The sequence below is a fragment of the Undibacterium sp. GW821-FHT07F11 genome (assembly GCF_059418665.1).
The window spans coordinates 1-115,343 of the sequence record NZ_JBWKQH010000013.1 but is presented as its reverse complement, the minus strand read 5'-3'; the positions used below and the strand labels follow the sequence as shown (position 1 = coordinate 115,343).

Here is a 115,343-nt window from a genome sequence, read left to right as displayed (position 1 = left end):
CATCCTGTTCTTGCCTTGCATCTATAATTTCCCCATTGCAGCCTCCTGAGATTTTTTACAGGAGGCCATCATGCGCCGTCGTCTTTATTTCATGCTTCCCACTATTCCTGCTGCCAGAGCCATGCTCGATGAGTTATTGCTGGCACGCATAGAGGAAAGATATATCCATTTCCTGGCAAAAGACAGTTTGCCCAATGATATGCCGGAAGCCAATTTTTTCCAAAAAACCGATCTCATCCATGGCATGGAACTGGGCATGGTGGTTGGTGCTGCCACCGGTTTATTAGCAGGTAGCCTTTTACTGATTTTCCCGCCAGAAGGTCTGGAGATGCGTACCATCGCCTTGCTGGTCGCCGCATTTGGCGGTGCCGTATTTGGCTCCTGGGTATCAGGCATGGCTGCTGCTGCCATACCTAACTCCCGTCTGAAAGCTTTTGAAAGTGAAATTGAAGCCGGGCAAGTTTTACTCATTGTTGATGTACCGCTGAGTAAAGTAAAACAGACCGAAGAGATGATGGCCAGCAAACATCCTGGTTTTCGTTATGGTGGAGTGGAGCCGCATATTCCGGCTTTTCCCTGAGGCAGGCTTGCTGAATTTGTCTTATTGAATCAGTCTTGTCCTGATCTTCAGGGCAAGACTTCTACCCCGCGCCAGAAGGCTATGTAGCCGTTTATTTCTTTTGCGGCGTCCTTGGGCTCAGGGTAATACCAGGCAGCATCGGCATTGACTTCGCCATTGACGACGACATCGTAATAGCTGGCCGTGCCTTTCCAAGGGCAAACGGTGTGCTTGTCACTGTCGCGCAAGTGTTCGGGATTAACGCGGCTCCTGGGGAAATAGATATTGCCTTCGAGCTTCACAATCTCGCCATCACTGGCCTGGGCAATCACTGCATCTTTCCATTTCGCGGTAGGCATAGAACTATTCCTCAATAAGTGAACGGGCCAGACGCAGCCCCGTCAATTGCCAGCGTGCCGTTGCCGGAAAAAAATTCCTGTAAGTGATACGGCTATGGCCTGCTGGAGTGAAGGCAGAAGAGCCGCGCAAGACATATTGGTTGACCATGAATTTACCATTGTATTCACCGACCGCACCTGCTGCCGGAACAAAGCCGGGGTAGGGGCTGTAGCTGCTACTGGTCCATTGCCAGGCGTGATCAAATAACTGGCTCAGCTGGCCTTCCAGTTCATGTTGCTGTGCTGCGTATTCCCATTCAGCTTCTGTGGGCAGGCGTGCCCCAGCCCAAGTCGCAAAGGCGCTGGCTTCGAAGTAAGAGATATGGGCCAGGGTCTGTTGCGGGTTCAGCGGCAACAGGCCATACAGGCCAAATTCCTGCCAGTCCTTCTCGAAATCATAGCGCCAGTACAGTGGGTGCCGCAGGTCTTGCTGCTGGACCCAGTCCCAACCTTCGGCCAGCCACAGGGCGGGGTTTTGATAGCCGCCGTCTTCTATGAATTCCAGGTACTCCGCATTGCTGATCAGACGTGTCGCCAGCTGGTAAGGCTCAAGAAACTGGCGGTGCCGCGGCCCTTCATTATCAAAGGAAAACTTCTTACCCTCATGACCGATGCCACACAGGCAGGCATCATAATTTTGCCAGCTCAGGGTTTGCGATACTGGCAGGGGTTTGAGCACGTCAGTGGCGGGATACATGGCCGGGAACAAAGGGTTGCATGACAGCAGATGCTTGATATCGGTCAGCATCAATTCCTGATGTTGCTGTTCATGTTGCATGCCCAGTTCCAGCAAGGATGCAAAGCGGGTGTCGCTGAGTTTATCCTGGCAGCGCAGCATACGTTCATCCACATTGCGCCTGTAGGCAAGCACTGTATCCAATGATGGCCGCGTCAGCAAGCCGCGTTGCGGGCGTGGGTGTTTGTCACCGACACCGTTGTAATAGGAATTGAAGAGTACCCTGAAGTCGGTGTGAAAAGCCTGGAAGCCGGTTTCAAACTGTTCAAGTATGAAGGTTTCAAAAAACCATGTCGTATGCGCCAAATGCCATTTGATCGGGCTGGCGTCAGGCATGGATTGGGCCATGCAGTCTTCGGCAGACAAGGGTGCGGCGATAGCAACTGAACGTAGCCGGATTTCTTGCCAGCGTTCAAATATGCCTGCTTCCTGCATGGTTTGCCCTCGTATAGGGTTAAGCAGCTTTGGCATGGATGATGGCGAACCATTCATTTTTGTCAGTCCAGTGACAGCTATGCGAAAAGCCGGCGTCGGCCAGCAAGGCATTAAAGCCCTGTATGCTGTATTTATAACTGTTTTCCGTGTGTATGTGTTCACCCTTGATAAAATTTCTTTGCCCGCCCGGCCAGGTGACCTGGATATCTTCCCTGGCGCGCAAATGCATCTCTATGCGGGATTTTTCTGTATTGAAGAATGCCTCATGTTGCCACTGGCTGACATCAAAATCAGTATGCAGCAAATGATTAATGTGGCGTAACAGATTCAGGTTAAAGGCAGAGGTGACACCCAGGCTGTCGGCATAAGCTGCATCCAGCAAGGACTTGTCCTTGATCAGGTCTACTCCTATCAGTATGCCACCAGTGCGGTCACACGCGGCGCGCAAATGACAGAGAAATGCCAGCGCTTCTTCAGGCTCAAAATTTCCTATCGATGAGCCAGGGTAAAAGAACAAGCGCTGGTCGCGCCTTACTTCTGCGGGCAATTTCCAATCCTGCGCCAGGTCCAGGCCCAGCGCCGTCATTTCTATGTGCGGGAAGCGTTGCTGCAGCCTGCCAACGGCATCCTGTAAATGATGGACAGAAATATCAATGGGCACATACTGGTCAGGGTGCAAGACCGGGAACAGGCGTGCTGCTTTGGCGCAATTGCCAGCCCCCAGGTCTATCAGGCTGCCGCCTGTGCCTATGCTTTGTGCCATGTCCGCCATATGCTGGGTAAAAATTTCTGCTTCAGTGCGGGTGGGATAATATTCTGGCAGTACGCAAATGGCTTCAAACAAGACCGAGCCTACCGCATCATAGAAATACTTGGGTGAGGTATGGGCGGCGTTGGCGAGCAAGCCGTTTTCCAGCTCGCGGATGATGTGGGGTGGCGTGGTGCGCAGGCTATTGGCAGCGTTGCTCAAGCTATTGGATTCGGACATGATGTTGGGGCTAAGAAATTCAATCGGCAGGCCAGTATGGTTCTGGTCTGTTCTTGATACTCAATACGGCCTTTCCTTCAGCCCGCCTTTATGCGGAGCTTGTCTTGGAGTCTTGTTGTGGACTCTGGTGTGGCACAGTGTACAACTTATTGTTTAAAAAATCTTGCAGCAGGATTTGCTCGGGTGGTTTTCCTACAAATTGCGGTAATCTTAGTAACGTAATTTTGTTTGGCAGCAGTCCACTAGGCTGGCGCATGAGCTCGATTTTTCTAGAAGTTAGTCGAGCTGTGAGTCTTCGATTATCTAAACCGTTAGTAACGTCATTCCAGCGTGGGGTAGGCTGGAATCCAGCGGCGTTCTTGGCATGTCGTGAAATTTATTAACTTGCGCTTCTTATTGATCTACCTATTTGATTTTTAAATGCCTGCACACGTCATTCACGATTGCCGGTCGGGGGTAGCCCGACAGCTACATACCTTTCTTGCGTCGCCAAGAAAGGTATGCCAAAGAAGGCGACCCAGGCGTCGTCGCCCCCTGAAGGGGGTGTAGTGGTCTAATTTGCCAGGACAGTGAAATAAGAGGAAACTCAATCACAAAGAGGCCTCAACATGATGAAGAAACACTTCGACACACCGCTCAAACTGGAAGTAGTGAAGATGGTGAAAGAGCAAGGACTGAGTATATCGAGAGTCAGTCAAAGTATGCACATAGGAGAAACGGCGATACGCCGGTGGATGAAACAATACGAAACGGAACTTGATGGAGAGCCGTTAGCAAGTAAGCCACTGACAGCAGAACAACAGCGCATCCGTGAACTGGAGCAAGAGAACCGGCAACTGCGTATGGATGTGACCATCTTAAAAAATGCGTCGGCCTTCTTCGCCAGGGAAATGAAATGAGCTACAGGCTCATTACCCACTTGCAAAAGAAGGCCATTCCGGTCACGCATAGTTGTCGGGTACTGGAAGTCAGCAGATCAGCGTATTACGCCTCGGTACAACGCCATGCGATGCCCCGGATTTGTAGCAAGGAAGTTCATTTGAAAGCGGCTTTTAGTGCCAGTCACAAGTCCTATGGCAGCCGTCGCCTGGTGATGGCAATGCAGGCGCAAGGCATCCGTATTGGTCGTTATCAGGTTCGCAGTCTGATGCGGCAGGCCAGACTGCAGCCAGTCTGGCGACGTAAATTCGTGCACACCACCAATAGCAGGCATAACTTGCCTGTAGCAGAAAACATTCTGGCCAGGCAGTTCAATCCTGTAGCCCCCAACCTGGCTTACGTATCAGATATCACCTATATCCGTACTGAAACAGGCTGGCTTTATCTGGCAGTCGTGCTGGACTTATTCTCACGTAAAGTGGTGGGATGGGCGATGGCACCCAATATGCCAGCAGAACTGGTTTGTGATGCTTTACGCATGGCAATTGGGCAACGCAAACCTGTTTCTGGCTTAATTGTTCATTCTGACCGGGGTTCTCAGTATGCCAGCCGTCAGTATCAGGCATTGCTGCAAGAGTACGGTTTTATTTGCAGCATGAGCCGCAAAGGAAATTGTTGGGACAATGCTGTTGCAGAGCGCTTCTTCCTCAATTTGAAGATGGAACGCGTTTGGCAAGGCAGCTACGCCAATAAAATGGAAGCAAGGCAAGACATCGTTGCTTATATAACGAATTTCTACAACACCACACGTTTGCATTCTACATTGGGATATTTATCTCCCTCTGTCTTCGAACGTCATTACGCCGTAAAAACTCCTATTTCTTTGTCCTGATTTACTTGACCACTACAGGGGTTCCCGTTTGTGCAGTACAAAAAATGGGAAGGTCCGAAACTCGCCTGCGGCTCAAACAGCGGCCCTTCTTTTTCCATTTTATGTACCGCACAAACGGCGTCGACACATGGGAACTGCGAAGGTCAAAAACAACAGCAACACCAAGATCAAAAGCAACGTCAACACGACACAGGTTCATATTGCTCGAATACGACTCATCGAGAGGTAATTTTTTAATAAATCTTTCAAACATCCATCAATTCAAAATGAAACACCTTACTCACAATCTGCCACCTGCCATCCAGTTTCACCAACGTTAAAAAATCAGTGAAAAATTTGTTGGCAATCGCGCATTCCACGCGGGCGAAAGCGGTTACCGGGCCGGCCATTTCCAGGGAGACAATGCGGTCGCGGCGTGTTTCATTTTTGCTGGCGGGGGAAGGGCGTTTGTCAACCACCGGGAAATATTGCTGCATGTCCAGGTGCAGTAAATGACCTTCGGTCGCGCAGTAGTAATGGGCTTCGGGGTGAAATACCTGGGCGAGTATGCTGGTGTTACTGTGATACAGACCGTCGAAATACCGGTTCAGCGTGGCGATGACGTCGGGGTATTCGGTTTCCATTGTTGCCTTTCTTGAGATGTATGCAGCAGCGATGAACTGCTGCATTATTTAGTGTTGCTAAGCTTGCTGCTTTTGACGCAATTGCGTGACTGGTATACCGCCAACTCCCCAATTATCTGTATCCACTTCTTCTATGACGACAAAAGTCGTGGCAGGGTCTTTATTGAGTACGCGCACCAGCAAATCAGTGGCACCGGTGATCAGTTCAGCTTTTTGTTTAGCGCTGACATTTTCGCGGGTGACCTGTATGTGTACATAGGGCATGGCTTGCTCTTTTTGTTGATAATATCAGGAGGGCAGGCCTTCTGCTTTCAGTGCGGCTTGCACATGTGGCCTGGCCTTGACGCTGGCGAGGAAGTTTTGCAGGTGGGCAAAATCACTGATGTCCAGGTTCACATATTTGCTCCAGTTGCTGACGGTGAACAAATAAGCATCAGCCACGGTGAAGGTATCACCAGTGAGGAAGGTTTTGCCTTCCAGTCGACTATTAACCCAGCCAAATTTCTTGCGCAAGAGCTCTGCTGTGCGCGCTTTGCCCTCGACAGGCATGTCCGCATCAAAAAGTGGGGCGAAGGATTTGTGCAATTCCGAGGTGATGTAGTTTTGCCATTCGAGTACGCGGTAGCGTGCCATGCCAGATGCGGGCAACAGCGTTCGGTTTTCTGCACGCTCGACGATGTACTGGGCAATGATGGAGCCCTCGGTCAGTATCTCACCATTATCTAGTTCTACAGTAGGCACCTGGCCTTTTGGGTTGATGCTGTAAAAGTCCAGGCCATCTGCAGTTTTGTGAATAGTGGTATCGACTTTTTGCAGGGTGAAATCGAGACCGGCTTCACGCAGGATGATGTGCGGGGATAAGGAGCAGGCACCAGGGGAGAAATAAAGTTTCATGGTTTTGGGCTTTCGATAAAGGTTGACTGGCTGAACTGCCATGATGAGCAGGGCGTGACGGCATACTATGCCAAACGAAATAGTTGATAAACTAGATAAAAGTTACTTTATAAATTACATGGTGTAATGTGAATCGACAATTTGCGGATGTATTACTGGGCAGCATAGAATTGTTTTGTATGGCAGCCGAGCTGGAAAGTTTCAAGGATGCAGCCAATGCAGCAGGACTGACGCCAGCAGCGGTCAGCCGTTCGATAGCCCGGCTGGAGGAGCGCATAGGCGTGCGCCTGTTTGTACGCACCACGCGGCAGTTACGCCTGACCGAAGCAGGACGCGCCTATTTCGTACAATGCCGTCAGGCGCTGAACCAGTTGGTGGAAGCTGAGCGTGAGGTATCTGGCCAGCAGATGCAACCAGCGGGTCTGGTACGCATCAGCATGCCTACACCTTATGGGCATTACCGGGTGTTGCCCTTGCTGGCAAAATTCCGCCAGATGTATCCGCTGGTCAGGCTGGATTTACAACTCAGTAACCGCAATGTTGATCTGACTGCCGATGGCTTTGACCTGGTGATACGTGGCCGTAACCCACCGGATTCAGGCATGATTGCGCGCCGACTCGAAGATACCGAGATTGTAGTCTGTGCCACACCAGAATATCTGCAGCGTTTTGGCGTGCCAACCACGCTGGAAGACCTGGACAGGCATGAGTGCCTGCAATTTGTCTTGCCCAGTGCCGGACAAAATATAGTCTGGATATTCAGACGCGATGGTGAGGACATAGACTGGCCTACCAGAGGTGGGCTCACCTGCTCAGAAGATTTGCTGGGCATCATCACCCTCGCAAAAAATGGCGCAGGATTGATGCAATCTTCGCGCTTCATGGTCGAAGAGGACTTGCGTTCGGGCCGCATGGTCGAGGTGCTGCAGGAATTCAAAGGGCGTACGCGGCCATTCTCATTACTCTACCCGCGTGACCGTCACCTGCCGTTGCGCGTCAGGGTCTTGATCGATTTTCTGATTGCAGAACTGGCGCAGAATTAGTGTCCACCTGCCAGTTCAATACTTGCTCTATCACCCAGCCCGCATCATCCAGCGGCAGATCATGGCCTGCCGCTGGATGCAGGTGTAGCCGGCAATCCCACAGCCCTGCCAGTTTGCGTGAACAGTCTGCATTGACCAGTTTGTCATGTTCACCCGCCAGCAAGAGTAACGGGACTTTGCCCGTATAAGACGGCGCACGAAAGCGCATGGCGGCCAGCAATTGCCGCAGGATATTGTCAGCACTGATAGGGTATTCCTGCGCATACGCAGTCCAGCGCGTGATGATTTCTTTCGCTTGCTCCGCCATTTGCAAATTGCTGGTGATACGCAAAATCAATTGTTCACGCTGCGTACTTGAGCCAAATAACATGGTGGTAACCAGGGCAGGATAATTTACCGGTCTCAGCCTGTGATAAAAAGGATTATGCGGCGCCACGCTGGTGTTAATCAGCACCATGCGCTGCATATCACCAGGGTATTTATCAGCCCAGGCCAGTGCCACCATCGCCCCCAGTGAAACCGCCAGCACATGCACAGGTTCTGCTACGCCATGTACCTGCAATTGTTGATGACAATGCTCTGCCATTGCTGCTACCGTAGTCAGGCTATGCTCAGCATGCAATTGCCCATTGCCAGGAAAGTCCAGGCACAGCACGCGCTCAGCCCCCGTTGCTTGCTGGAAGCGTGCGGGAAAATCTCCCCAGTGTCTGCTCTCACGCATGAGGCCACGCAATAATACCCAGGTTGTCATGGCCTGTACCAGCGTGCCACGGCGCGTTCTTGCAGACGCAGGCGGGTAGGGCCTTGCGCCAGCCATTGTGCATGACCACATGTTGCCCGCATCAGGAAATCCAGCCAGGAGTTATGTCTGCGCAAGACGCGGTGCAAGCGGTGTTCTGCCACCGGGTTGAACATGCCATGCCGTGAGAATAGCTGGCGCGGATTTTTCTTGACCCATAACCAGGAACCCATTTCCAGCGTCAACGGCAGAAAGGTTTTGCTACGATCTTGCTCAGCCTGCAGGTAAAGATAATCCCAGATATCACCATGGGTACGGTATTGCAGGCTTTGTGGCTCAAACAGATAAGAATGATTGGGATGGGTTTGCTGGAACAATTCTTCCAGCGCCAGTATGTCGGCCAGATGATCGATAGGATGCACGCTGTGCGCATGCGGGAACCAGACGCGGTCACGCAAGCCAAAACCGGAATGGCAATCTATCGCCATGCTGAATGGGCGTGACAATAACTCTTGCTGCACGGTACGGCACAGCGCCTGATTCTCCGCTTCCATTTCGGCACCGGCCACACCGCGGTACCAGGGCAGACGTGGGCTATAGCGGTGGCCGCCAAGCAGGAAGGGGACTTTGTCATTCGCTTCTATTGGTGCATTGCGCATCAGATCGACGCCACTGGGATTACAGCGTGTCGCCTGCCACATGCCACCGGGATTAATGAGTGGCATGAACACCAGACGCACATCCTGCAGCATATGCTGCAGGCTCTTGTCCCATGACAGTCGTGTCAGCAGGCCGCGCATGAAAGTCAGCAAGACTTGCGTGCCTATGCGTTCCAGCCCATGTATGCCACCAAAAAAACCTATGGCCGGCAGGCTGGTATCGGGATTGCCGAGTGCCAGTTTATACACCGGAAATTGCTTGTGCTTGACGGCGACTTGACACAGCACCTCCACCTCCAGCTGTCCGCGGCCAAGGGCGATGATGCGTTCCAGTTCATTCAGTTCAGGCAGTGCAGACATGGCGCGTGCTTAAAAGTTAACCATGCCATGCTAGAGGAGCTATACGCAGAATGCAAGAAGCACGCAGCTTCTGGCGCGAATTGCTCATTTATGACCAACAGATGACAGATTTTCCTGGCAATGCTCAAGCTTCCAGCATCAGATCATTGTCCACCGTATTTTTCCTTGCCGCCCCCGGAGAGATACCAAGCACACGCTTGAACGCCCGGCTGAATGCTGCCTCGGAATCATAGCCTAGCTGGCTTGCCAGCACGGCGACCGGGACTCTGGATTCACGCAGCTGCGTCAAGGCTGTCTGCATTTTCCAGCGCATGGCGTATTGCATGACTGGTTCACCGACCAGTTGCGTGAAGCGCGCAGAAAAAGCCGAGCGTGACATGGCCACGGCGCTGGCCAGGTCGGCCACTGTCCAGCTACGTCCCGGTTCGCGATGTATCATGACTATTGCCTGGCCAATCTGTTTGTCGCGCAGTGCACCCAGCCACCCGGTTTGTGCTGCCGGATCGCGTGCAATCCAGGCTCGTATGGTTTGAATGACGAGGATATCGGCCAGCCGCGTGATCACTGTTTCGCCGCCCGGGTTCAATTGCTGCGCTTCGGCAGCAATGAAGCGTAGCGTGCTTTGTATCCACTCCATCTCGGATGATTTCCAGGTGTCGATGTGAATAAGTTTTGGTAATAGCCGTATGAGTTGCTGCGCTGCCGGATGATCGAAATGCACCAGTGCGCAAATCATACTGGTGGTCGCTCCACCTTCACCATGACTGATCGTTTCGTAGGAATTACTGATAGCCCGGCGCGGCATATCGAACAGCTTGGTGGCAGGCACACCTGGTTCACTGGTGAGTATGTGCCCGGCACCATGTGGCACCAGGGCAAGGTCACCAGGTTTGAGCAGACAAGCATCACTGCCGTCTACTTCCAGAAAACACTGACCTGCCGTGACGACATGAAACATCAGACTATCCTTGAAGGCAGGCAGTTCCATCGCCCAGGGCGCAGTGAATTCAGAACGGCAATAAAAGGTTCCACTCATGCGCAAGAAATGCAGCGCTTCGCCGACAGGGTCATCCCTGGGCAGGAGACTGATCATGGTTTTCATGTAAGGCAAGCAAAAGCACTTTGTTTATTCATCTGGACAAATGAGCATGAAAGCGAGACGTTCAGACATAGTCTGTATTGCATACCCGCCGGATAATAGCACCATCGTCACCAGCCAGTGTGACACCAACTTAAAGGAGCGACAGATGTCCACTCAAACCATACTCGTCATCGGCAGCACCGGCAAAACAGGACAGCGGGTAGCCGCACGTCTGGCTGAACGCAATCTGCCGCTGCGTCTGGGTTCGCGGTCCGGTGCAACGCCATTTGACTGGACTGACCGCCGCACATGGACAACAGCACTTCAGGGTGTCGGGGCAGCATATGTCAGCTTCTATCCTGATCTGGCCGTTCCGGGGGCGCCAGAAGCGATACAGGCATTTACTGATCTGGCAGCCAGCCTGGGCGTGCGTCGTCTGGTCTTGCTGTCGGGTCGCGGTGAACCAGAGGCAAAACAGTGCGAAGACATAGTGCGCAATTCGGGTCTTGAATGGACAGTGCTGCGCGCCAGCTGGTTCGCGCAGAATTTTAGCGAAGGACACTTTCTGGAGCCGATACTTGCAGGCGAAGTGGCTTTACCTGTTGCTGATATTGGTGAGCCATTCATTGATGTTGATGACATTGCCGATATTGCCGTCGCCGCGCTGACCGAAGACAGTCACATCGGGCAACTCTACGAATTGACCGGGCCACGTTTATGGACATTCAAGGAGGCAATCGCCGAGATCGCACGTTCTACCGGGCGGACGATAGATTTCATGCCGGTTTCCAGCACCGACTACACCAGTGCGCTCGAACAGGCACAGCTTGATGGCGATACGATCAAGCTCATCAACTATCTTTTCTCCGAGGTGCTTGATGGCCGTAATGAGTCAGTGACAGATGGCGTGAGCCGCGCACTGGGGCGGTCACCGCGTGACTTTGGCGAGTATGTGCGCACCACCGCGCTGAGTGGTGTCTGGAACGAAAACTCGCAAGCATGAAATGAACAGCATGTGTAATTCCCTGGCGTTCATCCTAGCCCTTGGTTGCGGGCTTATGAGAGGCTTCTTCTTTGCCTTTTCCATCCTGGTGATGAAATGAGTTCTAGTTATCAACCCCTGGTTCATGACACTGTTTCTCGATATGGCACTGTTAAGCGGGGTTTTGATCACCATGGTAATCTTTCGGCGCAGCGCTGGCCAGCCCGTCATCTTGACGACAGCTTTGCTGAAGAGATGATGATATTTGAATTATGCAAGATCCAGAACACACACTTGGAGAAAACATGATCGTTGAATACATACGCTACAAACTCACCGAAAGCCCGGCACAATCAGGGGAAAATATTGCGGCTGATTTCGAGGCTGCCTATCAAACCGCCGCCTCATCGCTCAACGCTTCACCAAACTGTCTGGGCTATGAACTCTCGCGCTGCGCTGAAGAGCAAGACCGCTACATCCTGCGCATAGAGTGGGATTCGATTGATGGTCATTTGACGGGTTTCCGGCGCGGGCCTGAGTTCGCCAGTTTTCTTGCTGCTATCAAACCATACATCAATCAAATTGAGGAAATGCAGCACTATGCGCTGACCTCAGTCGTCTTATCAAAGGACAAGCGAGGCATTGCATGACAACTCAAAATACTCCCAGCTTATACGACTGGCTCGGTGGCATTGAGGCGTTGAACCGGCTGACCACTCGTTTCTATTTGCACGTCAAGGCCGATGAATTGCTTGGCCCGGTCTTCGCGCATATGGGAGCAGATCATCCAGCGCACGTTGCCGTATTCCTTGGCGAAGTGCTCGGTGGTCCAGCGGCTTACTCAGAGCGGTACGGCGGCCATCCGCATATGGTCAAGCAACATCTCAATCGTCATCTGACACAAGAACAGCGGCGACGCTGGGTAGGCTTGTTGCTGGAGACGGCTGATGAACTGGGCATGCCTGATGATCCAGAATTCCGCTCCGCTCTGGTTGCTTATCTGGAGTGGGGTTCGCGGCTGGCAGTCATCAATTCTCAAGCGGGTGCCACGGTGGATGAAAACGCGGCCATGCCAAAGTGGGGCTGGGGTGAAGTTAAAGGCCCCTACATATTACCCAAGGAGTAATGCATGATGCATGCAATTCAATGCAAGTGCGGCACGCTGCGCGGCCAGCTTGAAGGGACAGGAGTTCACAATCGACTCATCTGCTATTGCAAGGACTGTCGTGCTTTTGCGCATTTTCTTGGCAAAGCTGATGAAGTGCTCGATGAGCAAGGCGGGACTGAGATTGTGCAAGTGGCGCAGCCACGCCTGCGCTTTTCGCAAGGCGTAGACAAGCTTGCTGCTATGCGTCTTAGCGAAACAGGCATGATCCGCTGGTATGCCTCATGCTGCAACAGTCCAATAGGTAACACCATGGCTGATCACAAGGTGTCATTCATAGGCCTGATTCATGTAGCTCTTGATCAAGCCAGGATTGCTCAAGATTTTGGAACAAAGATCGCGCTTTTGAGCACGGACTCAGCGTTGAGTGATCCAAAGCCAGCGCAGCGTGGCCTCATAGGTGTGATTGCCCGCTTTATCTGGATTCTTGTCACTACACGCATCAGTGGTCGCTACAAAAATTCTCAGCTATTCAATGCGACGGGTGAGCCACGGGTAGTTCCATTGATCCTTGATGGCAGCAAAAAATGCATTGATATGCGCAGCAACGCCGATTTACTATGAATAAGCAAAATCCCGATATGATGAATACCTATCTCAAGACTTCGTCTACGCACTCAGGTACGTCACGCAATATTGCCTTGGCTATGGCTTTTACGCTTGCTTTGTTGGGCTGTGGTGGGGGAGAAGAAAGCAGAGCGCCAGCAGCGGCACCAGCCACTATGACCGTACCCCCGGCGCCCCACGGCTTGGCGGTCTTGCCTGCCAGTGGCACGATCACTCACGGCATGCAATTGACCACCGATATGGTCGGGCCAGCCGGGATTGCCATCAGCAGTTTTGCAGAGGTACCCGGCGGCACTTTCTCCGGCACACCGCTCAATGGCTGGGGTGATCATGCCCGCATCGTCGGCCCTGGTGCCGAGGTGATTGATGGTTATAGTTTCCCGGCCGGTACGGTGGTGCTACAGGGTGTGAATCTGCTTGGTGAAGTGGTAGTGAATTCCGGCTGGCTGGTACTGCGCGGCAGCAAGGGCAGCCTGTTGCTGAACCATCCTAAAGGCAGCACTGGAGGCGGTGCCGCCTTGTACAGCGAGCTCAGCGCCTTCAACACCGTCGGCGCCAAGGATGCCGGCAGCCTGCATTGAGCATCTGCCACCGTTGCTATTTTCCGCATAGCGGGCTGGAGAATGTCTACAGCAACAATGTCATCATCACCGAGTCCTGGATCGCGGTTGACCCAGGCAATACGGGTGATCATGTGGATGGCATCCAGACCTGGGGCGGGCAATCCGGGCTCACCATCGCCCGCAATCACCTGCAATGGAATGGTGAGCATAACGACACCCAGTCTGGCCTGATCGCCATGTATTCCGATGGTGCACAGAATGGCTCCACTGGCTACAACAAGGTTTTGATCGAGAACAACTATATCGTTATAGGTAAGGGTGGTGGCATAGGCCTGCATGCGCCCATGAATGTACCCACCACAAACATGAAGGTCACTGGCAACCGCTGGTCATGGGTAGATGGATCCGATCCCGATTATTCTCCGGCCATTTATCGCGGCCCCAAATTTGCGAATTACCGCAAGAACGGCAACTGCTGGTCGGATAATCGCTGGAGCGATGGCGAATACGCCAACAAGTTCCTGCTGCCGGATAACAGCACCAGTGTTGCCGACAAATTCAATGGGGGGTGCTGAGCTGTTCCAGGAACTTTTGATCTCTACACATATCCCTACATAAAGCCCGTATGTCAATGAAGGTATATCATTCATTAATATGCTTACTGTGCACTGATCAAAAGGAGTTTTGTTTTGTCTAATAATTTGCATCACATTGCAGCAGATGACGAAGTCTACTGGTCAGAAATTCGTGATCAATACAGCGTCTCATCAGATTTCATCAATCTGGAAAACGGCTATTTCGGGGTGCAGGCGCGGCCTGTGTTTGAGGCTTTCCAGCGCTATCAGGCGCAGGTGAATGCCGAGACTTCGTATTTCCTGCGGGTACGTTACGCGCCTCTGTTTGTACAAGTCATGCAGGCACTGAAGGATTTTTGTGGAGTCGATGAGGGTGAATTGGTACTGACCCGCAATCTCATCGAGGGCATGAATATCCTGCTGCAAGGTTATCCTCTGCAAGCAGGTGATGAAGTCATCCTTGCTACCCATGATTACGATCTCGTCATCGATACCCTGCTGATGCTGGAACAACGCAAGCAGATACAACTGCGACATTTGCAATTGCCACTTGACCCTGTCAGTGATGAAGACATTGTGGCCCGGTATGAGCAGGTGATTACACCTAAAACCAAATTGATACTGGTCACTCACATCGTACACAGGACGGGGCAGATCATGCCGGTCGCCAAGATTACTGCCATGGCCAGGCGTCATGGTGTGGATGTCATGGTTGACGCTGCGCATTCCTTTGCTCATCTGAACTACCGCATGACTGAGCTGGGGGCAGACTTTGTCGCGGTGAACTTGCACAAATGGCTGGGTGTGCCACTGGGTGTGGGCATGCTGTATATACGCAAGAACCGGGTGGCTGATATTGCACCACTGTTTGGCAATGCCAAGTTTGCCGACAATGAGATTTTCAAATTCACGCAAGTCGGCACGGTACCACCAGCGAATATCCTGACCGTATTGGATGCACTAAAGTTTCATGAATCCATAGGTTCAGCCAACAAGGAAGCGCGCTTGCGTTACCTGACGCAATACTGGGTCAATCAGGTGCGCGACTTGCCCGATGTACGCATCATGACCCCGACTGATCCGCAACGCTCCTGCGCGATCGCCGGCTTTGGCATTGCTGGCAACTCAGGTCATGCGATTGTCGACTACCTCATGCGCGAGCACAAGATATTCACTGTGACGCGCGACCTGGATGGGCAGGACATCGTCAGGGTGACACCGCATTTGTATACCAGTCTGGATGACCTGGACAAGCTGGTGGCGGCTATCAGGCAACTGACGCGAGCCTGAGGTTTTACCAGGTGTAGACGAGACAATAGAAATAATTCCAGTTTACAGGATTTAAATATCCTATATAATGGAAATTATGGATATCAATTCGATTATTGCCCGCCGGGTGCGCGAGCTGCGCGATCAACAAAAGCTGTCGCTGGATGCACTGGCCAAGCGCAGTGGCGTCAGTCGTTCGAACATTTCCCTCATAGAGAGAGGTGAGAGCAGCCCCACTGCTGCTGCGCTCGACAAGCTGGCCGTGGGCTTGGGGGTGACGCTGGCTTCACTGTTTGAAGACAGTACGCCTGCTGTGGTGGCTTCACCAGTCTCGCGTCTGGCCGGGCAGGTATGCTGGACTGATCCTGCCTCTGGCTATATGCGCCGCAATCTATCCCCTGGCCTGCCCTCTCCCTTGCAACTGGTGGAAGTTGAATTCCCGGCGGGGCAAACCGTGCGCTATGACAGTTTCCATCGTGATGTTGATATACAGCAGCAAGTCTGGATACTGGCGGGCGAGATGCGCCTGCATGTGGGTGAGCAAGCCTGGGATTTGCACACTGGTGATTGTCTTGCGATGGCACTGGATAAGCCGATTACTTTCCATAATCCTGGAAAAGTCACGGCGCGCTACCTTGTTGCGCTTTGCAAATAACATTCTCAGTCTAATTTTACGCAGGGAGTAAATCATGTCCGGGCAAGTGCAAATCCAGATTCTCGATACAGCAGAAGCGCAGGCCAGTGTAGCCGCATTGGCCGATGTATTGACAGACTGCGTCGCTGGCGGTGCATCCGTCAGTTTCATGTGGCCTTTGCCACGTGAGCGTGCGCTGCAATTCTGGCAGGGTGTCGCTGACAGCGTCGCGCGCAAGGAGCGCATTTTGCTGGTCGCCAGGGATGACAACGGCGAAATCATAGGCACGGTACAATTGATTACTGCCATGCCAGACAATCAGCCGCACCGCGCCGATGTGGCCAAGATGTTGGTGCACAGGAAGGGTCGCCGCCGTGGCATCGCACAAGCCTTGATGGCGGCAGTTGAAAAAGCTGCCGTGGCTGCGGGCAAGACTGTGTTGGTATTGGATACCGTCACTGGTGGCGATGCCGAACGCCTGTACGAACGAGCTGGCTGGCAGAAGGTAGGTGTTGTACCCAACTACGCCCTGATGCCTGATGGTGAATTTTGTGGGACTACTTTCTTTCACAAGCAGATATAGCGGAGTAAGCAGCCATGCGCATTGCAGTGATTTCAGACATCCACGGTAATTTGGCCGCACTGGAGGCAGTGACAGCCGACCTGCGACAGCGTGGTGTAGATCAGGTAGTCAATCTGGGCGACAGCCTGTCCGGTCCCTTATTGCCAAAAGAGACGGCGGATTTTTTGATGGCGCAAGCTGGCTGGATACATCTGGCCGGTAATCACGAGCGCCAGATTCTGGAATTGAATGAGCGCTCGGGTTCTGGCGATACTTATGCACACCAGCAAATCACCGCAGAACAAAAGGCATGGATCGCCAGCCTGAAACCAGTGCTGCGACTGAATGAAGAAGTCTTGCTGTGTCACGGCACACCCGGCAGCGACACGACGACCTTGCTGCAAGTGGCAGACAGGAATGCTACGGCGCCAGAAATCAAAGAAAGGCTGGGGCAGCAAACTGCCGCTGTGATAGCTTGTGGCCATAGCCATGTCGCACGCAGTGTACGTACCGCTGAGGGCCAGCTTATCGTCAATCCTGGCAGCGTCGGTCACCCGGCCTACGAGTATGATTACCCTTACCCGCACAAGATTGAATCGGGTGCGCCGGATGCGCGTTATGCCATCATAGAAAAGACGCAGCAAGGCTGGGCTGCCAGCCTGATTAATGTCCCTTACGCATATCAGCACATGGCAGAACTTGCAGCTGCGCGAGGGCGTGAAGACTGGGTCATGGCCTTACGTAGTGGATACATGAACGGATAAATATGCAAAAACAAGACACGGCACTCATCATCATTGACATGCAACGCGGCATGGCCGATCCCAAATCCGGACGCAGGAATAATCCGGGTGCAGAAGAGAATATACGCCAGTTGCTGCTCGCATGGCGCGCGGCAGGCAGACCGATTGTGCATGTCAGGCATATGTCGCGCTCACCCACTTCGGTATTCTGGCCGGGCCAGCCAGGCAATGAATTTCAAGAAAATTTGCTGCCACTGGCCAGCGAGCATGTCGTCGAGAAAAATGTGACGGATGCCTTTGTCAATACGGGGCTGGAACGCTGGTTGCATGTGCGTGGCATCAAAGAGCTGGTGATTGTTGGTGTCAGCACCAATATGTCTGTCGAGGCAACAGTCCGCAGTGCAGGCAATCTGGGTTTTACTACCACGGTGGTGGCAGACGCCTGCTTCAGTTTCGACAGGCTGGATTTGCATGGCAAGCCGCAGACTGCAGAAGAAGTCCACGTACACGCGCTCAGCAATCTGCAGGGTGAATATGCAAAGCTGCTTGATACGGTGGACTTGCTGGGCTAAAAATATCTGCAATCATTGCCAGTATTATGCAGCGGTAATTTCTTTTAAAAATTACCGCGTTCACCATCTACCCTAAAACCAAAAAATTTCATAGAATGCCCAACAAACCGCATGGGTTTGCGGACCACTTTTACTGTATGGGAAATTGACCATGGCGATGGATGTCATAGATTATGAAATTTTTGGCGACGATATGCAATTCGTCGAAGTCGAACTCGACCCGGGCGAGGCAGCCATCGGTGAAGCCGGTACCATGTTTTACATGGAAGACGACATACAGATGGAAACCATCTTTGGCGATGGTTCTGCCGGACAAACAGGTATCTTTGGCAAATTACTGGGTGCTGGCAAACGTTTGGTGACAGGTGAGTCCCTGTTCACCACGGTCTTCATGAACGGTGGTGTGGGCAAGCGAAAAGTCGCCTTTGGTGCGGCATACCCAGGCAAAATCATCCCTATGCATTTGAATCAGCTGGGCGGTACGCTGCTGTGTCAGAAAGATGCCTTTCTCTGCGCAGCCAAAGGCGTGTCGCTGGGTATCGCTTTTCAAAAACGACTGGGTGCCGGTTTCTTCGGTGGCGAAGGCTTTATCCTGCAAAAACTGGAAGGTGATGGTCTGGCCTTTGTCCATGCTGGTGGTGCGATCATAGAAAAGACCTTGAATCCTGGACAAACCCTGCGCGTCGATAGCGGTTGCGTGGTGGCTTTCACTCAGGAAGTGGATTTTGACATCAAGTTCGTTGGTGGTGTCAAAACTGCCTTGTTTGGCGGTGAGGGCATGTTCTTCGCGCATTTGCGCGGCCCAGGCAAAGTCTGGCTGCAATCCCTGCCATTGGCACGCCTGGCCAACCGTATCGTTGGAGCTTCGAAAATCGGTGGCGGCAAGGGTGGTGAGCAAGGCTCTGTACTCGGTGGCCTTGGCAATTTGTTTGAAGAAGAATAAACCGTTTTCTTTATGAAACCTGACCCGCTTGTGCCCTGCATAAGCGGGTTTTGTGTTTTTGGTGGAGTAAATAAACTTCGTTGGAACTAAATTCGGCTTACGCCTGTCTATCTTGCAGCTTATAGCGTATTACTACTTTGATTCAATAAATTTACCCAAGTTGCCATGTTTAAAAAACTACTCGCCCTGTCCTTCATTCTTTCCAGCCAACTGGCCATGAGCGGTTGTGCCGTCGTCTATGACCTGGGGCAAGACTCCAACCAGCGCCAATGTGAAAAACTCCAGGACTGGAACGAACGCAAGACTTGCCTGCAACAAAACAAGACGACTTACGAGCAATACGAAAAGCAGCGTGAAGACTTGCGTACCAAGGGTACGGAAAAGAAATAAAGCTTCAGGCCTTGTCAAGTCTTGTCAGGCTTTGATGGCACGCCAGATCAATACGCCACCAAGCACGGCGCAGGCGGCTGCGGTGGTGATGCCTGCGACCAACGCTGCCGGTATCGCCGTCAGGCTGAAAATGCCACAGGCATACAGATTATGCTTGTGGGCTGAACGCACGGCGTCAGCACTGACGTCTTCATGGATGAGTTTGCGTTTGATGGCGAGGTAGAAATACAGCGCCTGAGACAGCAGTATCAATCCAACCACGGGCAGATACACGATCAGGACTGTCGGTGTATAAAATACATAGCGCCCAAACAAGGCTGCAGCAAAAGGAAAGAAGCAGATCAGCGACAAAAAGGCCAGGCTGCATAACACCAGGCTGCCATCAATTTCCTTGACCTTGGTGGCCAGCCTGTGGTGCCAGACCCAGAACAGGCCCAGCATGGCAAAACTGAGGAAATACGCAATGATGATATACAGGTGATGCTGCAAGGCATGCAACAAGGCAGCACCATCACGTGGATTTTCCAGCTCAGGTACTTTAACTTCCAGTACCAGTATCGTCATGGCAATCGCAAATACGCCATCGATCAGTGCTTCCATCCTGTGCTTGTGGATACCAAATTGCATACTCATCTTTTGTCTTCCTTAAGAATTTTATGCAAGTATCCACTTTCTTGGCGCTTTCTGGAATAGCCTGGCCCGGATTTAAGCCTGAATAACCACATCCTGTCCCAGCATGTTACTGGCATACACGTCGCAACAGATTTCACTGGATGTGCGTGAGCCGTAATGTGCGATAAATTCATCAAAGCTGCCGCTTTGCGCGCTTTCCATCTCGGCCTGTTCTGCCAGGGATTTTTCTGCCATTTTTGTATACAGGGCCAACTGGTCTGGTGCTGGCGGGCGGGCGCGGAATTCTTCAGCCAGCAGCGTGCTTTGCTGCAAGGCGAACTGGGTGAAGGAATTATTCGCTGCGCGTATCGCATCCAGTACTTTGGCTGATGGCGTCAGTTCAGGATGTTGCAGTTTTTCAGTTTGCACTTGCATGGCCTGTGCATGGCTGCCATCACCACGTTGTGCATCCAGCAGTGCGGCTACCGGTGCGATTCTTTCCAATAATTCCTTGCCCCAGTCCTGCAGTGAAATTGGCTCGCCATGGCGCGACAGCATCAGGCCAGGACGGCGCCCTTGTTTGACGGTGAGGGCAAAATTCTCGACATTTTCATCACCTTCGGTCTGATTCGTCAAAGGACTTTCTTCCAGTGCGCAGAACAGCAGGAAGGCATCAAGGAAACGTGAAGTCTCCAGGCTGATGCCGAGCGGGTCGAAAGGATTGACGTCCATGCAGCGTACTTCTATATATTGCACACCGCGTGCACACAGGGCTTCGACAGGGCGCTCGCCCGTCTTGATGACACGTTTGGGCCGTATCGTGGCATAAAACTCGTTTTCAATTTGCAGCACATTGGTATTGATCTGTACCCACTCACCATTTTGCCGTGTGCCTATTTTTTCATAGGCTGGGTAGGGCTGGCGCACTGCCAGCGACAGGCTGCGCATATATTCCAGCAGCGTGTTATATGGTGGCACCAGGCCAGACTGGGCATTGTTCTGGTAACCAAGATCACTCATGCGCAGGCTGGTGGCATAGGGCAGGTACAGAGTATCGTCGGACAGGGTTTCCAGTTGATGCGGGCGGCCACGCAAGAAAGGTGTGGACAGGGCAGGCGAGGCACCGAACAGATACATCAGCAGCCAGCTATAACGATGGAAATTGCGTATCAGGGAGATATAATTTTCAGACTGCACATGCATGGCACTGCCGCTGGTATGTTCTGCCTGCTGCAAGACTTTCCATAAATCTTCGGACAGCGAATAGTTGTAATGGATGCCGGCGATGCATTGCATGCTCTTGCCATAACGCAGGGCCAGTCCACGGCGATACACGTGCTTGATCATGCCTATATGTGAATTGCCATACCAGGCGATAGGGATATCTTTTTCTTCCGGCAGGCTGCAGGGCATGGATTGATGCCACAGCATTTCATTACCCATGACGGTATAGGCAAAGCGGTGAATATTGTCGAGTTCTTCCAATGCTGTGGCGATATCAGGCTCTGCGGGCGTGATGAATTCCAGCAGGGATTCAGAATAATCAGTCGTGATCTGTGGATTGGTCAGCGCCGAACCCAGGGCAGGTGAGTGTGGCGTCAAAGCCAGTTTTCCATCAGCGTGCACACGCAGGGTTTCCCTCTCTATGCCGCGCAGACCACGTGCCAGCAAAGGGCGGTTTGCATCACTATCGAGTAGCGCCAGACGTTGGTTTAACAGAGTGCTCACGGTGTCTTCCTTCAAAATTCAGTTGTCTTTGCAATCACATTTGCAAAAAATATCGAGCAAGCATAGCCGAAAAATGAAAACGGCATACGAGGCTGCTCAAATTTCATATATGAAAACTTTTTTAGTTTATATCAGTCTCATGACCAGCCGGTTTCAAGGCCAATGAAGACCAATAAGTCCCGCACTGCAGCAATGCACAAAATATTTCTTGTTTTGTTGGCATCGACTTAGAATGCCATATTCATTTTTCATACAGGAGTTGAAGTGTCCATCAAAAAAATGTCTGTACTCATGTCAGCCAGTGTACTTGGCCTGGCAAGTTCTGGCCTGGTGCTGGCTGCTGAGCCTACTCCGCCGGTGGCCGCCAAAGTCAAATGGCAAGAAACCCGCCATGGCGAAGTCGTTACGGATGATTATCGCTGGTTGCAGAAAAAAGAAAATCCTGAGGTCATCTCTTATCTTAATGCAGAGAATGCCTATACCGAAGCCCTGACGGCAGACATCAAACCCCTGTCTGACAAGTTGTATGCAGAAATCAAGGGCAGGATGAAAGAGGTGGACCTGTCCGTGCCTGTACGTCGCGGCAATTACTATTATTATTCGCGTACTGAAGCTGGCAAGCAATATCAGCTGTATTGTCGCCGTCGCGCCAATGCCGGGATGGCCTACGACGACAAGGCCGCAGAAGAAATTTTGCTGGACCAGAATGAAATGGCCAAGGGGCAAAAATTCTTTGCTGTTGGCGGCAGTTCCGTCAGCCCGGACGAGCAATTCCTGGCTTATACCACTGACACTGTCGGTTATCGTCAATATCAATTGCAAATCAAAAATTTGCGGACCGGTGAATTGCTCAGCGACAGCCAGCCACGGGTAACATCAATGGCCTGGGCGGCAGATAACAAAACCCTGTTCTTTGTGCAAGAAGATCCGACCACCAAACGCTCTGATCGTCTGTTCCGCATGGAGACAGGCAAGCCGCCGGTAGAAATCATGCATGAGGCGGTCGAACAGTTTGGCCTGCAAGTCAGCACGACCCGCGACAGGCAATTCATTGTCGTCAATAGCCATGCCACCGATACCAGTGAAGTCATGTTGCTGGCTGCAGACAAGCCACAAGGGAAATTCCAGAGCGTGCTGGGACGTGAAAAAGGCCATCGCTATAATCTGGAACACCGCAATGGCGAGTTGTATATCGTTACCAACAAGGATGCCAAAAACTTCCGCGTTGTGCGTGCGCCGCTGGCAACACCTGACAGCAAACACTGGCAGGAAGTGGTCAGGCATGACCCTGAAGTATTGGTCTTTGGTGCCGATCTGTTCAAGGACTACATGGTCATCACTGAAAAGACCCAGGCCCTGAATCGTGTCCGTATCTATGACTTCAACAGCAAACAATGGAAAACGGTCAAGTTCGATGACCCGGTTTATCTTGCGACTGGTGCTGGCACGCCGGAATTTTCCTCTACCCGTTTCCGCATGTCTTACCAGTCACCAGTAACGCCAGTGACCACGCTGGATGTGGATATGGCAACTGGCCAGCGCTACGTGCTCAAGCAGCAGGAAATTGTTGGCGGTTACGATGCCAGTAAATATGAAAGCCGCCGTCTGTGGATGACAGCCAGGGATGGCGTCAAAGTACCACTGTGGGCAGTGTATAAAAAAGGCGTGAAACTGGATGGCTCTGCCCCCTTGCTGTTGTACTCTTACGGCAGCTATGGTTATTCAACCGAAGCGACCTTTGCCATCAGTCGTCTCAGCATGCTGGACCGTGGCGTCATCTATGTGCAGTCACATATCCGTGGTGGCCGTGACATGGGTGAACACTGGCATGAGGATGGCATGCTGATGAAAAAGAAAAATACTTTTTATGATTTCATCGACAGTGCCGACTATCTCATCAAACAAAAATGGACCAGCCCTGACAAGCTGATTATCCAGGGTGGCAGTGCCGGTGGTTTGTTGATGGGCGCCGTCGTGAATATGCGTCCTGACTTGTTCCGCGCCGTTCATGCTGCCGTACCGTTTGTCGATGTCATGAACACCATGATGGACGCCAGCCTGCCTTTGACGACAGGTGAATATCTGGAATGGGGTAATCCAAATGAAAAGCCCGCCTATGACTATATGCGCAGCTATTCACCCTATGACAACATAGCCCGCAAGGCTTATCCGGCGATGCTGGTAACGACAGGCTTGAACGATAGCCAGGTCATGTATTGGGAACCTGCCAAATACGTGGCCAAATTGCGAGATTTTAAAACCGATAAAAATCCCTTGCTGCTGAAAACCAATATGGCCGCTGGTCATGGAGGCGCATCTGGCCGCTACGATGCCTTGCGTGAAGGCGCGTTCAATATGGCCTGGATGTTCTCGCAATGGGGTATTAAAGAATAATTGATTTGATGCTCACTGTCCTCTTCTGATGACGAGGACAGTTTGACCTGCTAAAAAATGAAAGAATGAATCATGAATTTTGCTTACACCATTATCTACGTCCCTGACGTTGCCGCATCGCTGGCCTTCTTTGAAAAGGCCTTCGGATTTGCTACCCGTTTCCTGCATGAATCGGGCATGTATGGAGAACTCGATACCGGCGCCACGACCCTGGCTTTTGCTGCGCATGCCATGGGGGATATGAATTATTCCAGCGGCCATGTGGCGGCTCATAGTTCAGAAAAACCGCTGGGGATGGAAGTCGCATTTACCACGGCAGATGTGGCTGCCGCACATGCCAAGGCTGTTGCTGCTGGTGCACAGGAACTGGCTGCACCAGCTGAAAAACCCTGGGGACAGATGGTATCTTATCTGCGTTGTCCTGATGGCAGCCTGGTGGAGTTGTGCACGCCCATGGGAGGATGAGCGGCCATCAATGCCACTATTGAAAGCCTCGCTTTGAAAAAAAAGCGAGGCCTTTATTCCCAGGAAAAATATTTTCTACGCAGCTTCTGCACCGTGCCATCTTTTTGCAAAACTTCATAAGCTTTGCGCCAGGCGCGTTCTTCATCTTCACTGACATTCATGGAACTGGCCATGTATAGTTCGGCACTGCCCATGTTGAGCCCGGTGGTGAAGTCTTCAAGGCGAAAGCCATATTCTTCTATCGCCGATATCATGATGGAATAGCCTGAATAAACCGCATCCAGGCCACCCAGTTGCAATAGCTTGAGCAGGCTCTGGTAATCTTTTTCATACTGGATATGACGAAAATTTTGAGCGTGTAAATCTTTTTCCAGCGAAGATCCACGCACTATACCTACACGTAGGCCGCGCAATTGCTCTAGCGAGGCACTTTCTATATTGACACTGCCAGATCGCTTGCCAAAAAAGCGGTTTGGGGCTGTGCCCAGATGTATCAGCCATTTAAAGCTGGTTTCGCGGTCCGCGGTCCTGTCCAGTGGAAAGACACCGTAATTCTGCCCATCTCTGGCCATCTTGACTGCCCTGGCCCATGGGTAAATACTCAGGTCGGGTTTGCGTCCCAATTGTGCAGACATGGCTGCAATCAATTCATAGCCATAACCTTGCGGTACATTATGTTGTAGCCAGAGATAGGGGGGCAATTCTGCCGTGACCCATTTGATTTGCCCATCAGCAGCCTGCTGTGCCTGACCTGGCAGACTGAACAGTAAAGTGAGCAGGCAAATGAATTTTTTCATCTCAGTCCCATGCTGCAAATGCAGCCCAATGTAGCTCAATGTAGCCATTTGTTGGCCGTTTTAGCCAGCCTGCAAGGCTGAACAAAAATCATGTTCCCAGAGAAATTCTAGTATTCAGGCTAAGAATGGACAGGTCAAGTGAATTTTTATCAAATCCTGCGATTTATGCTTATGAATAAGTGCCTGATTCAAGAGTAATTTGCCATTTGTATTTTGCCTGGAATTGTCTATAACAAAGATTAAGGCAGTTGCGCATCCTGTCGGTTTTTTTAAGGGGTTGTTGCAAAATCAAGATGGGCCAGTCATATCAACGCAGCAAGGCCAGCTTGATTTTGAAGCAAACTCTGCAGGGAATCCGATGCTTGCTGTCTTGTCCCCTGACCATTGTGGTCACCGCGATATCATCGCAACTGCCTCAGTGCTTTCTTACCTCTATGGAGATAGTCATGAGACGCAGACTGTATTTCATGTTGCCTGACCTGGGTAGTGCCAGGGCTATGCTGGATGAACTTTTACTTGCACGTATTGATGAGCGACACATGCATTTTTGTGCAAAAGAAGGCATGCTGCCCGCCGATATGCCGGAAGCCAATTCCTTTCAAAAAACTGACCTCATCCATGGTGCCGAAGTTGGCATGCTGATCGGCGGTATTGCTGGTCTGCTGGCGGGTGGTTTATGGCTGATTTTTCCTCCGGAAGGGATGGAAATGCGCATACTCGCGGTATTGGTATCCGCCATCGGTGGTTCCCTTTTTGGTTCCTGGGCCTCGGCCAAGGCCGCCAAGGCCATACCCAGTTCCAGCCTGAAACCCTTCGAGCAAGATATAGAAAACGGCAAAGTCTTGCTGATGGTGGATGTGCCTTTTAAACGGATAACAGAGATTCAGCAACTCGTCAGTAACCGTCATCCAGAGATACGCTTTGGTGGCGTTGATCCGCATGTACCGGTATTCAGTTAGCCCTCGTTGATCATTGCATGCACCTTACCCTTTGCGGGTGTGGTGCAGCACACTCTTGAAATTCCCTCGCTTTAAAACGACCTGATTACATAGCGCAAATTCGGCATACAATGGCTAGTTTTTAAACAACATTGCCGAAAATGACCGCTACTGCTCTGGAGTTGCACGCGCTTTGCAAGAACTTTGGTAGGCCTGCCGTAGAGAACCTGACTCTTACCGTACGCCGTGGTGAGTTATATGCCTTGCTGGGCCCAAATGGCGCGGGCAAAACTACCACTTTGCGCATGGTGGCGGGCCTTATCTCACCGGATAGTGGCAGCATACGCATACTGGGGCAGGAACTGGCAGCTGATCCTGCGCTGGCCAAGAGCAAGCTGGCCTATCTGCCTGACGATCCCATGCTGTATAACAAACTCAAGCCTTTTGAATATCTGGAATTTGTCGCCGGCCTGTGGGGCGTGCCTGCTGAAATTGCCGAAACTAAAGCGCGTGAATTGCTGGAATGGCTGGATTTGCTCAAACATGCGGATGAGCTGACTGAAGGTTTCTCGCGTGGCATGAAGCAAAAGCTTGCACTGGCCGGGGCACTGATACATCAGCCTGAACTCATCATTCTCGATGAACCCTTGACGGGTCTGGATGCAGCCGCTGCCAGGCAAGTCAAGGATGTCTTGCTGACCCATGTCAGGCAGGGGGGCACCGTCATCCTGACTACCCATATACTTGATGTGGCAGAACGCCTGGCTGAACGCATAGGTATCATACAAAACGGCAAACTCATCGCCGAAGGTACGCTGGAAGAATTGCGTAGCCAGACCAGCCAGACTGCGGGGACGCTGGAAGAAGTATTTCTGCAATTGACGGAGCCTGCATAATGGCAGTTTGGCCGCGATTAAAGCCGGGCAGCGCCGCCTGGTTGCTGGCGCATGAATGCCGTTTGGCTTTTTATGATATGGGCGAGAGCAAGCCCGGTCATGCAGCAGCGCGTGGCATGTCGGTATTTGGCATGTGGCTGATAGGTCTGATGTATGCCTTTGCACATCTGGGTGTCTGGCTGATCATGCGCAAAATGCCGCCCTTGCAAGAGGCTGTGCCAGCTCCCTTGCTGATGGGGGCGGGCATTGCCATGCTGGCGGTCTTCAGTTTCATGCTGTCACTGGGTTTGACGCGCAGCGTGCGGGCTTTATTTGAGCGTGGCGACCTGGATTTGCTGCTGTCTTCACCCTTGCCATCAAAAACCATTTTCAAGGTCAGGCTGACAGGTATTATTTTTTCTGTCGGCGTCTGGTTCTTTGCCTTGCTGACGCCGGTGGCGAATACAGGTTTGATACTGGGGCAATGGCGTTGGCTGGGTATTTATCCAAGCTTGCTAGCCATGACCGTATTGGCGGCAGCACTGGCCATGCTGCTGACCCTGGCCCTGGTAAAAAGCCTGGGTGTGCGCAAGACCAAGACAGTCGCGCAAATACTTGGCGCACTTACCGGTGCGGGCATGTTCATCATCAGCCAGCTATTTGGCAATCTGGGCAAGGAAACCCGTGAGGGTGTACTGCAACATATCATGCCCTGGTTCCAGCCCGGTGGCGTGCTGGAGGCAGATAGCCTGGTGTGGGCACCAGCCCGGGCGTTGTTCGGTTCACCAATGGCAATCGCAGGTTTCCTGCTATTCAGTGCTTTGATTTACTGGCTGACGGCACAATCCACCCATCGCTTTTTTATCACTGGAGTGCAGCAAGCCGTGGGGCAAGTTCGCAAGGCAACGCCGGCGATAGAAGGTAGCTCACAGCATGCCACCCGCTTTGGCCGCAGCTTGCGGGCCACCATCATTATCAAAGAATGGCGCTTGATTGCGCGTGACCCAAATCTGATTTCACAAGTCCTGTTGCAACTGCTATACATCGCACCTTTATTCTTTTTGATTTTCAAGTCCAAGGCACTCTTGCCTGGCGTGGCATCAGGGCTGGTTTTTCTGGCGGCTTCGCTGTCTGGTTCACTGATCTGGATCATCATCGCTGCTGAAGATGCCCCTGACTTGTTGCGGGCAGCGCCAGTCCAGGGCAATCTTATCCTGACCAGCAAGCTGCTGGCGGCAGTCTTGCCGATATTGATGCTGATTTTGCCAGCGCTGCTGTGGCTGCTGATACAACAATTTTTGCTGGGGCTGGCCGTCATCGCCTGTACTCTGGCGGCGATTGTGAGTTCGGCGGTGATTCATTTGTGGCAATCCAAGCCTTCCAGCCGGGCCCAGTTCAACAAACGCGGGCAGACGCAATTAATGGCGAATTTGCTGGAGGCTGCCACCAGTTTTTCCTGGGCTGCCTGCATCGTGGTCGGTATGTTATATGGTGCCTGGGTTGCCGTGCCCTTATCGACGGCCGTGCTGGCTCTGGGCATAGCTTGGTTTTCACGTATTGAACGAAATCTGTAATGATCAGTCTATTAGTGGTCTATTTTTGACCTCTTTCTGTTTCATTGCTGCTTACCTAACAACCTGGGAAATTTCTTACCATGCCTGTGTTCACGAAGAAACGCGTTTTTGTAGCCATTGCTCTTTTACTCGTCGCTGGTGCAGCAGCCACCTATTATCAGAGAGAAAACAGCAAGGCCAGGGAAGAAGAACCCAAGTACAAAACCGCCGTGGTGGACAAAGGCAATATCACCCAGACTGTCACCGCCAGCGGCACACTCAATCCCGTGGCACTGATCAATGTCGGCTCGCAGGTATCCGGCACCGTAGTGGAGTTGAAGGCAGACTTCAACGACCGCGTCAAGCAAGGCCAGGTCTTGCTCAAGCTTGACCCTACCATCTTCAATGCCCAGATCAAGCAAAGCGAAGCCAGCCTGGCATCTGCCGAAGCATCAAAACGCCTGGCGCAAGCCAACCTCGACCGTAACCAGAAACTGGTCACGCAAAACTATATTTCCGGCACGGCCATGGACCAGGCCAAACGCGAAGTCGAAGTGGCTGACGCGAATATCAAGCTGGCGCGGGCGCAACTGGACAGGGTCAAGGCTGACCTGAATAACAGCGTCATTCGTTCGCCCATAGATGGTGTCATCATCAAGCGCACCATCGACATGGGGCAGACTGTGGCCGCCTCTTTCCAGACGCCCAACCTGTTCCAGATTGCGCGTGACCTGACCAAGATGCAGATCGATACCAGCGTCTCGGAAGCCGATGTCGGTTCTTTGAAAGATGGCTTGCCTGCGCGCTTTGTCGTCGATGCCTACCCTGACCGTGAATTTGAAGCCAAGCTGCGGCAGTTCCGCCTGGCGGCAAACGTGCAGCAGAATGTGGTGACGTATAACGTTGTGCTTGATGTCGACAACAAGGATGAATTGCTGAAGCCGGGTATGACTGCGCAGGTGCGCCTTGTTGTAGGCAGCCGCGAAAACGTGGTGCGCATCCCTACCGCAGCCCTGCGTTACAAGCCCAGTGAGGAAGAGCAGGCCAAGGAAGCCAAGGCGCTCAAGGATAAGGAAAAAAATGCCAGCGGATCAGCTGCAAGCACATCTTCAGCCAGTGCCAATCTGCCTGCACCTGAGGTCGATGATGACGTGGCTTTCCGTACCAAAAAAGACCTGACTCGCACGTTCAAGCTCTATAAACTCGAAGACAAGAACCAGGCAAAAACTGTTGATGTCAAAATCGGTTTGTCCAACTTCAAATATACCGAAGTCATTTCCGGTGATTTGAAACCCGGTGACAAAGTCATTACCCGTGCACTGGACAAAGCCGGAGCACGCTGATGAGCGATACCCTGATAGCCATACGCCAGGTCAGCAAGAGTTATTTCTCTGGTGGCGTAGAGACCAAAGTCTTGCACGGCATTGATGTGCAGGTGCCGCGTGGCGACTTTCTTGCTGTCATGGGCCAGTCCGGTTCTGGTAAATCGACGCTGATGAATATACTCGGTTGCCTGGACCAGGCGACCAGTGGTTCTTATTTGCTCAATGGTGTTGATACACTGAGCCTGTCACGTGCCGAACTGGCCACCATACGCAACCGCACCATAGGTTTTGTCTTCCAGAGCTTTAACCTCATCAAGCGCATGAGTGTGGCTGAAAATGTCGCCCTGCCTTTGATCTATGCAGGTGTTGGACGTGACAAGGCGCACAAGAAGGCATTGATTGAACTGGAAAGAGTGGGTCTGAAAGAGTACGCCAAACGCTTGCCAAATCAATTGTCTGGTGGACAACAGCAGCGCGTCGCTATCGCGCGTGCCCTGGTGGCCGATCCGCCACTGATTTTGGCAGATGAACCCACCGGTAACCTTGATACACAGACCAGTGAAGACATCATGCGTTCCTTGCAGCAATTGAATGCTGACCGTGGCATCACCATTTTGCTGGTGACGCATGAACCGGATATTGCGGCCTACAGCAAACGCCTGGTGCGCCTCAAGGACGGTCATGTCTTATATGATGGTCCGGCGGCAGAAGGCTTGCGCCAACTGGCAGCCTCGCATGCCGAATATTCAGAAGCACAGGGGGAGGTGAAATGAATTTCCTCCAGGTTTTTATAGAAGCATTCCGTTCCATGAATGCCAACCGGCTGCGTACGGCGCTGACCATGCTGGGCATTATCATCGGCATTACCTCGGTCGTCATGATGCTGGCCGTCGGTGAAAGCGCCAGGAAATTCATCGCCAAGGAGCTGGAAGTATTGGGCAGTAATCTGATGATTATTTCGCCAGGCGCCAATCGTACCCAGGGTGTGCGGGCACGCACCGGTACTGCACCTTCGCTGTCGGTAGAAGATGCATTGGCATTGAATGAATTAAGCAGTTTGAATGGTGCTGCACCTGCCTTGCAGGGTTTCTTCCAACTGACGGTAGGCAATGATAATTCGAATAATGCCGTGCTGGGCATCACGCCAGAAATGTTCAAGGTGCGCAACTGGAAAGTGGACCAGGGCAATGAATTCAGCGATTCTGACATTCGTGGTGCGGCACGCATGGTCATCATAGGCAAGAAACTGGCGGACCAGTTTTTTTATAAGGACAACCCGATAGGCCAGTTCGTACGCATAGACAATGTGCCTTTCCAGGTGGTTGGTGTCTTGCAGGGTGAAGGCCGCATGTTTGATGGCGGTGATCTGGGTGAAATGGTGCTGATCCCGATTACTTCAGCCCGGGCCACGCTGATGCGCAGCCCTTTCCCGCGCAATGTGCATTATGTGGTGGTGCAGGGCAAGAGCGACAAGCAGTTGAAGGATGCAGAAGAAGATATCAAGGACATGCTGCGCGACCGCCACCATATCAAGGCCGGACAGGAAGATGATTTCCGTATCGATAACCTGGCTTCGATTGCCGAGACAGGTGCTAAGATCAGTGCCGGGCTGGCCGCCATGCTGGGTGCCATTGGTGCTATCTCTTTGATTGTGGGTGGCATAGGTATCATGAACATTATGCTGGTATCGGTGACTGAACGCACCCGCGAGATAGGCATACGCATGGCGATTGGTGCCAAGCCGCGTGATGTGTTGTTGCAGTTCCTGACCGAGGCCGTAGTGATTTGCCTGGTTGGTGGCATCATAGGGATCTTGTTGGCGATGGCGGGCGCAGCGGCGATTACTTCCACTGGTAAGCTGGAAGTCGTCATTGGTTTGCAAGCCATGGTGGTGGCCTGCGGCTTTGCCAGCTTTGTCGGTATCTTCTTTGGTTTTTATCCAGCGCGCCGTGCTTCGCGTTTATTGCCTGTCGATTGCTTGCGTTATGAGTGAAGGCCGGACATATCTTCGATTTATCTCGCTATCTGAATTTTTTGCCAATAAAATGTCTGGCTTCAATAAATTAGAAAAATAAGGAGAAGTAGCGATGAGTTTATTAGGCAATATCCTGTGGCTGATTTTGGGTGGATTTTTCACTGGTCTCGCATGGTGGTTTGCAGGCCTGGTCGCGTTTATCAGCATCATAGGCATACCATGGGGCAGGGCTTGTTTTGTCATAGGGCAACTGAGTTTCATGCCTTTTGGTAAAGAAGTCGTGAACCGGGCTGATGTCAGCGGACAAGAAGACATAGGTACCGGGGCACTGGGCATGATAGGCAATATCATCTGGTTCATCTTTGCCGGTCTCTGGCTGGCATTGGCACATTTGATGTCTGCATTGTTTTGCTTTGTCACCATCATAGGCATACCTTTTGGTATCCAGCACCTGAAGCTGGCAGCCATAGCTGTGGCACCGATAGGCAAGACTGTCATTGATAAGTAAAACCAGCGGGTAAAAAAAGCAAAAAAGCTCAGGATTAAAAGTCCTGAGCTTTTTTTGTTTTGCTTGTAGCTAATTTATTTCTTGCTCTTCGCCATCAAGCTTTCCAGCACTTGCATGGTAGCTACGCCCAGCTGTTCGCGTGGAATATTCGGATTTGCCCCACCTATCATGGAAGGATTGGTCAGGAAGCGGCCATCCACGATAAAGGTTGGTGTACTGTCTACCTGATAGCTGGCAACCAGCTTGCCCAGGCTTTTCAGCTTGCCCATGACCGAGAATGAATTATAAAAACTCAGGAACTTGGCTTTATCGATGCCGTTCTTGACGGCCCATGCTGTATTGTCATCATCACTGGTCAGGCGACTTCTTTCTACATGCCAGGTTGCCAGTACTTTGGCATGCAGGCTGGCTTCCAGATTCATCGCTTCCAGAGTCAGGAACAGATGCGCTTCGGGATCTTTTTCACCCGTCAGTGGCAAATGGATGCGGCGGAAAACGATATTGTCACCCTGTTTTTTTACCCATTCATTGATGGTGGGCTCCAACGCGTTACAGGCCGGGCAGTGATACATGAAGAATTCTATGACTTCAATTTTCTTACCCGTGGCCTGCGTGGTTTGCGGGTTTTTCAGGCTGATGAAATCGGCACCTTCTTTTAGTGCAGCAGGCGAGGCGAGCGCTGTCGCAGAGACAAAGCCCAGGGTAATAAGCAGTAAGCGTAAGAAGCGCATAGGTTCCTTTTTAACATGTACAAAACAAGTCGCTGAGCTTACCAGTATTTTTATCATTTGGCAGCGCATCAGCAGGTGAGGTCTGCTGTTCGACATGCGCCTGGGCCAAATGTTCACGAATATTCATATATCCAGGCTATAAATTGCGACATATTCATGAAATATCTTTAAATACAGGTACGAACCTCCAAAATTTTATGCAAAAACTTGCATGAGGCGGATATTCGTAGAAAAATGAAGTCGCACGGATAGTAAAACCTTGAGTCCTTGAGCCTGACCAGACTATCCCCGTTTTGCGATGCGTCAGGATATTTACCCAGTTTTATCCAGCATCACTCACCGTCACCCAGCGGAGTACATGCAATGATGACCGTGCCTATCGTGATTGACTTCGAAGCCTCAGGCTTTGGCAAAGGTAGCTACCCTATCGAGGTAGGCTACTCGCGTCGTCATGGCGAAGGCTGGTGCACGCTTATCAGGCCAGAGTCTGACTGGCAGCACTGGGATATACATGCCGCCCGCATCCACCGCATCCCGCGGGAGATACTGGTGGAAAGAGGCAAGTCAGCCAGTCTGGTGACTGAGCAACTCAATACCCAACTGGCAGGCATGACGGTGTATACCGATGGCTGGACGCAGGACTACGTCTGGATGGCACTCTTATATGATGCCGCTGACAGGGTGCCGAGTTTTCGTCTGGCGGACTTGCGCGAAATCATCAGTCCACAGCAAGAAAGCCTGTGGCATGCGACCAAGGATCAGGTAGAGGAAGATCTGCATATTTCCCGCCACCGGGCCAGCAATGATGCCCGGATTTTGCAAATGACCTGGCTGCGTACTTATGATGCCGTACGTTGCCACGGTTGAGTTCTAGTTTGTTTTTGTCTGCCTCCTTGCAACATCCCTCTAAAATAAATATCAAAATATTATTCAGGCAGTGCAAAATACAGGCTTGCCTGGATTTCCCTGTGGGAAGTCTTGTCGCGCTGTCCTGAACTGCAAGGAGATGAGTGTTGAAGAAATGGATCATACGCCTGCTATTGCTGGTACTTGCCCTGGTGGCGATCCTGGCCGCCTACCTCTTGCTGGCACCTGTGCCCATCAATCCAGTTGCCTGGCAGGCGACACCTTTTGCAGGTTATTCGCCACCGCATGCACGCAATGAAAAGCTGGCAGCCCTGAAAACCATAGAGATAGGTGAAGAAACCGGACCTGAGCATATCGCCATAGGCCCGGATGGCAAGCTGTATGCCGCCGCCACATCCGGTGCGATTCTGCGCATGCAGGCCGATGGCAGCCAGCGCGAAGTCTGGGTGAATACCGGCGGGCGGGTATTGGGTTTCATGTTTGATGCTGCAGGCAATATGATTGCCGCAGATGCCTTCCGCGGCATACTCTCGATTTCCCCTGACAAGCAAATCACTGTCCTTACCGACAAAATCGGCGACAGCCCTATCTTGTACGCTGATGCCGTGGTGGTTGCCAAGACTGGCAAGATTTATTTCACCGATGCCAGCCAGCGCTTTGGTGCTAAAGAATCCGGCGGCACCTTCCATGCCAGCGTACTCGACATCCTTGAACATTCTTCTACCGGACGGGTATTGGAATATGATCCCGCCACTAAACAGACGCACGTCATTGCCGATGGCCTGTGTTTCGCCAATGGTCTGGCACTCAGCGCCGATGAACAAAACCTCATCGTGGCTGAAACCGGTGAATACCGTATCTGGAAAATTTCCATCAACGCTCACGAGTTGCATCTGAAGAGCAAGCCAGATAAAAAACTGGCCAGCATTTTGCTGCGCGATTTGCCAGGCTACCCGGACAATCTCATGCGTGGCCGTGATGGACGTATCTGGCTGGGGCTAGCCAAACCGCGTGGCGCGGCGATTGATAACATGGCAGAAAAACCCTGGCTGCGCAGCATTACCCTGCGTTTGCCGCGTGTACTATGGCCCGTGCCACCCGCCTATGGCCATGTGCTGGCTTTCAATGAAGCTGGCAAAATCGTTGCAGATTTACAAGACCCGACCGGACACTACCCGGAAACTACAGGTGTTACCGAAACCGAGGACCGCTTGTATATCCAAAGCCTGCACGCGCATGGTATAGGCTGGTTACCGAATCATCTGGTCAAAAAATGAAGAGTCAAGCCGCCATGCCAGAAGTCGATGTACTCGTCATCGGCGGTGGCATCAATGGCGCTGGCATAGCGCGCGATGCTGCCGGGCGTGGCCTGAGCGTACTCTTGTGTGAAAAAGATGATCTGGCCTCACATACTTCATCAGCATCGACCAAGCTCATCCATGGCGGTTTGCGTTACCTTGAATATTATGAATTTGGCCTGGTGCGCAAGGCTTTGCAAGAGCGCGAGGTACTCATGCGATCTGCGCCGCATATCATCAGTCCTTTGCGTTTTGTCATGCCGCATGACAAAGGACAGCGCCCGGCCTGGATGATCAGGGCAGGCTTGTTCTTATATGATCATCTGGCAAAGCGCGAATTGCTGCCGGGTGCTGAGTCCATCAATTTGCAACAACATATTGCCGGGCAACCCTTGCTGGCTGACTTTCGCCGTGGTTTTGCCTATTCCGATGGCTGGGTCAATGATGCCCGCCTGGTTGTGCTGAATGCCATGCAGGCTGCAGAAAAAGGCGCCACCATCATGACGCGCACCCGTTGCGTCTCAGCCAGACGGCAAGATGAGCACTGGTTGGTGCAATTGCAAAAGGCTGATGGCAGCATGATGATGGTACAAAGCCGCAGTCTGGTGAATGCCAGTGGCCCCTGGGCAGTCAACACTCTGCAGCAAGTCTTGCATCAGGGGGCGGCAAAGACCCTGAGGCTGATCAAGGGCAGCCATATTGTTGTGCGGCGCCTGTTTCATCATCCGTATGCCTATATCTTCCAGCATCCTGATGGCCGTATCGTGTTTGCCATACCCTATGAGCAAGACTTTACCCTGATAGGTACGACAGATCTGGATTACCAGGGCTCGCTGGATGAGGTCGCGATCAGTGCGGATGAGATTGCCTATCTGTGTGGGCTGGCTAGCCATTATTTTACCCAGTCCGTCAGCCCTGCCGATGTGCTGTGGTCATATTCCGGCGTGCGCCCGCTGGTGGAAGAAGCCGTCGGGGCGGGCAAGGAAAAAGCGGCCGCCTTGACCCGCGACTACAGTCTGGAGCTCGATACCGCCGGTGCGCCAGTGCTGAACGTGTTTGGCGGCAAGATCACTACTTACCGCAAACTGGCAGAAGAAGCCCTGTCCATGCTGGCCCCCCTGCTCAACAATGCCAACTCCGCCTGGACTGAGCATGCCTGCCTGCCCGGTGGCGATATCTATGGTGCATCCCCGGAAAATCGCGCTGTCAGCGAATTTCACTTGTTCATACAACAATGCCAGCAGCAATATGCCTGGTTGCCACCCCATCTGGCAGAGCGCTACGCTCACGCCTATGGCAGCCGCATCCATGTCTTATTGAAAGATAAATATTCGCTGGCTGATATGGGCGAGATGCTGGTGCCTGGCTTATATACTGCCGAAGCAGCCTATCTGGTCAGCCACGAATGGGCGCGCACGGTAGAAGATATACTCTGGCGTCGCAGCCGCCTGGGCCTGCATTTGCTGGGCGAAGATACCATTCATTTGCAGGAATGGCTGGATAATAATGCAACACCAGCCCCATACCCTGTCTGCTAGCTGGCAAGTGTCTGACATGTGGTTGACGTGTGGCAGACATGCACATGTCATAGCAAACTACTATTATCTCCTTCTTTTGCTGTAGCAGATGGCTGCGGACTATCCCCGGGTTTCGCAGTTTATCCCCAGAAATTTGCGCACTGTCGCATGTCGGTGGCTGCCTCGCTTTGCTTTGCTTATTCTGAGCATACCAAATTCAAGAACGGGAGACGGCAATGAACAAGACTGCATATATGAACGCGCTGCGTCAGGCCCTGGATGGCTTGCCCGCCAGTATTATTGAAGACACCATGTGGGAATATGAGCGCAAGTTTGTTGATGCCATGGTTGCCGGCAAGTCGGAAGAAGAAATTGCTGCCGGCCTGCCCAAACCTGAATTGCTGGCGGCGCAAAAGAGAGCCAGCACACGTTATGAAGCATTAAAAACAAATTTCAGTCTGGGTAATGTCGCCGGTTTGCTGGTTGCCCTGATCGGCCTGATGATCTTCAATCTGTTCATGCTGATACCTGCCGTGGCCTACTTCAGCCTCTTGTGCTCTGCTTATATAGTTGCACTGGTGATGTATGTGGCAGGCATAGGTATTACTGCCGCCAGCATCTCCGGGGTAGAACAGTTCAGCGTTGATATACCTGCTGGCAGGCACTATGTGCACAATCGCAATGATAATCATCGCATGCATAAGCATAATGTCAGGGTTGATGTGACTGAAACAGGTATCCTGATTGACGGCGAAAAGCAGGATGACAATGACCAGGCAGCTGCCGTAGTTGCGTCATCTCCTGCATCATCTGTTGCTTCATCTGCGGCGGCATCTACAGCATCTGCAGCGTCCGCATCTGCAGTCACACGTACAGTAAGGACAGAAACCCAGACAGAAAAATTGCATATAGAGGTTGGCAATCACTTTTCCGGCACCAAATTATTCACAGGACTGGGTTTGCTGCTGGGCTCCATCGTTTTGATGATGTTGAGCATGTTCATGACCAAATATACCTTCATCGGCTTTAAACACTATTTACGCTGGAACTTGTCGCAACTGCAGCTTGGTCATGCAGCCTGATAGGCCAGCACACAGCAAATTTACTTTTTTTAGTTTCACTCAGTTTTTTTTGGTTTCATTTAGCTTCAGGAGAAAAAAATGAAAAACATCATTCGCACAGGTATAGGCATGTTGGGTCTGGCCGTGGTTTTGACAGCATCCAGCGTGGTCTTTATCAGGGCCCATGCCAGCAATGTGGTCAGCACCGGTTCTGCTGCCAGTGAAGTTCGCCCCGTCACTGCATCCATCGTTAATATTGTACTCAGTGGCCCCATCGATCTGGCGCTGAAACAGGCAGCAACGCCAGAGTTGCTGGTCAAGGGTGATGCCAAACTGGTGTCACGGGTGACCACCAGGCTGGAAGGCAATACCCTTTACGTAGGCACACGCGGGATTTATATCTCGGTAGGAAAAACCGAGCAAAGCAGGATAGAGCTGAGTTTGCCTAATCTGGAAAAACTGCAGACTTCTGGCAGTGGCGATGCCGTCATCAAAGGTTTTAAAGGCAACAAGCTCGAAGTAAGCTTGCACGGCTCTGGCAATATCAATCTGGATGGCGAGTATCAGCAGGTATTTGCCAGTCTGAATGGCAGTGGCGACCTGAATCTGGGTGTGGGTAACAGCGATTTGCTGGAACTTACTTCCAACGGCTCTGGCGACAGCATCGTCAAAGGCCAGGTTAAAAACTTCAATGTCAAAATATCGGGCTCAGGCGATTTGAAAGCGGCGGCATTGAAAAGTGCAGTAGTCAATCTGAATTCTACCGGTTCATCCAGCAGCAAAGTATTTGCCAGCCAGGAGATCAAGCTCAAGGTCACAGGTAGTGGCGATGTCCATGTCATGGGCAACCCGGCAAAAAGGAATGTAGAACGCATGGGTTCGGCAGATGTACATTGGGAGTAAGCAGCCCGATATATGGTATTCAAGCGATGTTCAAGCAGTATTCAAACGGAACTTACGTGATATTCATACGAAAATCACACAATAAGCAGTGATTTGAACCTGGATGAACCCAAATTGGTGCAGCTTGAACTGTTGTTAATTGGTTCGTCATAGTAGGTGTTGTTAAAAAGAATGAAATTTTCCACAGGAAATTTTTACTTGTGGAAAATTTTATTCTTTATATCAATCGTTTTAATGCTTAATATTCGACGCTGGCCCCTTGGTACGGAAACTCTATTTACTTGACGCTTTTTTCTGCAATAATCATTGCGCAGTTGTAAGTATTTGTTTCAATCGAAAAAATTAAAGTTTGTGTGTGCGCTACCTGCGTATGCAGATTTTCGTTACCAACCTGACCTGCCAAGAATCATGACTGCTACCAAAAGTAAGTGCTTGACCGCGTTATTTGTTGTGTTCAGCTTTATCAGTGCCGCTGCCGCACAAGAAAATCCCATGCAGTTTCTCAGCCGCGCCAACGCCAAAGTGGCCAGAGCTGCGTCTCTCAAGAATCGCTGGGAAGGCCCGGTTGATGGACCTGCACTGCAAAAGAAAAAGAAAATCATCTTTATTGCTGCAGACATGAGTGATGCAGGCGTCAGTGGTGTCTTCAACAGTGTGCGAGAAGCCAGCACCAGTGCCGGCTGGGAAGTCTTGCCCATCAATTGTCGCGGCCGTTGCAATCAGGGGGCACTGATCATCAGCCAGGCGCTGGATATGAAAGCCGATGGCATCATACTGGCAGGTGTGGACGTCACAAGTCAAAGCAAGGGTATGGCTGCAGCAGCCAAGGCCAAGGTCCCCGTGGTTGGCTGGCATGCGTCGGTCAAGAATGGTCCGACCGATGGCTTGTTTACCAATATCGGCACCAATCCCAAAGAAGTCGGGCAACTGGCAGCCTTGTATACCGTGGTCGATTCCAATAATAAAGCTGGCATCGTGGTATTTACCGACTCTTCGAATCCCTACCTGCTGGCCAAATCCACCGCCATCGTTGAAACCATACGCCAGTGTGAAGGCTGTAAATTACTGAGTCTGGAAGACGTACCTCTGGCAGAAGCACATATCAAGATGAAGGCCGTAGCCGAAAGTCTGGTCAAGCGTCATGGTGCCAAGTGGACGCATGTCATCGGTGTCAATGATTTCTATTTTGACTTGCTGGAAGTGCCAACCACAGCAAGCCTGGTGGCAAGTAACAAGCTGGTTGCTGTTTCCGCTGGTGACGGTTCACCTACCGCCTACAAGCGCATACGCGCCAATAGCCTGCAAACTGCGACTGTGCCTGAACCTTTGTCCATGCATGCCTGGCAAATCGTGGATGAAATGAATCGCGCTTTTTCTGCTGCCGAGCATAGCAACTATGTGAGTGCCTTGCATTTGGTGACAGCGCAGAATATTGCGTATGACGGTGGACAAAAGAATATGTTTGAGCCGGCAAACGATTTCCGCACGCACTATCAAAAGTTCTGGTCAAAATAGGCCAGATTAAGCTACTGCGCGGCGCGATTTTGGGTCTGCTGATTTGCAAATTCGTCATCGTACTAAAGTACGATTGCGCTTCTTAACCCAAACTCACGTCGCTCGCTACGCTTACTCAGACCTATTTAAAAATTGCTGAGTGTTTAAAGCCGGATGTCCGGCTTTTGTTTTTTAAGCTCTTTGCGTTATCGCAGCGAGTATGCTTTCTGGCACTGACTTGTCGATGTACATGCGTTGGTCGGCGGTTTGCATTAGTTTGTCGGCGCTGCAGCCGTCGGTGGGGAAGAGGGCGCTGCCCAAGGCGGCTTCGACTTCTACGCTGTGGCCTTGTATGGTGCAGGGGCCTTCCAGGATTTTTTTCAGGCGCAGCAGCGTGCTGTCCAGCTGGGATGCCTGGTTGATGCCAAAGGTCAGGGCAACGAATTCATCGCCGCCTATGCGGCCAACGAAGTCGGCGTGGCGGCAGAAGCTTTTAAGGCGTCTGGCGACTTCTTTGAGTAACAAATCACCAGCCTGATGACCAAAGCGGTCATTGACTGACTTGAAATGATTCAGATCGATCAGGATAAAGCCAAAGCCTTGCTGGTTGCGGCCACTCTGGGCGATGGCTTTGTCCAGCATCTCATCAACATGACGGCGGTTTGGCAAGCCAGTCAGGGCATCTTCCCTGGCCATTTCCAGTATGCTTTTCTGGGCGCGCAGATTGCAGCAGACGCTGACGCCATAAGTCCAGCCCAGCAGGCACAACACCACGATCAGATAGATGAAGTTCAGTAATGGATGTTTGGCAAGTTCTGCATTGTTGTTAGAAATAAAAGCCAGATGCCAGCGCATGATGAAACCGGCTGCCATGATGATGAGGGAAATTGCCCCTATGCAGGCTGCCAGCAAGTCCAGGTCGCGGGTTTTCCAGATTAATATAAAAGCCGTGCTCAGCATCAGGCTGGCTGCGATAACATCGTGGAACAGATATCGGCGTATCATGTCGTCCCGGTTGAGGAATGCCAGCAAGACAAACGCCGGGATCAGTACCAGACCCCAGCGCCAGCGTATCTGGGATGGATAACCGCGAAAACGCAGGGTGCCTTCCAGCATCAGGAGGGTGGTGGTCAGGGTCAGGGAATTATTAAAGGCGACGATCAAAGACATCGGGATGTCGATGACATTGATCAGACGTATCAGTAAAAAGGCCGGTGCGATCATGGATGCAGCTGCAGCCCAGACGCCAGTGCCGGGTATGTCACGGTTGATATGCCAAACCGCCAGCATGACCAGCATGGAAATCACGCTGATGCAAGCAACCACTAAGTCTAGCGTAGCACGATCCAGATTGACCATAGGGGGACCTGGTTGTAACTTCTGGTGAATTCAGTCAGAAACCAATCCGCTTTGCTTGCATGTAAGGCGGCAGCGAAGCAGAACATGCAAAACCATATTATGACGCAAACTTATGCAAACATACGTGACTAAAACACATCACCGGCAGCCTGATAATGTTGCCATTATTGGCGGTGGGCCAGCCGGTTTGATGGCGGCAGAAACCCTGGCTCTGCGAGGTATAGCTGTCGATGTCTATGATGCCATGCCTTCGGTAGGGCGCAAGTTTTTAATGGCAGGCAAGGGGGGGATGAACCTTACACATTCTGAAAATTCTGTCTCTTTCATGACACGGTATGCCGAACGCGAGGCACAACTGGCACCCATGGTAGGGCAGTTTGATGCCACGGCCTTGCGTGCATGGGTCAAAGGCTTGGGTATCGAGACCTATGTCGGCAGTTCAGGCCGCGTGTTCCCGGTTGATATGAAGGCCGCCCCTTTATTGCGTGCCTGGCTCCATCGCCTGCGCCAGCAAGGTGTGCGTTTCCATATGCGGCATCGCTGGCTGGGTTGGGATGAGCAAGGTCAATTGCGCTTTGCCACGCCAGATGGCGAAATCTGCCTGCCCGCACGGGCTCAGGTATTTGCGCTTGGTGGCGGTAGTTGGGCCAGGTTGGGTTCGGACGGCGCATGGGTGAACTTGCTCAGGCAGCAGGGACTGGATGTTGCAGACTTGCAGCCAGCCAATTGTGGCTTTGATCTGGACTGGAGCACATTTTTCAAAAACAAGTTTGCTGGTCAGCCAATATTGACAGTTGCTGCCAGGGTGCAGGGTGGTAACCAGCCTATGCGCAAGGGGCAGTTTGTTATTACCGCAACTGGCGTCGAAGGCAGTCTGATTTACGCACTGTCTGCTGCACTGCGTCAGCAATTGCAACGTCAGGGCAAGGCAGTACTGGAGCTGGATTTGCTGCCGGATACGCCCATGGAAAAAGTACTGGCTGAACTGGAACATCCGCGGGGTTCACGCTCTCTGCCCAGCCATTTGAAAAGCCGTCTGGGTCTGGATGCATTAAAAACTGCCTTGCTGCATGAATGTCTGGATAAAACAAACTTTGCCCAAGCCAAGCTATTGGCGCAGGCTATCAAGGCTTTGCCGGTAGTGTTGCAGTCTACCCGTCCTATAGACGAAGCCATCAGCAGTGCTGGCGGCCTGCGCTTTGAAGCACTGGATGAAAACCTGATGGCGGTGCAGCATCCCGGCCTGTTTTTTGCAGGTGAAATGCTGGACTGGGAAGCACCGACGGGTGGCTATTTGTTGACAGCCTGTTTCGCTACCGCCAGGGTTGCGGCAGCGGGCGTCGCTAACTGGCTGGCGCAGAATGCAAAGGAGTTGAAAATGAGTTGAAATAGTTTCTGCTGGCAAGCGCAGAAATCGGTACAATAATAGTTTCCGCGCCGCATCATTTTATTCTGTCCATGAATTTGCATTTCAGGTATTTGTCCGTATGAGTGATTCCCGCAACGCTGCGCGCGCCAACGTTACGTGGCGCGGTGCTATACAGGTGCTTCCTGGTCAGATCGTGCCAGCCAAGATAGTCAACTTTACTTCAGGCAGCATACAAATGCAGTGCAGCGCTGTCCTCAAAGAAAAGCAGACTTACCAGATGATGATGGAAGTCCCCAAGCCCGGTGACGCTTCACAACGCACCCAGGTAGTCTGCAAGGCAACCTGCATTTATTCCATACTGAGCGGCAATGAGTATCGCGCTGCCATGAAATATTTTGAAGTGCCAGCACAGCATGCAGCCTTACTTGCTGAATGGCACGGTTAGAACTCACCAGCTAAATAGACACACTGAGCACACGGACTTTGCTTGTGATATAAACAGGTTTTGTTTTATTTTGCCTGCGCATCATGTCTAAAGATACTGCCTTACCTGAAACCGCCCAGCGCGTTGCCCAATTGTTGCATAGCCTGGGGCACGATCAAACTGTCGTCATGTTGCCGGAAACCGGCAAAACTTCTGCCGAGGCCGCTGCCGGTCTGGGTTGCCAGGTGGCAGAAATCGCCAAATCCATCGTCTTCCGTCGCTTGCTTGATGATGCTGCCGTCATGGTCGTTGCCAGCGGTATCAACCGTGTTGATGAGAGCAAGGTAGCGGCTATCGTCGGCCCCTTGGGCAAGGCGGATGCCCGCTTCGTCAAGGAAAAAATCGGTTATGCCATAGGTGGGGTTTGCCCTATCGGCCATCTGGAAAAAACTGTCATGCTGATAGACGAAGATTTGCTGCAATATGCGCATGTGTGGGCAGCTGCCGGTCATCCTCATGCGGTATTCAAACTGACGCCTGCGCAATTGAAAACAATGACCGGCGCGCCCGTCGCTGATGTGGCTTTGCGCGCATGAATATCCTGTATGAATTTGACCCTGCCCAGTTTGTCATGAAACCCGGGGCGACCGTACCTTCACCCTGCGTCAATATTTGCCGTATGGATGACAAGACCGGCCTGTGCACGGGCTGTTATCGCAACATCGATGAAATCATTTGCTGGAGCAAGGCCGACAATCACAAGAAACTGGAAATCTGGGATCTGGTACAGCAAAGAATGCTGCCTTGAGTGTTTGAGGAAGAAAGGGTAATTAATGAAACAACTGGACTGGTATTTCGATTTTATTTCTCCCTTTGCTTATTTGCAGAGTGAAATGCTGGGACGTTTGCAAGGCGTAGAGCAGATCAGTTACCGTCCAGTTTTATTCGCTGGCCTGCTCAATCATTGGGACAACAAAGGCCCGGCAGAGATTGCACCCAAGCGCCAGTGGACTTTTGAGCATTGCGCCTGGCTGGCACACAAACATGGCATTCCTTTGCGCATGCTGCCCGAGCATCCTTTCAATCCCCTGCCTTTATTGCGCCTGTGTCTGGCTCTGGATAGTACCGAGGCCGTCGTACAGAGACTGTTCCGCTTCGTCTGGCGTGACGGTCATATACCGGCACAGGCAGAACACTGGCAAGCCTTGCTGGACGAGTTGCAGGTGACGCCTGCCATGCTCGATGATGTCGCTGTCAAAGATGCGCTAAAACGTAATGGCGAACTCGCCATTGCCGCCCGCGTGTTTGGCGTGCCAACTGCGGTAGTCGATGGCCGCTGCTTCTGGGGCTTCGATAGCACAGACATGCTGCAAGCTTATCTGCAAGGTGATGCTTTCTTCGCATCAGCAGAATTGGCTGCTGCGCAAACCATGCCCTATGGTCAGCAACGCAAAGTAGCAGGCAAGGCATGATGCAACTGCCTGCCAGCATGCAAGTCTTTGAGCGGGGCTGGCTGTCCTCGAACAATATCCTGTTCATTGATGAACAACAGACAGCTCTGGTGGATAGCGGTTATCTGAGCCACGCACCGCAGACTGTGGCATTGATGCAGCAAGCTCTGGATGGTCGCAAACTCGATTTGCTGGTGAACACTCATCTGCATTCTGATCATTGCGGTGGTAATGCCAGCTTGCAGCGCCTGTATGGCTGCCGTACCCTGATCCCCGTGGCCGACACAGCTGCAGTTGCAGTCTGGGATGAAGAGGCTTTGACTTATGCCGCCACTGGTCAACGTTGCGAGCGCTTCAGCTTTGACGCGGCAATACAGCATGGCGATGAGTTGCAACTGGGTGGCATGCAATGGCAGGTATTGTCTGCACCTGGCCATGATCCACATTCCATGATCCTATATTGTGCACAGGAAGGCATACTGATCTCTGCCGATGCCCTGTGGGAAAATGGCTTTGGCATTATTTTCCCCGAGCTTGAAGGTGAGTCCGGTTTTGCTGAACAAGCTGCCATTCTGCAAGTCATACGCGAACTCCAGCCGCGTATTGTCATCCCCGGCCATGGTCCGGCGTTCGGCAATGTAGAGGCGGCTTTGGCACGTGCAGAGTCCCGCCTCGCTTATTTGCAGGCAGACCCGCGACGTAATGCCCGCAATGCCGTCAAAGTCATGCTGGCTTTTATCTTGCTGGAATTGCGCCAGCTCAGCCTGGACCAGGCCCTGAATCAGCTAGGCAAGACCCGCTGTTTTATTTCTTCGGCACGTGTGCTTGAATTGAGTGCTGATGTCCTGATACCGCAAATTGCGGCAGAGCTGGTTGCTGCAGGTGCTGCTACGCTGGAAGCGGATGTGCTGACCAGTAGCCGTTAGGCACAAGCAGTCATGCCTGTACATACAGCAGAAAAGAAACTCAGGGGCATACCCCGCCGCTTGCGTGCCCTGCATAAATGGTCGGACTCTTTCCAGGATAATTTTCCTGCAGCCGCAGAACTGGCAGAAAATACATGCTACTGGAATTGGAAAATCCCTGCCGATTGGGCCATGCTGGAAGGCAGGCAAAGTACACAGTCGACGAAGCGCGAAATTGCCCTCCTGTTATTGCAAGCCTGCGAACACTTGATCAGTGCCAAACCAGCCTGGGCCAGTTCTTACCGGGTGACTTGCCTGATCTGCCTGCCACAGATGTTTGCCAGCGAAATTTGTATCTACCTGGATGAGGCTTACTTTCAGAGCAAAATTTCAGTGTCTGCTGCAGATACGAAGTTAAGCGCAAAGCGCATCCACGACACCAGCCTTAGTCAGATATGGCAATTACCACTTTCAGGAAACATGAACGAAATCGGCATGCAGTTCTGTCATGCTGAGGATGACTTTGCTGATGTCAGCCAGTACTGGATGTTTGGCGAATTGAGTTGAATACGACAGCTTGTCGATACGCTTTTTAATGTTATTTGAAACAGGAATAAAATTTTATGTTGCACCACATTTCTTTGGGCGTACGCGATCTGACCTTGGCAGGTGCATTTTATGATGCTGCCCTCGGTGCCTTGGGTTACAGGCGCGTGTTTGAGGACGATACCGCCCTGGGTTATGGCTTGCATGACGATGAAGATATCTTATGCCTGAAATTAAGACCGGATGCCAGCCCACCGGGCCCAGGTTTTCATCTGGCCTTTACCGCAGTGACGCGCACAGCAGTTGACCAGTTTCATCAGGCGGCGCTAGCCATAGGTGGCAGCGATAATGGCGCACCGGGTTTGCGTCCTGACTATGGACCTTATTACTACGCTGCATTTTTAGTTGATCCTGATGGTCATCACATCGAAGCGGTGACCAAAACTACAGAATGAAATATGAGTATAGCTGTACAGATACGGCCTGCCACGCAAGAGGATGCGCTTTGCCTGAGCATACTGGCGACACAGGTTTTTCTTGATACCTATGCGACGACAGGTATACGTCCGGCGATAGCCAGGGAAGTGCTGCATTCATTTTCGGTATCCGCTATCACCAGTTTGCTGGATCAGAAAGGCACTTTCTTTCATGTTGCAGAGCATGACGGCCATCTGTTGGGATTTTCTCAGGTCACAATCGGAGCCAGACAGGGACTAATTATTGCCACACATCCTGCCGAACTCGACCGGCTGTATGTGCAGGAACCCTTTACCCGCATGGGGCTAGGTAGCCTGCTTTTACATGCATCTGAAACCGGCGCGATACAGCGTGGTGCCGACCTGATGTGGCTGACACCCTGGGTGCATAATGCCAGGGCATTGCAATTTTATGCCCGACAGGGATATGCAGACATTGGCAGCACAAGTTTTTTCATGGATGGCGAAGCACACGAAAATCGTGTGCTGTGCAAGCAATTGAGCTGATACATCAAGATATTTTCAGGATAAACCAGAAATTTCTTTGCGACCTTTTCCTGCAAATCCGTCTATACCTGTGTAACACCACACACATTGTTTTTATAGACAGGAGTAAGAAATGAAACGCTTTCATGTACATATCGCCGTAGATCACCTGGACCACAGCATTGCTTTTTACACGCAACTGTTTGGGCAGGTACCAGCAAAGCAGCAGACAGATTATGCGAAATGGATGCTTGATGATCCTCGCATCAACTTTGCCATTTCCACACGCGGCCATGTACCTGGCCTGAATCATTTTGGCATGCAGGCTGATACGGCTGAAGAGCTGGCGCAATTGAAGATACTGGCTGATGCTGCTTCGGGCGCGCAGACCCTGGACCAGGAAGCCGCGACTTGTTGCTATGCAAATAGTAAAAAACACTGGATAGTTGACCCCCAGGGTTTGCCGTGGGAACATTTCCTCACTATGTCAGACGCTGAGGTATTTGGTGAAGACACTGCAACGCAAGACGGCGCTTGCTGCATTCCCTTGCATAAGGAGAATGGTGAAAATGCTATAGAAACTGCTGCCTGTTGCGTCCCCAGGGCAGCCAATGCCGGTAAGGAATCATGCTGCAACTGACACAAAATAGCGAGGATTTGGCGAAAGCATTTGGTGACTTGCAAGCCAGCTTGCGCACTTACCTGCGCAGGCGTATTGCCGATACCAGCCTGGCAGACGATATCTTGCAGGATATCTTTGTCAAGGCCCTGCTGAACAAACGCCAGATTGAAAACCTGACAGGCTGGTTGTATGCAGCTGCCCGCACCACGCTGGTCGATTATTACCGCAGTCAGGGTGTGAGCTTGGAAGAACTCGATGAGAACATGCCTGAACAGCAGGCCGACGACCTGCAACTGCATGCCAGCTTGGCAAGCTGCTTGCAGGTTTTCATCCAGCAACTGCCGGATAAATATCGTGATACCCTGATGGCGACTGAATTACAGGGCCGCAGCTTGCGTCATCTGGCCGACCAGACAGGGCTAAGCTTGTCTGCCATTAAAAGCCGGGCAGCGCGTGGCCGTAGCATGCTGAAGGGCAAAGTACTGGATTGCTGTCATGTAGAAATTCAAGATGGCTTGGTGACGGATTACCATCGCCATGCCGCCACCAGGTGCGGGAAAAAATGCGACTAACTTATTTCCGCGCCACGCTCAGTTAACAACTGTCTGAGTATGGAACGATGGCAGCGGCTCTCATCTTCGCAATAACAACCCACAGAAAAATTCGTCGTCTTTGACATTGCCGCCAGCAAATCCAATACCTTGCTGGCATCTGCCTCATTCATTTCTGCCTTGAAGCTGCGGGTGAAGCTGGCCCACTCGGCAGGCGTGCTGACCGCTTTGCCTTTGGCCATCAAATTTGCACTCGGTGACAAATTAGGTAACCAGACATCGTAATAATTGCGGCTGGCAAATTCTGCTTTGGGTACCCCCCGAGGTGGCCGCCTTACCGTGCCTATGCGCAGACCTTCATCTGCTGCGCGTGCTGTACCCAGCTGGACTATGCGTATGCTCATGTTGTTCCCTTCAATTGGTTGATGAACTATCTGGCAGAACCACAAAGTCTTCGGCATGGGTAGTTTGCCGCATCGCTTCCAATAATTTATCGGGTGGCGTAACCAGTTTGCGCGCATTCAGGTCCAGCCAGCCTGCCAGCGAAGTGACACGTGCCGCCAGTTTGCCCTTGTTGAAAAATTCATTGCGTATCTTGAACCGCCTGCCATCTTCTGACAAACCCGCCAGGCTCAGCGTGACGGTGACTTCGTCAAGCAAGTGAAATTCACGAAAGTATTCGACCTCATCTTTCATGACGACCGGACCTATGCGCAAGCGCATGAACTCGGCCATAGGGAAACCGCAGTCAGCAAAATACATCATGCGTACATCGGCAGATTTATCGAGATACGCTGTGTTACGCATATGGGAATTAAAGTCCATATCGCCCCAGCCTGCTATCAAGGTTTTTTCGTACATGCGGTTTCTCCTTCTATTCCGGTATAGAGATTGTTGCAAAGTTAAACTGGCTCGGCGCCCCCGGCTAGGCGCCCCCGGCTAGGCGCGTCATCGCAGACAGTACTTTAGTACGGCAAGAGGACGCAACAACGCCAGATTAACTTTGCGGCGATCTCTGCTTATCTTGCCAGATTTTTTAAGCCCAACACCTCGATTTTTTCTATGCTGGGTGGACCGGTAAACAATTCCTCAGACTTCGCCATCAATGCCTGGGCGATAGGTCCTTGCAAATGTGCCTGGCGGCCTGCTTCATTTTCAAACGCATCGAATACACCAAATACATTGTCAGATAATTGCAGGGCAAACCAGATAGGTGTGGTGCTTTCCTGGTTAGCCAGGGTCAGGCCCATTTCCAGAAAGGCGGCAACATCGGCGGCTCTGCCGGGTTTGGCTTCAAAACGGGCGAACAGGGCATGCTTGATCATGATTTATCTCCATGTGCTTGAATCTATGTTTGCATCGCAGGATTGCGATGAAGAGAGACTTTACAGATCAAAGGACTTGCCTGATACTGGCGCGATTGACATCTTTGGTATGATTATTGCCATGAGCCTGCCATGAACATCAACATTCTCGCCCTTGATGGCGTTTTTGATACCGGCCTGTCCATCGTCCTTGATGCACTGACGACGGCGAATGAATTGTCGGGCATGCAGGCCAACCCGGCACCGCCGTTCAAGATTTCATTGGTGGGCATGCGGCGGCGTGTACAAACCGCGCAAGGCATGAGTGTAACCGTGGCGCGGGCGGATGACGTGTCAGCACCTGATCTGGTCATCGTTCCTGCGCTGGGTTACAAGATGCCGGATACCTTGATGCAGGCCCTGGCACGCCCTGATGTCAAGGACGCGAGCGCCGCCTTGCGCCGCTGGGCTGATGATGGTGTACGGATTGCCGCAGCCTGCATAGGCACTTTCGTACTGGCAGAAAGCGGAGTGCTCGACGAGCGGGATGCGACTACCACCTGGTGGCTCAATCCCCTGTTCCGCCAGCGTTATCCAACAGTACGTCTGAACACCAGCCACATGATAGTGCAGTCCGGCCAGTTTCTGACTGCTGGCGCAGCCTTCAGCCATATGGATATGATGCTGTGGCTGATACGGCAGAGCAACCCTGAACTGGCAAATCTGGTCGCCAGCTACCTGGTGGTTGATAGCCGGCCTTCACAGACGGCCTATATCATTTCCGATCATCTGTCGCATGCTGATCCCATGGTGGAGCGCTTCGACCGCTGGGCGCGCAGCCATCTTGACCAGGGTTTTAATCTGGATGATGCAGCCGATGCACTGGCGACCAGCAAGCGTACGCTGGCACGGCGTATTCATGAAGTATTGGGCAAGACACCGGTGTCGTATGTGCAGGATTTGCGCATAGAAAAAGCGGTGCATTTGTTGAAGACATCCAATCACAGTGTGGAGCAGATTGCGGGGCTGGTGGGGTATGCGGATGGGGTGACGTTGCGGACTTTGTTGAGACGGAAGTTGGGGAAGGGGGTTAGGGAGATCAGGGTAGGGTGATGAGCTTATGATTATGAGTCTATGCATACTTGCTTAACCGAGCTAAGGACTCTTTGATTTACGGACAATCTAATTTACGTCATTCCAGCGTGCTTTTGGCTGGAATCCAGCGGCGTTCTTAACATACCGTAAAATGCGTTACACATCAGAATTGCGCACTGCTAAGAACTTGATTTTCAAATGCTTTCGTACGTTATTTAAGATTGCGGGCCGGGGGTAGCCCGGCAGCTACTCCCTTTTCTTGTCTCGCCAAGAAAAGGAAGCAAAAGAAGGCGACCCAGGCGTAGCCGCCCCCTGAAGGGGGTTCCCGTTTGTGCAGTACAAAAAATGGGAAGATCCGAAACTCGCCTGCGGCTCAAACAGCAGCTCTTCTTTTTCCATTTTCTGTACTGCACAAACGGCGTGTAGTGGTCTAATTTGCCAGGACAGTGAAATAAGAGGAAACTCAATCACAAAGAGGCCTCAACATGATGAAGAAACACTTCGACACACCGCTCAAACTGGAAGTAGTGAAGATGGTGAAAGAGCAAGGACTGAGTATATCGAGAGTCAGTCAAAGTATGCACATAGGAGAAACGGCGATACGCCGGTGGATGAAACAATACGAAACGGAACTTGATGGAGAGCCGTTAGCAAGTAAGCCACTGACAGCAGAACAACAGCGCATCCGTGAACTGGAGCAAGAGAACCGGCAACTGCGTATGGATGTGACCATCTTAAAAAATGCGTCGGCCTTCTTCGCCAGGGAAATGAAATGAGCTACAGGCTCATTACCCACTTGCAAAAGAAGGCCATTCCGGTCACGCATAGTTGTCGGGTACTGGAAGTCAGCAGATCAGCGTATTACGCCTCGGTACAACGCCATGCGATGCCCCGGATTTGTAGCAAGGAAGTTCATTTGAAAGCGGCTTTTAGTGCCAGTCACAAGTCCTATGGCAGCCGTCGCCTGGTGATGGCAATGCAGGCGCAAGGCATCCGTATTGGTCGTTATCAGGTTCGCAGTCTGATGCGGCAGGCCAGACTGCAGCCAGTCTGGCGACGTAGATTCGTGCACACCACCAATAGCAGGCATAACTTGCCTGTAGCAGAAAACATTCTGGCCAGGCAGTTCAATCCTGTAGCCCCCAACCTGGCTTACGTATCAGATATCACCTATATCCGTACTGAAACAGGCTGGCTTTATCTGGCAGTCGTGCTGGACTTATTCTCACGTAAAGTGGTGGGATGGGCGATGGCACCCAATATGCCAGCAGAACTGGTTTGTGATGCTTTACGCATGGCAATTGGGCAACGCAAACCTGTTTCTGGCTTAATTGTTCATTCTGACCGGGGTTCTCAGTATGCCAGCCGTCAGTATCAGGCATTGCTGCAAGAGTACGGTTTTATTTGCAGCATGAGCCGCAAAGGAAATTGTTGGGACAATGCTGTTGCAGAGCGCTTCTTCCTCAATTTGAAGATGGAACGCGTTTGGCAAGGCAGCTACGCCAATAAAATGGAAGCAAGGCAAGACATCGTTGCTTATATAACGAATTTCTACAACACCACACGTTTGCATTCTACATTGGGATATTTATCTCCCTCTGTCTTCGAACGTCATTACGCCGTAAAAACTCCTATTTCTTTGTCCTGATTTACTTGACCACTACAGCGTCGACACATGGGAACTACAAAAGTCAAAAACAACGTCAAATTCAACAGCAACCCCCAAAGTCAAAAACAACGTCAACACGACCATCACTCATGTATCTTTGTATTGGTTTGATCGACGTTAAGATTGAGATGACTACTCCCTACTTCAAATGATAAGCCGCCTCAGAAAACGAACTCACCGGTGCCAGATCCGCATACTCCGTCGGTCTGCCTTGTTGCTTCGCCATGAAAGCTTCCATCAAATTACTGCTTTGCCAGATGCCAGATTGCAGCCAGCCCATTTGTTGCAGGGCGTCGTGGGTGCTGTGGTCGCGGGCGTAGTGGATGGCTTGTTTGCTGCCCCAGATCGCGACCGGGGGGTTTTCGGCGATTTCTGTGGCCATTTGCAAGGCGGCTGCCAGCATGTTTTCCTGGGTATCAAATACATCATTGAGCAGGCCAACTGCCAGCGCGCGTTGTGCGGGCAGGCGGCGGCCTGTGTAGGCCATTTCGTGGACTATGCCTTCGGGGATGAGCTTGGGCAAGCGTTGTAAAGTGCCGAGGTCGGCGGTCATGCCTATGTTGATTTCCTGTATGCAGAAAAAGGCATCGCTGCTGGCCAGGCGTATGTCGCTGGCGCAAATCATGTCGACACCGCCGCCTATGCAACCACCGTGGATGGCGGTGATGACAGGCATGCGCAGGGATTCGATGAGGTTGAAGGCATGATGCATGTCCTTTAGTGCCAGGGCGATATTGGCGCGACCAACGGCGCTGGCATCGTCCAGTGTGATGCCGCCACCGGCGAAGACATCGAGTGCCATGCCAGCTGTAAAGTGTTTGCCAGTAGAAGAGATGATAAGCACGCGCGCATTCGCCTGGTTTTGCAGGTTTTGCAAAATTTCTGTCAGCTCACGAAAAAACACTGGTTGCATGGTGTTTAGCGTGGCCGGGCGGTTCAGGCGCAGGTGGGCAATTTTATTGTTGATACTGAAGTCAAAGCATTGATAAGTCATGGTGTCTCCACAGGATTTTTATTGGCACGGTAAAATCATACTGGATATATGCAAGAAATCTGTTGTCTGTGCTTCAGCTTAGAGGATATCAACTATGACTCAAGATTCACCTGTACTGCATTCTGCATCACAATCTGCATCACGCCTGCCATCAGCTTTGCAACATCTTAGCCTGCCCGTCATTGGCTCACCCCTGTTCATTGCCAGTGGCCCCAAACTGGTGGCAGCGCAATGCAAGGCGGGCATAGTAGGCTCTTTCCCTGCCCTGAATGCCCGGCCAGCAGAGTTGCTGGATGTTTGGCTGACAGAATTGCAGGCTGAACTGGCAGCACATCAGGAAGCCCATCCCGACACTGTGATAGGTCCGATCGCAGTCAACCAGATCGTCCATCAGTCGAATGACAGGCTGGCGCATGATGTCGAGGTGTGCGTCAAACACCAGATACCCATCATCATTTCTTCCCTGCGTGCACCACCGCCAGAAATGCTGGATGCAATACACAGCTATGGCGGCATCGTCATGCATGATGTGATTTCCATACGCCATGCGCAAAAAGCGCTGGAAGCCGGGGTCGATGGTTTGATCCTGGTGGCGGCCGGTGCAGGTGGCCATGCTGGTGGTCTGTCGCCGTTTGCCCTGGTGGGTGAAGTACGGCGCTTCTTTGATGGCCCGATTGCCTTGTCAGGTTCTATCGCAACGGGTGATGCCGTATTGGCGGCACAAGCCATGGGAGCTGATTTTGCCTATATAGGCTCGCGATGGCTGGCTACGGTAGAATCAAATGTCGATGAAGCCTATCGCCAGGCCATTCTTGATTCTGCTGCTGCGGATATCGTGTATACCAATCTGTTCACCGGCGTGCATGGCAATTACCTCAAAAAGTCCATCATCGCCGCCGGGCTGGACCCGGACAATCTGCCAGTGGCCGACAAGAGCGCGATGAATTTCGGTTCTGGTGGTGGCAGCAAGGCCAAGGCCTGGCGTGACATCTGGGGTGCTGGCCAGGGCGTGGGCCTGATGGATGATGTGCTGACTGTGGCTGAAGTGGTAGCACGTTTGAAATTGGAATACGCTGCCGCTAAAGCGCGCGTATTGTCTTTGTGATCAATTAATTGTCAGGAATATCATGAGTAAAGCTTATGTCGTTGCAGAAATCCAGATCACCAATGCCGATGCCTATGCTGAATACCGGCCATTGGCCACAGCCAGCGTAGCCCAATATGGCGGGCAATTTCTGGTACGCGGTGGTACACGCGTGCAAAAAGAGGGGCGGGACGATGCTCATAATGAAGGCTGGCGCTCGGTGCTGGTTGAGTTTCCCAGCTTGCAACAGGCGCAGCTATGGTATGACTCGGTTGAATATGCCAAGGCCATGGAAATCCGTCATGCCAATTCCATAGGTCGTTTGTTCATCGTTGAAGGGGTGTAAGCTGAGATCGCGGTGGCTTGAGGGCTAAAAAACCACACATTGCTTTCAGGATTCAAGTTTGCAAAGAGACTTGCCGTAACTAAGGTATCTCTCTGCAAACCGATATCCTAAATTCACTCCACTATGCGCCGCTCTCTCGCTCTGCTGCTCCCCATGTTGTTGGTCTTGTCCGCTCAGGCGAACGATCCGCCACCGTCCAAACCTATCAAGCCTGCATCAGCGAAGGAAGAAGCTTCTGGCCCGGCTTCTGCATCAGCATCGGCGGCCGCACCAGCCAAAGAAGAGCGCAAATCCACTTCCAAAGAGAGCAAGGAGTCCGCCAAGGAAGCCGCTATTCGTGCCAAAGAAGCATTGGCTGCAGATGAACTGGCTGCACGCATAGCAGAACGTCTCAGCGTTATTCGCAAGGACAAGGATGACGCCGCAGCGCGTAGCGCCCCCAAGCCCGTCATGCGGCCATCTTATGCGCCGCCAATACGCAGACCCGAAGTTGCCAGGCCCAAGAGTGATCATGGTACCAATAGTGCGTCAGCAGCAGGCGGGCTGGCGGCCAGTCATGCCGATATACACTGGAGCTATAAGGGCGAAGGCGGTCCCTTGAACTGGGGCAAGCTCAATGCTGCCAATGCCAAATGCGACATAGGCGAAAGACAATCACCCATCGATATCCGCGATGGTATCAAGGTGGATCTCGACCCGATTGCCTTTGACTACAAGCCCAGCCGTTTTTCTGTCATTGATAATGGTCACACCATACAGGTGAATATTGGTGCGGGTAACTATATCAATGTGCTGGGCCATAATTATGAACTGGTGCAATTCCATTTCCATAAGCCATCCGAAGAACGTGTGAATGGCAAGAGCTTTGAAATGGTCGCTCACCTGGTGCACAAGGATGCTGATGGCAAACTGGCCGTGGTGGCCGTGCTGATAGAACGTGGCAAGTCGCACAGTCTGGTGCAGCATGTCTGGAATAACCTGCCGCTGGAAAAGAATGATCCAGTACAGGCTTTGACGACCATGGACATGAACGACATACTGCCAGTCAAACGTGATTACTATACCTATATGGGTTCACTGACGACACCACCCTGCAGCGAAGGTGTGTTGTGGCTGGTCATGAAAGAACCGGTAGAAATTTCACCAGACCAGTTGACGATATTTAGCCGCCTGTATCCCATGAATGCACGGCCCATACAAAAGAACTCTGGTCGTCTGATCAAGGAATCAAATTAAGCGGTAACAAGTGTCAATAGACGACGTTATGAGGCTGGCCAGTCCGGCCTCAATTCTTTGCGCACCACCAGTTTCAAGCCTGACCATATATCGCTGACAGCACAGACCTTGATATCCACATAGCCCATGGGCAGGGCGACTTCCCTTATCGTATCTTCCGTGATGTCGGTAGGCACTTTCGAGGCTTTCTTGGGCCATGATACCCAGATTGCAGCATCACTTCTCAAGCTTGCTTTACAGGTCAGCAATTCTTTGACGAGGACAGTTTTCTTGTCGGTGAACAGGTGGACGATATCTGTCGCAGGCGTAGTCTTTTTGTCAAACACCACACCGTCTGGCAAGGCTGCCAGCAAATCCAGATAGTTTTCAGGCGCATGTCTGGCGCAAACATGGCTGTCAGTTTGTATGCCCAGTTTCTTTGCCAGTGGTGTACCGGAATAGCCGGTGGAAGTAGAATTCATCGCAAAAAAAATTAAAAAAGCAGTATCCTTTCAGATACTGCTTAACATCAATCAGATGAGCCCGAACAGCATTTACTTATAGATGCCACAACCAACGACGACATCATCAGATTTCTCAAAATAGGTGGATTTCAATTCTATGGCCTTGGTAGTCGGATTTGGCCATTTGTAATCTATCCAGCCTTTTCCCTTGCTCTTTGCGGTTGCCAGGAGTTCTTCAATAAAGGCTTTGTTATCGACATCTCTTAGCGTACTGATATTTTTGCCCAAGAGCTTGGGATTGGCACCGTGAGCCAGGGTTTTACCACTCATGTCGAGTACAAAAATATACAGGTCGCGGTCACTGAAATTACCTTTGGGATTATTAAATTCAGGGTAGGCCGCATCTGCTCCCTTGGATTTGATATGGGCAATGGCTTTTTTCACCATGGCCTCAGCTTCTTGCGCCGTACCATGGTCTGCAGCGAATACGCTTTGGCTGACAAAAATACTGAATAAAGTCAGTGTCAGGAATTTAATGAAACTACGCATGATAAGTCTCCTTTATTGTGGGATACCAAATTCCAGCAATCATCAAACTCCTGGAATCTGATATCCCTCAACATACAACTATCTGCGCTTCATTACTACCTACATTGCATGCAAGTAACAAAAATTAGCTTTGCTTATGCGGGTTTATAAGGCAGCTCGCGCCAGCGCTTGCCACTGACCCTGGCGATGGCATTCGCAAAAGCAGGTGCTAGTGCGGGCAAGCCAGGCTCACCCATGCCGGTAGGGGCATCTGCACTAGGGACGATATGGACGGCAATCTGTGGCATATCGGTAATGCGTGGCACCACAAAATCACCAAAGTTGCTTTGCTCAACCACACCATCCTTGAGCGTAATGGCAGCACCTGGCAGGCACATGGAGAGCCCCATCAGCGCCGCACCCTGCACCTGGGCTTCTACGCTTTTTGGATTGACAGCCAGGTTGCAGTGCACACCCGCAGTCACCTTATGTAACTTGGGCTGGCCATTTTTCATGGATGCTTCAACGACGTAAGCAACGACGGAAGAAAATGATTCATGTACAGCCACACCATAAGCTCGTCCTGCTGGCAATTTCTTCTTGCCATAACCAGATTTTTCCACCGCCAGTTGCAATGCCGCTTTATGCCGTGGATGCTTGTCACCCATGAGTTTCAGGCGATAAGCTACCGGGTCTTGCTTGGTGGTCTGGGCAATTTCATCGAGCAGGGTTTCCATGACAAAGGCGGTGTGGGTAGAACCCACGCTGCGCCACCACAAGACCGGCACATTGATCTTGGGATGATGGACAGACAGGCGCATAGGCATTTCATACGGCTCTTTCATGCCTTCGACTGCGGTGATATCCACGCCATCCTTGACCATCATGGATTCAAACGGTGTGCCGCCGACGATGGACTGGCCGACGATGACATGATCCCAGCCAAGGATATTTCCCTGAGCATCAAATCCGATTTCGGCCTTGTGCAAGTGCATGGGGCGGTAGTAACCACCTTTGACATCATCTTCCCGGCTCCACAGCGTGCGTACCGGGGCATCCAGTCCTGCTGTTTGCGCGGCCTTGGCGACATGGCAGGCTTCCACCACATAATCGCTGGTGGCAATCGCCCTGCGGCCAAAACCGCCGCCTGCATACTGGGTATGTACTGCGATATTTTCCGGCTTCAGGCCCAGGGTCTTGGCGGCTGCAAAACCATCCAGGCCGGGCATTTGCGTACCCATCCACAATTCTGCCTTGTCGCCTTTGATGGCAACCGTGCAGTTCAGCGGCTCCATAGGGGTATGCGCAAGATAGGGGAAGACAAATTCTGCATTCAGCTTATGCGGTGCTGCTGCTATTTTTGAGACATCATCATTGAATTTGAGTGCACCTTGCTTCTTGGCCAATTCCTTGTAGCTGGCCAGCATTTTGGCGGAATCGACTTTTTCCACACCATCGGTATCCCATTCCAGCTTCAGTACATCGCGGGCCTGTTTGGCTGGCCAATAACCGGTCGCAATAATCGCCACGCCCTCGCCACCACGGTCCGTCGGTACGCGCAGCACTGCCTTGACACCCTTGATGGCTTTTGCGGCAGTGTCATCAATAGTCTTGACCTTGGCTCCAAATACCGGTGGCCGTACCACTACGGCAGTCAGCATGCCGGGCAAATGGGTATCAATACCAAAATCCTGAGTGCCTGTGGATTTTGCTTTTGCGTCCAGGCGACCTGTGGGTTTGCCTATCAGGCGGAAGTTTTTCGGGTCCTTCAGCGTGACTTTTTCTGGCACTGGCAATTTCATCGCAGCATCAGCCAGTTCGCCATAACCCAGCTTCTTGCCACCGGGGCCAATGACATTGCCATTCTCGGTACGCAGGCTGGCAGGATCAACTTGCCACTGGTTGGCTGCAGCTTGCACCAGCATCGCGCGGGTACGCGCACCGAGTTCTCGGTACTGGGTATAGGAATGGGCGATGGAGTTCGAACCACCCGTCAAATGCATGCCAAATGCCGGGTCGACATAGGCTGGGTGGTTATTGCCATTTGCGCTTTTGACCTTGGACCAGTCGGCATCAAGTTCTTCTGCCAGTATTAATGGCAGGCTGGTTTGCACGCCTTGGCCAAATTCCAGGCGGTTGAAGGTGACGGTGACTGTGCCATCCTTGGCGATCTGTACGAATGCGCCAGGTTGTTCGGTAGGCTTCAAGCCTGCAGGTGCTTTGGCAGCGGCATCCTGTGCAGTTGCCAGTATGGGATAGCAACCCAGGGCAAAGCCGCTGGCAGTTGCCATCTTCAAAAAGCTGCGGCGGCTCAGGCCAGCAGAGGCGGTTTCAGGTGTAGTGGATTGCAATAGCGACTGCAAATGGCGTGGTAATTCATCGAGGCGGGCTTCAAAATGCATGGCTATTCTCCTCAGGCCAGAGTGGATGCAGCATCATGGATGGCGGCACGGATGCGCACATAAGTTCCACATCGGCAGATATTGCCTGCCATGGCACCGTCGATATCAGCATCGCTGGGTTTCTTGTTGGTTTTTAACAATGCCGTGGCGCTCATGATCTGACCGCTTTGACAGTAACCACATTGGGCAACGTCATGCTTGATCCAGGCTGCTTGCACGGCTTTGCCGACCTTGTCCTGGCTCATGGCTTCTATGGTGGTGATTTTTTGCCCTGCGACAGCAGAGATGGGGGTGACGCAAGAGCGTATTGCCTGGCCGTTCAAATGCACAGTGCAGGCGCCACACAATGCTGCACCGCAGCCAAACTTGGTGCCAGTCAGACCGAGGGAATCACGCAGCGCCCAGAGCACGGGCGTGGAAGGATCGGCATCAACCTGGTGTTCTTTGCTATTGATATTCAGTGCAGTCATGGAACGGTTCTCCATCCGGTGTAGTGGTTGCAGGGCAGAACAGGAAAAAACGGGGGAAACAGAGTGGACAAGTCTGGCAGGCAGGTTCATCCATATTTGGTTTACCTAACTACTATAGAATATTTTTGGAACATTGGTGCAAGAGAGACAAAAACCACGGAAAAGCTGTCTTTTCCGTGGTTTTTTGTTGTCCCAGCGTCAGAAGCGCTTGGTTTTATTCGTATTTGCGGGCGTCGTCTATAACCTTGCCATCATTCGCCAGGCTGCCGGGTGCAACAAACTGCACATCACCGCGCAATTTGGTGACATCGCGCAGGCTATCAATGATGGCAGCTTGCAGTACAGGGCTGGCAGCCAGGGTTTCACAATGCAGGCTCATGACGTCATTCGCCATTTCACCGGTAACGACCAGCCTGGCCTTGCTGATTTCAGGATGGCGCTTGACGACTTCTGCCACCTGCGAAGGATGGACAAACATACCCTTGACCTTGGTAGTCTGGTCCGCCCGCCCCATCCAGCCCTTGATGCGCTGGTTGGTACGGCCACAAGCTGAAGTGCCTGGCAGTATCGCTGACATGTCACCTGTACCAAAACGTATCAGGGGGTAGTCAGGATTAAAGGAAGTGATGACGACCTCACCGACTTCACCTTCCGCCACCAGGTCACCCGTGCCGGGACGGACGATTTCGAGTATCAAGTCTTCATCCAGTATCATGCCGGGATTGACCTGGCCATCGGTCATGCTTTCATAAGCGATATTGCCTATATCGGCTGACGCATAGATTTGCAATACATGGGCCACACCATGTTCCTGCAGCCATTTGCGCAGGGAAGGCGGCAAGGCTTCTGCACCGACAATGGCGCGCTGTACGCTGGAAATATCGGCACCCATGTCCAGCGCTTTTTCCAGGATGATTTTCAAAAAACTGGGCGTACCTATGTAGGCATCAGGCCGCAATTCGGCCATGGCCTGTACCTGCATTTCCGTCTGGCCTATACCGGCCGGGATGACTGCACAACCTATACGGGCAGCGGCACTTTCCACCATGAAGGCGGCAGGTGTGAAATGGTAGGAAAAACAGTTTTGCAAGAGGTGGCCAGCACGCAAGCCTATGGCATGCATGGGGCGCGCAAAGCGCCACCAGTCCTGGCCGCGGCCTTCAGGGTCAAAGATGGGACCGGGCGACATGAAGATATGTCCCATCTGGCGCGCCGGAGTAGTATTCAGGCCACCAAAGGGCGGCAAGGCTTTTTGCAGATCCTTGAGATCGGATTTCCGTGTCACCGGCAATTGTGCCAGTGCACTGCGGCTCTTGATGTCATGTGCATCCACTCCCTGCAATATTCTGCCCCAGCCTTCTGCAGTCTGGGCATGGGCAATCAATTGCGGCAGCTTGTTCATCAGCGCTTGTTCGCGGCTTTGTGGATTGCGGGTTTCCAGGGCGTCCAGATAGTCACTCATGAGCATGCTCTATAGTGGTTGATTTATTTTTTGTTGCATTCATTAAGATTTTTTGAACCTGTTGACGATCTGTAGCGAGCGAGTGTCAGCGGGGTCAGGGTAACAAACACGCAGCGCAAAAAGCGGAATGTACTTAAGTACATGAGCATTTTGAGCAGCACATGAGCCCCACATAAGCAACAACTGCGTTCGCGCTTAAGATCGTAAGCAGGTTCTCATGCCAGCCAGCGTTTGCGCCTTCTATAAAACTTCATATCCTTGAAACTCTTGCGGCCTGCACCTGAGACGCCGAGGTAAAATTCCTTGACGTCTTCATTGCTGCTAAGGTCTTTGGCTTCGCCTTCCATGACGACCCTGCCGTTTTCCAGGATGTAGCCAAAGTCTGCGTAACGCAGGGCGACATTGGTATTTTGTTCGGCCAGCAGGAAAGATACTTTTTCTTGCACATTCAGGCTTTTGACGATTTCAAAAATCTCTTCCACCAGTTGTGGTGCGATGCCCATCGATGGTTCATCGAGCAAAATCATCGACGGCTTGGCCATCAGGGCGCGACCTATCGCGCACATCTGTTGCTCGCCACCCGAGGTATAGCCCGCCTGCGAATTACGGCGCTCACGCAGGCGTGGGAAGTAGTGGTACACCTTTTCCAGTTCAGCCTTGAGTTCACTGCGCGACAGGCTGCGCGTGTAGGCTCCGGTCAGCAGGTTTTCTTCCACAGTCAAATGCCCGAAACAGTGACGGCCTTCCATGACTTGTGACAGGCCGCGCTTGACCAGTTCATTCGGCGTCAGGTGATCAACGCGCTGCCCGCGGAAAGTAATATCGCCCTTGGTGATATCGCCGCGCTCGTTTCTCAGCAGCGTTGATATCGCCTTCAACGTGGTTGATTTACCCGCCCCATTGGCACCCAGCAAGGCGACGATTTTTCCTTGCGGCACTTGCAGGGAAATACCTTTCAACACCAGGATCACATGATCGTAGATGACTTCAATATTGTTGACGCTGAGATAGGCGATGTCGGCCGCTGCTGCCGCCGTATTGCCTGCTGCGCCCGCTGCTTCTGCCGTAATGCTGTGTACGCTCATGATCTTGATGTGCTATGAATTAGTATTGCCAGGACGACGGAGGCCAGGCCTCCGTCGCTTACTTTTTTACTTCAAACAGGCAGGTGTGATTTTTTTCTCAGCCGCATATTTGTTGGATGACTCTTCCAGCATGGCACGTGTCAAGGCCTTGTCACCAGTAACCCAGTTAGGCGTGATGGCTTTCCACTTATCGCCGGTCCATTGCTGTACCTTGACAGCGCCGGAACCTTCATGGTCTTCGCAAGAAGTTTTCACTGGCGGGAACATGCCCATCGCACCCAAAGCTTTTTGGCGTGCTTCATCGACATTCAGGTTTTCAAAGCCCCAGCGGATTTGCTCGGAAGTCATGAGTTTGCCTTTGCCGAATTTCTCCTGCGCTTTCAGGATGGCTTCTGTCCACAAGATGGCAGCAGTCACACCACGCATGTGATACACGGAACCGATACGGGATTTGTCACCCAGATTGCCCTTGCCAGCCGCATAGACCTTGCTGCGGATTTCATCGAGCACAGGGTAATTGCCTGGCGTATTGAAGGTCATCGCGGTATAGCCTTTTGCTGCATCGCCAGCCGGGATCGCATCTTCTTCTGAACCCGCCCACCAGACACCCAGCATTTTTTCACGAGAATAACCATTGCGTTGCGCGGTCTTGATCGCTACTGCATTCATGACTCCCCAGCCCCATAGGATCACGTAATCAGGATTGGCCTGGCGAATTTGCAGCCATTGCGATTGTTGTTCATTACCAGGATGAGCAACCGGGATCTTGATGAGTTCGAAGCCATATTGCTTGGCCTGTGCTTCCAGTACCGGGATAGGTTCTTTACCAAAGGCAGAATCATGGTAGAGATGGACAATTTTCTTGCCCTTGAGTTTGTCTAGGCCACCGGATTTATCGCCCAGGTATTTGGTCATCGCTGCAGCCTGGTTCCAGTAGCTGGTGATCAGCGGGAATACATACGGGAAAACTTTACCATTGGCCGCATCAGAACGGCCATAACCCAGCGTAGTCAAAGGGATCTTGTCTTCAGCGACGCGATCGAGAATACCGTAGGCGATACCGGTAGACAGTGGCTCTATCAGTGATGCGCCACCCTGGTTTTTCTTCAGGCGTTCATAACATTCGACGCCGCGCGAAGCATTGTATTCAGTCTCGCATTCCTCCCAGGAAATCTTCACACCATTCAAACCACCCTTGGCATTGATGAGATTGAAATAATCGATGGCACCGCCGTAAAAGCCTGAACCGCCAGCCGCATAAGGGCCAACGCGATAAGACAGGACGGGAATGAATTGATCATTCGCCTGGGCTGCATTGACGGCACCCAGGATTGCCGAGGCCATGAGCAGGGATTTAAGCAGTTTCATATTGTCTCCTTGTGGTTTTGGATGGATATTGCCTGATGCTTTTCTACCTCTTGTTGCAAAGGCGAAGCATCTTTATTATGAACTCTCTTTTACTGTTGGTACTAATCTTGTTACTGCCACTCAATGGGGGAAAGGCCAGAGTCGCAATTTTTCCTTGGTGATTTGCCACAACCTCGCCAGACCATGTGGTTCAACGATCAGGAAGAAAATAATCAATGCGCCAAATACCATCAGTTCCAGGTTTGACGCTACATTGGTAGGCAAAGACAGGCCATGGGCAATCAGGTTCAGGACGATGGGCAAAAGGATGATGAAGGCAGAACCCAGGAAGGAGCCGAGTATGGAGCCGACACCACCAATGATGATCATGAACAGGATACGGAAAGACAGGTCGAGGTTATAGGCTTCTGGCTCTACCGTACCCAGATAGGCATAGGCATACAGGGCACCGGCAATGCCGCAGTAAAATGAAGACACGGCAAAAGCCAGCAACTTGGTGCGCATGAGACGGAAACCGATGACTTCTGCCGCTACGTCCATGTCACGCACCGCCATCCATGAGCGGCCCACGTTGGAGCGCACCATATTCTTGGCCAGCATGGCCATGACGCACACTACCGTCAGGGTCAGCAGGTATTTTTTGACTGGGGTATTGATGCTCATACCCATGATCACCATTTCTTGCGCCGTTATGACGCCGGAAGAACTGTAATTGGTAAACCACTGTATTTTGGTCAGGCACCAGACCACGAAAAATTGGGTTGCCAGCGTGGCTGCTGCCAGGTAAAAACCGCGTATGCGCAGCGACGGCAAACCAAACGCAATACCTACCATGGCCGCTGACAAACCACCAAGTACGAAAGCCAGCAAGACCGGTATGCCGGGTATGCGCAAGACAAAATTATAAGAAGCAAAGGCACCCACCGCCATAAAGGCTGCTGAACCCAGTGACAATTGCCCGGCATAACCAGTCAGGATATTCAAGCCCAGCGCTGCCAGCGAGAAAATCAGGAAGGGAATGAAAATCGCAGAAAACGCATAATCGGTTGCCAGTCCGGGTACGGCAACAAATGCTGCGATCAGGACGATGGCAATACCGATACGGTCTTGCCGTATCGGGAAAATCTGGCTATCTGCCTGGTAACTCGTTTTAAACTGACCTGCTTCACGGTAGAACATAGTGTTCCTCTACTCTGCTAATTACGTTTGATTATTAGGACTTTCGCAAAACCGCCCCAGCTGCGTTGCCGCTCCTCGCTGTACTATTCGTATTGTCTTCGTCGCTACACCTTGCTGTGACAATTTTGCGTAAATCCTTATTGTGCTGAACTGCAGGACATTAAATCCTGCGTATGATTTTTTCACCAAACAAACCTTCTGGCCTGACCAGCAGGAACAGCAATGCCAGCACATACGGGAACCAGCCTTCTATACCACCACCCACCAGTGGGCCTATGTACACTTCTGCCAGTTTCTCAGATGCACCAATAATCAGGCCGCCAACAATCGCGCCGGGGACGGAAGTGAATCCACCCAAAATCAATACCGGCAAGGCTTTCAGGGCCACGAAGGTCAGCGCAAACTGCACACCATTACGGGCACCCCACAACAGGCCAGCAACCAGGGCGACAAAACCGGCAACCGCCCAGACTATGCCCCAGATTTGTTGCAAGGGAATGCCAACGGCCAGCGCTGCCTGATGATCATCAGCCACCGCACGCAATGCACGACCTATCTTGGTTTTGGAAAACAGCAGGGCCAGACCAGTCACCAGCAAGGCACAAATCAGCGCGGCGATGACATCGAATTGCGACACCAGGATATTGAATTTCTCCATGAAATATTCTATGGGTACGTCTTCAATAGGCAATGTCAGTTTGTGTGGTTGTGAACCCCACAGTAATTGCGCCAGGCCTTCGATAAAAAATGTCAGGCCTATGGTGGCCATGAACAAGGTAATCTCAGGCTGGTTCACCAGCGGCCGCAATACTACCCGTTCGATTGCCAGACCCAGCGCCACCATCACCATCATGGTCAACGGTATCGCAAGCCATAATGACATTTCAAATTTTTCGGTCAGGCCTACGCAAGTCAGGGCAGCAAAAAAAACCATCGCCCCCTGCGCAAAATTGAAGACGCCTGAGGCTTTGTAGATCAACACAAAGCCCAGCGCCACCAGCGCATACATGACGCCGGACAGCAAGCCGCCGATAAACACTTCAAAGAAAAAACTAATATTCATTTCTAGCTCTCAGCTTACGTTAAGCAAACATGAATCTTGAACAGAAGACCTCTCAACACAGAGGTACAGAGGTTTCCCATCTTCAATGCGCCACACCAAGATAAGCGTTAATCACTTCCTGATTCGCCAGCACCTCAGCAGGTGTACCGTCACCGATTTTCTTGCCGTAATCGAGCACGACCACGCGATCAGAAATATCCATGACCACGCCCATATCATGTTCAATCAAAACGATGGTGGTACCCAGCTGGTCATTGACATCAAGGATGAAGCGGCTCATGTCCTGCTTTTCTTCCACATTCATGCCAGCCATGGGTTCATCCAGCAATAAAATCTCCGGCTCGGCTGCCAGTGCCCGACCCAGCTCCACGCGTTTTTGCAAGCCATAAGAAAGCCTGCCCACCGGTATCTTGCGTATATGCTGGATTTCCAGGAAGTCGATAATTTCTTCCACTTTTTCACGATGGGCAATTTCTTCTTTTTGTGCAGGGCCCCAGTACAAGGCTTGCATGAGGAAATTACTTTTCATTTTCAGGTTGCGGCCCGTCATGATATTGTCGAGTACGCTCATGCCTTTGAACAGGGCGATGTTCTGGAAAGTACGGGCGATACCGCTTTTTGCGGCAGCATAGGTATTCATGTCCTTGCGGTGCTGGCCACGGTAAGTGATGTCACCTTGTTGTGGGCGATACACACCATTGATGACATTCAGCATTGAACTCTTGCCCGCACCGTTGGGGCCTATGATGGCGCGTATTTCATGTTCCCTGACATTGAAGGAGATATTCGTCAAAGCCTTGACGCCACCAAAGGCCAAAGAGATGTTTTGCAAGTCCAGGATGACTTCACCGATTTTTCTGTTATCTGCCATTTATATATTCCTTACGCAGCCAGCTTTTGGGCAGAAAATGTTTTGACATCGCTGATATGCAAATCGGCACTGACCTTGCCCTGGCGGCCATCTTCAAACTTGACCAGGGTTTCTATGAACTGCGAACGCTTGTCTGAATACAGGGCGTCTATCAGCACGGCATATTTTTCGGCAATGAATTTGCGTCTGACCTTGCGGGTGCGGGTCAGCTCATCATCATCAGGATCGAGTTCTTTGTGCAGTACCAGGAAACGGTGTATCTGCGTACCTGCCATCAAGTCTTCACTGGCGAGATCTGCATTCACTTTTTCTATGCACGACAGTATCAGTTGATAAGTTTCGGCCTTGGCAGCCAGATCGGTATAACCAGAATAAGCAATGCCGCGTCTTTCTGACCAGTTGCCGACTGCCTCCATATCGATATTGATGAAGGCACACACGGTATCGCGTTCATGGCCAAAGACCACCGCTTCCTTGATGAAGGGGAAGAACTTGAGTTTGTTTTCTATGTAGTTGGGCGCAAAGATATCACCCTGATTCATCTTGCCGACATCGGCTGCACGGTCGATGATTTTCAGGTGTCCATCCTGGTCAAAGATGCCTGCATCACCGGTGTGGAAGTAACCTTGTTCATCCATGACTTCTGCCGTTGCATCGGGGCGCTTGTAGTAACCCGTCAGCATGGCATCTGACCTGACCAGCACTTCACCATTTGGCGCGAGCTTGACTTCGACACCGGGTGCTGCTGCACCTACGCTGTCAAACTTGATCTTGCCATCCGGCTGCAAGCAGACATAGGCGCAGGTTTCAGTGGAACCATACAACTGCTTGAGGTTGACACCGATGGAGCGATAGAAGCGGAACAAATCAGGGCCGATAGCGGCACCGGCAGTGTAGGCAACCCGTACGCGTGACAAGCCGAGTACATTTTTCAGTGGGCCATAAATCAGCAGATTGCCGAACGTATATTGCAGTCGGTCCATGCCACTGACGGCTTTGCCATCGAGTATGTCAGAACCGACACGGCGCGCCAGATCCATGAAATGGGCAAACAGTTTGCGCTTGATTGTGCCCGCGTCTTCCATACGTATCATGACCGTGGTCAGCATGTTTTCAAACACGCGGGGCGGGGCAAAATAATACGTGGGGCCGACTTCGCGTAAATCCGTCAAGACAGTTTCGCTGGATTCCGGGCAATTCACGGTAAAGCCTACAGCCATGGCCTGGGCGAAGGAGAACAGGTGATCACCTACCCATGCCATGGGCAGATAAGACAGGATATCTTCTTGTGCCGTAAGCTGATCAAATTCCATACCGCCCACTGCAGCTGTCATGAAAGAGCGGTGAGACTGGCAAACACCTTTGGGCTTGCCAGTGGTGCCTGAGGTGTACAGCATGACGGCAGTGTCATCTGGCTGACCGAGTTCCACTTCTCTCATGAAAAAATCAGGATGGGTGATATCGAAAGCTCGGCCCAGTTCCTGCAGGGCAGCGTAGGAAGTCAGTTCAGGCTGGTGATAATGGCGCATGCCACGGTCATCATCAAAGGCAATATGTTGTATGCCTGCATACTGTTGTTTAATCTCCAGCAACTTATCAACTTGTTCCTGGTCTTCGACGATAGCGAAGGCAATTTCGGCATTTTCCAAAACATAGGCCATGTCGGCAGCCGGTGCATCCTGATATAAAGGCACGGGTATGCCACCCAGACATTGCGCGGCAGCCATGGCCCAGTACAGGCGCGGGCGGTTGTCGCCTATGATGGCCAGGTTCATGCCACGCTTGAAGCCCTGTGCAGCCAGGCCACAGGCAAGGGCGCGCACTTCTGCATTGACTTGCTGCCAGTTCCAGGTTTGCCAGATACCCAGGTCTTTTTCGCGGAAAGCCGGATGTTGTGGCCGTGTTTTCCCATGCTGCAATAACAACCTGGGAAAAGTCGAATTCGCTGCTTCTTTTTGATTCATGTCTCCACCAGCCTATTGTTTTAGGGCTTACTTCATGTGAGTGTCCTGATGCCCCCTTACTGCTGACTTACAACTTACTTATTGCTTCAGCTTAGGGGACTTTACGGTAGGCCTGTGGCGAGATGCAATGAATTGCCATTGAGTCTGTCTACAGTCTTCGCTGTAGTGGGCAACTCGCTTACAATGTCTCCGTATTTCTTTTTGTTGAAGCGATAGTAGACCCTTCAGGGGCCGGTGGTTGTCATTCGACTGACAATCTGAAAAATTGAAGCAATTTTCTGTGGTGCGTTGCACAAATATGACAAAAAAAATCAGCGACCCTAAAGAGCGGTTTGCCAAGTCCCTGTGGGCCAGCATGCTGTCGCCAGAACATATGCAAAAAGTGGAAGACGAAGTTGTCGAGCGTTTCATTCCTGCCGGTGCTTATGTTTGCCGCAAAGGTGATCCGGTAGAGCACTGGATGGGTGTCATCGATGGCTTCCTGAAAATGAGCAGTATTTCGCCCGATGGCAAGACCGTGACTTTCAGTTGCATGCTGGCGGGCGGCTGGTTTGGTGAAGGTTCGCTGCTGAAGACGGAACTGCGTCGTTATGATGTAGTGGCCCTGCGTGATACCCGTGTGGCACATATGCCACGTGCTACTTTCACTTATTTGCTGGATAACAGTATTCCGTTTAACCGCTTTCTCCTGCATCAATTGAACGAGCGTCTGGGGTTTTTTATCTCCCTGGTTGAATACGACCGCATGCTTGATCCTGATACCCGGGTTGCCCGTTGCCTGGCAGCCATGTTCCACCCGTATTTGAATCCCGGTTTGAAAGCTGGCAGCAGCATGCAAATTCAGATATCGCAGGAAGAAATCGGTTATATCTCCAGTGTCTCGCGCCAGCGGGCCAACCAGGCTTTGCAACTGCTGGAAAAGAAAAATCTGCTGAGCGTGGACTATGGCGGCATCACCATACTTGACCTTGAAGGCCTGCGCCGCTTCCCGGAAGAATGAAGCATGAAGACCCTGAATATCATCGGTGCAGGTAAAGTTGGCAAGGTACTCGCCAAAAACTTCCGGCGCCAGCAGGTGTTTGCCCTACAACAGGTCTTGAACCGCAGTCTGGCCAGTGCCAGCGATGCTGTGGCATGGCTGGGGGCAGGGCAGGCTGTCGATGCAATCGCGCAACTGCAAGCCGCCGATGTCACCATGCTGAGCGTCAGTGATGACCAGATCGCCAGTGTCTGCCAGCAACTGGCGGATGCCGGTTTGTTGAAGGCAGGCAGCGTCATTTTCCATTGTAGCGGTGCCAAGGCATCGACAGAGTTGCAGCCTGCCAGATTGGCAGGCGCGGCTGTAGCGAGTGTCCATCCTGTACGCAGTTTTGCCAATGTCGATTTGCTGGCAGAACAATTTGCCGGCACGATATGCAGCCTCGAAGGTGGTGAGTTTGCACTCACATTATTGCGACCTGCCTTGCAAGCCATAGGCGCAGAGACCGTCATCATCCAGGCAGACAATAAATTGCTGTATCACGCCGGTTCTGTGTTTGCCAGCAATTATCTGGTGACCCTGATGGAAGTCGCTTTGCGCACTTATCAGGCGGCTGGCATACCGGCAGATGTGGCGCAAAAGATGGCGGCACCGCTGGCACGGCAAACACTGGAGAATATCTTCAATCTGGGCACACAGGCTGCGCTAACCGGCCCTATCGCCCGTGGCGACATGCAGACCGTCGCTTTACAGCAAACCAGGCTCAACGGCTGGGATCAGCAGGCTGGGGACTTGTATCAGGCATTTACGCAGCCCACCATAGACCTGGCGGCTGCGCGGAATTCTCACTCAGAGAAATAAACGCTGTTACGGCCATTTTCCTTGGCTTGATACATAGCCAGGTCGGCACGTTCAAAGACGCTGGCTTCACTTTCCTTGTCCTTGCATTCAGCCACACCCATGCTGACGGTAATTGACAGGCGGGTGCGTGTCAGGTCAGTGGTGCGCGAAAAGTCATTGTTGGCGATGGTATTGCGCAGGTTCTCGGCGATCGAGGTCGCTTTTTCCAGCGTACAGTTCTTCAACAGGATCAGGAATTCTTCGCCACCCCAGCGACAGATAATGTCGCTTTCACGCAGTGAGCGCTTGGATATCATGGCGATTTCCTTAAGCACATGGTCACCCACCAGATGGCCCTGCTTGTCATTCACTTTCTTGAAAAAATCGATATCCAGCAAGACTACGCACATGGGCTGGCGCGAACGTTCACTGTCGAGCAGGGCTTGCTGGAAAACGAAATCAAACGCCTGGCGATTCAGTAAATTGGTCAGGGTGTCGGTGGACGCTGATTTTTCCAGGCGCTTTTGATAACGCCTGACTGTCAGTAACAGAATCACCAGGATAATCAGGGTGATGCCAGCGCTGATAGCGATATTGATAAGGAAGATATTTTGCAAGGGCTTGATCTCATTCCCCATTTCCTGCTCTACCAGCAAATGCCAGCCCAGCTCAGGAATAAAGCGTGCGTTGACGAGTATGGTTTCATTCTCGCTCTTGTATTCCAGATGCTGGGATTCACTTTTGCGGTTAGCCAGGATTTGTGGTGCCAGGCTGCTCAGTCCTGACATATTGCTTAAATTGCTGCGTATCTTTTTCATGTTGTTGCCAGCCAGGGCAATATTGCCCTTCTGGTCGACGAAAAAGATATTCCTGTGGAAGCGGGTCTGATAACTGTCTATCAGGGTTTTCATGGTGTCCAGCGTCATGCCTATGCCTGTGACACCAATGAACTTCCCTGAATAATCGAGGATGCGGTAATTGATGAAGATGGTCATGGTGTCGCGATTGGCCATGTCGGCATCGACATTGGTTTCATAATCGCTTTTCAAGCCACGCACCCGGAAGAACCATTGATCACGTGGTTCGGTATCGCTGATGGTCTTCAGCACGCCATCGGCATGATAATAATTGTGACTTTGATCTGACACCAGAAAGCTGGAAATCGCATGGTTTTTTTGCTTGATTTCTTTCAGGTATTTAACGATCTGGTCTTTATCCTCTTCACCATTGATGATCCAGTCACGCAAAAAAGTGTCATGCGCCATTTGTGAAGAGACAAACACCGGGCGCAATATGTCTTTCTGGATTTCAGAATAGACATTGTCACCGGTAATGGGCAGGGTTTGTTCGGAGATGCTTTGTTGTATGGCATCACGGGAAACGACAAAAGATGCCACGGTAGTGGAAACAAAACCTGCAATCAGGATCAGGGATAGCCAGACCAGCAGACCGTATTTTTTTAACATTTTTTGCATGAATGAGAGACGGAGCATGAGCGTGAGGTTTGCCGCAAGATAATACTATAAACCCATGCAAATTCCGGTCAATTTGGCGGCAAACTCATTGTCATGAGCTGGTTTTACGCTTGCAGGCGTGCAAAATACCTACATTGCATTTGTGTTTTACACAGAGTGGCAGGGTTTCGGATACTGCGCAGGGATTTTTTAGCACCATATGAAAAAAAATGCCGCTTTGCAGCGGCATTTGTGAGTGTAGATGGTGTGATCCAGATTAAGGACGTGGCGTCAGAGACACATGGATGCGCAGGCGTGAACCCGGATCATAGGGCATGACGGAAGTATAAGTACGGTTATGGTACTCATACGTCACGGCATAGCCATTGGTACGGGTTTCCCAGCTGTCGATGTTGCGGCACTGACGTACAGGACGGCTCTCATAGACAGGCTGGCTGTTGTAATTGTTGCCGTTATTGCCATTATTCTCAACGCGGTCACCAACAATGGCACCAGTCACAGCACCTACGGCTGCCGCAGCAATACGGCCATTGCCGCCACCAACCTGGCTACCCAGCAAACCACCTGCCAGGCCGCCTATGATGGCACCGCCATTGCTGCGCTCTGCCTGTTGCTGACGAGGATAGTTGCGCTGGCTGGTTTCATATTCAGTACGGCATTCCTGACGAGGCACATTGACTTGCTCAACCTGCGGGGTAACGCTGACGACGCGCGCATAATCATCAAAATCAGCAGCATGGGCAGCGGGAATAACAGCAGTAGCGGCTAACAAGGCCAGCACAGGTGCTGTTTTGGAAAATGTGGGGAATGAAAATTTCATTTTTTACCTCTTTCGATATGATCATGTGATAAACATCACCTTGGCCTCTAAGCTTCTACAAGCTCGCCTGTATAATAAACATGCAAATAAGGCAATAAAAGGGCGGCCGGGTATTGCGTATTTCTGTCTGCATCCTGTGATAGTCTCTATATAACGCTTAAGCCTTTAAAATAGAAGACATGAAAATGTAAGTGTCTGTTTCAATGTACTTTTGGTACTGTATTCTTGTACTTTATATCATTGGCCTCATCTGGGTGGTTCTCAGGCCACTCAAGTATCCTCACTGGAGAATTTATGCATTTGCAATGGACATCCTGGTTAACACTTGCCGTACTCTGCATGTATATCTGGAATGTAATGACCGTAGGGCGTTTGCGTATGAAGCTTGGGGTTAAGGCACCAGCCATGGATGGCCCACCTGAGTTCTTGCGCGCCATGCGGGTGCAGGCAAATACGGTGGAGCAAATGGTTTTGTTCTTCCCGGCGCTATGGTTGTGCGCAGTCTGGAGTGGCGATATACCAGCTGCTTTGCTGGGTCTGGCATGGTTGGTCGGGCGCATCATGTATGCCCTGGCTTATCTGCAAGATGCAGGCAAGCGTTCCATGGGCTTCCTGATTTCAGGTTTGGCGGCAGTGGCTTTGATGCTGGGCGCAGTAGTGGGTTTGAGCGGAGTGCTGAAATGAAAGATAAAATTCTTGCCCGTCCGGCCAGTCAAACATTGTCGCTATCCATCTATGCTTCATATATCCTTATGGGCATCGCCCTGTTGCTGGTATTGAAGGCAGGCTTGCTGGTTGCCCTGTTTTCCGGTTTGCTGGTTTTTTCCATTATCCATGTGCTGGCACCGGCGATCGCCCTGCGTTTCAGGCACAAGCAGCCGCGCATGATTGCGGTGGTGTTTTTATCGTTTTTGCTGATTACTGGCTTAATACTGGCTGGTTGGGCGATCCACGCCTTTTTACGCAGTGATGCCGGGAATTTACACAGTCTGCTGCAAAAGCTGGCTGATATTATTGAAGCTTCGCGTCACCAGTTGCCTGAGTGGGTGAGTACTAACCTTCCGGAAGATGTCGAAGCTTTGAGGGAAATGATGACGCACTGGTTGCGTGAGCATGCCGGTGAAGCGAAACAGCTGGTGCCCGAAGCTGGTCACCTGATTGTGCACTTATTGTTGGGCATGATCATAGGCAGCATGATCGCGCTCAGGGATGTCAGTGGCGACAGCAACCACAAACCCTTTGCCGCTGCCATGCAACAAAGGATCAGCAACCTGGGTCAGATTTTTCATAAAATCGTGTTCGCCCAGGTACAGATTTCTTTGATCAATACTGTGTTTACGGCGATTTATCTGGCGGCCATCCTGCCTATGGCAGGCGTGCATCTGCCACTGACCAAGACCATGATCGCCATAACCTTCCTGGCGGGTTTGATCCCGGTCGCAGGTAATATCATTTCCAATACGGTTATCGTGATCGTCGCATTGTCACAATCCCTGAATGTGGCGGTCGCTTCGCTGGTTTTCATGATTGTCATTCATAAGGCAGAATACTTCCTGAACGCACGCATCATCGGTGCTCAGGTCAACGCCAGAGCCTGGGAATTGCTGACCGCCATCCTGGTCATGGAAACCCTGTTTGGCGTTCCCGGTGTGGTCGCCGCTCCTGTGTTTTATGCTTATATCAAGAAAGAGCTCAGCGACCGGGGTCTGGTTTGATCCAGAACAGCGATAAAGAATAATTTTATTATTATCAAGAGGCAAATATGATTTTGGAGTTAGCTGATCTACGCATACAGGCTGGCAAGCAAGCCGAATTTGATATCGCCATACAGCGTGGCCTTGACGAAGTGATACGCCATGCCAAAGGTTTCCTGGGTTTCAAGGTACAAAAAGGCATAGAGTCGCCAGAACGCTATCTGCTCATGATTTATTGGGCAACTTTGGAGAACCACACTGTGGATTTTCGTGAATCTGCAGCATTCGCAGACTGGCGTGCCATCGTCGGCCCCTATTTTGCCAGTGCCCCTGTGGTGGAACATTTTGATCTTTTAGCCAAGTCTGAGTGATTTTTTTGTGTAGCCTGGGATAATTCCGACTTGATTACCGGGATTTCATCCCAAGCTTATCAAGTCATGATTTGCCTGTGGCGCTGAGGTCGGCGTTCATTTTTGGCAACAGCTTGCTCTCCAAAAGGTCATTATGGTTCCGCATCTCGTCACCGCTCTCAACGGCCCCCTGCTCGATCTTGAAAAAAAGATACTCGAAGCGACACCTGCGATAGAACGCTGGTTCCGTCTTGAGTGGCAGGAGCACACTCCGCCATTTTATTGCTCTGTCGATTTGCGCAATGCCGGTTTCAAGCTGGCCCCTGTCGACACCAATTTATTCCCTGGCGGTTTTAATAATCTGGCATCAGAAATGTTGCCGCTGGCAGTGCAGGCGGCGATGGCGGCGATAGAAAAATATTGCCCTGATGCCAAAAACCTGTTGGTCATCCCTGAGAGCCATACCCGCAATGTGTTTTATTTGCAAAACATTGCGCGCATGATGCAGATTTTCCGCCAGACCGGTCTGAATGTGCGTCTGGGGTCGCTGTCAGCAGATATCACAGAACCGACGCCTATCGATTTGCCGGATGGCAGCCAGCTGATACTGGAACCGCTGGAGCGCTCTGCCAATGGCCGCCGTCTGGGCCTGAAAAACTTCGACCCATGCACGATTTTGCTGAACAATGACTTATCGGCAGGCATACCGGCTATTCTGGAAGACATCAATGAGCAAACCTTGCTGCCACCCCTGCATGCTGGCTGGGCTTTGCGCCGCAAGAGCAATCATTTCCACGCCTATGATGAAGTGGTCAAGAAATTCGCCAAAATGGTTGATATAGACCCATGGATGTTGAACCCTTACTTTGCCAAGTGCAAGGATGTTAATTTCCATGACCGCAGTGGCGAAGATGCGCTGGTGGCGACAGTGGATACCATACTCGCCAAGATACGCAAAAAATACAAGGAATACGGCATCAAGGAAAAACCTTTCGTTATCGTCAAGGCCGATGCAGGTACCTATGGCATGGGCATCATGACTGTGCATGACTCCAGCGAAGTGCGTGATCTCAATCGCAAGCAACGCAACAAGATGTCGGTCGTCAAGGATGGCATGGAAGTCAGGGATGTCATTGTGCAGGAAGGTGTCTACACCTTTGAGCAAATCAATGAATCCGTGGCTGAACCTGTGGTCTACATGATAGACCGCTATGTGGTCGGCGGTTTTTACCGCGTGCATGAAGACCGTGGTGTTGATGAAAACCTCAATGCACCCGGCATGCATTTCGTGCCGCTGGCCTTTGCCCAGCAACATGCAGTGCCGGACATGAAGGCAAAACCGGGTACGGCAGCACCAAATCGTTTTTACATGTATGGTGTAGTGGCGCGCCTGGCTTTGCTGGCGGCATCACTGGAGCTGGAAAAGACAGATCCAAATCCTGAGGTTTATTGATTACTATTTAGCCAAGAATATTGAGCACATTCATGAAAATCGCTTTCCTGACCGATCCGCTGTCGCACTTCAAGACGTATAAAGATTCCACTTACGCCATGATGGTAGAGGCAGACAAGCGTGGTCATGAGATCTACGCATTTGGGCCGGATGATATGGCGTTGGAAAGCGGCAAGGTGATAGCCAATATCAGCCGCATTACCCTGACCGGTGATAGCCAGGACTGGTTCAGGTTGTCTGAACCTGAGTCACTTGCCCTGAGTGCTTTTGATGCCATCCTGCAGCGCAAGGATCCGCCATTTGATATGGAATATATCTACGCGACTTATTTGCTGGAACTGGCAGAGCAGCAGGGTGCACGGGTGTTCAATAAACCGGCAGCCATCCGCAATCATAATGAAAAACTCAGCATTGCCCAGTTCAGCCAGTTCACTGCGCCTACACTGGTGACACGGGATGAGCAGCGTATCCGTGCTTTCCATAAAGAACATCAGGATATCATCCTCAAACCTCTGGATGGCATGGGCGGTACTGGCATCTTCCGTATCCGTGAAGACGGTATGAACCTGGGCTCTGTCATTGAGACTTTGACGGTGAATGGCAGTCGTACCATCATGGTGCAGCGCTATATCCCTGAAATTGTCCATGGTGACAAAAGGATATTGCTGATCGGTGGCAAGGTTGTGCCATTTGCCTTGGCGCGTATCCCGCAAAATGGTGAGGTCAGGGGTAACCTGGCGGCAGGCGGTTTGGGTGTGGCGCAGGAATTGTCTGCCAGCGATCTTGAGATTGCGCAGACTTTGGCACCTGAACTTTATCAAAGAGGCCTGTTGCTGGTAGGATTAGATGTAATTGGGGCTAATTTGACTGAGGTTAATGTGACCAGCCCTACCTGTTTCCAGGAAATTACCCAGCAAAAAGGCTTCAATGTTGCTGGCATGTTTATTGATGCCCTTGAAACGGCAGTTGCAGCTTAAATATAAATGAAGGATGGCGGGCGAGTGCCGGCCATCACAAGAGAGTTAAAGAACGATGGTTGGCATACTTTTAATGACGCATGCACCTCTGGGGACTGCTTTTATGCAGGCTGCGGCCCATGTTTTCCGTGGCATGCCCGAACGCTTTGAAGCGATAGACGTGATTGCCGACCAGAATATTGATGAGGTCAACCGCCTAGCGCGTGAAGCCGTGCTGCGTCTGGACGATGGTTCCGGCGTGCTGGTGATCACCGATGTCATGGGTGGTACGCCGTCGAATTGTTGCAGGCAATTGGGTGACCCGGACCGGGTTGCGATTATTGCCGGCATCAGCCTGCCCATGTTGTTGCGGGCGATAACTTATCGTAGTGATGTACTCGATGTCGTGGTGGAAATGGCGCTGGCTGGTGGCCAGAATGGTGCCATACGTCTGGACAATCGCGTGCGTTTGTCACCCAACTAATTGAGAAAGAAACCGAAGCATGATTCAACAGGAAATTGAGATCGTCAACAAACTGGGTTTGCATGCACGTGCATCAGCAAAGTTTACGCAAACTGCCAGCAAATTCAAGGCTGAAGTATGGCTGACCCGCAATAGTCGTCGTGTGAATGGCAAGTCCATCATGGGCGTGATGATGCTGGCAGCAGGTAAGGGCAGTAAAGTTTTATTAGAAACTGATGGTGCGGATGAGCAAGCCTGTTTTGAAGCCATTCATGCGTTGATCAACGACAAGTTTGGTGAGGGTGAATAAACGGAAATTGATCGGCAATAGTAATCATTTGTGATGATGCTTTTATAAGCGCGTTGTAAGTACAATTTGCCAGCGAAACAAATGGCAACATATCGCAACATATTTCTCATTGTCGTTTTGACTCTATTCGTTTACCTTGTCCTTCTTTGATTGAATCAGCAAAATATCATGCAATAAATGGTGCATGAAGTCTTATGCTTAGCGTTACATCATTACACTAGAAATAAGACAGGGCAGCAAAATCACGGCTGCCCGAAGATAAAGTATTTTGGGGGACACAGCATGGCATCTTTTACACTGCAAGGCATCCCCGTTTCACGCGGTATAGCAATCGGGCGAGCTCACTTGCTGCGCCCGGCGGCACTGGATGTACAACATTATCTGGTAGGACAAGAGCAGGTCGAAGCCGAAGTGCAAAGACTGCAATTGGCTATCGCCCAGGTACATAAGGAATTACAGGCCATCTGGTCGGATTTGCCGGTAGATGCGCCAACCGAACTTGGTGCCTTCATCGACGTTCATGTACTGATTTTGTCCGACCCCATGATCTCTGAAGCGCCGCTCGATATTATCCGTACCCGTCACTACAATGCAGAATGGGCACTGGTCAGCCAGATCGATGAATTATCAGCCCAGTTCGATGAAATCGAAGATGATTACCTGCGTGAGCGCAAGGCTGATATCCAGCAGGTGGCAGAGCGCGTACTCAAGGTATTGACCGGTACCGCTGGCAGCGCGATACGCTCTGATGGGATTGATGAACGCAATGCCAATATGATCGTGGTTGCCAGAGACATTTCACCAGCAGACATGATGCAATTCCGCGATGTCGCCTTCACTGGTTTTGTCACTGATGAGGGCGGACATAATTCGCACACCGCCATCGTTTCGCGCAGCCTGGGTATACCTGCCGTGGTCGGCATGGGAAATGCGTCACGCCTGATAGAGCAGGACGACTGGCTCATCATCGACAGCGATGCCGGCGTGGTCATCGTCGCGCCCAGTACTCTGGTGCTCGAACAATATCGCGAACGCCAGGCCATACTGGCCAAGGCCAGGAAAAAACTCCACAAGCTCAAGAAGACACCGGCAATTACCCAGGATGGTGTCGAGATCACCTTGCTGGCAAATATAGAATTGCCACAAGATGCCGCCCATGCACTGGAGGCAGGTGCCAGCGGGGTGGGTTTGTTCCGTTCAGAATTCCTGTTCATGGAAAGCAGTGGCCAGCAACACAAGCTGCCAACCGAAGAAGAGCAGTTCGAAGCCTATCGCACTGCCGTGCAAGCCATGAAGGGAAGGCCAGTGACGATACGCACCCTGGATGTGGGGGCTGACAAACCGCTGGATACGACAGAACACAATATCCTCAATCCGGCGCTGGGTTTGCGGGCCATACGCTATTGCCTGGCTGAGCCACAATTATTTTTGACGCAACTGCGCGCCATCCTGCGTGCCTCGGCTTTTGGCAAGGTCAAGATATTGATACCGATGATGGCACACGGTTTTGAAATTGACCAAAGCCTGGCCATGATAGAACAGGCAAAGACTGAATTGCGCAAGGAAGGCAAGGAGTTCGATGCAGAGATTGCCATCGGTGCCATGATAGAAATTCCGGCGGCGGCCTTGTCGCTGCCCATGTTTGTCAAAAAGCTCGATTTCCTGTCAGTCGGCACCAATGACTTGATTCAGTACACATTGGCAATTGACAGGGCAGATCATGAAGTCGCACACTTGTACGATGATTTGCATCCGGCTATTTTGCAACTCTTGCAAATGATCATTACGGCGGGTGACAGGGCAGGCATACCGGTCTCTATCTGCGGTGGCATGGCAGGGGATATTCGCCTGACACGCTTGCTGGCTGGCATGGGTTTCCGCGAATTGTCGATGCCGGCAGCGCTGTTGCCGGAAATTAAGCAAGAGATTTTGAATACTCGCCTTGATGCCTTGCAAGGCCATGTAAAAAAAATCTTGCGTAGCTATGATTCTGCAACCATCAGGGAAACATTGGCGGCCATGGGTGCTCAGTTGCCCACTTTGCATTAGCGACACTGCGGACACTGCACTAAAATGCCATGCTCTGGTGCTTGGGGTTTGACCTCGGTGCCCGACATGGTTTATCCTTCTCCTATTGCGCCGATTTGAAAATCAGCTTGCGGGCGCGTTTCGGAAAATATCCCGAATGATAAATACGGCTAAAGCGAGCTTGAATGCAGCTTTCCCCTCCTCACATTCAGCCCACCTTTTAGCCTTCCTGAGTTTTTTGATAACGGGTTAAGTCCCGATGGAAGAGTGTATGTCATCCTCACCTGGATCAGTTGGAATCGTCACGCCACAAGCGTTTCAATTCGATGAGCCTTTGGCTTTGCAAAACGGCACCTCAATTGCTGGTTACACCCTGATGGTGGAAACCTATGGCAACCTGAATGCTGACAAGTCCAATGCAGTCCTGATTTGCCATGCCCTGAATGCATCCCACCATGTGGCTGGCGTGTATGCCGACCAGCCAAAGAATGTAGGCTGGTGGGACAATATGGTGGGGCCGGGCAAGCCTGTCGATACCAACCGCTTCTTTGTTATCGGTGTTAATAACCTGGGCTCCTGTTTTGGTTCTACCGGCCCCATGCATACCAATCCTGCTACGGGCAAACCGTATGGGGCGGATTTCCCTGTCGTGACGGTGGAAGACTGGGTCAATGCACAAGCAAGACTGGCGGATCGCATGGGCATCAAACAATTCGCTGCTGTCATGGGCGGCTCGCTTGGTGGCATGCAGGCACTGGCCTGGAGCATCTTGTATCCTGATCGCCTGCGTCATTGCGTGGTGGTGGCGTCTACCCCCAAATTGTCAGCCCAGAATATTGCTTTCAATGATGTTGCACGGCAGGCGATTTTGACTGATCCCGATTTTCATGGTGGTGATTTTTATGCCCATGGTGTAGTACCGCGTCGCGGCTTAAGGGTGGCACGCATGATAGGACATATTACCTATTTGTCAGATGACGACATGGCAGAAAAATTTGGCCGAGACCTGAAAGGGGGCGACTATCAGTTTGGCTTTGGTGTGGATTTTGAAATCGAATCCTACCTGCGCTATCAGGGCGACAAGTTCTCAGATTATTTCGATGCCAATACCTATTTGCTGATCACCAAGGCACTCGATTATTTTGACCCTGCGCGTCATACCGGTGGTGACCTGGCCAAGGCACTGTCGCAAACCAAGGCCAAGTTCCTGCTCGCCTCTTTCACGACTGACTGGCGTTTTTCACCTGAACGTAGCCGTGAAATTGTCAAGGCCCTGGTCAGCAATAAACGCACCGTCAGTTACGCAGAAATCGATGCGCCACATGGCCACGATGCCTTCTTGCTGGATGACTCGCGTTACCTGAATTTGGTGGCTGCCTATTACCAGCGCATAGATGCAGAATTGCAGGCCGAATTGTTGGGAGTAGCAGCATGAATTTTTCTGAATTAAACGTCTTGCGCCCCGATCTGGCCTTCATCGCCCACTGGATCAAGCCGCAGGCACAAGTGCTTGATGTTGGTTGTGGTGATGGCGTCATGCTGGATTATCTGCAAAGCGACAAGCAGTGCAGTGGTTATGGCATAGAAATCGCTGATGACAAGGTACTCGCATGCGCCGGTCGCGGCGTCAACGTCATACAGCAGGACATGGAAAATGGTCTAGGCATGTTTGAAGACAATGCCTTTGATACTGTCATGTGCCTGTCCTCGCTGCAAATGATGAAGCATGTAGAGCCGCTGTTGCGTGACATCGCCAGAGTGGGACGGGAAGCCATAGTTTCTTTCCCTAATTTTGGTTACTGGCCGCACCGCACTGCCTTATTGCGCGGCAAGATGCCGGTGTCAAAATCCCTGCCATACGAATGGTATGACACCCCAAATGTGCGCTGCGCGACGATACTGGATTTCTCCGATTTGGCCACAGAAGTTGGTTTGGAAGTGCTGGAATGTGTTGCCTTGCATGAAGGACGTCCTGTCACCTGGTTGCCAAATTTACGCGGTAGTCTGGCGGTTTTCCGCTTGCGTAAAAAACTGGGATGATTTTTTATTTTATTAAATTCAGAATTTTGAAAGATTCACACCTTTAAATGGTCGCTACTGCTACCATTTAATGGATTGAACATCCAGCTCCCAAGGTTTTCGCATGAACATGAAACTCAGCCACTTTGCCCTTGTATTTTCCAGCCTGTTTGCTGTTACTGCTGTTGCCAGTGCTCAAAACAATGGACAGCAAGATGGTGTCAAGGTCGGTGAAATGTCGGTCTTGCGAAAACTGGCCCCGACCGGTGCGCTGGAAAGCCAGGCTGCGGCGCAGTATGCGCAGACCATGCAGGTCGCAGAACAAAAACGTGCTTTGGGACCAGCTAACCATCCGCAGGTCATCCGTTTGCGTGCGATTGCTGACAAATTGATACCGTATGCGCTGAAATGGAATGAGCGTGCCAGGCAATGGAAATGGGAAGTCAATCTCATCGGTTCCAAGCAGGTCAATGCGTATTGCATGCCAGGCGGGAAGATAGCCTTTTATTCCGGCATCCTTGATACTTTGAAACTGACCGACGATGAAGTCGCCATCGTCATGGGCCATGAAATTGCCCATGCATTGCGTGAGCATGGTGCCGAACGTGCTGGCAAGGCAGCGGTTGCGAATGTGGGTATTAAACTGGCCGAACTGTGGGCTGGCGCGAAGGGTTATGACCCCAATCTGGCAGGCGGCGTAGCTGGTGGGGTTGCCAAGTTTGGCATGCTGGCTTTTTCCCGCGGTGACGAGACTGAGGCAGATATTGTCGGTCTCGATATCGCTGCCAGGGCTGGCTATGATCCGCGCGCTGGCGTTGCTCTTTGGCAAAAAATGGGTATGGTTAGCAAAGGGGCTCCGCCACAATGGTTGTCAACTCACCCAGCTGGTACTACCCGTATCGCAGAAATCCGCAACCACTTCCCTGAGGTCATGCCTTTATATGCGCATGCCAAAGGGGTAAGTATCAGCGCCTTGCCACCTTACCAAACCAATGTCAAAGGCATTGCTCCCGTCGTATATTCGGGAAAGTAAGTATTTTTCAAATAAAAAATAGTATCTAAATGGCAATTTGTCGCACAATTGTGACAAAATCTTGCCGCTAAAACCACTTTGTCATCATCCTTTAATAATTGGATGGGACACTCTGCAAGTTCAAAATTTTATGTGATAGACTATTTTCACATATCAAAATATCTGATCGACAGACATTTGCCCCGGCGAATTGCTCAAGTTTAAAGATGTCACTAGGAGATAGACGCACCGTAAAAAGGTCCGTCTGTTTTTTGTTTAGAAATAGCAATCGTTTGCGTCGTTGAAAATTTTCAATTTTCAAAAAAAGCAATCGTTTGCGCGGTGCTATAGGCCGAGAATATTTCTAATGTGACATGTCATCGCAGGTGTTTGTTGTGGAATTACAACCAGTTACAAAAAAAAGCCAAAAAATTTGGCAATAGAACGAGCGGTGAAGGGGATGTCATCAGGCAGTTGCGGTGGCTTGAGATGATAAACGGGGTTTTGCACTAATTTTTATTTCCATTTGTAAAATGATTCGGGAGCTTCAATGAAACAATCAAACAAATCGTCCGCATTTCCATCGCGTTTGTCGATGGTTGCAGTCGCATGCCAACTGGTATGCCTGAGCATGTCCTCTGCCTACGCGCAGCAGACAGAATCCAATGAGCAGCCTGACGCAAATCGCGTCACCATCACCGGCAAAAAAGTCGGTATGGGCTTGATGGTTCAAGAAAATGCACCAAAAGCACGTAGTACCATCACTGCAGAAGAACTGGCCAAGCAGCGTCCTACAGGCAATGCCTATGAAGCGCTGGAACTGATGCCTGCGGTTAACAGCTATAACTACGACGCAACCGGTTTGTTTGGTGGTGGTTTGACACTGCGCGGTTTTAACAGTGACCAGATTGGTGCCACGATCAATGGCGTACCAGTCAATGACTCTGGTAGCTTCTCTGTGTTCCCACAAGAATTCGTGGATCAGGAAAATACCTGTACCCAATTTGTGACCCAGGGTTCGACAGACGTTGATTCCCCGCAAATCGGTGCAACCGGCGGTAACTTCGGTATCACGACTTGCGATCCGACCAAAGAAAAACGTTTCCGCGTCATGCAAACTCTGGGTGGTTTGAAACTGTCCAAGACTTTCTTGCGTTACGACACAGGCCTGTGGGCTGATGGTCGTTCCCGTTTCTTTATCTCTGCTTCCCATGCGCAAGCTGACAAATGGAAAGGCGAAGGCGGTGCTGACCGTAACCACATAGATGCTGGTTACCGTATCGATTTCGACAAGTTCAATTCCATCAATGCCGTATTGTTGTATAACCGTGCAATCAACCAGAACATCAGTACATTCAACCTGGCTGATCTGGCAAAAAATGGTTACTACTATGACTATTCGACCAAGTTCATTGGTCATGTGACGCCAACCAAGGGCAAGGCAGATAATGATCCTAGCCAGGCAAATGCCGACACTTTCTATCAGTTGACAAAAAACCCGTTTGAAAACGCGATTTTCTCTGTGACTGGCAAATTCCGTATTAATGAAAATACCGATGTCAAAGTTGTTCCTTACTACTGGTATGGCTACGGTACAGGTGGTGTGCAACAACGTCTGCAAGCTGAAAATGCATTCCTGAATCCAACAACTGGCAAATTGACTGCTACTGTCGACCTGAACGGCGACGGCGATACGCTGGATCGCGTCATTGTTGCCAACAGTAGTGTGACACGTACCAACCGTCCTGGTGTGAGTGCTTCCGTTGTTCACACTATCAATAATCACCAAATCCTGGCTGGTGTCTGGTATGAACGTGCAACACATGAACAGTTCGGTCCTATGGTCGCTGTTGATGCTAACGGTAACGCAGCTGACATCTGGCTGAAAGAAGGCCGTATCACTCGTCCTGATGGCACGCCTTACCAAAGCCGTGACTGGAGAACTATCAGTACTGCTTACCAGTTCTCTTTGCAAGATACGATCAGTCTGTTGAATGACAAACTGACTATCAATATCGGTTTGCGTGTACCGACCATGAAACGTGATTTCACCAACTACGCGAATGAAGGCACGAATTCTGGTACGACTTACAAACTGGAACGGACCTATACCAAGCCTTTGCCGCAATTGGGTGCACGCTACCAGATTGATAACAATAATCAGATATTTGCCAGCTTGGCACGTAACATGAAAGTACCGCCAAACTTTGTTTATGCAACGACAAATAACGCGAAAATCAATGCAGATGGTAGCGTTGGCTTTGTAGAAGTACCACCAGAAACTTCATACAACTTCGACTTGGGCTATCGTCTGCAAAGCGACAAGTTGACTGCTCAGGCAACAGTTTACACAGTAGACTTTACTGATCGTCAGGCCACCGCTTTTGATCCTGTTGCTAACCAAAGCTCGGTAACCAATGTTGGTAAGGTAAAAACCAAAGGCTTTGAAGTTGAACTGGGTAACACACCAGTGAACGGCTGGTCTTTCTATGGTTCCGTCGGTTACGCGAAGAGCGAAATCAAAGATGACCTGCTGGTAGCAAAAGGCGTTTATATTCCTACAGCTGGCAAGGCAATGACTTTGACACCAGAATGGAAAGCCGGTCTGAGCGCACAGTATGAAACAGCCGTTTGGTATACACGTCTGAAAATGAAATACACAGGCGGTCAATTTGCAACTATGACGAATGATGAATTCGTTCCTGGTTACACCTTGTTGGGCTTTGATGCTGGTTATCAGTTCCCGAACACCAGCTGGTTCAAAAAACCAACGGTACGTCTGAGTGTCAGCAATATCACGAACGAGAAATACCGTAACCCATCCAGTTTCAACATCACCAATGCAACTGCCTATCCTGGCGCTGCTGCAAAAGGTGTGTTCTACTACCTGGGTGCACCACGCTTTACATCGGTCACCTTGTCCGCAGATTTCTAATCTGAAGGCATAACGTGGTGAATCCAAAACTCACCACGCAGACTTGATTCAGGCCTGCAACAAGAACACTTGTTGCAGGCCTTATTCTTTTTAACGCAAGAATATATCTCTTATGCAAAAGTTGAAATTAATCAGCATATCTATCGCTGCGATATTGCTTGCCGCCTGTGCCAGTACTGACAAAGCGGAAAAATCAGCAACAACCGATATAACGATTTTCAGTATCAATGATTTTCATGGCAATTTGCAGGCAGATCAACCTGTGCCCTATGTCGCCACAAAAATTGACCCAGCACGACCTGGCGCGAAAATCTCGGTACCGGCAGGTGGTTATGCCTACTTGACTACCAAGCTAAAAGAACGCCGCCAGGCTGTAGGTGCCAGCATATTTGTCGGTGCGGGTGACTTGATTGGTGCTTCGCCCATGGGTTCGGCCCTGATGAAAGATGAGCCTGTCATCGAAGCACTGAACCGCCTGGATTTGTCAGTGACTGCAGTCGGTAACCATGAATTTGACAATGGCACTGCCGACCTGATGCGCAAAATCAAGGGTGAATGTCCGGCAACCGGTTGTGCTTATGCTGACTTCAAGGGCGCACGCTTTTCCTATCTCGGTGCCAATATCCATGAACTGGGCAGTGACAAACCGTGGCTGACACCATATGTGATACGCCAGGTCGGCGACGTCAAGGTAGGTTTTATCGGTGCGGTGACATCCGATGTACCCAATCTGGTGGCAGGTGATGCGGTCAAGCATCTCAGTTTTGAAGATGAAGCGACGGCGATTAACCGCTATGTGCCTGCACTGCAAAAGCAGGGCGTCGCTGCCATCGTCGTGTTGATACATGAAGGCGCGATCTACAAAGGTCCAGAGACTGATCCCAGTTACCGTTGTGAAGGTTTGCAAGGCCCGATCATCGAGATCAGCAAAAAACTCGACAAGGCCGTCAGCCTGATTGTTTCTGGTCATTCGCACCAGGGCTATACCTGCAAGATAGACGGCAGGTTGGTGGTGCAGGGACGCAGCTACGGCTCCTTCCTGACAGAATCAACCCTGACGATAGACCGCAAGACCAATCAGGTGGTCAATGCAGTCGCCGTCAATCATCTGATTGACCAGCAAGCGCTGCAGCCCGATCAGGCTGCAAAGCAGCTAGTGGATCAGGTGGCAGCACAAACGGCAGGTTTGCGCCAGCGTCCTATCGTCAACTTGAGTGCGCCTTTATCGCGCAATAGCGAAGCAGGTGTGTTTGACAGTAGCCTGGGCAATATCATCGCTGACTCGCAGCTCCATCATGGGCATCATGCGGGTGGTGCTGATGTCGCCTTCATGAATGCCGGTGGCATACGCAGTGACCTGCCTTCTGGCAAGGCAACTGGTCCAGTGGCAGTGTCCTATGGTGATTTATATGCGGTGCAGCCGTTTGGCAATAACCTGGTGCGCATGAAGCTCACAGGTGCACAAATCCTGACCTTGCTGCAGCAGCAATGGCTGGGACGTGAAGTCAATGATCCTAAAAAACTGTTTGTATCTCACACGCTTAGCTACAACTATGACCCGCGTGCCGGGATCAGTGAGCGCGTAAAAGATGTCAAAATCAAAGGCAAGCCGCTTGACCTGAACCAGCAATACAGTGTGGTGGTAAACAGTTTCATCGCAGATGGCGGTGACGGCTTTGCCGTTCTCAAGCAAGCAAAAGACAAAGAGTTGATAGGCCGTGACCTGGAAGCCTTTGAGTCGTATGTGCGTGAGCAGGGTAGTAAATTGACTGAGGTTAAACGTGACCGTGTAAAACGCTTGCCAGGTTAAGCTGCCAATATTCCAGAAGTACAAATGCCCGTCAGGCAAATTGACGGGCATTTCTCATTACGGGCTCAGAGCTTATTTGTATTCTATGATTAACGGTGCATGATCAGAGAAGCGTGCTTCCTTGTATATCGAGGCCGTATGCGCTTTTTTACCTATGCCGCTGGTGGCGACATGGTAGTCAATACGCCATCCCACATTATTTGCCCAGGCCTGGCCACGGTTGCTCCACCAAGTATAGGCATCTCCCGTCGTTTCAGGATGCAAATGACGGTAGACGTCCAGCCAGCCTTGCTCATCAAACAGGCGCGTCATCCAGGCACGCTCTTCAGGCAAAAAGCCGGAATTCTTTTGATTGCTCTTCCAGTTTTTCAAATCAATTTCTTTGTGGGCGATATTCCAGTCCCCGCAGATGATGATTTCCCTGCCTTCGGCGATCAGTTGTTGCAGATGCGGGTAAAACAATTCCATGAAACGGAACTTGGCTTCCTGCCGCTCAGGAGACGATGAGCCGGAAGGGCAATACACGGATATCACCGACAGCTTGCCAAAATCACAGCGTACATAACGGCCTTCGGCATCGAATTCCGGGCTGCCAAAGCCGATAACGACGGCGTCCGGTTCTTTTTTGCTATAGACGCCAACGCCGGAATAGCCTTTTTTCTCGGCATAGTGAAAATGACCATGATATTCGTGCGGGTTCAGGAAGTCTGGCGTCATGTCCGCTTCCTGGGCTTTCAGCTCCTGCACGCAGACCACGTCAGGGTTTTCCTTTTGCATCCACTCAAAAAAGCCTTTTTTGGCGGCGGAACGTATGCCATTCAGATTGGCGGAGATGATTTTAGTCATGCTGGTAGGTAGTGACTTAAAAAATGAGATAGAAAGCATACCAGATAGCGCAGCAATACGTGTACTTGGGAGGAATAAGCAAACAGATGGTTTATACTTGCCTACTTTTCCCTCTGGGTAGCTATCCCTTTGCGCCATCATGAATGAAGAACAATTGCGTGCTGAACTCAAGGCGGTATATGCCAGTTCTTCCTGGAAACTGACTGCGCCTTTGCGTTATTCGGTGGAATTATTGAAGAGCGGCGGTTTGCCCAAGTTGCTGCGTGATATCAAGGTTTTGCTCAAAAAACTCATGCCCGCCAAAACAGTCAAGGCTGAAGCGGTCGAAGTCATGCCCGACCGGCTCAATGACGAAGGCCAGCGAATTTTGAATGAACTCCAGAGCCGCATGCACCGCAGCCTTAGCCGTAGCCGACAAAAGTAAAACAGACCTCCCACCATGCGCATCATTATCGATCTACAAGCCTGTCAATCCACTGGTAGCCGCCACCGTGGCATAGGCCGTTATTCACTGGCGCTGGCCAAAGCCATGGTACGCAATGCAGGCCAGCATGAAATCTGGCTGTTACTGAGCAATTTGTTCCCTGACACCATACAGCCCCTGCGTGACACCTTTGCCGGCATGGTGCCGCAAGAGCGCATTGTCACCTGGGGCGCACCCGGCCCGGTGGCAGAACTGGTGCCACAAAACTATTGGCGCAGCCGTGCGGCAGAATTACTGAGAGAACAGGCACTGGCTACCCTGCGCCCTGATTTTGTCCATGTCACCAGCCTGTTTGAAGGGTCGGGCGATGATGCAGTGTCCAGCGTTGCCATATCGGGTGAACATTTGCCCACGGCGGTGACGCTGTATGACTTGATCCCCCTGATGTACGACAAACAGTATTTGAACGACCCTGCACAAAGAGCCTGGTATTACCGCAAACTCGCCAGTTTGAAACGCGCGGATTTATTGCTGGCCATCTCTGACTCATCGAGACAGGAGGGCATGGATTTGCTGCAGTTGTCGCCAGATCGCGTCGTCAATATTTCTTCTGCCGTGGATGAGCATTTCCAGTTGCGTAGCTGCAGCGATGAGACCATGCAGGCATTGCGTCAGCGCTATGGCGTCACCCGCGATATGGTGATGTACACCGGCGGTATTGATATACGCAAGAATATCGATGGCTTGATCCAGGCTTACGCTGGTTTGCCACTTGCAGTGCGTCAGCAACACCAACTGGCCATCGTTTGCAGCGTGCAAAAAGCAGACCGCGAACGTATAGCTGCACTGGTCACGCAACTGGAACTGGCAGAGGATGAAATCATACTGACCGGCTTTGTACCGGATGAAGATTTGCCATTGCTGTATCAGGATTGCAAATTATTCGTTTTCCCGTCATGGCATGAGGGCTTTGGCCTGCCTGCGCTGGAAGCCATGTGTTGTGGTGCTCCGGTGATTGCGGCCAACACCAGCAGTTTGCCTGAAGTGCTGGAATGTCCCGATGCCTTGTTTGACCCTCGAGATACACGGGCCATCACAGCAAAAATGCTGCAGGTACTGGAGCAGCCAGAATTTGCTGCCTATTTGCGCGAACACGGCTTGAAACAATGCAAGAAATTTTCCTGGGATGCGTCAGCCAAAAAAGCGCTGCATGCGATTGAAGTCAGCCATACCCACTTACAGCAAGTGGCTGCTGCCAAAGTCCATGTGTGCCTGCCATCTGTCAAACCAAGGCTGGCGTATATTTCACCTTTGCCACCTGTGGCTTCCGGCATTGCCAACTACAGCGCAGATTTGTTGCCTGAGCTGGCCGATTATTACGACATCACCCTGATTGCAGAACAAAGCCAGATAGATGCCCCGTGGCTGACAGCCAATTTCGCCATACATGATAGCCAGTGGTTTATTGAGCATGCTGCCAGCTTTGACCGTGTCGTCTATCATTTTGGCAATTCTGCCGTGCATGCTTATATGTATCCGCTGTTTGCCAGCTGCCCTGGCATCGTGGTTTTGCATGATTATTTCTTGAGTGACTCGCTCGCCAATCTTGAGATGAGTTCATCCAGGCCTGGTATATGGGCGCAGCATATGTATCTCTCACATGGCTATGCAGCTTTGTTGGAAAGACGCAATGCGCCTGATTACACGGCAGTGATGGGCAAATATCCTTGCAGTAGCGGCATACTTGAACGTGCCGAAGGTGTGATAGTACATTCGGCCTATGCGCAAGAACTGGCGCGCACCTGGATCAAAGGCTGGCCAGCCTGTCATTGGCAGCAAGTGCCCTTGTTGAGACGTATTCCTGCTGCATCTGACAGACACCTCGCACGCAACAAGCTGGGGCTGGACGAGCATGATTTTGTATTGTGCAGCTTTGGTATGCTGGGGCCGACCAAGCTCAATCATGCTTTGCTGGATACCTGGCTGGAATCGTCACTTGGCAAGAACGAACGTTGCCATCTGGTGTTTGTTGGCAAGAATGATCCGGGTGAATATGGCGCGCAGTTGCAAGAGCGTATCGCCAATTGCGAGCGTGTGCGCATCACCGGTTTTACAACTGCAGAAGAATTTGCCTTATACATGCAGGCTGCCGATGGTGCTGTTCAATTGCGCACGCTCTCACGTGGCGAAACCTCGGCTGCTGTCCTTGAATGCATGGCTTATGGTTTGCCTGTGATTTTGAACCGTAACGGCGCCATGGCAGAACTACCGGAAAATGCTGTGCAGGCAATGCCAGACAATTTTACCCAAGCTGAATTATTGCTAAGCATCAGCCAGCTACATGATGACACCGCGCTTCGCAAGGCTTTGGGGCAAAGGGCAAGGCAGTTTGTGCAAGAACATCATGCACCTGCACTGGCCGCACGTATGTATGCCGAAGCGATAGAAGAATTTGCACTGACAGAACCAGCCGCGCGCATGCACCGCAGCCTGGCCGCCATTGCTGACATCTCGCCCGTGTCGCCGCAACATCCACACTTGCAGGCAGAAGTAGCAAACGATGATTTACGCGAACTGGCGCGCCATCTGGCCAATTGCACGCCTCGCCCCGGCAAATGCATGGTGATGCTGGATGTCAGTGCGTGGTGCCAGTCGCAGGACATCATTCCCGCAGGTTTGAAAGCGGTATTGGAAAGTTTGGTGCTCAAGCGCCAGGATTTGCGCTTTGAGCCGGTTTGGTATGCAGGCCCCGATTATCGTTACGCCAGAGACTGGACTTTCAAGCAACTGGACTTGCCCGGCTTGCCGCCAGCAGACGATTTTGTCGCCATCCGCGCGGGAGATTTGTATCTGGATTTATCCGGATGTAAAGATTTGCAAATGCAGACCATGCAATTACAGCAACTTGGTGTCACTTGTAACGCCATTTCCACTCAAATGCAGGTAAATATGGTGGATTTGTCAGTGTCTAAGGCGCTGATGACGGAATTTTTACTGGTTTTACCGCCTGAAACAGACTAAATCCTGACAAGGACGCATGTTATGCTGTGGTCTGGTAAAGAAAACGGCACAAATTAAAGGAATTGAGGTTATTTTGAGTACTTTGAGACAAGATTTTATACAGTTTTCAGTCGAGGCTGGAGTGATACGCTTTGGCGAATTCGTCACCAAAGCCGGTCGCACCTCACCTTATTTTTTTAACGCCGGTTTGTTTAATGATGGTGCCAATCTCGGCAGAATCGCCGATTTCTATGCACGTACCTTGCTGGATTCTGGCCTGGAATTTGACATGCTGTTTGGTCCTGCCTATAAGGGCATTACCCTGGCATCAGCCACCGCAGTGGCACTGGCGCGCATGGGCAGGAACGTACCGTTTGCGTATAACCGCAAAGAAGCCAAGGATCATGGCGAAGGCGGCAGCATTGTCGGTGCCAAACTGGCAGGCAAGGTCGTCATCATTGATGACGTTATTTCTGCAGGCACATCGGTGCGTGAATCGGTGGACTTGATCCGTAACGCTGGCGCTACCCCAAGCGCAGTGCTGATCGCCCTGGACCGTATGGAACGTTCCGGCAAGGATGATGCCCTGTCTGCCCATTCTGCCGCGCAAGAAGTCGGTCAGGCGTATGACATGCCGGTCGTTTCTATCGCCAACCTGAATGATTTATTTGATTATCTGTCGGTTGCTGGCGGTGATGTGCAGTTGTCTCAATATAAAGAGGCAGTCGCCGCTTACCGCAAGCGTTATGGCGCGCTGGACTGATTGGTATTGATAATATAGAAATAATTCCAGATAGTTGACGTTTATCCGGTTTGAATGAGCTCTAAGTAGTAGCACTTACATGCGCTTGCATTAATTTTCCGCAGTGCGGCGAACACTCATTGTATACTGTGCAACTGTGGATAAATTGTGATCACTGTCACAGATGGATTCAAACTAGCGGTCCATTATCTGGTTAGCAAAAAGAATTTTGAACGAAGAATTTTGAATGTTCGCCATGGCGAAGAGGTTTTCTTGAATGAGTAAAAAAGCGTTAATCACTGGTATTACTGGTCAGGACGGAGCCTATCTGGCTCAATTGCTGTTGGAAAAAGGCTATACCGTTTATGGCACGTATCGCCGTACCAGTTCAGTCAATTTTTGGCGCATAGAAGAGTTGGGTATTGCTACTCATCCTGCCTTGCACCTGGTTGAATATGATCTCACCGATTTATCGGCCAGCATACGTCTGCTGCAAACTACAGGCGTTACCGAAGTCTATAACCTGGCAGCACAAAGTTTTGTTGGCGTGTCGTTTGAACAGCCACTGACTACGACAGAAATTACCGGTATCGGTGCCTTGAATCTGCTTGAAGCAATTCGTATCGTTAATACTGAAATCCGTTTCTATCAGGCTTCGACGTCCGAAATGTTTGGCAAGGTGCAAGCCGTGCCACAAATTGAATCAACACCGTTTTATCCTCGCAGCCCGTATGGCGTAGCCAAGTTGTATGCGCACTGGATGACCATCAATTACCGCGAATCGTATGGTATCTTTGGCTGTAGCGGTATCTTGTTCAATCATGAATCTCCGCTGCGTGGCCGCGAATTTGTGACGCGTAAAATTACTGATTCTGTCGCCAAGATCAAGCTCGGCAAACTCGACGTGCTGGAACTCGGCAATATGGACGCCAAGCGCGACTGGGGTTATGCCAAGGAATATGTAGAAGGCATGTGGCGCATGCTGCAAGCCGACAAGCCAGATACTTTTGTATTGGCGACCAACCGTACCGAAACTGTGCGTGATTTTGTCACCATGGCTTTCAAGGCAGCAGACATACAGTTGCAATGGTCAGGCGAAGGCGAACACGAAACAGCTACGTGCGCAAAAAGCGGCAAAGTGCTGGTGCGTGTCAATCCAAAATTCTATCGTCCTGCCGAAGTTGAATTGCTCATCGGCGACCCTGCCAAAGCCAAAAAAGTGCTGGGCTGGGAACCGAAAACCACGCTGGAAGAATTGTGCCAGATGATGGTAGAAGCGGATTTGCGCCGTAATCAGAACGGCGCGTCGTTCTGATGTCTGCGATGCCGCGCGCCCTGATAACAGGTATTAAGGGATTTACAGGTCGTTATCTGGCGCAAGAACTGAAAGAGGCTGGTTACCGGGTTTTTGGTACTACCCACGGAGCAGAAGCACCTGGGCAAGACAATTTTGCCGTCGATCTGGGTGACAAGCAGCGCCTGGCTGAACTGGTAGCAGAAATCCAGCCAGATGTGGTTGCCCATCTTGCCGCCATTTCATTTGTTGCCCATGGCGATGCTGCAGAAATTTATCGCGTCAATGTGGTCGGTACCCGTAATTTGCTGGAAGCACTGGCCAGCCTGGATAAAAAGCCAAAAGCCGTGCTGGTCGCCAGCAGCGCTAATATCTATGGCAATACCCGTACAGAAGTCATCGCAGAGAGTGAACCTGCTCAGCCTGCCAATGATTATGGCGTCAGCAAACTGGCGATGGAGCATGTGGCGCGTTTATGGATGGATAAATTGCCCATCATTGTGACCCGTCCCTTCAATTACACCGGTGTTGGCCAGACAGAAAATTTCCTGCTGCCTAAAATCATCAACCATTACCGCCGTCAGGCTAGTGATATAGAACTCGGCAATTTGGACGTCGCCAGGGATTTTTCTGATGTACGCACGGTTGCCAAGGCATATGCCCGCTTGCTGGAGCAGGCACCTGCAGGACAGACTTTCAATATCTGTTCCGGCACGGCCCATACTTTGCGCTCTGTATTGCAAATGGCCAGCGAACTTGCTGGTTACGAAATCAAGGTACATGTGAACCCTGCATTTGTGCGTGCCAATGAGGTACATAAACTCATGGGAAATGGTCAGCGTTTGCAGGCATGCATAGGTGAATTGCCTGCCATCGCCTTGCGCGATACGCTGGCCTGGATGCTGCAGCACAAGGACGCAGCATGAATGTCGTCCTGTCTATAGAAGCCATACACCCACCACTGGCTGGCATAGGCAGATACGCATGGGAACTTGCCACACGCCTGCCTTTGCAGACAGAGATAGAATCTGTACGTTATTTGTCAGATGGTTTCTGGCGCGATTTGCCACGCATAGATCAGCCAGCAAATACTGATGCAACAGTAACAGGGCCAGTAGTCACGGCACCAGCCAGAACCAGTTACAAAAGCCGCATACGCCGCCAGTTGGGGCAGCTACCCATGGTGGCGCGCTTGTATGGCAAGTTACTGCCCATCCTTGCTGGACGCCAATTGAACAGTGTGCCAGACGGGATTTTTCACGGCCCTAATTATTTCGTACCCAAAACCCGTTTGCCCAGTGTGGTGACGGTGCATGATTTATCGGTTTACCGGTATCCGCAATGGCATCCCAAGGCCAGGATAGACCGCATGCGCATTGCTATTCCTGAAGCAATCCAGCGGGCCAGCCTGGTGTTGACAGACTCCATGGCGACGCGAGACGAAGTGATGCAGGAATTCAGTCTGGGCCCTGATCAGGTGCGCGCCGTTTTGCTGGGTGTCGATGAAGTTTTCCACCCATATACTGCAGAAGAAACAGCGCCAGTCTTGCATGAATTTGGCTTGCAACCGGATGGTTATAGTTTTTTCGTCTCGACCATAGAACCCCGTAAGAACCTGCTGCATTTGCTGGCAGCTTACCGTGCCTTGCCAGATAGCCTGCGTCAGCGCTGGCCGTTGGTACTGGTGGGTGGCGAGGGCTGGCAAAGCGAAGCCATTCATGACGAGATAGAAAAAGGCCAGCGTGAAGGCTGGATCAAATACCTGGGTTTCGTTGACCAGCAATTGCTACCCATCCTGTATGCCGGTTGCCGCTTGTTTACCTATCCATCCTGGTATGAAGGTTTTGGTTTGCCTATCGCCGAAGCCATGGCCAGTGGTGTGCCTGTGCTGACTTCGAATTGTTCTTCCATGCCAGAAGTAGCCGCTGGTGCCGCCATGCTGGTAGACCCGGCGGATGTTAATTCCATACGCGATGGCTTGCGCCAGGCGCTGGAGGATGAAGAATGGCGCAGCATCGCCAAAACACGCGGTTTGCAGCGTGCTGCCGAGCTGACCTGGGATGCCTGTGTGCGTAACACCGTGGCTGCCTATCAGATGGTCAAGACGGTCAATACGGTTAGAGCCGGTTAAGGATAGCGCCCAGTGAAAGTCCTGCACTTCTACCGCACCTATTACCCCGACACCTTCGGTGGCGTTGAACAAGTCATACGCCAGATGGCGGTGGGTACAACACGTCTGGGTGTGGAAAATGAAGTACTGACCCTGACACGCGATGCGGACCGCCCGCTGATAGAATTTGAAGGACACAAGGTACATCGCGCCCATTTGAATTTTGAAATTGCTTCAACCGGTTTCTCCTGGTCGGCGTTGTCGCGTTTTGTTGAACTGGCCAAACAGGCGGATGTGATTCACTATCACTTTCCCTGGCCTTTCATGGATATCGCTCATTTCCTGGGGCGTATCAAAAAACCCAGTGTCGTCACTTACCACTCGGACATCGTCAGGCAAAAATATTTACTGAAACTGTATTCGCCGCTCAAACACCAGTTCTTGCGCGATGTAGACCGCATTGTGGCGACCTCGCCCAATTATCTGGCCACCAGCCCGACGCTGGAACTGTATAAAGACAAGACCGAGGTGATCACCTATGGTCTGGACAATAGTATTTACCCAGTCCCCTCAGCGGAGCTGCTGGCGAAATGGCGTACCAGGGTAGGTGAAAACTTTTTCCTGTTCGTCGGCATGTTGCGTTACTACAAGGGCCTGCATATCCTGCTGGAAGCGGCGGCGGGGACGGATATCCCTATCGTCATCGTTGGTGACGGGCCAGAAGAAATCGAACTCAAGCGCCAGGCAGAAAGCCTGCAACTGAAGAACGTGCATTTCCTTGGTGCCTTGCCTGAACCTGACAAGGTCGCCTTGCTAACGCTGTGTTATGCGCTGGCATTTCCTTCACACCTGCGTTCGGAAGCTTTTGGCATTTCATTGCTGGAAGGGGCGATGTATGGCAAGCCCATGATTTCGAGCGAAATCGGCACCGGTACGACTTATATCAATGTCGCCGGTCAGACTGGCATGGTAGTACCACCGAGTGATCCGGCAGCTTTCAGGCAGGCCATGGAATATTTGCTGGCACATCCGCAAGAGGCGGCACAAATGGGTATCAATGCGCGTCAGCGTTATCTGGATTTATTCACCGCCGATAAAATGGCGAGCAATTATGCCCGCCTTTACCAGCAAGTCATAGATGAGCATAAGCACAAATAAGGCACAAGTAAGTTTGCCTAGCTTACCGTCAATTTCCTGATTTCAAACTCCCCACGCAGCCAGTTGCTGCCGATGAACTCAGTGTGATCCACATTGATGACATCAAACACCAGCAGATTATCTGACCACTCATAGTTTTCATCGAGATGGGTTTTTGCCTTGGTCAGTGCAGTGGTGACAGAGTAAGAACCTGGTCCCAAAGGACATTCAAAGGGCAGGACAAATTCCAGCGTATCACCCTGGCGCAAATCATTTTGCACCTGTTGCGAATACCATGTATTGCTGCCCCAGATGACGCTGCCTTGCTTGTCACGTAACATCAGCCCCAGCACCAGTTCCGGGATGTCGGCACGCAATTGCACTTCAGCCACCAGTTTGACCTTTTGCCCTACGTGGGCCGCGGCCAGTACCTGATCACTGTCCTGGTCGCGCAAGGTGAGCTTGCTGACAGTCGCCATGCCTGTGCCTGAACGTGTTTGCAGCCAGCCTTGTTCATTGCGGTTCTGCTCAACGGAGAAATTTTCGTTTTCCTTGCGGGCAATCATCGCATTGTAATAATCGACCACTTCATCTGCCGCACCTTGCTTGAGTACGCAACCCTTATCGATCAGGATGACGTGATCACACAGGCTACGCACATCACCCATGCCATGCGTGACCAGAATGATGGAAGTGCCCTGTTCCTTGAACTGACGTATACGGTCGAAACTGCGGTGCTGGAAATAGCTGTCACCCACCGACAGGATTTCATCAACGATGAGTACATCCGGGCGCACTGCAGTGGCAACAGCAAAAGCCAGGCGTGCCTGCATGCCGCTGGAATACACGCGCAAGGGCTGATCAAAAAAGGCGCCAATTTCAGCAAAGCTTTCTATGCCTGGCATGAGCTGGTCCAGCTGCTCACCACTGAGACCCATCAGACCGCCCGCCATATAGGCATTTTGCCTACCAGAAAATTCAGGGTTAAAACCCAGTCCCAGTTCCAGCATCGCGCTGATGCGGCCGCTGACGGCGATACTGCCAGTTGTTGGCCGTACCGTACCGGTAATCATTTTCAGCAGCGTGCTTTTACCTGCGCCGTTCTGGCCTATGATGGCTACTGCCTGGCCCGCAGGCACATTGAAACTGATATCGCGGTTGGCCCAGTATTCATACGCAGGTTTTACTGGCAGGCCAGCCCAGTACATCAGGCGTGACAACAGGCCGCTGAATTTCGAATAGCATTTTCCAACGCCAGAGACACTCAATACAATTTGACTCATAATGCATCCACCAGATCTGCGCTGGCACGGCGGAAAATCCAGAATGAAAATATAAACATGCCGGATGAAATCAGCACAGGAACCAGCAAATCTGCCATGTTCGGCACAACACCGTATAACAGCGCATTCTGGTAGATCTTGACCAGTGGTGTCATCGGGTTCAGATTCAATACTGCGATAAAACGCTTGGGCATATTGTCCATCAGATAGACCACAGGCGTGAACCAGAACCACAGTTGCAGGACGATGCCCATGACCTGACCAACGTCGCGTGAAAATACATTCAGCAGCCCTAGTATGATGCCCAGGCCAAAGGCAAACAGGATGATCAGCAGCATGCCCAGCGGCAGTACCAGCCATGCTGCTGTCGGCATGTGGCCAAAGAATAAAAACACGACTGCTATCGCTGCCAGCAATAACAAGTGGTTGATGAGGGCGCTGCCACCAACGATCACAGGCAGGCAGAGTCTGGGGAAAGAGATTTTTTTCAGCGTGTTTGAATAGTCAATAAACACCGTGGTACAGCGTGTCATGATTTCTGCAAACAAACCCCAGGCTGCCATACCAGCCATCAGATAAATCGCATAGGCCGACTTGTTTTCGATATTTGGTATCTTGGTGACCAGCACTTCAGACAAGACGATAGCGAAGATGGTAGCTTGTGCCAGAGGATTTAAAATCATCCACAGGGCACCCAGTTTGCTGCGCGCAAAGCGCCCGGCAAACTCGGCCTTGATGGACGACAGGATAAAGTGGCGGTAGTGCCACAATGAGATAAGTACAGCTTTCAAAGCTTGGTTTTCCTTAGCAGGGATTAGCCTGCAACACGTCCATAGATATCATCGAATCTGACGATATCATCTTCACCCAGGTAAGTACCGGATTGCACTTCTATCAGTTCAAGATCGGTTACACCCGGGTTTTCCAGCCTGTGCTTGACGCCCAGCGGGATGTAGGTGGATTGATTGGCAACCAGGGTCATGACTTCTTCGCCACGTGTGACCAGCGCTGTGCCACTGACCACGATCCAGTGTTCGGCACGGTGATGATGCATTTGCATCGAAAGACGGCCACCCGGTTTGACGACGATGCGTTTGACCTGGAAATGTTCGCCACTATCGACAGAATCATAATGTCCCCATGGACGATAGACCTTGCGGTGGTTATCGGTCTGGGTATAGTTTTCATCTTTCAGGCGGGTTACAACACGTTTGATGTTCTGGGTATTGGCTTTATTGGTAACCAGTACCGCATCTGGTGTTTCGACCACGATGACATCTTCCAGACCCAGGCAGGCAACCAGGCGGCTGTCAGAAATTACCAGGCAATTGCGCGAGTCTTCCAGCAGCACATCGCCATGGGCAGTATTGCCGTTCTCATCCTTGTCTGACACTTGCCAGACCGCATCCCAGGCACCTACGTCAGACCAGCCTGCATTGAAAGGCACGACATAGCCGGGGATATGCAGATCCTGATCTTTGGCCAGTTTTTCCATGACGGCATAGTCAATGGAGTCAGAAGGGCAAGACAGGAAGGCTTCTTTATCAACGCGGACAAAGTCGCTATCGATGCTGGCTTTGTCTATTGCCAGTTTGCAGGCCTCATGCATGGCTGGATGAAAGTGCTGTATGGCTTTCAGCCAAGTGCTTGCACGCATCATGAAAATGCCGCTATTCCATAAATGGCGGCCACCATCCAGATATTGCTGGGCTACCTCCAATACCGGCTTTTCTACAAAGGCCTGCAGTTCGCGCACCGCCTGGCCTGGTAACACATCGCCAGTCTGGATGTAGCCATAACCGGTTTCAGGGCGGTCTGGTACGATACCAAAAGTCACCATGGCACCATCGATGGCTTGTTGCAGACCATCTTGTATGGCCTGGTGAAAACCCTGTTTATCATTGATGACATGGTCAGCCGGCATCACCAGCAGGACTGCATCAGTGTCTGATGCCACCGCTGCCAGGGCTGCCAGTGTTAATGCCGGGGCTGTATTGCGACCGCTTGGTTCGAGCAACAGGCTGCAGTTGTTGAAACCTGCGACGCGCAATTGCTCTGCCGTGATGAAGCGGTATTCTTCATTGCAGACCACGATCATTCTTTCGGCCACGCCCACGGCACCAGAAAAGTCCCTGACGCGTGTTGCAGTTGCCTGCAACATGGTCTCTTCGCCTATCAGGGCGAGCAATTGCTTGGGATGCTTTTCACGCGATAGCGGCCATAGCCGGGTTCCAGATCCCCCGGAGAGAATGACAGGCTGTAATAACATGGATAACTTTCGTAATCTTTATGCCTTTGGGTTTATGTCCTGAGGCAAATCATTATAAAATATTTAATATATTGCAATAAGTATGCAATCAGCGGCAATTTTCCTCCGGCTAGGCTGGTCAGATGTGAGCAATTGCTGAATAGGCTAAACTTGCAGGACCTGAAGGGTAAGCCAGAGCCAGGCAAAAAGTCTGAAGCTGAAATAATCTGGAAATTTGCAGACGCTGATAATTTCGTCGCAGTTTACATCATCATTTATACTTCTACCCCTTTTTCTAGCCTTTTAGCGGTCTAAACACGAATCATTTGCCGCCTATTATGAATAAAACATCCGGATTATATGGCGAATATGGCAACACAGAACAAATCTGAATGCGAAGCACAGCAACTGGCTGACAAGACCAGTTTGATATTGAAAAGCAGGAAGCATTCAACACCCGTCGGCATTGCTTCGAATGAGATGGGGGCAGAGCAGGATGATGCAAGGGAAATCATGTTGAATCAGCAAGATATTGCTCAACAAAATGCTGAAGTACCAGTACCGCCGCAAGGTTTGCGCCAGAAATTGCGTTCCATACCAGGTCTGGGTTATGCATTGGCCTGGGGCCAGGCATTGTTGCGCTTGCCGCGCACCCGCTTCCAGACCGAAGTTGCGTTGACAAATTTGCAAAGGCAGATTGATGGTTTGCAATTGCAGTTGCGCAGTCAGGAACAAAAAATCTTGAAAATGGAAGAGCAAAAACTCGCCATACGGCTGGAAAAATACGATGCACTTGATATTGGTAACAGGTTAATGGAGTTGGATCGCCTGCACATAGGTCGGCAGTTGCGTTCCATGAACCTGATGATGCGTGCTGGTTTGCAAAACGGTATTAAGCAGGTTGAGCAAGCTGCTGTAATTACTACGGAGCCAGCAAATCAGCTCGTTCCTGCCAACACTAACCAGCCCGTAGCCAAAGTTGCCAGCGATTTTGACCAGGATCAGTTTTATCTGGAATTCGAAGCCTTGTTCCGCGGTTCACGTGCTGATATCAAGGAGCGCTTGAAAGTCTATTTGCCGTATCTGGCGCATATCAGCGAACAGGCAAAAGACGAACGCAAGCTGGTCATCGACGTCGGTTGTGGCCGTGGTGAATGGCTGGAATTGCTCGATGAGCAAGGCATACCTGCGATGGGTGTGGATATGAATATCTCTATGGTCAATGCCTGTCTGGACCAAGGTTTTCTGTGCCGCCATGCTGATGCCATTGCCTATTTGCGCGAACAGCCTGCAGGCAGCATAGGTGCGGTGACGGGGTTCCAGATCATAGAGCATTTGCCGTTCGAGCAATTGATTGCGCTGTTTGATGCAGCCCGTCATGCATTGTGCCCTGGTGGCGTCATTATTTTTGAGACACCGAATCCGGAAAACCTCAAGGTGGGTGCCTGCAATTTTTATTTTGACCCTACCCATTTGCATCCTATCGTGCCACAGGTGGCTGAATTCATGGCGCGGCAGCGTGGCTTTAGCCATGCAGAAATTTTGCGTTTGCATCCTTACCCTGATGATCACTTGCTGCACGGTGGCACTGAGGTTGAAGCACTGCTCAATAAGGAATTATTCGGTGCTCAGGATTATGCAGTCATAGGTCGTAAATAAGATGCAGATACATCAATTCAGCCCTTCCTGTGGAAGAGGTGACGGCGTCAGCAATGGCATGTTCTTTACTCGCAAGCTCTTGCGCGAGATGGGTTTTACTTCCGCCATTTATTGTGACCTTGTGCAGGACGAAGTGCGTGATGAAGTGCAGCACTATAGTGAATTGCAGCTTGCTGAAGATGACATCCTGCTGGTGCATCACAGCCTGGGCTATGAGAATTGCGCCTGGCTCAAAGACATCAAAGCGTGCAAGGTGCTGGTGTACCACAACATCACTCCGCCACAATTTTTACCCGATAATGGCTTGCCTGAATTAAGCATGCTGGGCAGGCAGCAATTGGCATTGTGGGCGCAGGATTTTCAGGCTGCCATCGGTGATTCTGATTTGAACAGTGCTGAATTGCGTGCGGCTGGCCATACAGATGTGACGACGATTCCCTTACTGGTGGACGTGACGCGCTGGCAGCATCATAGCTATAACACGGAGCTGATGAACAGCTTGCGCGGTGCCCACAATATCCTGTTTGTTGGCCGTTTGTGCGAACATAAGCATCAGTTGCAATTGCTGGACATGCTCGATGAATTGCGCCATTTCTCGCGCCAGCCAGTACGCCTGATATTGGCAGGTGGTGTCACCAGCATGCCGTATGAACAGGAAGTGCGTACCCGCATCGCTGAATTGAAGCTGGAAGTACAGGTGCTGATGACAGGCAAAGTTTCTGATGAGAATTTGCTAGCCCTGTACCGCAATGCTGACGCCTATGTCAGCCTCAGCGAACATGAGGGTTTTGGCATGCCGCTTATTGAAGCCATGCTGCATGATGTGCCAGTGATTGCACGTGCTACTGAAGGCGTCACTTCCACCATGGGCGGCGCAGGCATCTTGCTGGATGCTGACGTGACCCCGGCCACTTGCGCCGCGCATGTGCATATGCTCTTGACTGAGCCGGCTTTGCGCCGTCGCATCATTGCCGGTCAGCGACAAAATATCCAACGCTTCTCGCGTCAAAAAATTCAGGCAGATTTGCAGCAATTCCTGCAAAAGCTGGGCGCACAAATTCCTCAACAGGCAGTGGCTACCAATGAACAGCAAAAGCCCCTGTGGCAAATCGAGGGCCCTTTCGATTCTACCTATAGCCTGGCCATCGTCAACCGTGAACTGGCGCGTGCCTTGGCATCCCAAAAGGACGAGGCTGTGCAACTGGGTTTGCGCAGCCGTGAAGGTTATGGTGACTTCGCAGCCTCGGCAGATTTCCTGGCCGCCAATCCTGATATCGCTGAATTGCAAACGGTATCTCAACAGGCAGTAAATATGCCTGACCTGGCCTTGCGCAATTGCTATCCGCCGACGCTGGATGATATGCAGGCGCGCGTCAGGATCGTGAATTCCTATGGTTGGGAAGAGACGGGTTTCCCGCAAGAGTTTGTCAATGAATTCAATCGCAAGCTGGATTTGATTTTGGTGGTGTCACGCTTTGTCGGCACAGTCTTGCGTGACAATGGTGTGCGTGTGCCGATTGCTGCTGTTGGCAATGGTGTTGATCATGTCATGCGTGTTGCTGCGCTGCCGGTACCGCAGGCTATTTTGGATAGCCTTAAGACTTATCGTTTCCTGCATGTCTCATCCTGTTTCCCGCGCAAGGGGCCTGATGCCTTGTTGTTAGCTTATGGCCAGGCTTACCGGGCCAGTGATGAGGTCAGCCTGGTCATCAAGACTTTTCCCAATCCGCATAATGATGTGGCTGAACAATTGGCGGCACTGCGGGCAGCTGATCCGGATTTCCCGCATGTGCTGATCATCATGGATGATTATAGCCAGGCGCAAATGCGTGGCTTGTATGAGGCATGTGATGTGCTGGTTGCCCCCAGCCGTGGCGAGGGCTATGGTTTGCCGGTAGCTGAAGCAATGTGGCTGAAACTGCCGGTGATTGCTACCGCATGGAGCGGGCAGATGGATTTCTGCGACGACAGCAGGGTCTGGCTATGTGACTATCAATACGCCAAATCAACTTCGCATTTCAGTTCCACGCATTCAGCCTGGGCTGACCCTGATGTCAATCATCTGGCGGCGCTGATGCGGGAAGTACATGCCAGCCCGGCAGATGTCATCGCCAGAAAAACTGCAGCAGCGCACGCGTTTATATCAACGCACTATGCATGGTCAGATGTCGCCAGCAGAACCCGCCAGGCGATTGCAGCGCTTGAGCAACAACCGCTGTTGCGCAAGGAACCGCGCATAGGCTGGATCAGTAGCTGGAATGCGCGTTGTGGTATCGCTTCGTATTCTTCTTTCCTGACTGCTGGCATGCCGCAGGACAGGGTGGTTTATCTGAGCAGCCATATCCCTGAAAGAACAGCGCGCGATGCTGAGAATGTCATTCGTAGTTGGGATGCCAGCATGGACGAGGATCTGGAGCATACCTGGCTGATGATCCAGGAACAGAAACTGGATGTGATTGTTGTCCAATACAATTTCGGTTTCTTTTCACTGGCAGCCATGGCGCGCCTGATCAGGCGTGTCAAGGAAGACGGCAAGGCGATCCACTTATTCTTTCATTCGACAGCCGACGTGCAAAGAGAAGATGGACTGATCAGCCTTTCTACAATCGCTGAGGAATTGAAGCTGGCTGACCGTATCTTCGTGCATGGCCTGGATGACATGAACCGTCTCAAGAACCTGGGTGTTGCGGATAATCTGGTGTTTTTTCCGCAGGGCTTGATGCCAACGCTGGAGCATGCAGCAGCCAGAGTGGATACTGCGCGTCTGGCAGGCAAGACTGTGATCGCCGCTTACGGATTCCTGTTGCCGCATAAAGGCGTACAGGCATTGATCAAGGCATTTATAAAATTGCGCGGGCAGGGCAGGAATTATCATTTGTTGCTGGTCAATTCACTCTATCCATCCGGCTTGTCCGACAATGAATATCATCAATGCCGCCATTTGATTTTTGAATCAGGCTTGGATGCGCATGTGACTTTCCTGTCGGATTATCTGACGGATGAAATCAGCCAGTCATGGCTGCAGCAGGCAGACCTGATTGTTTATCCGTATCAGCAAACGCAGGAATCTTCGAGCGCTGCAGTACGCATGGGGCTGGCTTCTGGCCGCCCAGTAGCAGTGACGCCTTTGTCGATTTTTGATGATGTCAAAGATGCTGTGCATGTTTTGCCTGGTACCGAACCTGCAGATATTGCTGAAGGCATCACTGCAATTTTACATGATGAGCTAAGGCTGAAAGAGAAAGCAATACAGGCGAAGGCCTGGACTGCCACCAGACAATGGCCAGCCTTGTCGCAACGCTTGTTGAATACGATTGATGGTATTGCGAATGCACTGGATATCGATATTGGTCGCATCTGAGCGCACAAAAACGGCGGATATATTCCGCCGTTTTTTATGGCCGGCCGCAAGCTGCCTGAGAACGTGTTTGCAGTAAAGCGATCAGCTTTGCAGTATGCTTTTGCCTGGCCCAGTCTTGCAGGTGGTGATCAGTATCAAAGAACCAGCTCTCCGGATACATGAAATCTTTTGGCTTCCCCAGATACGCTATGCCCAGTTGATTCATGCGGTCTGGTAGCCCTGCGTAAAAGGCCAGGTCTTCTGCATCTGTATCGTATTTGGCATGATGCAGCAAGACTGTGGGCATGGCGATCAGGCAGATGTTATTTTCCTTTGCCCATTTTGCATAATTTTCCATGAGCTTCCAGCCGCCAGTTTCTATGGCTGCTCTATGCGCGTAATCCCAGGCTTTGGTTGCTTTGACTGAGGCGATATCGCCAGCGCTGCGTTCTGCTGCGCTGGTGTGGGTCTGATCACCTCTTGTATCAAGATGATGAGCTCCATAAGTGCCGCTGGTGACCGGTCCGTCTGGCAAATGCCGCAAACCATGCAGCCAGCGATCTGCTCCCAAACCTGCGGCATATTGCAGTTGAGTAATGCGTGACAGGCTGCGCCAGTAATCGAGATCCCTGGCCATGACATAGTCGATAATCTGCGAATTGGCTTTGCCCTCATCAAGGTAAAGCGCATATTCCATGGGCATGAGTATGGTGTCGCCGGGGCGTGCGACTCGACGTGATACATCCAGTATATAAGGCAAGCCTAGCCCTGCATTGACAGCGAGATTAACGACAGGTTTGTGCCAGTAATCTTCCAGCATGCCTGAATCTATGCCAAACATGGCATTTGAACCTGCCACGATCAATACACGTGGTGTTTTGACTACTTGTGCTGCGTGGATTTTATGTTGATAAGCATCATAAACCCAGCGTGAGCTGGCTGTCGGCGAACCGAGCTGGTATTTGATGCCGACTATCCATAACAGGCTGAGAGCCAAAAAACTGCCGGTCAATGCGAGCAAGAATTTCTTCATATCCTTGCCCAACTAAAAATTAAAATACAAAAATTCTGTGGCTGGCCTGACTGCCATCCATTTCAGCGCAAACCACAGGCAGATGCCTGCAATGATACCGAATGTGATTTGCCTTTTTTCGCTGAGTGGTCTGATTGCGATATTCGGGCTGGGATCGTAATTCAGTAATTCTGTCGTGTTAGGCAAGAACCAGACGACAGCCATGCCTATGCCTATCCACAACCAGCCTGCATCTGGTGCTGTGCTCAACAAGCCTTCAAATATCTGGGCGATATTTTTCCAGGGCAGGGCGGGTAGATGTACGCCTGAGCCAGGTTGCAGCAAAGCGGTATACATATGTCCGGCACTTGTCATATCAGGCGCACGGAACAATACCCAGGCGAAGGCAACGAGGATGAAGGTCACAGCGATAGTAATTATTTTGGGTAGTTTTCCCCATAGTCTGCTTAGCGCTGAACTGCTTTCCAGTACATGGTGCCAGAAGTGATTGATGAGCAGCATAGTGCCATGCAAAGCACCCCATAAAAAAAAGTTCCAGCCAGCACCATGCCAGATGCCAGCTAGCAGCATCGTCAGCCATAGATTGCGGTAACGCATGAATTGGCCGTGGCGGTTTCCGCCCAGGGGTATGTACAGATAATCGCGCAAGAAACTGGACAGCGTCATGTGCCAGCGCCGCCAGAAGTCGATGATGGAAGTGGCTTTATAAGGCGAGAAAAAATTGACTGGCAGCTTGAAGCCAAACATCAGCGCCAGGCCTATTGCCATGTCTGAATACGCAGAAAAATCAAAATACAATTGCAAGCTATACGCCAGCATGGCCTGCCATGCTGCTTCGCTACCCGGTGTTGCTTGCCTGGCCAGCTCAAAAACCGGGCTGGCATAGCGCGCCATGCTGTCGGCCAGGATGGTTTTTTTGAACAAGCCAAGTGCGAGAAAACACACGCCGGTGATGAGTGCTTCTTTTTGTCTGAACAGGGGATTTTCATCTGCCCTGGTTTGCGCAATCAAAGGCTTGTGATGCACGATAGGCCCGGCGATCAGTTGCGGAAAAAAGGAAACAAAAAACAGATAGTCGAGCACATTGTGCCTGTGCACATCACCACGCCTGCAATCAACCAGATAGGCAATTTTCTGGAAGGTGACAAACGAGATTGCCAATGGCAGGATGATGGGGTCTATCGGTGGTGCTGCATGGAATGCCGCGAACAGATTGGCGAGCAAAAAATAGGTGTATTTGAAACCACCCAGTACCAGCAGGTTAAAGACGATGCCTGCCTTCATCCATCTTGTTGCGTGCAGATCCAGCGCTTGCTGCCTGGCCTTCAGGATGCGGCCACCGAGCCAGAAATTGATACTGATCGAACTCAGGAGCACTGCCAGATAACGCACATCCCAGACTGCATAAAATACCAGCGAAGCCAGCACCAGCCAGCCCAAAGCCGGTCTTAATCCCCATTGATGCTTGCATAGCCACCATACTGCCAGTGTGATGGGCAGGAAGAGGAACAGGAATCCAAAGGAATTAAATAGCATGGCGGGCAGCCTGGCACTGTATCAGGTGTGCGGCTGTGTTCACACGGTAGCGCCCAGCGCCAGTTTTTGCAGCTCGTCAGGTTTGCGGATGATGAGGCGATGCAAGTCTTTTTCGACTATGCCTTGCTGGGCCAGATGCAAGAGCGCGCGGGTAACGGTTTCGCGGCTGGTGTTGATCATCATGGCAATGTCCTGATGAGTGGGCAGGTTTTCTATGACCTCGAGATTGCCTGGCATGATTTTTTTGAACAGGGCAATGAAGGCGTAGATGCGACGCGAAGTATTGCCTATGCTGAGCAAGGCACGGAATTCAGAATCGCGTTGGATTTTTTCAGCCAGATGGCGCAGCATCATGTTTGCCATAGCTGGTGAGTGCGAAAACAAATGCAGTGCCGTGGCACTGGGTAAAAAGCCTACCAGCACATTGCTCAAAGCGACTACCGAGGCAGAACGCGGAGTGCCATTGATGATGGCTATTTCACCAAAAAAATCACCTTCCTTTAGCATGCGCAAACCAATAGCGCGGCCATCTTCGGTAACATCGACGACTTGCAATTGTCCTGAGAGCAAAAATAACAGGCTGTCACCGATGCCACCCTTTTGCAATACCACATCCCGTTTATTGAAGTGACGCACGCGCATGTCGCCCTTGACCTTGTTCATGTCCTCGTCGCTCAACCCCATTAACAGGGGGATATTGCGCAAGTTGACTGTGATCTGGTTGACTTTGACCTGTACTTTGGTCTGAATGGGAATATTTAATTGCAACTGCCCAGGCAAGGGCGTTTGCGACTCCCCGCCCGGTGCCTTGTTGTGAATAACAGCGACTTCGTTATTTGATACTGTCATTGATCAATCCAATGTTGAAGGGGCTTGTATTGCCAATTGGTGACCCTTCATTCGTTTTCAATATTTCCTGATTCATAGATGATGGCAAGTGATGATGCTGACATAAAATTAAAATTCAGAAATTTTGCCATTGCCAGCTCAATTGTACCGACTTGCTATTGTATTGAAGGATGGAGATATTTTCCTTGTTATTTATCGCACGGAATTCCAATTGCAGTGACTGTTTGTCTGTGAAATACCAATTTAATCCAGCTTTCACCATCTGGATATCTTGTCGCCTTGCTACATCAATCAGATTGGGTGAATAAATCTCTGCACTTTGCCATACTTGTTTGCTCCAGCCTAATTCAAGCTCGCTTTGCTGGAATAATTGGCGCCTCAGATTCAAATTGCCATAATAGCCAGTCCTGTGTCCGCCCTGTCTATCTGCATGAGCGCGGTCTGCCATTGCTGCCAGGCCAGCTTGTAACTGGTATTTCTGGGTTTCGTAGGACAGCAGGCCTCGTAATTCCAAGGTGTGTGCATCAAAATTACCCAGAGTCGGATACTGCACATTGGTCAATCCGGCTATTGCACTGAAACGCCAGGGACTATCCTGACCGACTGGTGGTGACATGCGCAATTGTACGATTTCCTGCTTTTGATACAGTTTACCACCCAGGCTCAGTGCGCTGATCAGGCCGGTGCCTCTGATACTGTAGTCTTGCCATTTCCACGGTTTTTCTACGCCGACGGCAAGCGCCAGTGTGTTATACGCGCTCAGGCTGTCATAACTGCGCAGACGTACCTGAGCAAAGCCCAGAGTACCGTTATTACTGATTTCCTGAGAGATGTTGCCAGATAAACTTGCAAACCGGTCTGCTTTGGGCTGATATTCAGGCAAAAGCTGCAAGGTTATTTGTTCGGTACCACTCCCGAATGTGAAAAAGGGATTGCTGGCACCTTGATTAACATTCGTGTCATACCCTGCCTCTACAGCTAAGGCAATGCGCCGTTCAGGTGCGGCAGGAATACAACTTTTGGGTTGCCATAATTCCAGTTTATATAACTGGTCTTCTGACAAAGGCAAGTTTTGCCGCATTTTAAACAATACTTTATCGGCCTCTTCTTTATTACCCAGTTTGCACTGTAGCATCGCCAGATCCAGCCACGCACCTGCGTGCAATGGCTTTTTCTCTATCAGGGCACTTAGCATGGCCTTGGCATCATCGTTGCGCTTTTCGCTGATGGCTTTCAATGCTTCCAGGTACAGGTTTTCACTTTCCGCTTCATTGTCAGCTTTTGCGACAGCACTGCCAAATACCAGCAACAGCATCAAGATTGGTAATTGACGCGCTATCTTATGGGACATTCTCATGCAGTAACCTCTACCGTGTATATGGTAGTCGGCTTTTCCTTGCCTTTCAGCAGACGCTCGCCCAGTGGCTGGAACTGATGTCTGATTGAGCCATCCACGGTACCCTTGCCGATAATGATGTCATGCGGGTAATGACGAGCTGCATCCTCCAGGCGTGATGCTGTATTTACACTGTCGCCGACGGCGGTGTAAATGCTACGGAAGGAACTGCCAAAATCTCCTGCAATCGCAATGCCGCTTTCTATTCCGATTCTTACTCTAATCTTTTTTCTCCCTTGTTGTTCGTATTGGGCACTCAATTTTCTGACATTTCTGACGATTTCTATTGCTGCATCCACAGCCAGATCGGCATGATTTTCTACAGGCAGCGGTGCTCCCCAAAAAGCTACCAGGCCATCGCCAGTGTATTTATCCAGTGTGCCACCTTTGCCCAGCACGGGACCAGTCAGGCATTCGAGAAATTCACGTGTCAGGCTGGCGGCTTCTTCCATGGGCAAGTTTTCTACCTGGCTGGTATAGCCCTCCATATCTGCAATCAGCGTAGTTACATGCAGTTGCCTTGGTGCCAGCGGGTCTTTCAAATCACTTCGTAATAATTCTTGTACAACTGCTTTGGCGACATATTGTTGCAGAGTCCCTAATAACCTTCTTGATTTGCGTTGCGCAGTTTGCCAGCCAAAAGGTACGGCAACCGCCAATAAAAAAAAGTTCGCTGCCAGGGGGCCGACTGGGGAAAACCACATATCATGGTCTACCACCAGATAAGCCAGTGCCACCCAGGCAACTGAAGCCAGACCCAGCATCAGGGTATTTGACAGAGCAGAAAAGCGAGGGAACATAAACATCGCCATTCCTGCAGTCAGCAGTGTAAACAATACGGCAATCAAACGCCCCGGCCATTTCACGTAGGTTCTTCCTTCATGTTCATCCAGCATCGTACTCAGCGCCTGAGCGTGTACCAGAAAACCGCTGGTCGAATACCATAATGGCGTTGGTACTCTGTCCGCCAATGCCAGGGAAGATGAGCCTATGATGATATATTTGCCGCGCAAAGCCTCCAGCGGCGTCGTATCCTGCAACACACTCAGGGCAGGCACGACTTCATATGAAGACAGTGTGCGGCTATACTCAACGCGCGAAAACCCATTTTCATCTACATCTGAAAAACGGCTCTTATGCGCAAACAGCTGATCTTTGCGCATCTTTGAGCAGCATTCCAGCAAGACACGTGATAATTCAGAGTAAACTTTCCCTTCGAAGCGAGTCTGAACTGGAATTCGCCGTAAAGTTCCATCTGAGTCAGGCACAAATCCGATATTGCTGATGTAGCGCGCATTGCTGAGACCAGAATGATTGGCAATATAGCCCGTGGCTTGCGCCATGCTGGCACGTTCTGCCTGGCTGAATGCCGTGACTGGTGTGCCACCTGTCAGTTGGCCGTTGCGCGCTGGGGTCTGCTTGTTTTTGTCAAAATCAAATGCCTGAGCCAATACTACCGGGCCATGTGCTGCCAGTGCTGCCAGTCTTTGGTCTCCTACTGTATCTTTATGTTCTTCAAAATATATATCCAGGGCGACGCCGCGTACATCAAACTCAGTAATAAGTTTCTCTATCAAATCAGCAATGCGCTCCCTGGGCCATGGCGCTGCCCCTAATACGGAAATGCTATGGTCATCAATATCTATCAGTGCCAGGCGTTCTTCCGGCTGGTTTTTTGCACGTAGCTGTACAAACTGGTCTCTTACCCACTCATCACCTGGCAGAGGACGGCGGCTTTCCGGCAAACACTCGTTCAGCGCGCACAAGCCGACCGCCATGATGGCTATCACCAGCCATAAATAGGTTTTGGCAGGAATACGCAAAAAAAACTCAGATACAGGCCTCATGATTGCGTAAGAAGGTCCGTTGAATTATTCACTGGGCAATGAGGTGATCTGGAAGTTCATATCAATCAAAATGATTTTGGCAGCATCATAAGCTGGATTAAATAAAGTGTGTTAAAACTTGTACATCTTTTTGCGTGACGGCAATAAATTGATGCATAGTCTTGGCGAGAATACTTGCTTATCCACCATTGCTTTGTGCATCCATGATAATGCTTCTGCTTTCAATGGCTTGGCAAAAAACTGTTATAGTAGCCTGAAATCGTAAATTGTGATCACCGTCACAATATTTTTTGTATTTCAGTGGATAATGCTAAAAATATGAGCAGGTGTAAATGAGCAAGTGTAAATCGGTATAAGCCGGAGCAATGTGTGCCCGGTGTGAAAGTCTTTGCCGGTTGCTCAGGCAAGCGAGGAAATAATATGAAGAGTAAAACAGAGAATGTGCTGAGCCAGCTGGTCCGGTGGATGCTGGCATTCATGCTGGCGATTCCTGCGATGGCATACGCAGAAGACGCGGTGAAAGTCACGGCAGTCTGGGGCAAGGTTGACATTAATGGAAAATCAGCAAGCGTTGATAGTGCCGTTGCAGAGGGAGCCAGTATTAAAACTGGGGCCGATGGTTACATTTATTTGAAAACCATGGATGATGGTTTGTTGATCGTGCGCCCGAATAGTGAAGTTCGCATTGTCAATTATCATATTGATAAACAGAATCCTGCCAATACACGTGTCAAGTTGGAGTTGATCTCTGGCGTTGCACGCAGTGTTTCTGGTAGCGCCGTGAAATTGGCGAGACAGAATTTCCGCTTTAATACACCTGTAGCTGCTATCGGTGTGCGTGGTACGGACTTCACAGTCTTTACCGACAAGGATACAACACGTGTAGTCGTTGTTGATGGTGGCATTGTTGTTAGTGGTTTTGGCGGTGCTTGCTCGCCACAAGGTGCAGGTCCGTGTGAAGGTGTTGCCGCTGCCGAGTTATTCGCCCGTCAACAAGGTGTTTTATTGCAGATCAACAAAGGTCAGAGCAAGCCGCAATTATTGCAATCAGCTCCTGGTTTAACGCCAGATGCCATTGCTCCTCCAAGGCCAGATGAACCGGGCAGTAAAAGTGCAGCTAATAATAGCGCTACTTTGATTGCCCCAGCTGCAACGGATCCTAATCTTGACCCCAACAAGGTCGGTGGTGTCAAACAGACCCTGGCTTCGAATACCAACAAAACGCCAAATAATAATGGTGCTGGCAATGGCAATGGTGCAGCATTGACTAACACCATTATCTGGGGGCGCTGGTTTGAGCTTTTCGGCCAAAAAGCTGACTTTGATATTACCAAGCAAGACCAGAATGGCGCTTCTGCACGTGGTACCAATGCTTACTTTGCTATTTTTCAGGCTAAAAATACAGAATGGCAAGTTCCAACCACTGGTTCTATGGGCTTTGCCTTGAAAGATAGTCAGGCTGTTGTCGTAGATAATATCAAGAGTCTGGAGTCGGCAGCCAAGCTGGAAAATGCCAAGTTGCAGCTGGATTTTGCCAAAGCGACATTCACTACTGGGTTTGATGTGATTTCTGGTAGTGAAAAATTTGCCTTGAAAGGTGAGGGAACTGTTACAAGCACGGGTATCTTATATGGTGCAAATCAATATGTGCCAGCTGCAAATATGTCCATACAAGGGGTTGTGACTAATGAAAAAGGCGGTACTGCAGCTTATATATTCCAGTCAAAATTGAATGAAGATGGCACTCGCATGGTGTATGGAGTGACAAATTGGGGTAAACAGTAATATTTAATACTGCTTGATCCTGTCGTTGAAATACAAAAGGGCTTCTGCGGAAGCCCTTTTGTATTTGTAGAAAGAAACCTCGAAAAAGTTCACAAATGATATTGCCTATATACAGGCTTGAACTACAGGCTTGAACTTAAAGCACACAGCGTGGGTCTGTGTCTTGGCCGGGTTGATTTGCTACATCAGATAATACTTAAGTCTGTAAATGATTTTGTTATTTGATGTAACGAAATATTCATTTTGGTTTACTTCAGGTCAGGCCTTATAATTGTAGGTTGGCAAAGTCATATCTAGGCTTTTCATTTGAAAGCTGTTTCTGCAGAGCAAATGAAAAATTTCGGAATAACAAGCCAAATGTTGTTAGGTATTGCTTTTTTTTGAAAATGTGATTTCAGTCACATCTTCGATTGGGTGCTTCTGCGATTATCTGCTTGCCGTAACGCGAGTAAGTGCCTAAAAAGCAAGCTTCGCACTTTTTAAATTAATTAAATTAGGAGTTCTTAAATGGCTAATACAGCTGCTGATATCCAAAAGCTTTACATCGCATACTTCAACCGTCCAGCAGACCCAAATGGTCTGGCGTACTGGATGGCCCAAAGCTTCACGCTGAACCAAATTGCCGA

At 51.1% G+C, this 115,343-nt stretch carries 112 protein-coding genes; 72 read left to right on the top strand and 40 right to left on the bottom strand.

All coding sequences use genetic code 11. The annotated features are described in order from the left end of the window. The first annotated feature begins 70 nt into the window (after positions 1-70). Positions 71-580: a DUF1269 domain-containing protein gene (locus AC07OI_RS27575; RefSeq protein WP_492708513.1), complete on the top strand. Its 510-nt coding sequence runs from the start codon at positions 71-73 to the stop codon at positions 578-580. Positions 581-627: 47 nt separating this feature from the next. On the opposite strand, the gene AC07OI_RS27570 is transcribed toward AC07OI_RS27575, so the two are convergent. From AC07OI_RS27570 to egtD, 3 genes are read right to left on the bottom strand one after another with little or no spacing between them, the layout of a single operon-like run. Next, positions 628-918, bottom strand: a complete 291-nt coding sequence (locus tag AC07OI_RS27570; RefSeq protein ID WP_492708515.1) for a DUF427 domain-containing protein — start codon at positions 916-918, stop codon at positions 628-630. Positions 919-922: 4 nt separating this feature from the next. Next, entirely contained in the window at positions 923-2,128 is a 1,206-nt protein-coding gene (gene egtB, locus AC07OI_RS27565; protein ID WP_495259414.1) for an ergothioneine biosynthesis protein EgtB, read from the bottom strand. A gap of 19 nt (positions 2,129-2,147) precedes the next feature. Further along, on the bottom strand, positions 2,148-3,116 hold the full coding sequence (gene egtD, locus AC07OI_RS27560; RefSeq protein WP_495259378.1) for an L-histidine N(alpha)-methyltransferase: 969 nt from the start codon (positions 3,114-3,116) through the stop codon (positions 2,148-2,150). A 608-nt stretch (positions 3,117-3,724) separates the two neighbouring features. Between egtD and AC07OI_RS27555 the strand changes: the two genes are divergently transcribed. Beyond that, positions 3,725-4,887 (top strand): IS3 family transposase gene (locus AC07OI_RS27555; protein WP_495259377.1). Its coding sequence is split into 2 segments (ribosomal slippage): positions 3,725-3,965 and positions 3,965-4,887, totalling 1,164 coding nucleotides; the frame shifts between segments, so codons are not numbered across the junction. A 245-nt stretch (positions 4,888-5,132) separates the two neighbouring features. On the opposite strand, the gene AC07OI_RS27550 is transcribed toward AC07OI_RS27555, so the two are convergent. Genes AC07OI_RS27550 through gstA form a run of 3 tightly spaced genes read right to left on the bottom strand, consistent with a single transcriptional unit; the run spans position 5,133 to position 6,404 of the window. Then, a complete protein-coding gene (locus AC07OI_RS27550; protein ID WP_492708521.1) occupies positions 5,133-5,510 on the bottom strand; it encodes a nuclear transport factor 2 family protein in 378 nt (125 codons plus the stop codon). Between the two features lie 57 nt (positions 5,511-5,567). Further along, positions 5,568-5,774, bottom strand: a complete 207-nt coding sequence (locus AC07OI_RS27545) for a tautomerase family protein (RefSeq protein WP_495259376.1) — start codon at positions 5,772-5,774, stop codon at positions 5,568-5,570. 24 nt (positions 5,775-5,798) lie between these two features. After that, complete coding sequence (gene gstA / locus AC07OI_RS27540) at positions 5,799-6,404, bottom strand: glutathione transferase GstA (RefSeq protein WP_492708525.1); 606 nt, start codon at positions 6,402-6,404, stop codon at positions 5,799-5,801. A gap of 128 nt (positions 6,405-6,532) precedes the next feature. On the opposite strand from gstA, the gene AC07OI_RS27535 reads away from it, so the two are divergent. Further along, entirely contained in the window at positions 6,533-7,447 is a 915-nt protein-coding gene (locus tag AC07OI_RS27535; protein ID WP_495259375.1) for a LysR family transcriptional regulator, read from the top strand. Here the strand turns inward: AC07OI_RS27535 and AC07OI_RS27530 are convergent. The 3 genes from AC07OI_RS27530 to AC07OI_RS27520 all read right to left on the bottom strand — a co-directional run bounded on the left by AC07OI_RS27530 (position 7,401) and on the right by AC07OI_RS27520 (position 10,298). After that, a complete protein-coding gene (locus tag AC07OI_RS27530) occupies positions 7,401-8,198 on the bottom strand; it encodes an alpha/beta fold hydrolase (RefSeq protein ID WP_492708529.1) in 798 nt (265 codons plus the stop codon). The genes AC07OI_RS27535 and AC07OI_RS27530 overlap by 47 nt on opposite strands. Then, a complete protein-coding gene (locus AC07OI_RS27525; RefSeq protein WP_495259374.1) occupies positions 8,195-9,205 on the bottom strand; it encodes a M14 family zinc carboxypeptidase in 1,011 nt (336 codons plus the stop codon). The genes AC07OI_RS27530 and AC07OI_RS27525 overlap by 4 nt, the downstream gene beginning before the upstream one ends. Before the next feature lie 124 nt (positions 9,206-9,329). Then, positions 9,330-10,298 carry an AraC family transcriptional regulator gene (locus AC07OI_RS27520; RefSeq protein WP_492708533.1) on the bottom strand — a complete coding sequence of 323 codons (969 nt, stop codon included), beginning with the start codon at positions 10,296-10,298 and terminating at the stop codon, positions 9,330-9,332. 154 nt (positions 10,299-10,452) lie between these two features. Here AC07OI_RS27520 and AC07OI_RS27515 point away from each other — a divergent pair, with 154 nt between their 5' ends. From AC07OI_RS27515 to AC07OI_RS27455, 13 genes are all read left to right on the top strand, one after another. Next, positions 10,453-11,289 (top strand): NAD(P)H-binding protein, encoded by an 837-nt coding sequence (locus tag AC07OI_RS27515; RefSeq protein ID WP_492708535.1) that lies wholly within the window; start codon positions 10,453-10,455, stop codon positions 11,287-11,289. A 284-nt stretch (positions 11,290-11,573) separates the two neighbouring features. Further along, positions 11,574-11,918: an antibiotic biosynthesis monooxygenase family protein gene (locus AC07OI_RS27510; protein ID WP_492708537.1), complete on the top strand. Its 345-nt coding sequence runs from the start codon at positions 11,574-11,576 to the stop codon at positions 11,916-11,918. Then, positions 11,915-12,394 carry a group II truncated hemoglobin gene (locus AC07OI_RS27505; RefSeq protein ID WP_492708539.1) on the top strand — a complete coding sequence of 160 codons (480 nt, stop codon included), beginning with the start codon at positions 11,915-11,917 and terminating at the stop codon, positions 12,392-12,394. The genes AC07OI_RS27510 and AC07OI_RS27505 overlap by 4 nt, the downstream gene beginning before the upstream one ends. 3 nt (positions 12,395-12,397) lie before the next feature. After that, positions 12,398-12,997 (top strand): DUF6151 family protein, encoded by a 600-nt coding sequence (locus AC07OI_RS27500; protein ID WP_495259373.1) that lies wholly within the window; start codon positions 12,398-12,400, stop codon positions 12,995-12,997. Next, positions 12,994-13,581, top strand: coding sequence for a hypothetical protein (locus tag AC07OI_RS27495; protein ID WP_495259372.1), 588 nt, complete (start codon positions 12,994-12,996; stop codon positions 13,579-13,581). The genes AC07OI_RS27500 and AC07OI_RS27495 overlap by 4 nt, the downstream gene beginning before the upstream one ends. After that, positions 13,578-14,138: a hypothetical protein gene (locus AC07OI_RS27490; RefSeq protein ID WP_495259371.1), complete on the top strand. Its 561-nt coding sequence runs from the start codon at positions 13,578-13,580 to the stop codon at positions 14,136-14,138. The genes AC07OI_RS27495 and AC07OI_RS27490 overlap by 4 nt, the downstream gene beginning before the upstream one ends. Before the next feature lie 114 nt (positions 14,139-14,252). Next, entirely contained in the window at positions 14,253-15,428 is a 1,176-nt protein-coding gene (locus AC07OI_RS27485) for an aminotransferase class V-fold PLP-dependent enzyme (protein WP_495259370.1), read from the top strand. Between the two features lie 76 nt (positions 15,429-15,504). Beyond that, positions 15,505-16,062 (top strand): helix-turn-helix domain-containing protein, encoded by a 558-nt coding sequence (locus AC07OI_RS27480; RefSeq protein WP_495259369.1) that lies wholly within the window; start codon positions 15,505-15,507, stop codon positions 16,060-16,062. A 34-nt stretch (positions 16,063-16,096) separates the two neighbouring features. Further along, positions 16,097-16,624 carry a GNAT family N-acetyltransferase gene (locus tag AC07OI_RS27475; protein WP_495259368.1) on the top strand — a complete coding sequence of 176 codons (528 nt, stop codon included), beginning with the start codon at positions 16,097-16,099 and terminating at the stop codon, positions 16,622-16,624. A gap of 14 nt (positions 16,625-16,638) precedes the next feature. Beyond that, complete coding sequence (locus AC07OI_RS27470; protein WP_492708551.1) at positions 16,639-17,367, top strand: metallophosphoesterase family protein; 729 nt, start codon at positions 16,639-16,641, stop codon at positions 17,365-17,367. Between the two features lie 2 nt (positions 17,368-17,369). Then, positions 17,370-17,918 carry a cysteine hydrolase family protein gene (locus AC07OI_RS27465; protein WP_492708553.1) on the top strand — a complete coding sequence of 183 codons (549 nt, stop codon included), beginning with the start codon at positions 17,370-17,372 and terminating at the stop codon, positions 17,916-17,918. A 151-nt stretch (positions 17,919-18,069) separates the two neighbouring features. Then, complete coding sequence (locus tag AC07OI_RS27460) at positions 18,070-18,861, top strand: TIGR00266 family protein (RefSeq protein WP_492708555.1); 792 nt, start codon at positions 18,070-18,072, stop codon at positions 18,859-18,861. A gap of 165 nt (positions 18,862-19,026) precedes the next feature. Beyond that, a complete protein-coding gene (locus AC07OI_RS27455; protein WP_492708557.1) occupies positions 19,027-19,251 on the top strand; it encodes a hypothetical protein in 225 nt (74 codons plus the stop codon). A 24-nt stretch (positions 19,252-19,275) separates the two neighbouring features. On the opposite strand, the gene AC07OI_RS27450 is transcribed toward AC07OI_RS27455, so the two are convergent. Together AC07OI_RS27450 and gshA (AC07OI_RS27445) are read right to left on the bottom strand one after the other, a co-directional pair. Continuing rightward, positions 19,276-19,884 carry a TMEM175 family protein gene (locus tag AC07OI_RS27450; protein ID WP_492708559.1) on the bottom strand — a complete coding sequence of 203 codons (609 nt, stop codon included), beginning with the start codon at positions 19,882-19,884 and terminating at the stop codon, positions 19,276-19,278. A 72-nt stretch (positions 19,885-19,956) separates the two neighbouring features. Next, positions 19,957-21,591, bottom strand: a complete 1,635-nt coding sequence (gshA, locus tag AC07OI_RS27445) for a glutamate--cysteine ligase (RefSeq protein ID WP_495259367.1) — start codon at positions 21,589-21,591, stop codon at positions 19,957-19,959. A gap of 264 nt (positions 21,592-21,855) precedes the next feature. On the opposite strand from gshA (AC07OI_RS27445), the gene AC07OI_RS27440 reads away from it, so the two are divergent. Next, a complete protein-coding gene (locus AC07OI_RS27440) occupies positions 21,856-23,985 on the top strand; it encodes a S9 family peptidase (protein ID WP_495259366.1) in 2,130 nt (709 codons plus the stop codon). Between the two features lie 72 nt (positions 23,986-24,057). Beyond that, complete coding sequence (locus tag AC07OI_RS27435; protein ID WP_495259365.1) at positions 24,058-24,450, top strand: VOC family protein; 393 nt, start codon at positions 24,058-24,060, stop codon at positions 24,448-24,450. A 53-nt stretch (positions 24,451-24,503) separates the two neighbouring features. On the opposite strand, the gene AC07OI_RS27430 is transcribed toward AC07OI_RS27435, so the two are convergent. Then, positions 24,504-25,247 (bottom strand): substrate-binding periplasmic protein, encoded by a 744-nt coding sequence (locus AC07OI_RS27430; RefSeq protein WP_492708566.1) that lies wholly within the window; start codon positions 25,245-25,247, stop codon positions 24,504-24,506. 446 nt (positions 25,248-25,693) lie between these two features. Between AC07OI_RS27430 and AC07OI_RS27425 the strand changes: the two genes are divergently transcribed. From AC07OI_RS27425 to AC07OI_RS27395, 7 genes are all read left to right on the top strand, one after another. Beyond that, positions 25,694-26,206, top strand: a complete 513-nt coding sequence (locus AC07OI_RS27425; RefSeq protein WP_492708568.1) for a DUF1269 domain-containing protein — start codon at positions 25,694-25,696, stop codon at positions 26,204-26,206. A 140-nt stretch (positions 26,207-26,346) separates the two neighbouring features. Next, a complete protein-coding gene (locus AC07OI_RS27420) occupies positions 26,347-27,081 on the top strand; it encodes an ABC transporter ATP-binding protein (protein ID WP_492708570.1) in 735 nt (244 codons plus the stop codon). Next, on the top strand, positions 27,081-28,634 hold the full coding sequence (locus AC07OI_RS27415) for a putative ABC transporter permease subunit (protein ID WP_492708572.1): 1,554 nt from the start codon (positions 27,081-27,083) through the stop codon (positions 28,632-28,634). Before AC07OI_RS27420 ends, AC07OI_RS27415 begins: the two co-directional genes overlap by 1 nt. Positions 28,635-28,714: 80 nt before the next feature. After that, entirely contained in the window at positions 28,715-29,956 is a 1,242-nt protein-coding gene (locus tag AC07OI_RS27410; protein ID WP_495259364.1) for an efflux RND transporter periplasmic adaptor subunit, read from the top strand. Further along, on the top strand, positions 29,956-30,711 hold the full coding sequence (locus AC07OI_RS27405; RefSeq protein WP_495259363.1) for an ABC transporter ATP-binding protein: 756 nt from the start codon (positions 29,956-29,958) through the stop codon (positions 30,709-30,711). The genes AC07OI_RS27410 and AC07OI_RS27405 overlap by 1 nt, the downstream gene beginning before the upstream one ends. Next, the gene (locus AC07OI_RS27400) at positions 30,708-31,931 is read left to right on the top strand and encodes an ABC transporter permease (protein ID WP_492708578.1); all 1,224 of its coding nucleotides are present in this window, start codon (positions 30,708-30,710) and stop codon (positions 31,929-31,931) included. The genes AC07OI_RS27405 and AC07OI_RS27400 overlap by 4 nt, the downstream gene beginning before the upstream one ends. A gap of 94 nt (positions 31,932-32,025) precedes the next feature. Then, positions 32,026-32,421, top strand: a complete 396-nt coding sequence (locus tag AC07OI_RS27395) for a YccF domain-containing protein (RefSeq protein WP_495259362.1) — start codon at positions 32,026-32,028, stop codon at positions 32,419-32,421. A gap of 74 nt (positions 32,422-32,495) precedes the next feature. Here the strand turns inward: AC07OI_RS27395 and AC07OI_RS27390 are convergent, their stop codons facing one another. After that, positions 32,496-33,152, bottom strand: coding sequence for a thiol:disulfide interchange protein DsbA/DsbL (locus tag AC07OI_RS27390; RefSeq protein ID WP_492708582.1), 657 nt, complete (start codon positions 33,150-33,152; stop codon positions 32,496-32,498). A gap of 363 nt (positions 33,153-33,515) precedes the next feature. Here AC07OI_RS27390 and AC07OI_RS27385 point away from each other — a divergent pair, with 363 nt between their 5' ends. The 6 genes from AC07OI_RS27385 (at position 33,516) to AC07OI_RS27360 (ending at position 40,313) form a co-directional block, all read left to right on the top strand. After that, positions 33,516-34,019, top strand: coding sequence for a hypothetical protein (locus AC07OI_RS27385; protein WP_492708584.1), 504 nt, complete (start codon positions 33,516-33,518; stop codon positions 34,017-34,019). 143 nt (positions 34,020-34,162) lie between these two features. Then, positions 34,163-35,296 (top strand): SMP-30/gluconolactonase/LRE family protein, encoded by a 1,134-nt coding sequence (locus AC07OI_RS27380; RefSeq protein ID WP_495259361.1) that lies wholly within the window; start codon positions 34,163-34,165, stop codon positions 35,294-35,296. Beyond that, complete coding sequence (glpD, locus tag AC07OI_RS27375; protein ID WP_495259360.1) at positions 35,293-36,855, top strand: glycerol-3-phosphate dehydrogenase; 1,563 nt, start codon at positions 35,293-35,295, stop codon at positions 36,853-36,855. The genes AC07OI_RS27380 and glpD overlap by 4 nt, the downstream gene beginning before the upstream one ends. Positions 36,856-37,070: 215 nt before the next feature. Continuing rightward, positions 37,071-37,916, top strand: a complete 846-nt coding sequence (locus AC07OI_RS27370) for a DUF1700 domain-containing protein (RefSeq protein WP_495259359.1) — start codon at positions 37,071-37,073, stop codon at positions 37,914-37,916. 78 nt (positions 37,917-37,994) lie between these two features. Further along, positions 37,995-38,798, top strand: a complete 804-nt coding sequence (locus tag AC07OI_RS27365; RefSeq protein WP_492708592.1) for a head GIN domain-containing protein — start codon at positions 37,995-37,997, stop codon at positions 38,796-38,798. A 492-nt stretch (positions 38,799-39,290) separates the two neighbouring features. Further along, on the top strand, positions 39,291-40,313 hold the full coding sequence (locus tag AC07OI_RS27360; protein ID WP_495259358.1) for a substrate-binding domain-containing protein: 1,023 nt from the start codon (positions 39,291-39,293) through the stop codon (positions 40,311-40,313). A 171-nt stretch (positions 40,314-40,484) separates the two neighbouring features. Here the strand turns inward: AC07OI_RS27360 and AC07OI_RS27355 are convergent, their stop codons facing one another. Then, positions 40,485-41,651, bottom strand: a complete 1,167-nt coding sequence (locus AC07OI_RS27355) for a GGDEF domain-containing protein (RefSeq protein WP_495259357.1) — start codon at positions 41,649-41,651, stop codon at positions 40,485-40,487. Positions 41,652-41,763: 112 nt separating this feature from the next. Here AC07OI_RS27355 and AC07OI_RS27350 point away from each other — a divergent pair, with 112 nt between their 5' ends. The 11 genes from AC07OI_RS27350 to AC07OI_RS27300 all read left to right on the top strand — a co-directional run bounded on the left by AC07OI_RS27350 (position 41,764) and on the right by AC07OI_RS27300 (position 48,502). Continuing rightward, a complete protein-coding gene (locus AC07OI_RS27350; RefSeq protein ID WP_495259356.1) occupies positions 41,764-43,038 on the top strand; it encodes a TIGR03862 family flavoprotein in 1,275 nt (424 codons plus the stop codon). Between the two features lie 100 nt (positions 43,039-43,138). Beyond that, positions 43,139-43,465 carry a hypothetical protein gene (locus AC07OI_RS27345; RefSeq protein WP_492708600.1) on the top strand — a complete coding sequence of 109 codons (327 nt, stop codon included), beginning with the start codon at positions 43,139-43,141 and terminating at the stop codon, positions 43,463-43,465. A gap of 83 nt (positions 43,466-43,548) precedes the next feature. Then, complete coding sequence (locus tag AC07OI_RS27340; RefSeq protein WP_492708602.1) at positions 43,549-44,040, top strand: YbaK/EbsC family protein; 492 nt, start codon at positions 43,549-43,551, stop codon at positions 44,038-44,040. After that, entirely contained in the window at positions 44,037-44,252 is a 216-nt protein-coding gene (locus AC07OI_RS27335) for a DUF1289 domain-containing protein (protein ID WP_423010149.1), read from the top strand. The genes AC07OI_RS27340 and AC07OI_RS27335 overlap by 4 nt, the downstream gene beginning before the upstream one ends. 25 nt (positions 44,253-44,277) lie before the next feature. After that, complete coding sequence (locus AC07OI_RS27330) at positions 44,278-44,916, top strand: 2-hydroxychromene-2-carboxylate isomerase (RefSeq protein ID WP_492708604.1); 639 nt, start codon at positions 44,278-44,280, stop codon at positions 44,914-44,916. Then, a complete protein-coding gene (locus AC07OI_RS27325) occupies positions 44,913-45,821 on the top strand; it encodes an MBL fold metallo-hydrolase (RefSeq protein WP_492708606.1) in 909 nt (302 codons plus the stop codon). Before AC07OI_RS27330 ends, AC07OI_RS27325 begins: the two co-directional genes overlap by 4 nt. A gap of 12 nt (positions 45,822-45,833) precedes the next feature. Then, complete coding sequence (locus AC07OI_RS27320) at positions 45,834-46,367, top strand: DUF3916 domain-containing protein (protein WP_492708608.1); 534 nt, start codon at positions 45,834-45,836, stop codon at positions 46,365-46,367. 56 nt (positions 46,368-46,423) lie between these two features. Continuing rightward, a complete protein-coding gene (locus AC07OI_RS27315) occupies positions 46,424-46,801 on the top strand; it encodes a VOC family protein (RefSeq protein ID WP_492708610.1) in 378 nt (125 codons plus the stop codon). 3 nt (positions 46,802-46,804) lie between these two features. After that, on the top strand, positions 46,805-47,329 hold the full coding sequence (locus tag AC07OI_RS27310; RefSeq protein ID WP_492708612.1) for a GNAT family N-acetyltransferase: 525 nt from the start codon (positions 46,805-46,807) through the stop codon (positions 47,327-47,329). 112 nt (positions 47,330-47,441) lie between these two features. Then, entirely contained in the window at positions 47,442-47,948 is a 507-nt protein-coding gene (locus AC07OI_RS27305) for an ArsI/CadI family heavy metal resistance metalloenzyme (RefSeq protein WP_495259355.1), read from the top strand. Then, positions 47,936-48,502 carry a sigma-70 family RNA polymerase sigma factor gene (locus tag AC07OI_RS27300; RefSeq protein ID WP_492708616.1) on the top strand — a complete coding sequence of 189 codons (567 nt, stop codon included), beginning with the start codon at positions 47,936-47,938 and terminating at the stop codon, positions 48,500-48,502. Before AC07OI_RS27305 ends, AC07OI_RS27300 begins: the two co-directional genes overlap by 13 nt. Here AC07OI_RS27300 and AC07OI_RS27295 read toward each other — a convergent pair. The 3 genes from AC07OI_RS27295 to AC07OI_RS27285 form a co-directional block, all read right to left on the bottom strand. After that, the gene (locus AC07OI_RS27295) at positions 48,499-48,885 is read right to left on the bottom strand and encodes a DUF488 domain-containing protein (RefSeq protein ID WP_492708618.1); all 387 of its coding nucleotides are present in this window, start codon (positions 48,883-48,885) and stop codon (positions 48,499-48,501) included. The two genes, AC07OI_RS27300 and AC07OI_RS27295, sit on opposite strands and share 4 nt — an antisense overlap. A gap of 10 nt (positions 48,886-48,895) precedes the next feature. Continuing rightward, positions 48,896-49,342 carry a thioesterase family protein gene (locus AC07OI_RS27290; protein ID WP_492708620.1) on the bottom strand — a complete coding sequence of 149 codons (447 nt, stop codon included), beginning with the start codon at positions 49,340-49,342 and terminating at the stop codon, positions 48,896-48,898. A 158-nt stretch (positions 49,343-49,500) separates the two neighbouring features. Next, positions 49,501-49,806, bottom strand: coding sequence for a putative quinol monooxygenase (locus AC07OI_RS27285; RefSeq protein WP_495259354.1), 306 nt, complete (start codon positions 49,804-49,806; stop codon positions 49,501-49,503). 132 nt (positions 49,807-49,938) lie between these two features. Here AC07OI_RS27285 and AC07OI_RS27280 point away from each other — a divergent pair, with 132 nt between their 5' ends. Continuing rightward, positions 49,939-50,898: a GlxA family transcriptional regulator gene (locus AC07OI_RS27280; protein WP_492708623.1), complete on the top strand. Its 960-nt coding sequence runs from the start codon at positions 49,939-49,941 to the stop codon at positions 50,896-50,898. 467 nt (positions 50,899-51,365) lie between these two features. Further along, positions 51,366-52,528 (top strand): IS3 family transposase gene (locus AC07OI_RS27275; RefSeq protein WP_495259353.1). Its coding sequence is split into 2 segments (ribosomal slippage): positions 51,366-51,606 and positions 51,606-52,528, totalling 1,164 coding nucleotides; the frame shifts between segments, so codons are not numbered across the junction. A 160-nt stretch (positions 52,529-52,688) separates the two neighbouring features. Here AC07OI_RS27275 and AC07OI_RS27270 read toward each other — a convergent pair. Continuing rightward, positions 52,689-53,543 (bottom strand): enoyl-CoA hydratase-related protein, encoded by an 855-nt coding sequence (locus AC07OI_RS27270; RefSeq protein WP_495259352.1) that lies wholly within the window; start codon positions 53,541-53,543, stop codon positions 52,689-52,691. 94 nt (positions 53,544-53,637) lie between these two features. On the opposite strand from AC07OI_RS27270, the gene AC07OI_RS27265 reads away from it, so the two are divergent. The 3 genes from AC07OI_RS27265 (at position 53,638) to AC07OI_RS27255 (ending at position 56,209) form a co-directional block, all read left to right on the top strand. Next, complete coding sequence (locus tag AC07OI_RS27265; protein ID WP_495259351.1) at positions 53,638-54,648, top strand: NAD(P)H-dependent flavin oxidoreductase; 1,011 nt, start codon at positions 53,638-53,640, stop codon at positions 54,646-54,648. Between the two features lie 22 nt (positions 54,649-54,670). Beyond that, positions 54,671-54,973: a DUF1330 domain-containing protein gene (locus tag AC07OI_RS27260; protein WP_495259350.1), complete on the top strand. Its 303-nt coding sequence runs from the start codon at positions 54,671-54,673 to the stop codon at positions 54,971-54,973. 123 nt (positions 54,974-55,096) lie between these two features. Further along, positions 55,097-56,209, top strand: a complete 1,113-nt coding sequence (locus AC07OI_RS27255; RefSeq protein ID WP_495259349.1) for a carbonic anhydrase — start codon at positions 55,097-55,099, stop codon at positions 56,207-56,209. A gap of 26 nt (positions 56,210-56,235) precedes the next feature. On the opposite strand, the gene AC07OI_RS27250 is transcribed toward AC07OI_RS27255, so the two are convergent. From AC07OI_RS27250 to AC07OI_RS27200, 11 genes are all read right to left on the bottom strand, one after another. Then, positions 56,236-56,670 (bottom strand): DUF3052 family protein, encoded by a 435-nt coding sequence (locus tag AC07OI_RS27250; RefSeq protein WP_492709263.1) that lies wholly within the window; start codon positions 56,668-56,670, stop codon positions 56,236-56,238. Between the two features lie 72 nt (positions 56,671-56,742). After that, on the bottom strand, positions 56,743-57,201 hold the full coding sequence (locus AC07OI_RS27245; protein ID WP_492709265.1) for a cache domain-containing protein: 459 nt from the start codon (positions 57,199-57,201) through the stop codon (positions 56,743-56,745). A gap of 134 nt (positions 57,202-57,335) precedes the next feature. Then, positions 57,336-59,582 carry a xanthine dehydrogenase family protein molybdopterin-binding subunit gene (locus AC07OI_RS27240; RefSeq protein ID WP_495259348.1) on the bottom strand — a complete coding sequence of 749 codons (2,247 nt, stop codon included), beginning with the start codon at positions 59,580-59,582 and terminating at the stop codon, positions 57,336-57,338. A gap of 11 nt (positions 59,583-59,593) precedes the next feature. Further along, positions 59,594-60,052: a (2Fe-2S)-binding protein gene (locus tag AC07OI_RS27235; RefSeq protein ID WP_495259347.1), complete on the bottom strand. Its 459-nt coding sequence runs from the start codon at positions 60,050-60,052 to the stop codon at positions 59,594-59,596. A 214-nt stretch (positions 60,053-60,266) separates the two neighbouring features. After that, positions 60,267-61,514: a phenylacetate--CoA ligase family protein gene (locus tag AC07OI_RS27230; RefSeq protein WP_492709271.1), complete on the bottom strand. Its 1,248-nt coding sequence runs from the start codon at positions 61,512-61,514 to the stop codon at positions 60,267-60,269. 215 nt (positions 61,515-61,729) lie between these two features. Further along, positions 61,730-62,599, bottom strand: coding sequence for an ABC transporter ATP-binding protein (locus tag AC07OI_RS27225; protein WP_492709273.1), 870 nt, complete (start codon positions 62,597-62,599; stop codon positions 61,730-61,732). A 66-nt stretch (positions 62,600-62,665) separates the two neighbouring features. Next, positions 62,666-63,967, bottom strand: a complete 1,302-nt coding sequence (locus AC07OI_RS27220; protein WP_492709275.1) for an ABC transporter substrate-binding protein — start codon at positions 63,965-63,967, stop codon at positions 62,666-62,668. 120 nt (positions 63,968-64,087) lie between these two features. After that, positions 64,088-65,146 (bottom strand): branched-chain amino acid ABC transporter permease, encoded by a 1,059-nt coding sequence (locus tag AC07OI_RS27215; protein WP_492709277.1) that lies wholly within the window; start codon positions 65,144-65,146, stop codon positions 64,088-64,090. Positions 65,147-65,306: 160 nt separating this feature from the next. Further along, positions 65,307-66,203 carry a branched-chain amino acid ABC transporter permease gene (locus tag AC07OI_RS27210; RefSeq protein WP_492709346.1) on the bottom strand — a complete coding sequence of 299 codons (897 nt, stop codon included), beginning with the start codon at positions 66,201-66,203 and terminating at the stop codon, positions 65,307-65,309. A gap of 88 nt (positions 66,204-66,291) precedes the next feature. Beyond that, complete coding sequence (locus tag AC07OI_RS27205; RefSeq protein ID WP_186955877.1) at positions 66,292-67,080, bottom strand: ABC transporter ATP-binding protein; 789 nt, start codon at positions 67,078-67,080, stop codon at positions 66,292-66,294. 11 nt (positions 67,081-67,091) lie between these two features. Further along, positions 67,092-69,044 carry an AMP-dependent synthetase/ligase gene (locus AC07OI_RS27200; protein ID WP_495259346.1) on the bottom strand — a complete coding sequence of 651 codons (1,953 nt, stop codon included), beginning with the start codon at positions 69,042-69,044 and terminating at the stop codon, positions 67,092-67,094. Between the two features lie 298 nt (positions 69,045-69,342). On the opposite strand from AC07OI_RS27200, the gene AC07OI_RS27195 reads away from it, so the two are divergent. Continuing rightward, positions 69,343-70,044, top strand: a complete 702-nt coding sequence (locus AC07OI_RS27195; protein ID WP_492709282.1) for a Crp/Fnr family transcriptional regulator — start codon at positions 69,343-69,345, stop codon at positions 70,042-70,044. Positions 70,045-70,047: 3 nt separating this feature from the next. Next, on the top strand, positions 70,048-70,884 hold the full coding sequence (locus AC07OI_RS27190; protein ID WP_495259345.1) for a Rossmann-like and DUF2520 domain-containing protein: 837 nt from the start codon (positions 70,048-70,050) through the stop codon (positions 70,882-70,884). On the opposite strand, the gene AC07OI_RS27185 is transcribed toward AC07OI_RS27190, so the two are convergent. Both AC07OI_RS27185 and AC07OI_RS27180 read right to left on the bottom strand, forming a co-directional pair. Continuing rightward, complete coding sequence (locus AC07OI_RS27185; protein WP_495259344.1) at positions 70,869-72,329, bottom strand: sensor domain-containing diguanylate cyclase; 1,461 nt, start codon at positions 72,327-72,329, stop codon at positions 70,869-70,871. The two genes, AC07OI_RS27190 and AC07OI_RS27185, sit on opposite strands and share 16 nt — an antisense overlap. Before the next feature lie 265 nt (positions 72,330-72,594). Beyond that, positions 72,595-73,158 carry a glycine zipper 2TM domain-containing protein gene (locus AC07OI_RS27180; RefSeq protein WP_495259343.1) on the bottom strand — a complete coding sequence of 188 codons (564 nt, stop codon included), beginning with the start codon at positions 73,156-73,158 and terminating at the stop codon, positions 72,595-72,597. Between the two features lie 294 nt (positions 73,159-73,452). On the opposite strand from AC07OI_RS27180, the gene AC07OI_RS27175 reads away from it, so the two are divergent. From AC07OI_RS27175 to AC07OI_RS27115, 13 genes are all read left to right on the top strand, one after another. After that, the gene (locus AC07OI_RS27175; RefSeq protein WP_495259342.1) at positions 73,453-73,842 is read left to right on the top strand and encodes an MAPEG family protein; all 390 of its coding nucleotides are present in this window, start codon (positions 73,453-73,455) and stop codon (positions 73,840-73,842) included. Next, positions 73,839-74,873: an AI-2E family transporter gene (locus AC07OI_RS27170; RefSeq protein WP_492709291.1), complete on the top strand. Its 1,035-nt coding sequence runs from the start codon at positions 73,839-73,841 to the stop codon at positions 74,871-74,873. The genes AC07OI_RS27175 and AC07OI_RS27170 overlap by 4 nt, the downstream gene beginning before the upstream one ends. Before the next feature lie 47 nt (positions 74,874-74,920). After that, positions 74,921-75,223 (top strand): antibiotic biosynthesis monooxygenase family protein, encoded by a 303-nt coding sequence (locus AC07OI_RS27165; protein ID WP_492709293.1) that lies wholly within the window; start codon positions 74,921-74,923, stop codon positions 75,221-75,223. A 133-nt stretch (positions 75,224-75,356) separates the two neighbouring features. Next, positions 75,357-76,655, top strand: coding sequence for a glutamate--cysteine ligase (gene gshA, locus AC07OI_RS27160; RefSeq protein WP_492709295.1), 1,299 nt, complete (start codon positions 75,357-75,359; stop codon positions 76,653-76,655). 32 nt (positions 76,656-76,687) lie between these two features. After that, positions 76,688-77,632 carry a glutathione synthase gene (gshB, locus tag AC07OI_RS27155; protein WP_492709297.1) on the top strand — a complete coding sequence of 315 codons (945 nt, stop codon included), beginning with the start codon at positions 76,688-76,690 and terminating at the stop codon, positions 77,630-77,632. Positions 77,633-77,687: 55 nt separating this feature from the next. Continuing rightward, entirely contained in the window at positions 77,688-78,095 is a 408-nt protein-coding gene (locus AC07OI_RS27150) for a PTS sugar transporter subunit IIA (RefSeq protein ID WP_422976802.1), read from the top strand. A 19-nt stretch (positions 78,096-78,114) separates the two neighbouring features. Then, positions 78,115-78,384, top strand: a complete 270-nt coding sequence (locus AC07OI_RS27145) for an HPr family phosphocarrier protein (RefSeq protein WP_423010119.1) — start codon at positions 78,115-78,117, stop codon at positions 78,382-78,384. A gap of 282 nt (positions 78,385-78,666) precedes the next feature. Beyond that, complete coding sequence (gene ptsP, locus AC07OI_RS27140; protein WP_492709300.1) at positions 78,667-80,433, top strand: phosphoenolpyruvate--protein phosphotransferase; 1,767 nt, start codon at positions 78,667-78,669, stop codon at positions 80,431-80,433. A 250-nt stretch (positions 80,434-80,683) separates the two neighbouring features. After that, entirely contained in the window at positions 80,684-81,847 is a 1,164-nt protein-coding gene (gene metX, locus AC07OI_RS27135) for a homoserine O-succinyltransferase MetX (protein ID WP_492709302.1), read from the top strand. Beyond that, positions 81,844-82,452 carry a methionine biosynthesis protein MetW gene (gene metW / locus AC07OI_RS27130; RefSeq protein WP_492709304.1) on the top strand — a complete coding sequence of 203 codons (609 nt, stop codon included), beginning with the start codon at positions 81,844-81,846 and terminating at the stop codon, positions 82,450-82,452. Before metX ends, metW begins: the two co-directional genes overlap by 4 nt. A 103-nt stretch (positions 82,453-82,555) precedes the next feature. Continuing rightward, a complete protein-coding gene (locus AC07OI_RS27125) occupies positions 82,556-83,464 on the top strand; it encodes a M48 family metallopeptidase (protein WP_492709306.1) in 909 nt (302 codons plus the stop codon). A 529-nt stretch (positions 83,465-83,993) separates the two neighbouring features. Next, positions 83,994-86,378, top strand: a complete 2,385-nt coding sequence (locus tag AC07OI_RS27120) for a TonB-dependent receptor (RefSeq protein ID WP_492709308.1) — start codon at positions 83,994-83,996, stop codon at positions 86,376-86,378. A 112-nt stretch (positions 86,379-86,490) separates the two neighbouring features. Then, entirely contained in the window at positions 86,491-88,188 is a 1,698-nt protein-coding gene (locus AC07OI_RS27115; protein ID WP_495259341.1) for a bifunctional metallophosphatase/5'-nucleotidase, read from the top strand. 72 nt (positions 88,189-88,260) lie between these two features. Here AC07OI_RS27115 and AC07OI_RS27110 read toward each other — a convergent pair whose 3' ends face one another. Continuing rightward, positions 88,261-89,034, bottom strand: coding sequence for an exodeoxyribonuclease III (locus AC07OI_RS27110; RefSeq protein WP_492709312.1), 774 nt, complete (start codon positions 89,032-89,034; stop codon positions 88,261-88,263). A 139-nt stretch (positions 89,035-89,173) separates the two neighbouring features. Between AC07OI_RS27110 and AC07OI_RS27105 the strand changes: the two genes are divergently transcribed. The 7 genes from AC07OI_RS27105 (at position 89,174) to AC07OI_RS27075 (ending at position 97,762) form a co-directional block, all read left to right on the top strand. Beyond that, positions 89,174-89,458 carry a hypothetical protein gene (locus AC07OI_RS27105; RefSeq protein WP_492709313.1) on the top strand — a complete coding sequence of 95 codons (285 nt, stop codon included), beginning with the start codon at positions 89,174-89,176 and terminating at the stop codon, positions 89,456-89,458. 15 nt (positions 89,459-89,473) lie between these two features. Further along, positions 89,474-92,479 (top strand): glycosyltransferase, encoded by a 3,006-nt coding sequence (locus AC07OI_RS27100; protein ID WP_495259340.1) that lies wholly within the window; start codon positions 89,474-89,476, stop codon positions 92,477-92,479. A 73-nt stretch (positions 92,480-92,552) separates the two neighbouring features. Continuing rightward, positions 92,553-93,221 carry an orotate phosphoribosyltransferase gene (pyrE, locus tag AC07OI_RS27095; protein WP_492709317.1) on the top strand — a complete coding sequence of 223 codons (669 nt, stop codon included), beginning with the start codon at positions 92,553-92,555 and terminating at the stop codon, positions 93,219-93,221. A gap of 256 nt (positions 93,222-93,477) precedes the next feature. Beyond that, entirely contained in the window at positions 93,478-94,515 is a 1,038-nt protein-coding gene (gene gmd, locus AC07OI_RS27090; RefSeq protein ID WP_495259339.1) for a GDP-mannose 4,6-dehydratase, read from the top strand. Between the two features lie 8 nt (positions 94,516-94,523). Further along, positions 94,524-95,420, top strand: coding sequence for a GDP-mannose 4,6-dehydratase (locus tag AC07OI_RS27085; protein ID WP_492709348.1), 897 nt, complete (start codon positions 94,524-94,526; stop codon positions 95,418-95,420). Continuing rightward, positions 95,417-96,625, top strand: a complete 1,209-nt coding sequence (locus tag AC07OI_RS27080; RefSeq protein WP_495259338.1) for a glycosyltransferase family 4 protein — start codon at positions 95,417-95,419, stop codon at positions 96,623-96,625. Before AC07OI_RS27085 ends, AC07OI_RS27080 begins: the two co-directional genes overlap by 4 nt. Positions 96,626-96,637: 12 nt before the next feature. Beyond that, positions 96,638-97,762 (top strand): glycosyltransferase family 4 protein, encoded by a 1,125-nt coding sequence (locus AC07OI_RS27075; RefSeq protein WP_492709322.1) that lies wholly within the window; start codon positions 96,638-96,640, stop codon positions 97,760-97,762. A 17-nt stretch (positions 97,763-97,779) separates the two neighbouring features. Here the strand turns inward: AC07OI_RS27075 and AC07OI_RS27070 are convergent, their stop codons facing one another. Genes AC07OI_RS27070 through AC07OI_RS27060 form a run of 3 tightly spaced genes read right to left on the bottom strand, consistent with a single transcriptional unit; the run spans position 97,780 to position 101,293 of the window. Then, a complete protein-coding gene (locus tag AC07OI_RS27070) occupies positions 97,780-99,024 on the bottom strand; it encodes an ABC transporter ATP-binding protein (protein WP_495259337.1) in 1,245 nt (414 codons plus the stop codon). Further along, entirely contained in the window at positions 99,021-99,815 is a 795-nt protein-coding gene (locus AC07OI_RS27065) for an ABC transporter permease (RefSeq protein WP_495259336.1), read from the bottom strand. The genes AC07OI_RS27070 and AC07OI_RS27065 overlap by 4 nt, the downstream gene beginning before the upstream one ends. Before the next feature lie 23 nt (positions 99,816-99,838). Beyond that, positions 99,839-101,293, bottom strand: coding sequence for a mannose-1-phosphate guanylyltransferase/mannose-6-phosphate isomerase (locus AC07OI_RS27060; protein ID WP_495259335.1), 1,455 nt, complete (start codon positions 101,291-101,293; stop codon positions 99,839-99,841). Positions 101,294-101,641: 348 nt separating this feature from the next. Here AC07OI_RS27060 and AC07OI_RS27055 point away from each other — a divergent pair, with 348 nt between their 5' ends. Together AC07OI_RS27055 and AC07OI_RS27050 are read left to right on the top strand one after the other, a co-directional pair. Continuing rightward, positions 101,642-102,931 (top strand): class I SAM-dependent methyltransferase, encoded by a 1,290-nt coding sequence (locus tag AC07OI_RS27055; protein ID WP_495259334.1) that lies wholly within the window; start codon positions 101,642-101,644, stop codon positions 102,929-102,931. A gap of 58 nt (positions 102,932-102,989) precedes the next feature. Further along, the gene (locus AC07OI_RS27050) at positions 102,990-106,292 is read left to right on the top strand and encodes a glycosyltransferase family 4 protein (RefSeq protein WP_495259333.1); all 3,303 of its coding nucleotides are present in this window, start codon (positions 102,990-102,992) and stop codon (positions 106,290-106,292) included. 34 nt (positions 106,293-106,326) lie between these two features. Here AC07OI_RS27050 and AC07OI_RS27045 read toward each other — a convergent pair whose 3' ends face one another. The 5 genes from AC07OI_RS27045 to AC07OI_RS27025 all read right to left on the bottom strand — a co-directional run bounded on the left by AC07OI_RS27045 (position 106,327) and on the right by AC07OI_RS27025 (position 112,908). Next, on the bottom strand, positions 106,327-107,304 hold the full coding sequence (locus tag AC07OI_RS27045) for a hypothetical protein (protein ID WP_495259332.1): 978 nt from the start codon (positions 107,302-107,304) through the stop codon (positions 106,327-106,329). Between the two features lie 12 nt (positions 107,305-107,316). After that, on the bottom strand, positions 107,317-108,840 hold the full coding sequence (locus AC07OI_RS27040; protein ID WP_495259331.1) for an MBOAT family O-acyltransferase: 1,524 nt from the start codon (positions 108,838-108,840) through the stop codon (positions 107,317-107,319). Positions 108,841-108,879: 39 nt separating this feature from the next. After that, entirely contained in the window at positions 108,880-109,689 is an 810-nt protein-coding gene (locus AC07OI_RS27035) for a Crp/Fnr family transcriptional regulator (protein ID WP_492709338.1), read from the bottom strand. Between the two features lie 115 nt (positions 109,690-109,804). Beyond that, on the bottom strand, positions 109,805-111,046 hold the full coding sequence (locus tag AC07OI_RS27030) for a tetratricopeptide repeat protein (protein WP_492709340.1): 1,242 nt from the start codon (positions 111,044-111,046) through the stop codon (positions 109,805-109,807). Further along, on the bottom strand, positions 111,043-112,908 hold the full coding sequence (locus AC07OI_RS27025; protein WP_495259330.1) for a CHASE2 domain-containing protein: 1,866 nt from the start codon (positions 112,906-112,908) through the stop codon (positions 111,043-111,045). The genes AC07OI_RS27030 and AC07OI_RS27025 overlap by 4 nt, the downstream gene beginning before the upstream one ends. A gap of 444 nt (positions 112,909-113,352) precedes the next feature. On the opposite strand from AC07OI_RS27025, the gene AC07OI_RS27020 reads away from it, so the two are divergent. Next, positions 113,353-114,717, top strand: coding sequence for a FecR family protein (locus AC07OI_RS27020; RefSeq protein ID WP_495259329.1), 1,365 nt, complete (start codon positions 113,353-113,355; stop codon positions 114,715-114,717). Positions 114,718-115,343 lie beyond the last annotated feature (626 nt).

Coding starts and splice junctions, on each gene's coding strand:
- AC07OI_RS27575 (WP_492708513.1), top strand. CDS start 71: ATGCGCCGTCGTCTTTATTTCATGCTTCCCACTATTCCTGCTGCCAGA.
- AC07OI_RS27570 (WP_492708515.1), bottom strand. CDS start 918: ATGCCTACCGCGAAATGGAAAGATGCAGTGATTGCCCAGGCCAGTGAT.
- egtB (WP_495259414.1), bottom strand. CDS start 2,128: ATGCAGGAAGCAGGCATATTTGAACGCTGGCAAGAAATCCGGCTACGT.
- egtD (WP_495259378.1), bottom strand. CDS start 3,116: ATGTCCGAATCCAATAGCTTGAGCAACGCTGCCAATAGCCTGCGCACC.
- AC07OI_RS27550 (WP_492708521.1), bottom strand. CDS start 5,510: ATGGAAACCGAATACCCCGACGTCATCGCCACGCTGAACCGGTATTTC.
- AC07OI_RS27545 (WP_495259376.1), bottom strand. CDS start 5,774: ATGCCCTATGTACACATACAGGTCACCCGCGAAAATGTCAGCGCTAAA.
- gstA (WP_492708525.1), bottom strand. CDS start 6,404: ATGAAACTTTATTTCTCCCCTGGTGCCTGCTCCTTATCCCCGCACATC.
- AC07OI_RS27530 (WP_492708529.1), bottom strand. CDS start 8,198: ATGACAACCTGGGTATTATTGCGTGGCCTCATGCGTGAGAGCAGACAC.
- AC07OI_RS27525 (WP_495259374.1), bottom strand. CDS start 9,205: ATGTCTGCACTGCCTGAACTGAATGAACTGGAACGCATCATCGCCCTT.
- AC07OI_RS27520 (WP_492708533.1), bottom strand. CDS start 10,298: ATGATCAGTCTCCTGCCCAGGGATGACCCTGTCGGCGAAGCGCTGCAT.
- AC07OI_RS27515 (WP_492708535.1), top strand. CDS start 10,453: ATGTCCACTCAAACCATACTCGTCATCGGCAGCACCGGCAAAACAGGA.
- AC07OI_RS27510 (WP_492708537.1), top strand. CDS start 11,574: ATGATCGTTGAATACATACGCTACAAACTCACCGAAAGCCCGGCACAA.
- AC07OI_RS27505 (WP_492708539.1), top strand. CDS start 11,915: ATGACAACTCAAAATACTCCCAGCTTATACGACTGGCTCGGTGGCATT.
- AC07OI_RS27500 (WP_495259373.1), top strand. CDS start 12,398: ATGATGCATGCAATTCAATGCAAGTGCGGCACGCTGCGCGGCCAGCTT.
- AC07OI_RS27495 (WP_495259372.1), top strand. CDS start 12,994: ATGAATAAGCAAAATCCCGATATGATGAATACCTATCTCAAGACTTCG.
- AC07OI_RS27480 (WP_495259369.1), top strand. CDS start 15,505: ATGGATATCAATTCGATTATTGCCCGCCGGGTGCGCGAGCTGCGCGAT.
- AC07OI_RS27475 (WP_495259368.1), top strand. CDS start 16,097: ATGTCCGGGCAAGTGCAAATCCAGATTCTCGATACAGCAGAAGCGCAG.
- AC07OI_RS27470 (WP_492708551.1), top strand. CDS start 16,639: ATGCGCATTGCAGTGATTTCAGACATCCACGGTAATTTGGCCGCACTG.
- AC07OI_RS27465 (WP_492708553.1), top strand. CDS start 17,370: ATGCAAAAACAAGACACGGCACTCATCATCATTGACATGCAACGCGGC.
- AC07OI_RS27460 (WP_492708555.1), top strand. CDS start 18,070: ATGGCGATGGATGTCATAGATTATGAAATTTTTGGCGACGATATGCAA.
- AC07OI_RS27455 (WP_492708557.1), top strand. CDS start 19,027: ATGTTTAAAAAACTACTCGCCCTGTCCTTCATTCTTTCCAGCCAACTG.
- AC07OI_RS27450 (WP_492708559.1), bottom strand. CDS start 19,884: ATGAGTATGCAATTTGGTATCCACAAGCACAGGATGGAAGCACTGATC.
- AC07OI_RS27435 (WP_495259365.1), top strand. CDS start 24,058: ATGAATTTTGCTTACACCATTATCTACGTCCCTGACGTTGCCGCATCG.
- AC07OI_RS27430 (WP_492708566.1), bottom strand. CDS start 25,247: ATGAAAAAATTCATTTGCCTGCTCACTTTACTGTTCAGTCTGCCAGGT.
- AC07OI_RS27425 (WP_492708568.1), top strand. CDS start 25,694: ATGAGACGCAGACTGTATTTCATGTTGCCTGACCTGGGTAGTGCCAGG.
- AC07OI_RS27420 (WP_492708570.1), top strand. CDS start 26,347: ATGACCGCTACTGCTCTGGAGTTGCACGCGCTTTGCAAGAACTTTGGT.
- AC07OI_RS27415 (WP_492708572.1), top strand. CDS start 27,081: ATGGCAGTTTGGCCGCGATTAAAGCCGGGCAGCGCCGCCTGGTTGCTG.
- AC07OI_RS27410 (WP_495259364.1), top strand. CDS start 28,715: ATGCCTGTGTTCACGAAGAAACGCGTTTTTGTAGCCATTGCTCTTTTA.
- AC07OI_RS27405 (WP_495259363.1), top strand. CDS start 29,956: ATGAGCGATACCCTGATAGCCATACGCCAGGTCAGCAAGAGTTATTTC.
- AC07OI_RS27400 (WP_492708578.1), top strand. CDS start 30,708: ATGAATTTCCTCCAGGTTTTTATAGAAGCATTCCGTTCCATGAATGCC.
- AC07OI_RS27395 (WP_495259362.1), top strand. CDS start 32,026: ATGAGTTTATTAGGCAATATCCTGTGGCTGATTTTGGGTGGATTTTTC.
- AC07OI_RS27390 (WP_492708582.1), bottom strand. CDS start 33,152: ATGCGCTTCTTACGCTTACTGCTTATTACCCTGGGCTTTGTCTCTGCG.
- AC07OI_RS27385 (WP_492708584.1), top strand. CDS start 33,516: ATGATGACCGTGCCTATCGTGATTGACTTCGAAGCCTCAGGCTTTGGC.
- glpD (WP_495259360.1), top strand. CDS start 35,293: ATGAAGAGTCAAGCCGCCATGCCAGAAGTCGATGTACTCGTCATCGGC.
- AC07OI_RS27370 (WP_495259359.1), top strand. CDS start 37,071: ATGAACAAGACTGCATATATGAACGCGCTGCGTCAGGCCCTGGATGGC.
- AC07OI_RS27365 (WP_492708592.1), top strand. CDS start 37,995: ATGAAAAACATCATTCGCACAGGTATAGGCATGTTGGGTCTGGCCGTG.
- AC07OI_RS27360 (WP_495259358.1), top strand. CDS start 39,291: ATGCAGTTTCTCAGCCGCGCCAACGCCAAAGTGGCCAGAGCTGCGTCT.
- AC07OI_RS27355 (WP_495259357.1), bottom strand. CDS start 41,651: ATGGTCAATCTGGATCGTGCTACGCTAGACTTAGTGGTTGCTTGCATC.
- AC07OI_RS27350 (WP_495259356.1), top strand. CDS start 41,764: ATGCAAACATACGTGACTAAAACACATCACCGGCAGCCTGATAATGTT.
- AC07OI_RS27345 (WP_492708600.1), top strand. CDS start 43,139: ATGAGTGATTCCCGCAACGCTGCGCGCGCCAACGTTACGTGGCGCGGT.
- AC07OI_RS27340 (WP_492708602.1), top strand. CDS start 43,549: ATGTCTAAAGATACTGCCTTACCTGAAACCGCCCAGCGCGTTGCCCAA.
- AC07OI_RS27335 (WP_423010149.1), top strand. CDS start 44,037: ATGAATATCCTGTATGAATTTGACCCTGCCCAGTTTGTCATGAAACCC.
- AC07OI_RS27330 (WP_492708604.1), top strand. CDS start 44,278: ATGAAACAACTGGACTGGTATTTCGATTTTATTTCTCCCTTTGCTTAT.
- AC07OI_RS27325 (WP_492708606.1), top strand. CDS start 44,913: ATGATGCAACTGCCTGCCAGCATGCAAGTCTTTGAGCGGGGCTGGCTG.
- AC07OI_RS27320 (WP_492708608.1), top strand. CDS start 45,834: ATGCCTGTACATACAGCAGAAAAGAAACTCAGGGGCATACCCCGCCGC.
- AC07OI_RS27315 (WP_492708610.1), top strand. CDS start 46,424: ATGTTGCACCACATTTCTTTGGGCGTACGCGATCTGACCTTGGCAGGT.
- AC07OI_RS27310 (WP_492708612.1), top strand. CDS start 46,805: ATGAGTATAGCTGTACAGATACGGCCTGCCACGCAAGAGGATGCGCTT.
- AC07OI_RS27305 (WP_495259355.1), top strand. CDS start 47,442: ATGAAACGCTTTCATGTACATATCGCCGTAGATCACCTGGACCACAGC.
- AC07OI_RS27300 (WP_492708616.1), top strand. CDS start 47,936: ATGCTGCAACTGACACAAAATAGCGAGGATTTGGCGAAAGCATTTGGT.
- AC07OI_RS27295 (WP_492708618.1), bottom strand. CDS start 48,885: ATGAGCATACGCATAGTCCAGCTGGGTACAGCACGCGCAGCAGATGAA.
- AC07OI_RS27290 (WP_492708620.1), bottom strand. CDS start 49,342: ATGTACGAAAAAACCTTGATAGCAGGCTGGGGCGATATGGACTTTAAT.
- AC07OI_RS27285 (WP_495259354.1), bottom strand. CDS start 49,806: ATGATCAAGCATGCCCTGTTCGCCCGTTTTGAAGCCAAACCCGGCAGA.
- AC07OI_RS27280 (WP_492708623.1), top strand. CDS start 49,939: ATGAACATCAACATTCTCGCCCTTGATGGCGTTTTTGATACCGGCCTG.
- AC07OI_RS27270 (WP_495259352.1), bottom strand. CDS start 53,543: ATGACTTATCAATGCTTTGACTTCAGTATCAACAATAAAATTGCCCAC.
- AC07OI_RS27265 (WP_495259351.1), top strand. CDS start 53,638: ATGACTCAAGATTCACCTGTACTGCATTCTGCATCACAATCTGCATCA.
- AC07OI_RS27260 (WP_495259350.1), top strand. CDS start 54,671: ATGAGTAAAGCTTATGTCGTTGCAGAAATCCAGATCACCAATGCCGAT.
- AC07OI_RS27255 (WP_495259349.1), top strand. CDS start 55,097: ATGCGCCGCTCTCTCGCTCTGCTGCTCCCCATGTTGTTGGTCTTGTCC.
- AC07OI_RS27250 (WP_492709263.1), bottom strand. CDS start 56,670: ATGAATTCTACTTCCACCGGCTATTCCGGTACACCACTGGCAAAGAAA.
- AC07OI_RS27245 (WP_492709265.1), bottom strand. CDS start 57,201: ATGCGTAGTTTCATTAAATTCCTGACACTGACTTTATTCAGTATTTTT.
- AC07OI_RS27240 (WP_495259348.1), bottom strand. CDS start 59,582: ATGCATTTTGAAGCCCGCCTCGATGAATTACCACGCCATTTGCAGTCG.
- AC07OI_RS27235 (WP_495259347.1), bottom strand. CDS start 60,052: ATGACTGCACTGAATATCAATAGCAAAGAACACCAGGTTGATGCCGAT.
- AC07OI_RS27230 (WP_492709271.1), bottom strand. CDS start 61,514: ATGAGTGACTATCTGGACGCCCTGGAAACCCGCAATCCACAAAGCCGC.
- AC07OI_RS27225 (WP_492709273.1), bottom strand. CDS start 62,599: ATGAGCGTACACAGCATTACGGCAGAAGCAGCGGGCGCAGCAGGCAAT.
- AC07OI_RS27220 (WP_492709275.1), bottom strand. CDS start 63,967: ATGAAACTGCTTAAATCCCTGCTCATGGCCTCGGCAATCCTGGGTGCC.
- AC07OI_RS27215 (WP_492709277.1), bottom strand. CDS start 65,146: ATGTTCTACCGTGAAGCAGGTCAGTTTAAAACGAGTTACCAGGCAGAT.
- AC07OI_RS27205 (WP_186955877.1), bottom strand. CDS start 67,080: ATGGCAGATAACAGAAAAATCGGTGAAGTCATCCTGGACTTGCAAAAC.
- AC07OI_RS27200 (WP_495259346.1), bottom strand. CDS start 69,044: ATGAATCAAAAAGAAGCAGCGAATTCGACTTTTCCCAGGTTGTTATTG.
- AC07OI_RS27195 (WP_492709282.1), top strand. CDS start 69,343: ATGACAAAAAAAATCAGCGACCCTAAAGAGCGGTTTGCCAAGTCCCTG.
- AC07OI_RS27190 (WP_495259345.1), top strand. CDS start 70,048: ATGAAGACCCTGAATATCATCGGTGCAGGTAAAGTTGGCAAGGTACTC.
- AC07OI_RS27185 (WP_495259344.1), bottom strand. CDS start 72,329: ATGTTAAAAAAATACGGTCTGCTGGTCTGGCTATCCCTGATCCTGATT.
- AC07OI_RS27180 (WP_495259343.1), bottom strand. CDS start 73,158: ATGAAATTTTCATTCCCCACATTTTCCAAAACAGCACCTGTGCTGGCC.
- AC07OI_RS27175 (WP_495259342.1), top strand. CDS start 73,453: ATGCATTTGCAATGGACATCCTGGTTAACACTTGCCGTACTCTGCATG.
- AC07OI_RS27170 (WP_492709291.1), top strand. CDS start 73,839: ATGAAAGATAAAATTCTTGCCCGTCCGGCCAGTCAAACATTGTCGCTA.
- AC07OI_RS27165 (WP_492709293.1), top strand. CDS start 74,921: ATGATTTTGGAGTTAGCTGATCTACGCATACAGGCTGGCAAGCAAGCC.
- gshA (WP_492709295.1), top strand. CDS start 75,357: ATGGTTCCGCATCTCGTCACCGCTCTCAACGGCCCCCTGCTCGATCTT.
- gshB (WP_492709297.1), top strand. CDS start 76,688: ATGAAAATCGCTTTCCTGACCGATCCGCTGTCGCACTTCAAGACGTAT.
- AC07OI_RS27150 (WP_422976802.1), top strand. CDS start 77,688: ATGGTTGGCATACTTTTAATGACGCATGCACCTCTGGGGACTGCTTTT.
- AC07OI_RS27145 (WP_423010119.1), top strand. CDS start 78,115: ATGATTCAACAGGAAATTGAGATCGTCAACAAACTGGGTTTGCATGCA.
- ptsP (WP_492709300.1), top strand. CDS start 78,667: ATGGCATCTTTTACACTGCAAGGCATCCCCGTTTCACGCGGTATAGCA.
- metX (WP_492709302.1), top strand. CDS start 80,684: ATGTCATCCTCACCTGGATCAGTTGGAATCGTCACGCCACAAGCGTTT.
- metW (WP_492709304.1), top strand. CDS start 81,844: ATGAATTTTTCTGAATTAAACGTCTTGCGCCCCGATCTGGCCTTCATC.
- AC07OI_RS27125 (WP_492709306.1), top strand. CDS start 82,556: ATGAACATGAAACTCAGCCACTTTGCCCTTGTATTTTCCAGCCTGTTT.
- AC07OI_RS27120 (WP_492709308.1), top strand. CDS start 83,994: ATGAAACAATCAAACAAATCGTCCGCATTTCCATCGCGTTTGTCGATG.
- AC07OI_RS27115 (WP_495259341.1), top strand. CDS start 86,491: ATGCAAAAGTTGAAATTAATCAGCATATCTATCGCTGCGATATTGCTT.
- AC07OI_RS27110 (WP_492709312.1), bottom strand. CDS start 89,034: ATGACTAAAATCATCTCCGCCAATCTGAATGGCATACGTTCCGCCGCC.
- AC07OI_RS27105 (WP_492709313.1), top strand. CDS start 89,174: ATGAATGAAGAACAATTGCGTGCTGAACTCAAGGCGGTATATGCCAGT.
- AC07OI_RS27100 (WP_495259340.1), top strand. CDS start 89,474: ATGCGCATCATTATCGATCTACAAGCCTGTCAATCCACTGGTAGCCGC.
- gmd (WP_495259339.1), top strand. CDS start 93,478: ATGAGTAAAAAAGCGTTAATCACTGGTATTACTGGTCAGGACGGAGCC.
- AC07OI_RS27085 (WP_492709348.1), top strand. CDS start 94,524: ATGCCGCGCGCCCTGATAACAGGTATTAAGGGATTTACAGGTCGTTAT.
- AC07OI_RS27080 (WP_495259338.1), top strand. CDS start 95,417: ATGAATGTCGTCCTGTCTATAGAAGCCATACACCCACCACTGGCTGGC.
- AC07OI_RS27070 (WP_495259337.1), bottom strand. CDS start 99,024: ATGAGTCAAATTGTATTGAGTGTCTCTGGCGTTGGAAAATGCTATTCG.
- AC07OI_RS27060 (WP_495259335.1), bottom strand. CDS start 101,293: ATGTTATTACAGCCTGTCATTCTCTCCGGGGGATCTGGAACCCGGCTA.
- AC07OI_RS27055 (WP_495259334.1), top strand. CDS start 101,642: ATGGCAACACAGAACAAATCTGAATGCGAAGCACAGCAACTGGCTGAC.
- AC07OI_RS27050 (WP_495259333.1), top strand. CDS start 102,990: ATGTTCTTTACTCGCAAGCTCTTGCGCGAGATGGGTTTTACTTCCGCC.
- AC07OI_RS27045 (WP_495259332.1), bottom strand. CDS start 107,304: ATGAAGAAATTCTTGCTCGCATTGACCGGCAGTTTTTTGGCTCTCAGC.
- AC07OI_RS27040 (WP_495259331.1), bottom strand. CDS start 108,840: ATGCTATTTAATTCCTTTGGATTCCTGTTCCTCTTCCTGCCCATCACA.
- AC07OI_RS27035 (WP_492709338.1), bottom strand. CDS start 109,689: ATGACAGTATCAAATAACGAAGTCGCTGTTATTCACAACAAGGCACCG.
- AC07OI_RS27030 (WP_492709340.1), bottom strand. CDS start 111,046: ATGAGAATGTCCCATAAGATAGCGCGTCAATTACCAATCTTGATGCTG.
- AC07OI_RS27020 (WP_495259329.1), top strand. CDS start 113,353: ATGAAGAGTAAAACAGAGAATGTGCTGAGCCAGCTGGTCCGGTGGATG.